This window comes from Virgibacillus sp. 7505 (genome assembly GCF_002272135.1).
Taxonomy (GTDB): Bacteria; Bacillota; Bacilli; order Bacillales; family Amphibacillaceae; genus Terribacillus.
Genome location: NZ_NPBF01000018.1, coordinates 1 through 115,343, shown reverse-complemented (window position 1 = coordinate 115,343; position 115,343 = coordinate 1). Strand labels below are relative to the sequence as shown.

Below are 115,343 nucleotides of genomic sequence, written 5' to 3'. Positions count from 1 at the left end.
ATCCGCAGGTGTAGTGCCAAAATCACTAAAATGGCGTTTGATTGTGTCATATGCTGCCGGAACCATTGCGCTTCCAAGATCGAATGCATTTGTTGCACCAAAATCGACTACTTTACCAATAGTTGCCCCTTCAATTCGGATATCGCTCTTTTCACGGCTTATAAGCGCACAACCAGCTCCAGTTGCTGTACTCGTTGCTGTAGCAGGTTTCTGATTGCCATATTCAGTCGGGAAACGGAATTGCCGCTCTGCTGTTGCATTATGGCTGCAGACAGCTGTCAAAATGCGGTCTGCCACTCCTGCATCGACCAATTGGGACGCTACCGCCAGCGTTTCCATACTAGTGGAACAGGCTCCGAACATACCGAGGTAGCTCATATCCAAATCACGTGCTGTATAGTTAGCACTCACATTTTGGTTCAAAAGATCACCAGCGATGAACATATCAATATGCTGCTGCTTCAAACCAGCTTTCTCCAGCGTTATTTGTATAGCATCCTGCAGAAGCTTTCTTTCTGCCATTTCCCAGTTATCTTCTCCGCAGTAAAGATTATCGTAGGATTTATCAAAGGAGCTTCCTAAAGGTCCTCTCGCTTCCTTCGGTCCTACACTTGTTCCTGTTTCCTGAATATAAACGCGCTGGTTCAGCGTCCAGGATTGCTTGCCTGTTTTCACCATTTTCTTTATCCCCCGATCAGCTGGCTGAATACATACCGGATGATTCCGACGATATAAGCCGACGTAACCCCGAATACAATAACACTGCCAGCAAGTTTGAACATATTGGAACCTACTCCGAGCACATACCCTTCCGATTTATATTCCAATGCAGCACTGGTCACGGCATTGGCGAATCCGGTTACCGGAACCGCTGATCCTGCGCCGGCGAATTGTGCGATTCGGTCATAGACCCCAAGCCCTGTCAATATCGCAGATATAAGGATCAGTGTTGTGACAGTGGGCGTTCCGGCTTCCTGCTGGGACATATCAAAAACTTGCATGTAAAATTTAGTCAGCAGTTCTCCAATAAGACAGATAAAACCGCCGACAAAGAAAGCTTTTAAACAATTTCTCACGTAGGGGACTTTCGGATAATACGTTTTTGCTGTATTGCTGTAATTTTCTTTCTTGAACTTGGAATCCATGATGTCACCTCTTTGATTAATAGGAAAGTAAAAGCCATTGGAACAAGGATCCGGTGATTTTCCCCAGGACGATTGCCATGAAGAACCAGATAAGACTGCCATCCAGACCGATTCGTCTAGTCAGTATCGGAAATACATTCAATACTTCTGTCAGAGCCGCAGCAAGCATTCCGACAAATATTCCATGCAAAAGACCCCACAGCGTGATCAGCAGAATCGGCGCATGAAAATGGAAATAGTGGAAGGAAAGAATCGTTCCGGCAAAAGCACCGGCAGTTACACCTGCTTCATAAGAAATCAGGAAATGATGGGTTTTACTTAGCTGCACCAACCTTGGGATAATACCTAGTACAGTCAAAAATGCGACAAATCCTGCTCCAGTTGCTAGCCCGGCACTGAGTCCGATCACCAATTCAACTATGGCGATCCACATGCTGCTGTTCCAATTCGTTTTCGTGATAAGCTACATAAACATCCATATCACGCTGATATTTGTGCATCTCCACCTCAAGCGGGCTAGGCTCTTCATTCAAACGTTTTTTGAATACATGGTTGAAAAAGAGAATCATCCCTACTCCGATGCCAATGCTGTACGGAATTTGGAGCCATAGCGGATGCACAAGCCTTTCCCCTGTCAATAAGAAATGGATTTGCTGCTGCACCGGCTCCATCGCAACATCAAAATGGAAATTCATGATCGTCATTGCCGATCCTATGAACAAAAGCAGCCAGATAAGAATGACGAGCGGCCATACAATGCGTTTTGTTGTATGCTGGACATGGACAATGGTCTGTTCCGCACCGATCAGCTGCAGTTCATGCTCAGGGAATAGCTTCATCAGCTGCTGGAAGACCGAGAAGCAATCGAGGACAACAATATTGCTGTCTTTCTTTGTAATCCGGTGGATGACCGTATCAAGCATGCGCTCCTTATAGTCTCCTGCATTTGCGATATGTGCGATATCTTTGAGCTTGATCACAGATTCTGGATCAGTAGTGATTTTCCGGATGAACCGGATATATACAATAGCTGGCATAATGCACCTCTCCTCCTATGAAGAAGGGTTTCTGTACTTAGTATGGGAAAAGCGAAGGAAAACATGCTGGTAATTACAGGCAATAAAAAAAAGCTTCTGCACAAGGTGCAAAAGCTACTTTTCCAGCTGCTCTTTGATGGCAGCCAATATTTTCTTTTCAAGCCGGGAAACCTGGACTTGGGAAATTCCAAGCCGTTCGGATACTTCCGATTGCGTCTGATCTTTGTAAAAACGCAAATACACGATAAGACGCTCTCTTTCACCTAGTGCTTGGATCGCTTCTTGCAAGGCAAGCTTATCGAACCAGTTATCATCTTGTTCGGCAATCTGATCCAATAAGGTGATTGGATCTCCATCATTTTCGAAAACAGTCTCATGAATCGAATGAGGCAGCTTTGCAGCCTCTTCCGCATGGATGATATCCTCCGGCTCCAACTCCAGCTCCTTGGCAATTTCCTGGATGGTCGGTACTCGATTGAGTGTTTTTGTCATTTCTTCTTTTTTCTTTCTTACTTTATTAGCTGTTTCTTTCAGCGAACGGCTAACCTTCAGACTGCCATCGTCTCGAATGAAGCGCTGAATCTCACCGATGATCATCGGAACCGCATATGTCGAAAATCGAACGTCATAAGACAAATCAAACTTATCAATCGATTTGATTAATCCGATACAGCCGATCTGGAACAAATCATCCGGATCATAGCCGCGATTTATAAAACGCTGGACGACAGACCAGACGAGCCGTACATTTCTTTCAACGAGGATGTCCCTTGCTTCTTTATCACCATTCTGACTTAACTGGATGTATGTTTTTACTTGCTTATCGGTCAATTGTTCTTTTGCCTTCTGCTGTTTCAAATATACATCCATCTGCCCCACCTACTGACTCATGGCTTTGCTTCGATTGAACTGCTTGTTCATCGTTACTGTTGTGCCTTCACCTTCAGCAGAATGCACATACACATGATCCATGAAATTTTCCATGATGGTAAAACCCATACCGGAGCGTTCCAGATCAGGCTTTGATGTGTAAAGGGGTTCCATTGCTTCATCGACATCCGGAATACCGACGCCTTCATCCTGGATGATCAATTCCACTTCATCATCAGACAATGTACAAATTATTGTAATCATCTGATCTGGATCTGAATTATAGCCATGGATGATGGAATTAGTTACAGCTTCAGATACGACTGTTTTGATTTCGGTAAGCTCGTCCATTGTCGGGTCCAGCTGAGATACGAAGGATGCAACTGTTACACGGGCAAAAGCTTCGTTCCTGCTTTGACTTGAAAAAGAGAACCGCATCATATTCGTGTTCATGATAATACCACCCCGAAAGTTTCCAGCGCATAGCGCTCATTTTCTTCAAATCGGATAATCTTGAATAGCCCGGATAGCTGAAACAGTCTGTCTACAGCCGGTGTCAGACTGCAGACGACCATTTCCCTTCCTTCTGCTTTCAATTCTTTATATCTGCCGAGAATGACACCTAGACCCGAGCTATCCATAAATGAAAGAGATTCCAGATTCAGGACCATATGCTTGATTCCAGGCTGCTGCAGGGCATGCTGCCAGCTTACCTTTAATTCGCTCGCTGTGTGATGATCGAGCTCCCCGTTAAGACGTGCCAGCAAGATGGATTCCTTCAATTCATAATCAACTGTCAACCCCATAGCTTTTCTCCTCCCTTGTCTGCATATAGATTTCTGCAGAAAAAGGCGAATACCTTTCGAGTGACAAAATTAGAAGAAACTCGCAGATCTTAGTCAGAATCAGCGGAATTTCACCACATCATCAAAGCTGCGTTTGATCAGCAGCCAATAGCTCGCCTTTGGTACATCTTCTTTCATGATAAGCGGCGTTGTAGAAATACGTTTTCCATCAGCCTTTACTTCCAGCACACCTACTTGTTCCCCTGCTTTCAGAGGAAGGGAGAGCTCTGGTTTATATACGATTTTCGTCGACAATTCTCCAAGATTTTCTCCTTTTTTGACAAGCAGCGATACAGGTGCAGCTGTCACAACTGGAACGTCCTTATCGCGAGCCTTCAGCATTTCAAGCTTGGCCACAGTCTGATCCTGTTTGTAAAGCTGCTTTACTGTGTATTGGTTAAAGCCATAATCGAGCAGCTGAGACACTTCATTATTACGCTGTTTTGGAGACTCGGCACCCATTACGACCGCGATCACCCTCATCCCATCCTTCTTTGCAGTTGCGGTGAGACAATATCTTGCTTCTCTCGTGAAGCCGGTTTTCAAGCCGTCGACTCCGGGATAGAATTTCACGAGCTTGTTCGTATTGACGAGCCAGAATGGATCGTCAGAATCCTTGCGAAGATAATCTTCATAAATACTAGTGAATTCAGTGATTTCTTCATGTCCAAGCAATGCTCTGGCCATCAATGCCATATCCTTAGCTGTCGAATAGTGATCTTCTGCAGGAAGACCGGTGGCATTTTGGAACTTCGTATGAGTCAGTCCGAGTTCTCTTGCCTTCTCGTTCATTTTTTGGACGAATCCATCCTCGGTACCTGCGATCTTCTCCGCCAATGCCACACTCGCATCGTTACCTGATGCAACAGCTACACCTTTTAAGAGATCCTTCACTGTCATTTCTTCTCCAGGTTCAAGGAAAATTTGTGAGCCGCCCATGCTCGCTGCGTACTCACTCGCTCTGACTTTTTCATCATATCGCAGCTTGCCAGCTTCGATTTCTTCCATAATCAAAAGCATCGTCATGATCTTTGTCATACTGGCAGGGGGGAGTTGTTCCTCCATATTCTCACCCGCCAGGACACGACCGGTATCTCGTTCGATCAAGATTGATGATTTAGCTGTCTTCTCCTCTTGTTTTGCAGCAAAAGTCTGTGGTGGCAACGCCATAAGACTGATAACGAACGCGATCAGCAAACTTACTAGACTCATTTTTTTCATTTAAGGTTCCTCCGTTTACGGTAATACAGTTAGATTCTCCCAAATGAAATGATTTATTAATAAATTGCACACAAAAAAAGCAGCCCTTCAAAAGGACTGCTTTAACATTAGGAAATGACGTCGTAAATCAGTTCCATTTTTTCTGGCTGCGCTGCATTTATTGTATAGGAAGCCAAGACTTTACTTACAGAATCAGCAGCTTCTGCATCACGCGCATGCAAGACTGCTATCGTTTCTCCTTGCTCAACAGCATCTCCTTGCTTTTTCTTCAGGGTGATACCAACTGCGTGATCGATGTCATCGTCTTTTGTCGCACGGCCAGCTCCTAGGTACATCGCTGCCGTTCCGATTCCTTCAGCATCGATACTGTGAACGAAGCCAGCAGCAGGTGCTTTGACCTCAATATGATGATCCGCCTGAGGGAGAAGCTCCAGATTATCGACAAGCGCTGTATCGCCGCCCTGAGCCCCAATGAACGTACGGAAAGCTGCTAGTGCAGTTCCGTTATCCAAGCAGGCTTCCAGATGCGTGCGTGCTTCCTCGTAGCTTGAGAACTTATTAGCCAAAAGCGCCATATGAGCTGCCAATTCAACGGAAATTTCACGTAGATCTGTTATCTTCTCGCCGCTTAATACTTGGATTGCTTCTTTTACTTCGTTGCTGTTTCCAACCTCAAAACCGAGCGGCTGGTTCATATCCGTAATGACTGCTACAGTCTGTCGACCGAGGTTCTTCCCGATTTTCACCATTGTTTCAGCCAATTTTTTGGAGTCATCCAATGATTTCATGAAAGCACCAGATCCTGTTTTAACGTCCAGGACGATGGCTTCCGCACCTGATGCCAGCTTTTTGCTCATGATGGAACTAGCGATTAGCGGAATCGCGTTAACCGTGCCTGTAACATCACGCAGCGCATATAGCTTTTTATCAGCTGGTGCCAAGTTGCCCGTCTGACCCGCAACCGCAAGTTTGTTTTCATTCACCAATCCCATGAATTGCTCGCGGCTCAAATCAATTGAAAAGCCTTTGAAGGATTCAAGTTTATCCAATGTCCCGCCAGTGTGACCCAAACCGCGGCCTGACATTTTCGCAACTGGAATTCCGATGCTGGCGACTAGCGGCCCAGTGATCAAGGTGATTTTGTCCCCTACACCGCCTGTGCTATGTTTATCGACCTTTTTACCTTCGATGCTGCTAAGGTCAAATGTTTCACCGGAATTGGCCATCTCTTCTGTCAGCCAAGCTGTTTCTTCTTCTGTCATGCCATTAAAATAGACAGTCATCAAGAAGGCAGAGGCCTGATAGTCAGGAATGTCTCCTTTTGTGTAACCATGGACAAAAAAGGCTACCTCTTCTTTGGAGAGCGTGCCGCCGTCTCTTTTCTTTGTAATTAAATCAACCATTCTCATATCCGTTCACCTGCTTTATTTTATTGGAAGCTGCTTGACAATTTCTTTAACGAAACGAAGAAAATCTTCCCTTACTTGACTCGTTGTCTCCATCACTTCATCATGCGTAAGCGGCTGATCTAAGATACCAGCTGCCATATTGGAGATACAGGAGATACCCAAGACTTCCATTTTTGCATGACTTGCAACGATCACTTCCGGAACCGTAGACATACCCACAGCGTCCCCGCCCCAAACACGGAGCATCCGCACTTCGGCACCTGTTTCATAAGAAGGACCTGTGTTGCCGACATAAACGCCTTCCTTCACCCCAAGACCGATTTTAGCAGCTACTTCACGCGCATAGCCAAGAAGCTCTTTGCTGTAGACAGAAGACATATCCGGGAAACGGGCTCCCAGCTCTTCGTCGTTTGGTCCAATAAGTGGATTTGTTCCCATATTGTTGATATGATCCGTAATCAGCATCAAGTCGCCCGGCTCGAAGCTTTCGTTGATTCCGCCTGCTGCATTGGTGACAATCAATGCCTGTACACCAAGAGCCTTCATCACACGGACAGGTAGAGTCACAAGCTCCATAGGATACCCTTCATAGAAGTGGAAGCGGCCTTGCATAGCAATCACATCCTGCCCTTCCAGCTTGCCGATGACAAGCTGTCCTTTATGTCCGCTGACCGTCGATACTGGGAACCCTGGAATATCACCATAAGGTACGACCGTCGCTTCTGTGATTTCATCAGCCAGTACTCCAAGCCCTGATCCAAGAATGAGACCTATCCTAGGTGTGGCAGTCAATTTCTCTTTAATATAATCTGCTGCCTGTTTGATTGCTTCTGCCTGCATGTTCATTTCCCCTTTTTCAATGCTTGTAAAAAGCTTGTTCCGTACTCTGGCATTTCGATACCGAAATTATCTGCTATCGTTGCAGCGATATCTGCAAATGTATTGCGCAGTTCCAATTCCTCACCTTGATCCGCTCCAGTGTGGTAAGCAATCAATGGCACATATTCCCGTGTGTGGTCTGTTCCAGGAGCAACAGGGTCATTACCATGATCAGCTGTAATAATTAGCAAATCGTCTTCTTTAAGTTTATCAAGTACTTCCGGAAGCCGTTTATCATAATCCTCCAGCGCCTGAGCGTAGCCCTCAGGGTCGCGGCGATGACCGTATTTTGCATCGAAATCGACCAGGTTCAGGAAGCTGATGCCTGTAAAGTCTTCATCCATACTTTCTACAATCTTCGTCATACCATCATCATTGTCCTTTGTACGGACGGACTTTGTCACGCCTTCGCCATCGTAAATATCGGAAATCTTTCCTAATGCAATGACATCGAATTTCGCATCCTGCAAACTATTCATCGTCGTTCTGCCAAAAGGCTTCAATGCATAATCATGGCGGTTCGAAGTACGTTCAAAAGCGCCTGGTTTACCGATGAATGGACGAGCGATGATACGTCCTACCATATAGGGATCATCCAATGTCATTTCACGAGCGATTTCACAGATTTTGTACAGCTCATCTAGCGGGATGATATCTTCATGGGCAGCGATTTGCAAAACGGAATCAGCAGACGTATATACAATCATATCGCCCGTTTCCATATGCTGTTCACCGAGCTCATCCAATATCTCCGTTCCGGAAGCTGGTTTATTTCCGATGATACCGCGACCAGTCCGCTGCTTCAGTTCATCAAGCAACGTATCTGGAAAACCATCCGGGAACGTGCGGAAAGGCTGATCTATACGAAGGCCCATAATTTCCCAGTGCCCAGTCATTGTATCCTTGCCATTTGATGCTTCCTGCATTTTTGTATAGAAAGCTTTTGGCTGTTTGGCAGCTTGTATACCTTCTACTTCTCGAATGTTGCCAAGACCAAGTGCTGCCATATTCGGCATTTGCAATCCGCCGCGGTGAGAAGCGATATGGCCGAGCGTATCGGCTCCTTTATCACCGAAAGCTTCTGCATCCGGTGCTTCCCCGATGCCGACAGAATCCATTACTATAAGAAATACGCGTTTGAAATCCAAGTTAAATGCCTCCTAGTTTATTGCTCAAGCCCGAGGATGATGTGTTTTGTAAATATCCTTCAGTCTTGTTTTTGTCACATGCGTGTAAATCTGTGTCGTACTGATATCTGCGTGACCGAGCATTTCTTGAACAGCACGCAAATCAGCCCCATTCTCCAACAGATGCGTCGCAAATGAATGGCGCAGTGTGTGAGGGGTGATTTCTTTCTGTATCCCAGCTTCCCGGGCTATCTGTTTCAATACCTTCCAGAATCCTTGTCGCGATAATGGGTTTCCATGATGATTCACAAACAAGATGTCGCTTGCTTTGGACTTCAGCAGCATTTTACGGGACCGGTTTAAATAGTCTTCCAGTCTCGCCTTGGCCATATCCCCAAGCGGGACGATCCGTTCCTTCGATCCCTTCCCGAAACAGCGGACAAAGCCCATTTCAAGATGAAGATCATCCAGTTCCAATGCCAATAGCTCTGAAACCCGCAGACCTGTTGCGTAAAGTGTTTCCAGCATAGCCCGATTCCGGATCGTCAATATATCTGTTCCTGGACATGTGAGCAGCTTGTCTACTTCATCGGAAGAAAGTATCTTCGGCAGCTTCCGTTCTTTCTTCGGTGTATCGATATGTATGCTCGGATCTTCCTTCAGTCCGTATTCGCGCAGCATAAATTGATGGAATAGTCGGATGCTGGATAATGTACGTGCTATCGTCGCAGCTGATTTCCCCTCATCATGCAGCCAGCGCAAATAAGCAGTCAGCTTGGCGCGAGTCACTTGTGCCCACTCTTTCACTTCATTTTCCTGGAGATATCTTGCATATGTACGCAGATCTCGGGCGTAGGATTGCAGTGTATTCTCCGAAAGACCCCGTTCGATCTGCAGATAATGGATAAAATCATCCAGCGCTTCTTGCATGTATCCTACTCTCCTAACCGGAAAAATAACGTCATCCTATCCACTAGACTTTCCTGCTCCATTGCTGCTACTTTCACTGCATTACCCTCTGGAGGGTCATAACGGTGATAGCTCTCGTATTCACTATGGATGAATCGCAATCCAAAATAGAAGAATGCGGAGCAGGCTACAAATACGAGCAGAAGCTTACAAGTGTCGAAGACGAACCGCTTCATGTACATTTCCCCTTTCTTGAGACTTGTCTTTGTAACAGACTATGCCAAAGAAAGCGGAATTTATACGTACAGGATAACGTTACCTCATTCCCGTTGTTTTGTAAATTGGTTAGTGAAACGAAAGAAAGCCTTTTCCATATACTTGGAAAGGCTTCATCTGCTTATGATGTTCGATTCACTTGCACAGCGGCTGCTTCGAGCTCTTCTTCCTTCTCACTAGCCTGACAGACGCGGCAGATACCGTGGAATGTAAGCCGGTGGTCTTTTACTTTGAATCCCCAATCACTCTGGACAATCTTCTCTACGTCCTCCAGCAAGTCTTCATCAATCTCCTCAACGGATCCGCATTCCATGCAGACAAGGTGGTGATGGAAGTGCGTTGCCCCTTCTTTGCGAAGGTCATAGCGGGAAACGCCGTCCCCGAAGTTTATTTTATCAACAATTTTCAATTCTGATAATAATTCCAGTGTACGGTATACAGTAGCCAAACCGATTTCCGGTGCCTTTTCCTTTACGAGGAGGTAGACGTCTTCAGCGCTTAAATGGTCCTCTTCTCGCTCCAGCAGCACACGTACCGTCGCTTCCCGCTGCGGTGTCAGCTTGTAGCTCTGCGCATGTAATTGCTTCTTTATGCGTTCAATGCGGTGTTCCAAGTGAATTCCTCCCTCGTAATCCCACACTTATTATATACTGATTGCGAAAAAGGTGTCAAATTATAATTATTATAAACAGCTAATTATAATCATTCTTAATAGTTTCACTCACAGCAAATCATTGACAAGCATTGACAGAAGCGGGTTTGCAAGGAAAGTTTCAATGATGGATGCTGCAGCAGACCCTGCAATAAGCATCAGGAAAATGGTACTGTATTGGAAAAAATAACGTCTTAATGATAATGGTGACCGTTTGGCAATGAGCTTACGCAAAAGTGTAACAGAAAATAGCATCGCGCTAGTGCCCGCTATGAGATAAAGCGGAATGACTACTAAATTCTGCGGAGCAACAGCTGCTGCTGCAAGCATCAGGCCTTTCCACCCCAGCTGATTGACTAGGAATCCCACACTGAATCCCATCATCAATCCTTTACTGAAGAGCAGCATCCAGATGATTGGTATCCCGATGATGGACAGGCCAAGTACATACAGAAACAGCAGAAACTTGAGATGAGCGAGAAAACTCGACTGGAGGATCTCCTGCTTGCTGATCACCTGTCCTTGCTGAAGCTGTGCGAAGAATCGTTCCAAATAGTAAAACAAGTCTTCCTTTTGCGTAAAGTTCATGCTGTTGACAACAATCGCACCGAATATGATTCCAATCAGGAATAGTACAAGCATGAACAAGTAACTTGTTGCATGCTGTTTTAAATGATGAAAGAGAATAAACTCCCGCTTTTTCATCTTATCTGCCCCCGTATTCTAGTCTAGTTACTAGAATCTATGACGGAAGCTTGTCTGATAGAACTGTTAGTTACTAGCGCGTTTCAAGCGGAGATGCAGCAAAGCATACATAGTTTTCGCATCATGAATCCGCTCCTCTTTTACAAGTTCCTCCGCTTCTTCAAGCGTCAGTTCCATCAGCTCGACAAATTCGTCCTCATCACCAGCTACCTTTTGGGTAAGGAGCTCGAGATTATCAGCTTCATATACATGAAGCAATTCATCGGCAAAGCCTGGAGATGTATAGAAGGAACCAAGTTTTTTTAATTTTTGAGTTGTATAGCCTGTCTCTTCTTCAAGCTCTCTTACTGCCGTCACTTCCGGTTCTTCACCAGGCTCCAGCTTGCCTGCCGGAATTTCAATTATCGATTTTTCCAGCGCTTTACGGTATTGCTCGACAAATATGATTTTTCCTTCTTTTGTTATCGGAATGATAGCTACAGCGCCAGGATGCTTGACCAATTCCCGTTTGGAAGTATTCCCGTCCGGCAAAGAAACGGTATCCACTCTCAAGGAAATCACCTTTCCATTATAGATGGGGGATGTATCGATTGTCTTTTCTTCGAATTTCTTCATTATGTACACTCCTTTATATCGCTTCTTCCATCTTACCATAGCTTGACCAGGACACATAAGTTGTCTGCTGAACTGCTTACGCTTACACTAAACACGTAGGAAAAAAAGGAAGGTGGAACTATATGATGCAGAAAAGACGAGTAGGCACATCTGATCTTCAAGTTTCTGAAATCTCATTCGGGACGATGAGCATCGGTACAGACGAACAGCAAGGAATACGGCTGCTTCACGAAGCGCATGATTTAGGTATCAATTATTTCGACACAGCAGATTTATATGATCAAGGCAAAAATGAAGAGATTGTCGGTAAAGCTTTCAAAGGCAGACGAGACAAAGTGATCCTTGCCAGCAAAGTCGGCAACCGGCTGGATCCCGGAGGCGAGTCGTGGCATTGGGATGCGAGCAAGGAATATATTGTTTCGCAGATCAAAGAAAGCCTTCGCAGGTTACAAACGGATTATTTAGACCTCTATCAGCTTCATGGCGGAACGATGGAGGATGATATTGACGAGACAATTGATGCATTCGAAACGCTGAAAAAAGAAGGACTCATCCGCTACTACGGTATTTCTTCCATTCGACCGAATGTCATCCGTGAATATGTCAAACGGTCGAATATCATCAGCGTCATGATGCAGTACAGCTTGCTGGACAGACGCCCAGAGGAACAAGTACTTGATTTACTGGCAGGGAATGAAATCAGTGTATTTGCGCGCGGCAGTGTTGCTAAAGGCATGCTGAGTGACAAAGCAAGTGAAAAGGTAAAACAAAAAGGAGCAGATGGCTATTTGACACACACATACAACGAGCTGCTGGCTGCAAGCGAAAAACTTCGTGTGCTGGCTGAGCAGGAGGATACCTCCGTCACCTCTCTAGCTGTGCGTTATGTTCTTCAGCATCCTGCTTTGGCAAGTGCCGTTATGGGAGCAAGTTCATTGGATCAGGTAAAGCAGAATGCCGCACTCTCCACTGTTCCATTATCTCATGAAACTTACGATTTGCTTCAGCAAGTCACCCGTTCAATTCAGTATACGAACCACCGATAAAGAAAAAACGGAAGTCAGCAGGAATCTCCCCTGCTAGCTTCCGGTTCTTCATCCAGAAAATCAGTATGTGTCAGATGTGCCTGCGGAATCAATGCATTCAAAAATCCTTCTTTACTGGATAGACGGAACACATTATTACTGAAATCCAGCTTCACTTCCTCGGCGAAATATACCTCCTGCTGCTTATCCACCAATGCCGGTATTGTCTCGCTCTCCACCTCGATGTCCCTAGAGCGCGGTTTTTCAGCAAATCGGACTGTAGGAATGCCATTCGATTTACATCCTACTCCTACCGTATCAAAGTATAAAACCAGGTATCGATGTGCCTCTTCCCGCAATGCTTGTACTTTTTCCCAGGCTGTGTCTGTAATCGTTAATTTCATGTTATGTTCCTCCTTATTTCTTGTTGAATTGACCGCCGAGCAATTTCTCTGCCACTCCCGGCACCAGCTGATACACCTTACTTCCGATGCCCATCCAGCCAGGCAGATTGATTTCACGCTTGTTCTTCCCGATGCTTGAGATGACTTTACGAGCTACTTTATCAGGCTGCAGCATATAACGGGCGCTCGCCTGGCGATATCTTCCGCTCGGATCAGCTGTGTCAAAAAAGTTTGTATCCATCGGTCCTAGATTAACAGTCGTCACATGGATCCCATATGGCTTCAGCTCCTGGCGCAGTCCATTACTGAAGCCGATGATGCTGTGTTTACTTGCACCGTATACTGCAGCTTTTGGCGTGGCTACTTTACCAGCCATCGAACCGATCATGATTACATGTCCTGCCCCCTGCTTCAGCATACCTGGCAGTATGGCTGCTGAAGCCTCCATAACTGCCAGGGAATTGACTCGCATCGTCGTTTCTATCTGTATTGGATCTGTATCTTTAAAGAGACGGAAATACCCCACTCCCGCATTATTGATCAATACATCAATATGCTGATTCTCCCTTACAATCTGCTGCAATGCAGTACGCCATTCTTCAGGGTCATTCAGATCCGCCCTATAAATCGTACTATTTATCTGGAATCGCTCTTTCAGCTCAATAGCTAACTGTTTTAGCTTTTCCTCGGATCTTGCAACAAGCAGCAATTGATAGCCGGCAGCCGCAGCTTCAATGGCCAGTTCCCTTCCAAGGCCGCTTGAGGCTCCTGTTATCAACAGGCTTTTCTTACTTGCTCCCATATGCAGTACCTCTTTCTGTTTACCCTTCTTACAGGATGATTATGTACGGAAAGCAAACCGGATGGCACTTTCCATCAAGTCAGGCAGCTTGCCAAAACTATAGGTCACTTCCAGCCGCTCTGTCCACTGATGTGCATCCTTACCGTATGGTCCTAAATGAAGCACTGGCATTTGCAGCCCTTCCATCAAGTCAGCTGGCAAAGTGAAGCCTTTCTGCTGCAGCGGCATGTTAGATATCAAATCCTGTATCGCGGTACGCGATGTAGGCTTGCCAATGAAACTTGAATCTGAAAGACCCGGGAAAAACTGCACTTCTTTCAAATCAGTCGAATAGGTCGCTTTTGCCTCTGATTGTATATCAGCAATCAATTGCCTTACATAAGGGTCCTTTTTAGAGGAAACCGCAGGATAAAATGGCGGGCTGTAAAAAAGAACGATGACAGGTGCCAGATCATGACACATGCTAACCAGCTCTTTCACAAGCTTAGTCGAAAAATCCCGGTCCCCTTCCTTACGCGTCGTTACGAGCCTGTTTTGTCTTCTTTCCACTTCCGCCTTCCCGAACCGTTTGACCGCATGCGCATAAAGTTCTTCATAAAACATAGTCTTAATTTGGAAAGCTATTGGCTGGAAAGCACTCGATTTAGCTGCAGAAAGATTTGCTTTCTGTTGATAATGTGTTTCTATTCTCCTGGCAGCTCGCTCCATTGCTCGCTTTAATTTCATATTGATTTCTTGAATGGATTGTTCTAAAAACAATACGTTGTACATCGTGACTGCAGATACAGGCGTCTGCACAGAATATGCTTCTTTCAAATCGCGCAGCATCAAGCTAACTGGCGGCGGAGTCACTTCTCCGTCCACTTCTTCTATGAAGGATTCCTGAAGCTCCAATTCCTGTGACAAATAACTGATCATCAGATTAGCATTCAAACCACCAAACGGTTCACCAACATGCGTTTCCTTACCATAGCAAAAGAAACCTGGAAGCACTTTTCCTATGGATCCGCTATACATATAATTACCTGTATCACCTGGGTATTTGCTGAACACAGGTTCTCCGTTCATGCATAATTTGTATACCAGCTCCTCAGTTGTCTGCAGCTGCTGCAAAATTTCAAGGGCGCGCAGCATTCCGGCAGAATTCACTTCTTCGTCGGGCACAGTCAACAATAGGATATTTCCGTCGAACGCAGCATCCATCGCGCGTTCCAGCATAGAAAGATGGATTGCAAGACCAGCCTTCATATCCATCGTCCCTCTGCCAAAGAGCCATTCTCCCTGCTGCATTTCCTTTTTTATATAAGAAGGCAGCTCCACTTCATCATTCGAATAAGCCGCAGTCAGGTCATGCACCTTTGTGGCAAGATGCTGGTAGGTGCCAAAGTCCTCAGTTCCGACGACATCAAAGTGACTGAGCAAGATAATAGTATCTTTTTTGTCAGATTTCTTAACTAATGCTGTGAGGAGCTGACGGCCGTCCTTCAGCGGATGAAGCTGCAAATGAGCTGGGTTCTGCTGGAAATAAAGCTTTTGTTCCAAAAGGGCATGAACATGCTCCGGAAAACGGATTTCTTCCGGAGAACCTGTAATACTCTCGATTTCAACAAGCTCTGCCAGTAATGCTATTAATTCGTCCTTCGATTGCCACTGTTTCATGCATGCACGTCCTTTCAAATTGACTTTTGCCAGTTTTTCTCGCACAATTCAACTATACGTCCAAGTTCGGGGTGAAACCATGTCTACCAAAATATTTGCACATCGCGGTGCCAGCAAATATGCACCGGAAAATACGATGGCCGCTTTTCGGCTGGCAGAGCTGATGCAGGCTGATGGCATCGAAACCGATGTGCAGCTGACGAAAGACCAAATTCCAGTCATCATTCATGATGAAAGCATCAATCGCACGACCAATAAACGTGGTTTGATTCGGAAGCTTACATATGAAGAATTGCTCCAGGCGGATGCTGGAGGCTGGTTCTCAAGCGACTATGCTGGTGAAAGAATCATTTCATTAGATTTGTTTCTGCAATGGATCAAAAAGACTCCTATGCTACTCAATCTGGAGCTGAAAACGAATAAGTATCCATACCCTGGTATCGAGGAAATCGTCTTACAGCGCCTTTCGGATCATGGAATGAAAGACAGGACGATCATATCAAGCTTTAACGCGGATACTATCCGTCGTATATCTGATCTGGATGATGGTATAGATACAGGCTTTCTTACTTCAAGGCGTCCCCGTCAGCTTTTTTCATTGATGGAAGAAATCGGAGCGAAAGCCTTGCACCCAAAATACCGTTTGCTGAACAAAAAACTTATTCAAGAGTGCGAGCAGCATAATGTACCGATTCGGGTATATACAGTCAACCAGCCAGTTTATATACTACGTGCTCTTGAAGCGAAATGTGATGTTATCATCTCGGATGTGCCAGATCGTGCACTAGAATTGCAAAAGGGCTATATCACTAGTTAATCAAACAATCGGAGGTCCTACAATGGCTACACCTAAATTATTTCAACCAATCACATACAAAAACTGTACCTTTAAAAATCGCATTGTCGTCTCCCCTATGTGCATGTACAGCGTCGAAGAAAAAGACGGCAAAGTCACTCCTTTCCATATCACCCATTATGAAAGCAGGGCGATTGGGCAAGCTGGACTTGTTTTCTTGGAGTCTACGGCTGTTACACCAGAAGGAAGAATTTCTGATCAGGATCTTGGCATCTGGTCTGATGAACATATAGAAGGTCTTCGCACCATCAGTGAAAGAATTCAAGCGCATGGCAGCAAAAGCGGCATCCAGCTTGGTCATGCCGGCAGGAAATCAAGAGCGGAAGATCCAATTGTCGCACCAAGCAATTTGCCATGGGATGGCGAATCCGTCGCACCGGAAGCTTTGACAGAAGAAAAGATAAACGAATTGGTCGATTCTTATCGTAAGGCTGCAATTCGTGCGAAGGAAGCAGGATTCGATGTGATTGAGATCCATGCTGCTCATGGCTATTTAATCAATCAGTTCCTATCTCCACTTACAAACAAGCGAATTGATGCCTATGGCGGAGCTCGTGAAAATCGGTACCGTTTTCTACGAGAAGTGCTCGATGCGGTCAAACAGACTTGGGATGGTCCATTGTTCGTCCGTATTTCAGCGGATGAATATGCAGAAGGCGGAAACGGTATAAATGATTTCATTTACTACAGCATTGAAATGAAACGACAAGGTGTCGATTTAATCGATTGCAGCACAGGGGGAGTCGTTCCAGAGGGTCCATCCACTGTGTATCCGGGCTATCAAGTAGTTCATGCAGAACGGATACGGAAGCATGCTCTTGTCGATACTGCTGCTGTCGGCTTGATTACAAACGGACAAATGGCTGAGGAGATATTGCAAAATGAACGTGCCGATCTTGTCTTCATTGCGCGCGCTATGCTGCGAAATCCTTATTGGCCGCTCGAAGCTGCCGAACAGCTGAATTATAGATTGGAAGCACCAGCCATGTATAAACGGGGCTGGTAACTGCAGGAGGCTTTTTATTATGGAATTACATTTTCTTGGAACAGGTGCAGGATTGCCGTCAAAAGATCGGAATGTGACGAGCATCTGTTTGTCAATGCCACAGGAGCGGCAAGCAGTCTGGATGTTCGATTGCGGCGAGGCCACCCAGCATCAGCTGCTTTACTCACCGTTAAAGCCAGGTAAAATCGAAAAAATCTTCATCACCCACATGCATGGGGATCATATATATGGATTGCCTGGTTTGTTATCAACCCGTTCGTTCCAGCAGTCCGACCTGAAGCTGGAAGTCTACGGCCCGCAAGGCATCAAGGAATTTATCGAAGTCTCCTTGCGTGTCAGCGGAAGTAATGTGGCAAGTTCCCTCATCATCCATGAGATTGAGCCCGGGCGAATTTTCGAGGATGAAGGATGGATAGTCGATGCTGTTAAGCTTTCCCACGGTATTCCATGTCTCGGATATATTGTGGAGGAAAAAGCCGTGCAAGGAGAACTCAAAGTGGACAAGCTCAGACAAATGGGCATCTCCCCCGGGCCGATTTATCGCCTGATCAAAGATCAGGAAATCACTGAATTGCCTGATGGGCAGCAGATCAAAAGATCGGATGTTGTCGGTCCGGATAAGCCAGGCAGGAAAATAGTTATTTTAGGTGACACAACCTATCTGCCAGAGCTTAAGGACTCTGTGGAAGATGCTGATATTCTCGTTCATGAGGCAACCTTTTCAGCAGATGAACCGGAAATGGCGAAGGCTTACGGACACTCTACAGCTATACAAGCAGCAAGCTTGGCCAGAGATGCAAATGTTAAAAAATTAATCCTGACGCATATATCTGCACGATATCATCAAGACGATGCACAGATATTGACAGAACAAGCTCGGACTGTTTTTCTGGAAACAGAGCTTGCAGAAGATATGCGCGTTTTTGATATACCAAAAAATAGCAGCGATTCATAAGAATCGCTGCTATTTTGTATAGTCATCAAGAAAATCCTTTTGAAAGCTTGTCCTCATGCTATCTGACGACGATGAGTGTAAAGTACGGAATGGATTTTTCCCAAACTTAGCCGTCAACTGGTCGATTACTTGATATAGCCCCTCTTTTGAAGCCTCTTTTTCATATGTGAACAAATCAAGCTGTTTCCCGACTTCTTTCTTCTCTGCCACATCAAATACACTGACCCCTAACAGACGGATTGGTTCCCCGTTCCAATGCTTCTGCAGCAAGGACTGCGCATAACTGAATACGTCATTGGCCGACTCCATGAAATTTGGCAGTTTCATACTGCGCGTAATCGTCTTACGATCATGATAACGGATCATCAGCTGAATACCTTTTGCGATTGCTTCCTTCCTATGCATACGTTTTTCCACACTTTTGGACAAATCCAGCAGAAGTTTATCCAATTCTTTATCATCTGTCGTATCGTGCGGAAGCGTCTGCGAGCTCCCGATGCTTTTGAAGCTGTGCACTGCTTCTGGATCGACCGGTCTGTCATCTAAGCCATTGGCCCGATTAGCCAGCCTCTCCCCGTTTACACCGAAAACACGTTTCAGCTGGAAGATGTCTTTTTGAGCTAAGTCACCAATCGTCTTAATACCAAGTGAGCGCATCTTTTCTGCAGTCTTCTCTCCGACCCCATGCATTTCTTCGATTGGAAGCGGCCATAGCAGCTCAGGTATATCACGCTTTCGCAATACTGTGATACCAAGCGGCTTCTTCATGTCCGAAGCCATCTTTGCAAGAAATTTGTTCGGAGCGATCCCGATACTGCAAGGTAGATCCAGCTCTTTCATGATACGCTCCTGAAGCGATTGAGCGATCTCCAACGAAGATCCCAAATGCGCACAATCCGTCACATCCATATATCCTTCATCTATGGAAACCGGTTGAATGACTGGCGTCACTTCCTGCAGGATTTTGAACATTTCACTGGATGCTTTCCGATACCGTTCAAAGTTTGGGCGCAGCACGAGCAATTCCGGACATAGGCGTCTAGCTTCCCAAAGTGTCATCGTCGTACGAACACCCTTCTTCCTCGCTTCATAGCTGCTGGTTACGACGATACCTTTCCGCTCGGCAGGATTTCCGCAGATGGCAAGCGGTTTTCCACGGAGTGATGGATCGAATGCCATTTCAACCGAAGCATAAAAACTATTCATATCCACATGGAAAATCGCCCTTCCTTTTGGCTGCATGCTGTCCCTCCTCTCAATGCGAACTGTCGTTCTTATTATAACATGTTTGCATATAAAATAGGAGGCATGAGCCTCCTATTATCAACTGTTCGCAACCTCACGTATGATGCTAGCAACCATTTCAGCTGTTTTAACCAATTCGCTTACTGGTATGCGTTCATTGGTCGTATGAATTTCTTCATAGCCGACAGACAGATTGACAGTCGGGATACCGAAGCCTGCAATCACGTTGGCATCACTGCCGCCGCCGCTTCTTGTAAGGTTACTGTCACGCCCGATGCTTTTCGCAGCTGTGCGAGCTACTTCAACGACACGGTCGCCAGCTTTTTGTTTGTAGCCTGGATACTCAACTTTTATTTCTACTTCCGCACGAGCACCCATACTTTCAGCTGTTTGTTCAAATGCCTGCTTCATCTTCTGTACTTGTGCTTCCATTTTGCTTGCTTCAAGCGACCTAGCTTCTGCCAGTATTTCGACATAATCACAAACAATATTCGTCTGTTTGCCTCCAGCGAATCTGCCTATATTCGCAGTAGTTTCATCATCGATTCTGCCAAGCGGCATTTTAGAAATTGCTTTGGCAGCTACAGTGATGGCTGAAATTCCTTTTTCAGGTGCTACACCTGCATGCGCAGTCTTGCCATATACTTTTGCAAGCACAGAGGCACGAGTTGGTGCTGCAACAACGATGTCACCAACAGGGCCATCACTGTCAATGGCATACCCAAACGAAGCAGTGAGCAGGGATGAATCAAGCGCGCGGCTTCCAATAAGACCAGCCTCCTCACCTGCTGTTATCACGAATTGAACAGTGCCATGAGGCAACTCCTGTTCCTTATAAACTTTGATTGTTTCAAGAATAGAAGCCAGTCCAGCTTTATCATCAGCACCGAGAATCGTTGTTCCGTCACTCGTAATGTACCCGTCTTTGATCTGTGGTTTGATACCTTGACCGGGAACCACAGTATCCATATGAGAAGTAAAATAGATCGTTTCAGCGGATTCGACATTCCCTTTCCAGGTACAAACCAAGTTATTTGCTCCATGGCCGGTTTTCACCATTGAGTCATCTTCTTGCACTTGTACACCTAGTGCAGTGAATTTTCTTTTCAACACTTCAGCAATCTCTTTCTCGTTACCTGTCTCCGAGTCAACTTGAACCAATTCAAAGAATTCTTCAACTAAACGATTTTCATTTATTTTTATCATGATTATGTACTCCTATTCTATCTATTGGTTTCTTCTTGTCCCCTTACCCGCTTCCCTGTACAATGGACATAAACAGATAAGGGGGCTCCATTCCATTGGCCAAGCATAATAAAAAAAGATCCAAACAAAATATCGCAATGAAATTCATGGTTTACTTGATGATATTCACGATGCTTATTTCCACTCTCGCAATCACCCTGAGCTATTTTGTCTTCTAGGAGACAAAATAGCTCCATCTTCTATCCCAATTTCTTCAAATGACTTCCAGCCTGTCATTATTCTTACCTTCGTCCCGACGGGAACCTGTTTATACAATTCTTCCACATCTTCGTTTCGCATCCGTATACAGCCTGCTGAGACTCGGCTGCCGATTGACTCCGGTCTATTCGTCCCATGAATCCCGAAAGTACGACCTTGCGTATCATTAGCGTTAAAACCGATCCATCTGCTTCCTAGCGGGTTGTCTTTGTCTCCCCCAGCAATTCCTTTTCGGGAGTAGCCAGGGTATTCCGTTTTGAACAAAGTGAGAAATATCCCTTCCGGTGTCGACTCCGGCTTCTTTCCAGTAGCTACCGGATAAACCTTGATTACTTCCCCTTTATCCAAAAAAGCAAGCTGGTTTGTTGTTTTATTAACAATGATTAGCGGCCTTCCCGGCATAGGATTCTCACCGAATGGCCATAACGGAGACAAAATTGACAGACAGGTGAAAGCTATTAGCAACGTGCGCATAAGCACATCCCCTTTTTAAATGGTGATGTGCTTATTGTTGCTCCTTCTGTCTATTTCTATGTTGCACATCGCTTTCTTTGAACGATTGTTTCAGCTCCAGGTAATTCTCCATTTCATACAGCAACTGTACCAAGTGGGCTCGCGTTTCGAATTCCTCTCTTGTCTTAGGGAGGGGATCCTCATCAAAAGACTGCCGTAATGACTCGAGTTCCTCCAGGAACAAGACTGCTGTATTACCCGGGTGCACGGAATCAGCAAGACCGGAAAAGAAATGAGCCAGCTGCCCACACTGGGAATAAGACGTCTCCGGAAGCCTGCTGATTAGCGGCAGGATTCTTTTCAGTATGGCAAATTGCTTCGTACGCATCTCAAAGTAATCATAATACGGATGCTCTGACCTGAGTACATGATTCTCCACATCCCTGCCGACTAGCTGGTTTGCTTCCTTCAGTACCTTTTCGGTCTGCGTGATTTCTTCTCCTGACCATGACTGGTCACCATCACGCAGATACAAAGCAATCTCTTCTAAGATCTTCGTAAAATTACGCTCCAGAATAATCTGCTTCCGCCGGATCGTTGCTTCCAGGCTGGGCATATACAAATTCACAATGAGAGCCACGCCTATTCCGACTGTAATGAGTATAATCTCATTGATGATCAAATCCAGCGTGATATTATGGGAATTATATAAGTGCAAAATGATAACAGCACTTGAGACGATTCCAGGCGAGACTCGCAGCATGACAGTGACCGGAATGAAGACAAGCAGCAGAATGCCTATGCTGATCGGGTGGAAGCCGATTGTCTCGAATATGACGAATGACAGTACGATTGCCAGCAGACAGGCTGCCACTCGATGCCAAGCTGCCAGAAAAGATTTCTTCCTTGTTACTTGTGTACATAAAATCGTCAGGATACCTGCTGAAACACTGTTTTCCAGCTGCAGAAGCTCCGCTAACCATATCGCAAGCGGTGTTCCTACGGCCGTCTTAATCGTTCGGTAACCTATTCTCACAATGGTACTCCTCATCAAAAGTGATCAAAAGCAGAATAGCCCCTCATCCAAATGGATGGGGACTTTTTCTGTCAAACTTCTTTACAATGCTCATCGAACAATGATTGCAGTTTATTGACTACCTCCATCGGCTCATGACCTTCGATGTCATGACGTTCGATCATTGTAACGATTTCGCCGTCCTTCAAGAAAGCAAATGACGGAGAGCTTGGCGGAAAGCCAGTGAAATATTCCCTTGCTCTTTCAGTCGCTTCTTTATCTTGACCTGCGAAAACTGTCACAAGCTGATCAGGGCGTTTGTCATAATGCAGACTATGCGCAGCTGCCGGGCGAGCAATTCCGCCGGCACATCCGCAAACGCTGTTGATCATTACAAGTGTCGTCCCGGAGTTCTTAAGTGTGGAATCCACTTCTTCCGGTGTAGTTAATTCGGTATATCCTGCATCGGTAAGATCCTTCCTAGCAGTTGTTACGATATCATTCATATACATTCTGAAATCTGCCATCGGTATTCCTCCTTTTACACTGTTTTAAGTGTATCAGCAATTTCAGTCTCTTTCAATTTCTATGACCTCTCAGTAAACCGGCATCGTTGACTCGGATACGTTCTCCAGAATCTCTTTTACTCTAGCCATGAATTGTCCGCAAATGAGCCCATCAAGAACGCGATGATCCAAGCTGAGACACAGATTCACCATATCCCGGGCAGCGAACATATCATTGATGATGACTGGTCGCTTTACAATCGATTCCACTTGCAATATCGCTGCTTGCGGATAGTTGATGATCCCCATGCTTTGTACTGAACCAAAGGAGCCAGTATTGTTCACTGTAAACGTTCCTCCTTGCATGTCAGCAGCTGTCAGTTTGCCTGTACGAGCTTTCTTGGCAAGGTTTGTAATTTGTTTTGCAATACCTTTTACACTTAGATCATCTGCCGATTGAATAACTGGAACAAACAATTCCTGGTCTTTCGCTACTGCAATGGAAATATTGACTTCGTCGTGCTGGATGATTTTATCGCCAGCCCATGAGCTATTCAGCTGCGGGAATTCTTTTAGCGCCTGCGCGACAGCTTTTACGAAGAAACTGAAGAAAGTAAGTGAATATCCTTCTTTTTCTTTAAAGGTATCCTTCACCTTATTACGGTAGGCAACCAGGTCGGTAACATCTACTTCCACCATCATCCATGCATGCGGAATTTCAGTTGCCGCTTTAACCATATTGTTTGCGATGGCTTTTCTAACACCTGTAACAGGTATGGATTTACCAGCAGCATCTGTTTGTGTCACTTGTGCTGATTCAGTTGTCTGCTCACGAACAGATGATGGCACCTCTGCAGCTGCTGTTTGCTTCTGCTCTTGTTTTTGCGGCTTTTCACCTGAGGCAATGATTGCTTCGATGTCCTTACGGGTGATTCGTCCGCCTTTTCCGCTGCCTGTAATTGCTGTAAGGTCTAGATCATTTTCTTGCGCAAGCCGCATGACCGCAGGCGAATAACGTGATTTCATCGCAGTATCAGCAGAAGCGTTGCTGATTGTTGATTCTTCTGCTGAAGGAGCTGGATCTGCTTCCTTTTTATCCCCTGCTTCTTCTGTTTCGATTGTACAAATCAGAGCCCCTACTTCGACCGTATCACCTTCAGATGCAATCAATTCTTTGATTACACCCGTGAAGCTGCTGGGGATTTCTGCATTTACTTTATCTGTCATTACTTCTGCAATGGCATCATATTTACTTACTTGGTCGCCTGGTTTGACAAGCCAAGTATTGATCGTTCCTTCTGTAACACTTTCACCAAGCTTTGGCATTGTTATTTTTTCTATCGTCATCATTACACCTCGTTTAGAATTCCGCTAATTCCCGCATGGCTGCTTCCACTTTTGCAGGGTTGACCATGAAGTATTTCTCTGTACTAGGCGCATAAGGCATCGCCGGCACATCCGGTGCCGCCAGTCGCTGAATCGGAGCATCCAAATCGAAGAGGCAATTCTCTCCGATGATAGCTGCAACTTCTCCAATGATCGATCCTTCTTTGTTATCTTCTGTTATCAGCAAAACTTTCCCTGTCTTGGAAGCCGCCTCGATGATTGCCTCTTTATCAAGTGGATAAATGGTACGCAAATCGAGGATATGTGCTTCTATACCTTCTGCAGCAAGCTTTTCGGCTGCCTGCAGTGCGAAATGGACACATAACCCGTACGTGATGACAGTGATATCGGAACCCTCGCGTTTCACATCTGCTTTTCCGATCGGCAGTGTATAAGGATTAGCGGGCACTTCACCCTTGATAAGTCGATAAGCACGTTTATGTTCAAAGAACAATACCGGATCCGGGTCTTGGATTGCTGCTTTCAAAAGACCTTTTGCATCATAAGGCGTGGAAGGCATCACAATTTTCAACCCAGGCTGGTTTGCGAAAACCGCCTCTACGGATTGGGAATGATACAAAGCACCATGTACACCTCCACCATATGGAGCACGTATCGTAACCGGACAAGTCCAATCATTGTTGGATCGATAACGGATTTTCGCTGCTTCTGAGACGATTTGGTTAACTGCCGGCATGATGAAATCAGCGAACTGCATTTCAGCAATCGGCTTTAACCCATACATGGCAGCACCTACTGCAACACCGGCGATTGCTGATTCCGCAAGTGGTGTATCCAATGCACGGTCTCCTCCGAATGTACCATAAAGGCCATCTGTAGCACGGAACACGCCGCCTTTTTTCCCGACATCTTCTCCTAATACGAATACTTTTTCATCTGCTTCCATTTCTTCACGCATCGCCTGCGTAATTGCCTGGATATAGGACATTACTGGCATTGTTTCTCCCCCTTAATCGGCATACACATGAAGCAATGCGGATTCCGGTTCCGGATCTTCAGCATGCTCAGCATAGTCTGTTGCTTCATTTACGATTTGTTTGATTTCTTCTTCCATTTGGTTTTCCAATTCTTCCGTCAGCACGCCAACTTCACGAAGATACGCACCAAATGTAAGCAAGCCATCTTTTTTGCGTTCTTCCTCGACTTCTTGCTTTTCACGGTATGTCATATCATCGTCATCACTGGAATGCGGTGTAAGACGGTAGCCCACTGTTTCGATGAGCGTCGGTCCTTCCCCATTCAGTGCACGCTCACGAGCTTCTTTCACTGTTTGATAAACAGCTAAAGGATCATTTCCGTCAATCGTGAATCCAGGCATGCCATATCCTTGAGCCCGGTCGGACACATTGACGCAGCCGAGCTGTTTTTCCTGCGGAACACTGATGGCATATTTATTGTTTTGAACCATCGTAATCACCGGTAATTTATGAACACCTGCAAAATTCAAGCCTTCGTGGAAATCACCTTGGTTTGAAGAACCCTCACCTAAAGTCACAAAGCTGACGAGCTGTTTCTTCTCCATTTTGGCAGCTAGCGCAAAACCGACAGCATGCGGCACCTGTGTTGTCACTGGTGAAGAACCAGTGACGATTCGAGAAGATTTTTTACCGAAATGCCCAGGCATCTGGCGGCCGCCTGAGTTAGGGTCTTCGGCTTTCGCAAACGCGGAAAGCATCAAATCCTTTGCAGTCATACCAAATGGCATTACCAATCCTAAGTCGCGGTAATAGGGCAAAAGATAATCAATCTCCCTATCCAGCGCCATTGCAGCACCAACCTGTGCAGCTTCCTGTCCTTGACAAGAGATAACAAACGGTATTTTACCGGCTCTGTTCAAGAGCCACATACGTTCATCCACTCTTCTTGCCAGGAGCATCCATCTATACATTTCCAATACTTTTTCGTCTGATATTCCAAGAGAAGCATGTCTTGTTTCTGACATCGCCGCTCCCCCTTTCTTCAATATCTTAGCCATGGATTTGCTCTCCATCGACCGCAAGTGCCGCTTCTCCAATAATTTCCGAGAGTGTCGGATGCGGATGGATCGTCTGGCCAATTTCCCAAGGTGTTGCATCAAGCAGTTTGGCAAGCGCAGCTTCTGAAATCATGTCAGTCACGTGTGGACCAATCATGTGAACACCAAGCAAATCGTTCGTCTTTTCATCGGCGATTATCTTAACAAAGCCTTCTGTCTCACCATATACCAAAGCTTTTCCGATAGCTTGGAAACTCATTTTCCCAGTCTTGACACTATGACCTTCTGCTTTCGCTTGTGCCTCTGTCAATCCGACGCTTGCCGTTTCCGGGAAGCTATAGACACAAGCCGGAACCATGCTGTAATCCAAGCTTTCTGTCTGAACACCTGCGATATGCTCAACCGCAATCATGCCCTCCCTGGAGGCAACATGTGCCAGCTGCATACCGCCAATCACATCACCGATTGCATAAATATGGGATTCATTCGTTTGGTAAAAAGTATTTGTCTGGATAAACCCTTGCTCTGATAGCTGGATATCGGTATTTTTGAGCCCGATGTCCCCGACATTTGCTGCACGGCCAACAGAGACGAGAATTTTATCAGACACAAAAACTTGCTCTTCCCCATTCATCTGTGCGGTGACTGTCACGCTGCTGTCACCAGCTTCAGCACTCTCCACTTGCACATTCGTATGGATTACGATGCCTCGCTTTTTAAGCTGCTTAAACATTTCCTTGCTGATCTGTTCGTCTTCTGTTGGAAGAATACGGTCCTGATACTCGAGTATGGTAACCTTTGTACCGAGATCATGAAGCATCGATGCCCACTCGATTCCGATTACACCCCCGCCGATAATTGTCATGCTTTCCGGAAGCTCCTGCAGCGCCAACGCGCCTTCAGAACTAAGGATTTTTGATTCATCAAAATCAATACCTGGTAAGGAACGCGGAGAGGAACCTGTCGCAACGATTACGTTCTTCGGAAGTAGTATCTCATTTTCACTGCCGTCAGCAAATTCCACAGAAATCGTTCCTGCCGTTGGAGAGAAGATGGAAGGTCCGAGAATACGGCCGTATCCTTGGAAAACGTCAATTTTCCCTTTTTTCATCAAATGCTGAACCCCGCGATGCAGCTGATCGATGATTTTTTCTTTTCTTTGCTGTACCCCTGAAAAGTCCAGTCGCACATCTGATGTATGTATACCGAAAGCTGCTGCTTCCTTTGTTTGCCGGTAGACTTCAGCCGAACGGAGCAATGCCTTGGATGGTATGCATCCTCTATGCAGGCAAGTTCCGCCAAGCTCTGCTTTTTCCACTATTGCTGTTTTTAACCCTAACTGGGAAGCACGGATGGCGGCCACGTAACCGCCCGTACCGCCTCCTAAGATGACAATGTCATATTCTCTTACCATTGTTTCTGCCTCCTATACGACATAAACTTTCGCCGCTTCTTCTTTTCGCATGACACGAAGCGCGCCTTCTGTCAGGGCACGAAGCTCGTTTTCGCCTGGATACACAAGCACATCGGCAATCCAGCTCACCCGTTCCTTCATCATCGAGATGAACAGCTCGTCATGTGCAAGACCTCCAGTCACTGCAATGGCATCTACTTCCCCTGAGAGAACAACGCTCATTGCCCCGACCTCTTTCGCTGTTTGATACACCATGCCTTCAAAAATCATCTTTGCTTCTTGATCACCTTTTTTGATCCTGTCAGCAATAAGTCTTCCATCATTAGTTCCGAGGTAACCCATGAATCCGCCCTTGGTCGTCAGCATTTTCATCAGCTGATCCTTTGTGTAGGAACCGCTCAGCGCCAGCTCTATTAAATCCCCAGCAGGAACTGTCCCTGCCCGTTCAGGCGTATAAGGTCCTTCCCCGCTCAAGCCATTGTTCACATCGATCACGCGTCCATGATGATGCGCACCGACAGTAATGCCGCCACCAAGGTGAACGACAATAATATTCGATTCCTCGTAGCTCTTATCTTTGGCAGCTGCCGCTTTACGTGCAATAGCCTTATGGTTCAATGCATGGAAGATGCTCTTTCTCTCCACACCAGGCAAACCGGAAAGCCGTGCCAGCGGATCCAATTCATCAACCACGACAGGATCGGTGATGAAAGCCGGTATCTGAAGGCTGCTTGCAATTTCATAAGCAATCAACCCTCCCAAATTGGAGGCATGTTCACCATTATAGCCTGCTTTCAGATCAGCAAGCATCGCTTCGTTCACACGGTATGTACCGCCCTCAAGCGGGCGGAGCAGTCCGCCGCGTGCACAGACCGCAGTTAGCTTGGACACGTTAATACCTTCGAAATCCAATGCATCCAAGATGATTTGTTTCCGAAACTGGTACTGATCCATTACTCTTTCGTATCCGCCGATGTCTTCTAAATCATGGCGGATCACTCGTTCAAAAATGTTATGCTCGTCATCAAACACACCGATTTTCGTAGAAGTAGAACCTGGATTAATAGCTAAAATACGGTTTTCTGCTGTCTGCACGCGGTTTCCCCCTCGTTTTTATCTTCTGCTTAAAGTATGATGACCGTTACGCAGGAATTGGCTTCTGGATCTGCGCATTGTTTCAATTCTTTCTTCAGCCATTCTATCAGCAGCAATACTAGTCGGAATGTCATCACGCTTAGCGATTTCGAATACGCGCTGCAAGCTGTCATAAATTGTCTCTACTTTACGAAGCGCGCGCTCTCTGTTGTAGCCATGCAATTCGTCCTCAACGTTGATCACACCGCCAGAGTTGATCACATAATCTGGCGCGTACACAATGCCGCGTTCGAATAGGATCTGTCCATGATGCTCTTCTTTCAGCTGGTTGTTCGCAGCTCCAGCTACCACTTTCGCTTTCAATACACGCAATGTATCGTCATTGATTACTGCGCCTAGAGCACAAGGAGCAAAGATATCACATTCGACACCATAAATATCATCAGGATCTACCGCTGTTGCTCCGAATGCTTCTACTGCTTTTTGTACGGCTTCCTTGTTAATGTCAGTAACAATCAGCTTGGCACCTTCTGCATGGAGATGCTCACACAAAGCATAAGCAACATTCCCGATACCTTGGACAGCAATTGTTTTTCCTTCCAAGCTGTCATCACCAAATGCTTCTTTAGCAGATGCCTTGATTCCTTTGTATACGCCATAAGCTGTTACTGGCGACGGGTTGCCTGAAGATCCAGATTCAGCAGAGATACCTGTTACGAAATCCGTTTCAGTATGGATAAGTTCCATATCCTCTACTGTAGTACCAACATCCTCTGCTGTAATGTAGCGCCCATTCAATGATTGTACGTAACGTCCGAATGCACGGAACATCGCTTCGTTCTTGTCTTTTTTCGGATCCCCGATAATAACCGTTTTGCCTCCGCCAAGATTCAGGCCAGCTGCAGCATTTTTGTACGTCATGCCTTTTGCCAGACGAAGTGCATCAACGATTGCCTCTTCTTCAGTTGCATAAGTCCACATTCTAGTACCGCCAAGAGCCGGACCGAGAGTTGTATCATGAATTGCGATGATCGCTTTCAAACCGGATTCTTTGTCCTGGCAAAGGACTAGCTGTTCGTAATCGTATTGTTCCAACGTTTCAAAGATCTTCATCTTAGTTCCTCCTAGGCAAGTGATGCTGCCGCTATCGCGAAGCATATTGCATAATATTTACTAGTGCTGTCGTCCGCTCGGGATGTAAGGATGACAGGTGAATTTGTTCCGATAAGTAAAGAAGCACTTACGGCTCCTGCTGTATAAGTGAATGATTTGTAAAGCATATTTCCGCTTTCGATTTCCGGTACCAATAGGATGTCTGCATCTCCCGCAACAGGTGAATCTATTTTCTTGATGGCAGCAGATTGGGCAGATAATGCACTATCGAGTGCGAGAGGCCCGTCAATCTTGCAATCCTTAATCTGTCCGCGCTGCTGCATGACAGATAACAGGGCTGCATCAGTTGTCGCCGGCATCGCCGAGTTTACCTTTTCCGTAGCGGCAAGTGCGGCGACCTTCGGTTCTGCGTGGAGCATCTTAACATAGGTAGATACGGCATTATCCAAAATCTTCTTCTTCATCTCCAGCGAAGGTGCGATATTGATACCTGCATCCGTTAGGAAAAGCAGTTTATGATAAGAAGGAATATCGAAAATGGCGAGCTGGGACAGGATGCTCCCTGGCTTGAGCGTCGTTTTATCTTTCAAAATCTTACCTGCCAGCACATCAGTACTGACAATCCCTTTCATCAGAAAATCCGCTTTGCCTGATTTCCAGGCTTCTATCGCCATATCCGCGGCTCTGTCTGCAGATGATGCATGGATGCACGTGATTTTCTCTTCTGTAAGCTGTTCTTCCTTTATATACTGCTTTAGCCGGTCAACATCTCCATACAGCAGAAATGTTGCCAGCTGCTGATCGGTCGCTTTTTTTACTGCCTTAAGAATGGAAGGGTCGTCCGCAGCTGCGATTGCAATCGAAAATCCTTGCTTCGCAGCTGCCATTTTTTCAAGAGCGGTAAACTTATGCATCGTATTCTTCCTTCCCCATTATGAAAAATCTTGCATGCCACTTCTATCAAAATCATATTTATCCATCTTATAGTATAAATTACGAATCGACACTCCAAGCTGATCTGCCGTCGCTTTTTTGTTAAAGTCGTTCGCCCGCAAAGCAGATTCAATCAGCTTTTTCTCCAAGTTCTCCACCTGTTCTTGCAACGTGCCCGCTAAGGATTGCTGATCCAAGGAAGACATCTGCAGATGCTTCGGAAGGATAACATGTTCCGTCTTCTCCATAAATGTCATCACTTGGGCTATGGTTGTTTCCAGCTCTTTTACATTATGGAACCATTTCTTGTCTTTCAATACGTCTATTGATGCTTCAGAAACAGATTGAACCGAACATTGCAGCAGCTGATTCTGCTTGTGGACAATTGTGGATAACAACCCCTCGAAATCTTTCATCCTTTCGGCTAAAGCCGGTATATAGATTGTTATACGCTTCAATCTTTCAAAAAAAGGCTCATAAAATCGTTTTTCAAATACTGCGCGTTCTAAAGGATGACGAGCACTGACTATTATCCGGACGTCCACTTTTTTCGATTTACCGGAAGGGCGCTGCAGTTTACCTGTAGCCATGAAATCCGAGAGCTTCTCCTGAATACGAAGCGGCATACCATCAACATCATCAAGAAACAGCGTACCGCCGTCACTTTTTTCTATCATTCCAGTAGAGTGACTGTTGCGCAGAGACCCGAAAAGCTGTTTTTCCAAACTCTCTTCATCACCGACTGTGCAATCGATTCGGATAAACGGCCGATGGCGCCGTTTGCTTTCATTATGAATGATAGCTGCAAACATACTCTTGCCTACACCGGCATCTCCACGCAAAAGACAAGGCGCATCCGCATTGACAGCGAATTTGACTTGTTCAAGTGTTACCTGCATCGTTTCCGAATCAGATATGACATCCTTCAGTGTGTACTTGTTTTCCAAACTGCGGATAATCTTCCGGGCACGCTGCACTTCATCCTGCAGTTCGTGCAGCTCCGAGATATCGTGCAGGACCCCCACGCTCCCGCGCAGTTTCCCATCAACAATGATTGGTGCCGCATTGACCATCATTTCCTTACCATGCTTACCGACACGCATCCGGGCACCCGTAGCTGGTCTGCGTGTCCGAAGAACCTGCATATGCAAGCTCTCCCCTTCCATGATGTCAGTCACTGCCGGTTTTCCGACAATCTGTTCAGGAGTATATCCTGTCAGACGCGTATAGGCAGGATTAACAATCAAACCAATGCCATTTTCATCTACGACACTGATTGCCTCCTGCGAGGAGTCGATGATAGCTTCCAGCATTGACTTCACTTCTCTAACATCAGTAAGCTTTTCTGCCAAAGCAACGATATCGACCGTTTTCTTCATAACCGTAAAAGCACCGGTCACTTCCTCTTGATCGTTTTCCATCGGCGCACAGGTATAGACAATCTCGATACCGGAAGGGAGTCTTAGCTGTTCATCCACATAACGTTCCCTTTTCCGAATGGTTTCTGGCAGCTTGGAATCTGGCATAACAGTTGCTATCGGTTTCCCCAACAATTGACTCTTCTTGCTGCCAAGCAGTTTTTCAGCTGCTTCGTTTATATATATAATTTCGTCCTGGCGATTGACGCACAAGACCCCCTCATGCAAGTACTCCAGCGTTTTACTGCGAAATTGCTGGTTATTATATGTAGAAGTATTCTCTGTCTCTTCTTGAGTTGCGAATGCTAGTATCAGCTGTGCACTTTGTCCGGATATGATCTCCGCCTTGCAGGTAGTCGGTTCAAGATAATCCGCTAATCTCTCTGATGTTTCCAGCACAAAGTCGACATGATCAAGCGCTTCCGCTGTCACGTCTTTCCAAAGAGGGATATCTAATCGCTCAGCTTGATATTTCACAATGGCGCTAGGCTGTTTGACTAGCATCCCGATTATCCGAAAGCCTTTTTTTCGTTGGAACAGTTTGATGAATTGGACTGCTTCTTCTCCGGCTCCAACAACGAGTAAATGTTTCAATATGATCACATCCCGCAAAGTTTTGCACATATATAGACTAAACTAGTCTGCAGAAATTAGCAATAATAAGATTTTTAGCATGCAAGGAGTGGCTTTTTATCCGAAGTTATAACTAAATCATACCCCTGACGCAGTCTTTTATTCCGTCAAAAGACCCCGAATATATCCGCGCACTTTTACGTATTTCGTATTGCAAAGAATTTCATTTATGTATTTCTTTGTTTCATTCGTCCAGCAAAGCAAAATCCCGACGCTATTAAAGGATCACCAACCCTTGCATAAGCGAAACATTTATAGCATTCGTCCATTGAGTTTCATACAATAGCTTCTTTTAGTCTGCAGTATGGAGTAGGTATGGAATTGCCGATATCACAGTAGTGACCTACAGCTACCGCTGATTCTGTATTAATAGATTACTGAGCTAGCAAAAAAAGAATGGCGAAGAAGAGGGTTTCAGCAACCAGGCAAACAGTAATTCTTGGGGTTTTAGGAGAATTGAAGTAAAAAGAAGAAATAGAAAGCCCTTTCAAAAGATTGAAACCACTATTAGCTAATTGCAAGTAAGTTACCTGAAAAGTCCTAACGAATGAGCAACCAGACTCCAGTTATATAGAGATAAAAAAAAAACGAACAACGCCAAAGAAGGCGCTGTCCGGATTTTTTAATTCTGGAAAAATGCTTGATACAAAGATTGCACCGCTTCATTAATCTGACGTGCTTTGACTCCGAACATCAAGGATACTTCAGAAGAGCCTTGGTTGATCATTTCAATGTTTATATTCGCATCACTAAACGCCTTCGTCGCAGTACTTGAAACGCCAATTGTCTCAATCATACCTTGTCCGACTATCATGATCATCGCCAGATCACGATCAATCGATACTTGATCTGCTTTGAGTTCCTCTTTAAGACGACGGACAACTACCGCTTCTTTGTCTGGAGGCAGCTGACTTTCACGCAGAATGACACTCATATCATCGATACCAGATGGCGCATGCTCAAAGGAGATATTTTCTTCTTCAAGTATTTGCAGCAGTTTCCGCCCGAACCCTAGCTCGCGGTTCATTAAGTATTTGCTGATATAGATACTCAAGAAGCCTGTATCACTGGCGATTCCGATTACTGGATTACCCGACACTTCCCTTTCGGCAACTATCATCGTACCCGGCGCAGATGGATTGTTTGTATTTTTCACACATACTGGTATTTTAGCTTGGAAAGCAGGAATCAGCGCTTCATCATGGAAAACTGAAAAACCTGCATAAGACAACTCCCGCATTTCCCGGTATGTCAACGTGTTGATCTCTTTTGGATTATCGACTATATTCGGATTTACACTGTACACGCTATCCACGTCGGTGAAGTTTTCATATAAGGAAGCTTTCACTCCAGCACTTACGATAGAACCAGTAATATCCGACCCGCCTCTTGGGAATGTTGCAAGCTTTCCTTCTTTTGTGTAGCCGAAGAAACCTGGAATGACAAGCACTCCATCACGGTCGCGAAGCTTGTATAAAAGCTCAAAGCTCTCATCCAATATTCGAGCACCGCCTAACTCTTCTCTCACTAGCAGACCAGCTTCTTGGGGATTCACATAAGCTGCTTGCACTCCTAATTTATTGAGATAAGCACTGAATACTTTGGCAAGAGAATCTTCACCCGTTGCCTTCAACGCATCCATTGTATTAACTGCAGGTATCGAATCGGCCAAGATACCTTTTAACTGATCCTCTATCTGCTCGATCAAGTTATTATCCAGCTCCAAATCCTCAACGATGGCCCGGAAACGCGACAGCACCTTTTCTACCTGTGTACTGACGTCCTCCCCTTTGCTATGTGCTTCTCCTATTGCAATAAGTAAGTCCGTCACCTTCGTATCAGCTTTGTCGCGTTTACCTGGCGCAGAAACGACAATGAATTTCCGCTCCTGATCAGCTTTCACGATTTGCGCTACTTTGCGGAGCTGTTCCGCACTTGCTACTGAACTACCACCAAATTTTGCTACCTTCATGTGTCTCTCTCCATTACGCTTTTTCTTTACTTAGGTAAAATAGTATCACAGAGTTTCTTCCGCTGGCTAGGTGAAAGACATAATTTTGAGAAAAAAGTGACGACATTAGTTGACATAATAATAATATTGTTAACTAATGTCGTCACTAAAGATGGAAATCCAGCACCTCTAAGGGAAAGAATTACAAAATGACATACTCTATATCAAGCAATATGGATATCTTCTCCAACTGAGAAGCAATGTGCCCGATCGCCAGTGCGCAATGATGTGTCGGAGCTTCCTTGAACCATCTGGTCATATACGCATCTGGATGCTCATCGAAGCTGATATGCGTCTGCGTATTTCCAATTTGCATGATTGGACCATCTATTGCTTTTCCTTCACTGATGATGAATTTGACTTTCCCTTCAACTGTCTGGGTGACATTTAATGTTGTAATCGGACCAGCTTTCACTTTCGCCTCTACTGCCACTCCAGTTCCCTGCTTTCCATGATAAAGACCCATTCCGCGCAATATAGGCTTATCCTTTGCTATAGCAATATGGAACGGACCATCATGCCCCAGCAAGATCGTTCCTTCTGCATAGTCCGTGAGCACAATTTCTGCAAAACTGCCTCCAGCATCGAGTAAGTCACAGATTTTCATTGCTATATTTGTCTTCAAATCCCCTTCTCCAGCACATGGGATATGGTTGGCTGTCAGAAGACTGTTACCAACAATCATTCCTGCCTGTAATGCTTCTTCCTCACTGCCTGGCGCACCGTGATAATAGTAAGTCAAAGCATCCAAGTTTCTTTGATCAGCAAGCCCTTCCTCCGCTGCAGCTACTTTAGCTGCCCAATTCAATTGGTTTTCTGTGGGCTTCTTGGCAATCGGATCACTGTGCGAATCGTCACTGATTGTAAACACATTTTCTATTTCCGCCCTTTTAGCCTCCACTTCTTTATCAGACACTTGCTCTAACTGCTCTTTCAAATCGCCAATTTCCAATACGTCTACATGAATGCCAAGCTGTGCCTGCAGCATCGTAAAATCACTATACATATCAAGCATACCGCTGTATGTGTTTCCGAGAAAACCGAAGCTGCTATATTGCAGGCTGCGCTTCACAGATGCAGCCATCGTCCACTCCTTGATTTGTTTCCAAGCAGCGATTGCCTCCGGTTCCTCTGCTGTCACTTCATTTGCTTTGGAAACAGATGGCGTCTTCCAAAGCCCAAGCAAACCATTCACAACATGGTACGGAATGTTTGCACGGTGAAAAGCATTCGCGAATTCAGGCACTGGGCAAGCGCCGCAATGCGCAAGCCATTCCTCAGTAGACGTCTCTGTATAATTGATTTGACGAGTCGGCTGGAGATTCAGGAAAATGACAGGCGCAGAACAAATCTGATGAATCGGCAGGATGGAAGCACTCGTACAATACGTTGCTGCATGGCAGAAAATAAGATCCACCTGATTCACTTGAAAATATTCTCCTGCCATCCTGCCAGCTTGCTCAGAATCTACCAAACCGAAATTGCATACATCCGCCCATTGCTCGATTTGTTCGCTTACATGCTTGTTATACCCGAGCAAACGTTCCTTCAATGACGGAAACTGACCCCAATAAGCCTCCAACCCTACCGAATATAATCCAATTCTTGCTTTCCTCATGCATTCTCCTCCTAATGGTCATAGATATTAAACTTGCCAGTTATCAATGATTACGCTTTCAAAATACATCACCAGCTCATTGAGCCAGCTGACCTTTTCCTCATCAGGATTCGGGATAGGTTTTTCTTAGAAAATCCACCGAATCTCCAATCAAGTCTCTTAAAACATCCTCATCAATATCTGCTGTTTTATTAATATACACACACGCCTTCCCAGTCTTATGCTTACCAAGCTTCTGCAAGTGCGCTTCCCTATCAGGTTCACCAGGAGCCAGATACAAACTAATATTGGCCTTTCTCGGTGAAAACCCAACAAGCGGGGCGTCACCTTCGTGTCCGGATGCATAACGGTAGTGATAAGAACCAAAACCAACAATGCTCGGTCCCCACATTTTGGCTTCAAAGCCCGTTGTATCCGTAAAAATATCCAGCAGCTTATAAGCATCTTCTCTTTTATTAGGATTTTCTACAGCTTCGATGAAATCTAGAACGCTATTATCTGTTTCCTTTGTTTTTAATTCATATCCCAATTGTTTGTCCTCCTCTTTTTTTATGTTAAAAAATGGTGTTCGTATTTAATTTGTCTCCTTTTTACTTTTGATAATCTTCCTTTTGAACTGTTATAGCCGTGTCAATAAAGAATCTATACATATGCGGAACGTTGTTGGTCTCTGTTCTTATCTTATTTCCATGGAATTTCTATTTTTGAAAAGCTCCTGCAACAGGCGCTTTTCATCACTATCTTATATAAATAAATCCTCCATTAACACGCAATGTGTGCAGTGGCTTTTCCAATCCCCGACGCATAGGCAGTTATAAGAGCTTTTTTACCTTTCAATCCTAAGTCCATGTTCAGCCTCGTCCTTTTTCAGTTAGATCTATGTTATACGCTATAGCTTGAGAAGCAAGTATGCTATTCCAATGGTTTTAAGTCCTTATATGTATAAAAGCCGGAGATCTAGTCCCCGGCTATTGTTCTTAATATACATCCTTCCATTCATCGATATTTGATTTATCAAATTTGAATGGGTCTCCAAGCATGATTTGTGTGCCTTCTCCGTCCTCAACGACTTCCACTTCACCCAGATCACGTAAATCCACTTTCTCTCCTAATTCACCAGAGATGTTGCCTTCACCCAATTCATAAGCAGCGTAAGCAGCACCCTTCCCTACATCGATCGGATTCCACAAATACATCCAAGGGCTGACTCCGCTTTCAATGTAGGTCGCCATTTCACTCGGCAAGCCAAGGCCGGTCAAAGCGATTTCGCCTTCCAAACCTTTGTCTGTAAGCACTTTACCTGCTGCAGCAATACCAACAGTCGTTGGTGCGATGATTGCCTTCAAATCAGGATAAGATTTAAGCAACGCTTCTGTTTCAGATACACTTTTATCACGCAGATCGTCTCCGTAAGCTACTTTTACAAGCTCAATATCTTTATATTCATCTTTCTCAAGTTCCTTCTTCATCCACTCGATCCATGTATTCTGGTTCGTAGCCTGGCTAGTTGCGCTTAGAACTGCGATCTGGCCTTCGCCGCCGATCATTTCAGAAACTGCTTCGATCTGCACGCGGCCAATCCGTTCCGGGTTAGCTTGGTTCACATGGATATCACGACTGGCAGCGTTGACTGCTGAATCGACGGACAAAACTTTGATTCCTTGATCCTTTGCCTTTTTCAATGCCGGCTCCAATGCATCTGGATCATTCCCCGCTACCGCGATGACATCCACCTTTTGCGTGATAAGCTGTTCAATAATCTGAATTTGGCCTTCCGCAGTTGGCTGATCTGGTGAGCGCAGAATTACTTCTCCGCCTAATTCCTCGATTGTGCTTTCAAATCCGTCCAGCATTTTCTCACCATATGGATTTCCTGTATTTTTAAATACGAAAGCATATTTCTTTGGTCCATCGTCTGACCCTCCACCAGATGCACCACTTGATTCTGGTGCTCCTTGGCTGCAGGCAGCCAGCAAACATACTAATAGCATCATAGCGATCCATTTGCTCCACTTTTTCATCTCGGTCTCCCCTTCTTATCTATTAGTATCAGCAAGCGCTGGAATACTCACTTCTTTTTCATCATCCCGCCTAGCTTCGGAATGGCAACTGACAGGATGAGCAATGCTCCTACAATGATCAAAAACATTTGACTTGGAAGATTGATAAGCCCAAGTCCATATTGTAAATAGCCGATGATGAAGACGGCTATGACGACACCGAGCACCCGCCCTTTGCCTCCTGCCGTACTTACACCGCCAAGTGCCGCCATTGCAATGATATCCAATTCATACATGGTAGCAATGTTCGGCCGCGTACTGCCCATCCTTGATGTAAGGAATATTGCCGTCACAGCAGCCAGCAACCCTGCCAGCATAAAGACGATCACCTTGACCTTATCTACTTTGATACCAGAAAAACGGCTGGCGGTCGGATTGTTTCCGATAGCAAAAACCTTTCTTCCAAAAGTCGTCTTGTGCAGTACGATACCAAATAGCAGAGCCAACGCTGCGAATACAATCAGCAGAAACGGTATTCCGAAAACATAACCCCATCCAAAGAATCCGAACCATTCAGGAAAACCTCCTGCTGCTTGGTCTTCCAAAATGATGTAAGCAATTCCCCGGTAAAGGATCATGGTACCGAGTGTAACGATAACTGCAGAAAGCTCTTTGAATTTCACGATCAAAAGTCCATTGACCAAACCGCATATAGCTCCCGTTGCCAGACAGACAATGATGGCAACTTCCATCGGCAGACCTGCACTTGTGTAAAGCGTGGCCATGACTACTGATGATAAGGCAACAGTCGAACCTACAGAAATATCGATATCCCGCATGATCATGATCATCGCCATCGGAAAGACGATTAACGCCTTATCGAGGAAAACCATCGTCCCATCCCGCAGACTCGGATAATTCAGGAAGTAAGGTGACAGATTGCTTCCAAGCAGGAGCACTGCAACCAAAATGACTAAAAGCATCCACTCCCATTGGAAGAAAAGACGTTTCCAGGAGAACGGCAGATTCGTTTCCAGAGTACGAGGTTGATATGTTTGTTTCTTTTGTTCCATCAGCCAGCCCTCCTAAGCAGATGTGTTCGTTCGACACGGCGTTTCACGATGGCATTTACGATAACCGCTAGCAGGATGATAAAGCCTTGGATGCCGTTCTGCCAAAACGGTGACACATTCAATAGCGGCAGCGCATTGTTCAAAATACCTAATAATATTGCTCCAAGCAGGACACCAGCGAGCTTACCAGAGCCGCCAGCAATGCTGACACCACCCAGAATACATGCAGCAATGACTGTTAGCTCATAACCCGAGGCTGTATCTCCTTGGGCCGAGGCAAACTTGGATACCCACAGCACACCACAGAGTCCAGATAATCCTCCCATGATGGTATAAACCAGGAATAAAATACGTCCTTGTTTAATACCGCTCACAGCAGCAGACTGCGGATTACTGCCGACCGCATAGATTTGCCGACCAGTACGTGTGTAATTGAGAAAATAAAAGAATATGAGGCAGAAGATCGCCGCAATCCAGATCAAATGATTCAGTCCAAGGAAGGTTCCGGTTGCAATTTCCACAAAGCCTTCCGACATTTGATAAGAGCTAACCCACTCCCCATCACTCACCAAGAACGTAAGACCGCGGAAGATGTTCATCAATGCTAGTGTTGCTATGATAGGCAGCAATCCGACTTTTGCAATCAGCACTCCAATGATCATTCCGCAGAAAGCACCAATTACAGTGCCTATAAGTAGGCAAAGGAACGGGTTTACAGAAGGATTAGCTGCCACAAGCTGTGCAGTCAGCATACCGGAAAGCGCAATAACAGCTCCTATCGACAAATCGATTCCCCTTGTGATCAGAACAATCATCATCCCAAGCGCGAGGATGACAAGGATTGACGTATTGGTCGCCATGTCAAGGATGTTTTCTCCCGTCAAAAAAGAAGGATTGCGTAACTGTACCCCGATACATAAAATAACGATGAAGAATAACAGTCCGAGCTCCCGGAATTGATAAAACAGTGCCAGCGGATTTTTCTTCTCCAATTCTAGATTCTCTGTTTTGATTTCCATTGTGACCCCTCCTTCTTTAACCGCTTTTCTCCTGTACTTGCTCTTCGCCCATTGCTGCTTCCAAAATCATCTCCTGCGTAATTCCCCTGTTAACGAAGTCGGCTGCAATCCTGCCTTCTTTCATTACTATGATTCGATCGCTCATACCGAGGATCTCAGGCATTTCAGAAGAAACGAATAGAACCGCATACCCGGCTTCGGCCAGCTGCTGGACGATTTCATAGATGGCTGCCTTTGCTCCGATATCGACACCTTTCGTCGGTTCATCCAGCAAGATCACTTTCAAGTCCTTTGTCAGCAGTTTCGCTACAGCTACCTTCTGCTGATTGCCTCCCGAAAGGGAACTAACCAAGTCAAAGATACTCGTGGCCTTGATATGCACTTTTTCACCGAATTCTTTGGCCTGCTGTTTCTCCTTATCACTGTGGATCCACGTAAAGGTCGATAAATCAGTTAAATTGGCTAGTGTTATATTCTTTTCAATACTCCAATCCACAAGGAGACCTTGATCCAAACGATCTTCTGCCAAGTAGCCGATACCATTTTTCATAGCTTCCTGGGGATTTTTATTGCGTATCGGACTGCCGCTTAGCAGAATTTCTCCCTTATCAAAGGCTGTTATGCCGAATATAGCCTGGCATACTTCTGTTCTTCCAGCCCCAACCAGACCAGTCATACCAAGTATCTCACCGCTTCTGATAGAGAAGCTGATATCATCGAATTCACCTAGCTTAGACAAGTTCTTCACTTCCAAAACTGTCTCTCCTGCACTCGTCTTCTTATCAGGGAAAATCTGATTGATTTCCCTGCCGACCATCGCGACAATCAATTTTTCATTCGAAATGTCTGCTACATCCCAAGTGCCGATATAATTGCTGTCGCGTAGCACTGTCACACGGCTGGCGAGTCGATACATATCCTCGAAACGGTGTGAAATGAAGATGACAGAAGTGCCTTCATCCCGCAGCTTTTCGGTAATACGATACAGCTCTTCACTTTCCCTAGCCGTCAGTGCTGCGGTTGGTTCATCCATGATGATGATTTTTGCCTTTGTACTTATCGCCTTAGCTATCTCGACAATTTGCTGCTGTGCCACGCTTAGCGTATTCATTTGAGCTTTAGGGTCCAAGCTGCTGCCCAATTCACGCAGCAGCTGCCGCGCTTGCTTATGCATCTCCCGCCAATTCAGCGTCTTCCATGCAGGGTGCCTGATTTCATGATTCATAAAGATATTTTCGGTTACAGACAAGTCGGGATAACTTGTCACATGCTGATAAATTGCCGCAATTCCTTGCTGTTGAGCTTGTTTAGGATTCTGGAAAGACACTTGCTCGCCCTCCAAAAGCATCTCGCCTTCTGTTGGTTGATGGACGCCAGTGATGATTTTGATGAAAGTGGATTTTCCCGCACCATTTTCACCCATCAAGGCGTGGATTTCACCCCTCTTCAGCTGGAATTGCATATCGTTCAGAGCCTTCACACCAGGAAAGGCTTTTGATATCCCTTTCATTTCAAGTACATATTCACTTGTCATTTCTTGACCTCCTTTACTACTGAATGCGCTTACATAAAGAGTATGAAAAAAGTCCCGCTTCGAGAAGGGGACGTCTTTCGGAATAGGAGGTTATTCTTCTGTTATTGTCTTATCGACGCAAGCGTCGATATTCAGAAGGAGCAAATCCTGTATGTTTCTTAAACAGTTTGCTGAAATATTTGTGATCATGGTATCCGACAGAATCAGCGATTTTCGTCACTTTATCATCTGTATCCTCCAACCTGCGTTTGGCAAGCTCAAGCCGCTGTTTGGTGACATACTGTAATACAGTTTCTTTCGTGTGCTTTTTGAAATAAGCACAAAAGTAGGTTGGATTCATATAGACGTGTGCTGCTACTTGTTCAATTGTTATCGCTTCTTGCACATGTTGATGGATGAACGCTTTCGCCTGCTCCACAGCAGCGCGATCTGAATGTTTATCCAATTTTGTACACATGCCTGCCAGATCTCTAGTCCAATTTTCAAATCCTTGAAGCACTTCCGGTGCTGATAAAGCTTGGTTCGTGTTCCTCCCTAATTTCTGCAGCATTCGGTTAACGTCATTGACTGGCAAGCGCTTGCTGACATCATGCAGCATCTCAATACCCGCTGATTGTAGGATTGCTATTACCGACTCAAGCGACTCAGCTGCGGAGAGTCCTTCTTTTAACTGTCTTAAAGCAGTATCCAAATCATCGAATACAAACTGCTTAAAAGCAAAACGCAGTGTATGCAAGATATTCTGGATGTTCACATTAATGGTTTCTGTATATGGAACTTCTGCAGAAACAGGCTGGAGTTTTATCTCCATTTGTTCTGCTTCCATCGCCGCAGGAAGCAATTCCAATTCGTGCAGTATCTGTCCTGGTGAAGCTGTTACATTGAAAAAGGAACGATGAGACAAAGTCCGAACAAGATGATCGATAATTTTAGAAGTATTTCCATCCGCTGTATGTACAAGTAAACCAAAGCTTTGTTCCTGATCCCACCACCACCAAAAGGAAGGCGCCGACCATTGGTTTGACAGCTCTGCATTCAGTATCCGGACAACCGCACTAAGCTCCTGATGGAATCGAACAGGATCTCGTTTCACTTTTTGCTGATGGAAGTTTTGAAGCTGCAATCTGCACGTGTAATACGTTCCTGACGGGAATATCTCAGTCCACTGTGTGTCTGCCAAGCTGCTTTCATCCGAAAGTGCTCGGAGCAGCTGAAGCTGCTCTTGTTTCTGACTTTCCCGTTCCAGCTCTTGTTCCATTTCTTGTTTTTTAACATATAGCAGCTGCAGCCGATCTTGCAGCTGCTTCCTATCGATTGGTTTCAAAAGATAATCGGCAACTTGATTCCGTAATGCTTGCTGCACATACTGAAAATCATCGAAACCGCTCAAAACAAGAAATTCTCCTGTGAAGCCTGCCTCTTTTAACTCTGTAATCAGCGTTAATCCATCCATGATCGGCATCTTGATATCTGTCAAAATGACTTCAGCTGCCTTCCCATGTTTCCAGCCATCCAACGCCTCTTGCCCATTGGCATATGTACCAATGATGGTGCATTGCGGCTGATCATTGATGAAACGCTCTAGCCCCATACGGATTCGATATTCATCTTCCACGATCATGATTTGCAAATTCTGCATCGAGACTTCCCCTTTCCGAAACATAGCGAAATGGCAAGTAAAGCCTTACAGTTGCACCCTTTTGATTGTTCTCCAATGAGACACCGTAATCGTTTCCATACAGCATCTTGATTCGATTGGCAACATTGCTTAACCCATAGTGCGCAGATTTTGACGTTATACCTGGTTCCAGACTAAGTTCTTCTTCGAGCTCTGCTTTGACTGCTGGATCGAAGCCTGGCCCATCATCTTTTATTGTCAAAATGAGCATATCAGGTGTTTGATTCATCTTGATATCAATATGAATAGCAGTCTTGGTTTCCAGGCCATATTTAATGCTGTTCTCTGCAATCGGCTGAAGTATGAATTTTGGAACCTGCACAGAAGCTGAGATGTCAGGATAATCCGTCTTCCAAGTGAGCCTGTCATAAAAACGGAACTGCTGAATGGACAGGAAATCCTCGACATGCCCGATTTCATCGGCAAGTGATACAAATTTGACGCCATTATCCAAGGAATACCGCAGCATTCTGCCAAGCGTCGTTATAATATCGATGACCTCTTCCTGCTCTCCAGCTTCTACCGCGTAATTGATCGTTTCCAGTGTATTGAAAATAAAATGTGGATTTATCTGTGTTTGGAGCGCATACAATTCAGCTTCCTGCTGTTTAAGTTTGATCATATAATTCTTCTGGATCAAATCACGTATTTCCATAACCATATGATTATAACTTTCTGTCAGCCTGCCAACCTCATCCTGCTTCGTAACCGGCAGCGTTTGCTGAAACTTACCGCTTTGGACGCTGCGCATGTTATCCATCAGCCGCTTAATAGGCTGTGAGACATTATAGGCAACAAATGTATACAAACACACACTGAATAAAATGAATAGAAGAAAAAGCACAATCGAGATGGTGCGTGTTTGCTGCTGTTTGGCAAACAGCTTTTCTGTGGGTATTTCATAGATCAAAGCATAATCCTGCTGTATGGCTGGAGTGATGCCGATCAGTTTTCCATCCTGCAGAAAGCTTCCGTTATCTATCGGATAAAGATCCTTCGGAACAATTTGATCGCTTTTCTCCCTTTTCGAATCATAAGCTATTCGTCCGGATTCCTGTTCCAAAAGCATGATTCTGGCAGCGTTTTGTTCTTTAATCGTACCTGTGATGCGATCAACAAACGCTACATCCAACGCAAGAAACATCGTACCCAGATAAGCTTGGTTATCACGATCCTGCAGCGGCACACCAATTAACAGATAATCAGCATTATTCTCGAAGACAAGATTTGTATCCTGCGGAAGAAGAATCATACTTCCTTTTTCAAGCTCCAAGCTTTGGCCATAAACAGCTGCTTCACTTTTAGAAAAACCGCTATAACTTTTGGCTGCGGCTGCGAAAACCCTGTTTTTAGAGAAGACGAAAACCCCGAGCAAATCAGAAGAACTGCTATGAAGGAAACTGCTGGATAGATAACGTTCCATCATGTATTGCTCCTGCATTGCTTCTGCATGGGACTGGAAACTATCCTCTCTCAATATTTCTATCATCGGCTGTGATTGATAAAGTCTTTCGGGCATATTCGCAACATCCTGTACATTACGATCAATCTGCTGACTTGCCTGCTCAAGCATTTGCGGTACGAGAGCCCCGATTTGTTCTTCTGCTGCTTGTGTATATGCTGTGTAGATAAAAAAACCGAGCAGTGCGACTGGTATGATGGTAAGCAATGTATAAGAAAGCAGCAGTTTATGCATTAATGACAGATTACGGATTTTCTCTTTAAAAATCATATTGATCCACATTCTCCGCCGTAAAGTCTATCGGTTCCCCCATAATGATCTGCTCTCCCTTTACTTGAATCCTGCCTACACCGTCAATGAGCATGCCGTCTTCAATTACCGCATCCTCTTGCATCAGCTTCGCAATCATGACAGTCAAGTAACCGAGTTTCTTCGGACTCCACAAGGTGATTCCTTGGACATTGCCTTCTTTCAAGTGTTCATTCATGTCACGCGGGGATGCCAAACCGACGATAGCGATATCATTTGATAAATTTTCTTCCTTCAAAACGGCCGCTGCTGCTGGAGGACCAAGAGAAGCGATCCCAATTATGCCCTTCAAATCTGGATAGGCTTTCACAACTCGTTTAGATTCCTGGTATGCTGTGACAGGACTATCATTCGTATACGCTACTTCTCGAAGAATCAGATTCGGATAATAGGCTCGATTATGCTGCTTGATCCAATGCAGCCATTCTTCTTGATTGAGCGAAGACTGTGAACCAGAAAGAACGATATACTCGCCTTCCTCCCCGATTTGAGCAGCTAGGCTGTCCAGCAAATGCTCACCTAGCATTTCTGCATCTACCATGTTGATAAAATAGTCCCTGGCTTCGGGATGAGCATCCGCATCCCAAGTCAGAACCGTTATACCCTGCCGTCTGGCTTCTGCCAATACAGGTGTCAATCTATCTGGATCTATGACACTTACTGCCAAAACGTCAACATCTTGTTTTATGAATGTACGGATGATTTCTTCTTGCTGAGCAGGATCAGCTGTTGCTGGTCCTTTAAAATGAACAGTAGCGCCAGTGGACTTCGCCGCTTCCTCCACTCCCTGTTGTACAGCCTGGAAATAAGGAATTTCCATCACTTTCGGCACAATGACAATATCGATTTGTTCCGTTAGCTCCGGATGCGGCTCTGACGGCGTTTCCTGCACATAGAGTATTTCCTTTTTATTGCAAGCGCTTACAAAAATCAACAGAATAAGCAGGACGAGCGATCTCTTTTGCATAATACCATCCTTAGCAACCCCGCAAAGCTTACCTTGCGGGGTCAGTTGATTAGTTCACAGCCTGGAACTCCATGTTCTGTTTTTCAAAATAGCTTTTAGTAGCAGAATCGATTCCTGCATCCGTGTAGACTTTTGAAATCCGCCCAAGTTCGGTAATAGTCGCAAAAGCCCTCTTCCCGAATTTACTTGAATCAGCTAACAAAATTGTTTTGCCTGCAATCTCGATCATCTTTTTCTTTACGATAGCCTGCTGTTCATTCGAGTCACTCAGACCATGTTCGAGATGCACGCTTTTACAGGAAAGAAAGGTTTTATCCACATAGTAAGTTGTCAATGACCTTTCTGTCAGCGGCCCTACGAAGGATAAAGATTTCGATAGCAGCTGTCCGCCGAGCGAAATGACTCGTATTTGGTCCTTTAAACTGCAGGCAAGCGCCACCTTGATACTATTGGTTATGATCGTCAGCGGCATATTTGGCAATTCCTTTGCCATATACCACGCTGTTGTACTGGCATCGAGTATGATCCGTTCGCCAGCCTGGATTTCCGAAACTGCTGCTTTGGCAATAGCCTGCTTTTCCTGCATTCGCATCACTTCACGCGCTTCATGGGCAATCTCGGTTGCACCTTCTTCGATGCGGACTGCCCCGCCATGACTGCGATGCAGCAGCTGTTCCTTTTCCAGCTTCTCAAGGTCACGCCGTATCGTCTCCTCGGTTACATGAAAGAGAGAGCTGAGTTCGGTAACTCTGACACTTGCCCGCTCGTTGACCAGTTCTACGATCTTCCTTTGTCTTTCTGCAACTAACATCCCTTTTCCTGCCTTTATCACGTTTTGATTATAGTGTAGCATAATCTAACGTGTTACCGCTGAGCCATTTCGTTTCTTTCGTACTCCTGGACATGCTGCAGCCAAGCCGTCCCGCGCGGTACTTGCATTTCCTGGCAGAAATAATCCCAAACCGCGCCGAATGGATAACTTTTCAGCTCTTCCATCAGCATAAGTCTTTCCGTGAATTGTCCCTTCTCTTGATATTCCTTCAGCTCTGCATGCGGTGTCAGCAATGCATAAAGAAGAGCCTTCTGCATATTGCGGGTACCGATTACCCAAGCAGCAACACGATTGATACTGGCGTCAAAGAAATCGAGCCCGATCCGTATTGTATCTAGCGTGTTATTACGGACCAGCTCATGGGCAATCTCCTTCAGCTCGTCATCAAACGTCACTACATGGTCGCTGTCCCAGCGTACCGGACGTGATACATGCAAAGCGATTTTATCTGTAAATGGAATCGTACCGCTGAGCTTGTTCGAAACCATTTCCGTCGGATGATAATGCCCAGTATCCATCAGCAAATGCTTGCCGCGAGTCAAAGCGTAACCCATGTAAAATTCATGAGAGCCGACAACATAGGACTCCGAGCCGATGCCGAACAGCTTGCTTTCTACAGCATCAATATTGTATTTTTCATCAATTTCGACAGCAAAAATCTGATCCAGTGAGCGCTTCAGTCGTTCTCTTGGCGTTAGCCGATCACTTGGTACGTCCTTATAGCCATCTGGGATCCAGATATTCGTAAGGCTGGCTGAACCAAGCTCTTTTCCGAAATACTCCCCGATTCGGCGTGATGCGATGCAGTGCTCTATCCAAAATTGGCGGATTTCTTCATCCGGATGGGCCAGGGTTAGACCATCGGCTGCTTTTTCATGGGAAAAGATCGTCGGATTGAAATCCAGTCCTAGATCATGCTGCTTTGCCCACTCTACCCAGTTCCGGAAATGTTCCGGCTTCATTTCATTACGCTCCACGTGCTGACCGTTTGTTTCCGCGTAAATTGCGTGCAAATTGATTCGATGCTTGCCTGGAATGAGACGTAATGCCATTTCAAGGTCTGCGCGCAGTTCTTCCGGCGTTGTAGCTTTTCCAGGATAATTACCTGTCACATCGATTCCGCCTGACAGCTCATTCTGCTGCACTTCGAACCCGCCGATATCATCTCCCTGCCAGCAATGGATGCTGATTGGTACCGTTTTCAATTTGTTCAATGCAGCTTCTACGTCGACTCCTAATGCCTCGTACATCGATTTTGCCAGTTCATACGCTTTAATAACTGTCATATGTTTTCCTCCTCAATCTAAATGAAATACTTCGTTCACCGTTTGACTGACCGGACTATGATCAGGGTTCGTCTGCATGATATCCCGCATATATGTCCACCATCGCTGACACACTTCTGTTTGGGCTATGCTAGCATGCTTTTCTTCTGATTCTGCTTCCAAATAGGCGAATAACATAGCAGTTGGTTCATGCAGGAAGATACTGTAGTTGCTGACACCATGCTCCTTCAAAACCTGCTCCATTTCTGGCCATAGCTTATCATGGCGTTCTTTGTATTCATCGAATTTATCCCGGTAAACATACATCACACTAGCTTTTCGAATCATGGATTGTCCTCCTATTTTCTCCGGTTACATCACGACCATCCGGCAAGAAAATCTCGACTGGAAAGGATTCACGGATAAGCTGTCGGCCAGCATCCAACGAATCCAGCTCACCTGCGGCTATCATCTGTACAATCAAATTCCCAAGAGCTGTCGCTTCAGTAGGTCCAGCAACTACTTGTAATCCGCTATAATCTGCTGTCAGCTGATTCAGCACATTATTCTGTGAGCCGCCGCCGACTATGTGCAGAGTTTGAATGCTTTCTCCTGTCAGAGCTTCCAACTCCTTCAAAGCTTCGCTGTAAGCAATAGCCAGATTATGGAACACTGTCAGGCTGAGCTCTCCGATACTTACAGGTACAAATTGATCCGTTTCTCGGCAATAGTCCTGGATTTCCTCAATCATGTTGTCTGGCTTTAGAAATCTTGCATCATTCAAGTTGACTGAAGCTATCTGTTTCAGGTTAGTCTGCTTTGCTTCCTCAACCATCTCGCCAAAATTATAATCAACCGGATATACTCTTCTGATTTCCTGTATCACCCACATGCCGATGATATTTTTCAAGTACCGATACGTATTGTTAATGCCCCATTCATTCGTAAAATTCTTCTCTAAACTTCTGTCCTCCAGGATCGGCTGTTTTCGCTCAGTCCCAATCAGTGACCAGGTGCCGCTGCTAAGATATGCCCATCGTTCCCCACTAGCAGGCACCCCGGCAATTGCAGAAGCTGTATCATGCGACCCTACAGCAATAACAGTACAAACAGGAAGGTCATATTGTTCTTTTAGAGTGTCGCTGAGATCACCGATAATTGTGCCGGCTTCAATGAGAGGAGCAAACTGTTCAGAGTGGAAACCTGTTAAAGCAAGCAAATCTGTATTGTAACCCTTCGTAAGCGGCTGTAACAGCTGCATTGTAGAAGCATTGGTCGCTTCCATCACTTTTTTCCCGGTAAGTCTGTAGTTCAGATAATCCGGAACAAGCAAAATCGTTTCTGTCTCTTGAATCAGCTCCTCGCTTTCTGTGAAGAGCTGATATATTGTGTTAAAGGGCTGAAACTGGATGCCTGTTCTTCGGTAAATCTCATATTTTGATACCTCTTCCCACACCTGTTCCATCACACCATCTGTCCGGGAATCCCGGTAAGCGATCACATCGCGCAATCGCTCACCATTTTCCCCTAGCAACACGTAGTCCACTGCCCATGTATCAATTCCGAGCGTGCATGAAGCGATACCTTGCTGTTTGGCAATTTCCAACCCTCTTAAAATCTGTTCTTCCAGATGATCAATATCCCAGCAGAGGTGGTCTCCTTGTTTCTGGTAGCCATTCGCAAAACGGTGGATCTCCTGGATGACGAGCTTTCCGTCTTTTAGTTCAGCAGAGACCAGCCGCCCGCTTGACGCACCGATATCAACCGCAATATGCATGCGGATATCCCCCTATCTAGTGAAGGCAGCCGGTACGCCGCCGTCCACTGTTATCATGCAGCCAGTTGTTTTTTGCGCTGCATCTGAGGCGAAGAAAGCAATGGATTCCGCGATATCACTTGGATAAATATTCACACCAAGTGTCGTCCGTTTACGATAATGCTCTTCCAATTCATCTGGTGAAATATTATAAGCAGCTGCCCGTTCCTCACGCCATTTAGAACCCCAGATTGCAGACCCTTGCAGCACAGCATCAGGAAGGACACCGTTTACCCGAATCCCATAGCTGCCGCCTTCTGCAGCAATACATCTAGCCAAATGCATTTCCATTGCTTTCACTGCACTGTAAGCAGCTGCATTCTTGCCGGCATAAACAGAGTTTTTCGATCCGACAAATACCATACTTCCGCCAATACCTTGCTGTTTCATCAATCGGAAGGCTTCACGGGCAACGAGGAAATATCCTGTACCTAATACATCCATGTTAAGCTGCCATTCTTTTAATGTCGTTTCATCGAATGGGCTGCTTGTAGCAAGACCTGCATTATTGACGATGTGATCTACTCCGCCAAATTGTCGAACCGCTTTCTCGAACGCTTCAGTGATAGCAGTTTCATCGGTTACATCCATTTTGACCGCTATCGCACGTCCCGCTCCATATGTTTCATTTAGCTCTTGAGCGACCTTTTCTGCACCTTCAAGGTTGATATCGGTCACAACCGCATGAGCACCACCCTCCAGGAAGACGCGCAATGTTGCACTGCCGATACCGCCGGCACCGCCTGTGACGAGAACGACTGAGCGGCTGAACCTTGCTTCAGGTGGTGCCAAGGACAGCTTATACAGCTCCAATGGCCAGTACTCCACAGCAAAGGATTCTGCTTCAGACAAGGAAACAAAGTCACCGAGTGCTGTTGCTCCTTTCATCACTGCAATTGCACGATGATACAAAGCAGCACTGATATCCGCAGCTTTCTTGTCCTTGCCTGTCGTCACCATCCCTACACCCGGAATGAGCACGACTCTAGGTACAGCTTCGAACATCACATCTCCCTCTGAAGCGAGGCGATTGAAATAATCCTCGTATTCTTTCGCGAAGTTTTGGATGCCTTCTTCTACTATTCGAAGCAATGTCTCAGCATCCTCAGCAGATGGATCGTATGCAATGTACAAAGGCGTACGCTTTGTATGTACAAGATGATCCGGACACGCCGCTCCTATCTGACTCAGCTGCTGTGCTTGTTCGCTGTTCACGAATTCGAGCACATCTTCGCTATCGTCGAAGCTTAGAATCATTTTCTTTTCTCCGCTCACTGCACCTCTGATGACTGGCATCACTTTCGTAATAAGCTGTTGTCGTTTTTGTTTATCCAAAGCGGCAACCTTCTCTCCGCCAAAAGCTTTTGTTTCCGATTGCTTTTGTCGAATATAGCTTTCTGCTTCATTGATGACAGCAATCGTCCGATCATAACTCTCTTTCGCTGTCTCTCCCCAAACGACCAAGCCATGCTTTTCCATCAGAACTAGTTCTGCCTGCGGGTTTGCTGCAACTGCTTCTGCGATCATTTTAGACAAAGTGAATCCAGGACGGATATAAGGAACCCAGACGAATCGCTCACCGAATATTTCTTTCGCGATTTCCTGTCCATTATCTGCACAGCATAGACTGATGATGCTGTCAGGATGTGTATGGTCGACATGCTTGAATGGCAGGAACGCATGCAGCAGTGTTTCAATAGAAGCACGCGGATGACTAGCATCAATCATGCATTGACTTAAATAAGCAACCATTTCTTCATCAGACATCGAATCCCTTTCAATCAATGGGCGAATATCCTCCATCCGCAAACCAGTGAAATTATGGGCGCCCATAGATGCTAAATCAGAACCGCTTCCTTTCACATACATAACTTCTACCGGACGTCCGCGGAAGTCCTCGATCGTAGTTTTCATGGATGTATTTCCGCCACCCCAGTTACAGACAGAACGATCACTACCAATTAAATTCGATCTATATACGAGTTCATCGAGCCCTTCGACCTGATTTGCATTAGATTCATTCCATTTATTCTGTACCAATTTTACCACTCCTTCTACAGTTGATGAAGCGCTTTCAAATTATGAATTCATTATATAACAGATTTACTTCCTTGTGTTTATTTATCTTTATTTTTATTTGTTTATTTTTGTTTTGTTAATTTCTCGCATGACGCCGTCTCTCTTCTACACTTCCATACAGCTCTTCCTGAATTTCCTCCAATGATTTCCCTCTTGTTTCTGGTGCCATGATTAAACCAACGACGGCTGCGATAACGAGGAATCCAATCATAATCAAACCAGCTGCCTGGAATCCAAGAGAACTAATCATTAAAGGAACAACTAGAGAAATCAATCCAACTGCTATCCGTGCCAGTGCAAAGATGAAACCTTGTGCCTTTGCCCGGTAACGTGTATGGAACAGTTCTCCAGCCCAAAGGCCATAAAATGCCTGTGCCCCGAATCCAGCTGCAATCCCCCAAAGTACGACAAATGTGAACAGCTCGAACATGCCCATACCGCCAAACGTAAGAACCAGCCAAGCAGCGATGCCCATACCCGCTCCGATTCCATAAAGAAGCTTACGATTTACCCGGTCACCGAGCTTGATGAAGACGAAATAAGTTGCTGCCACAGTTAACGTCCAAAGGAAGCCTTGCAATAAGTTGGCCTGTGATGCGGATAAGCCGCCGACTGTTTCGTAAATATACGGCATGAAGTAGCCCATGACCCCCGCAACAAGATTCCAGAAAACATAAATGCCAACAAGCAGTACAATCGCTTTTAGATTTGCTTGAACGGTAAACAATTGCTTCCACGAAACATCCTGCTTACCTGGTTCTTTGCGGCTCTTTTCTTTTTCTTCCGTCCAGATTGTCGACTCATTGATCTGCTGCTGCATGATCCATGTTATGAGAGCCACGACAAAGAGCTGTGCAAAGATGATTCTGCTGCCAAGCAGACCTAAAGGCGCCAGCAAAACTGACAGAAACAGCGTAATCGCAGGACCAATTGACCAAGCAAATTGTCCCCAGCCGACACGAGCGGCCCTCTCACCCTTGGGAGCTTCTTCCGCTATGTATGTCCAAGCAGCTGGAATAGCCGCTCCGACAGCGATTCCTGTCACAACATAACCTACAAGCAGCATCGGGAAATTAAATGAAAAAGTAATCAGCAAAATCCCCAGCATGTACACAAGCAAATCATACTTATAAATAAACTTCCTGCCGAACTTGTCCACCAAGATACCGCCAAGAAAAGCCCCAATCGCCGATCCAAAGCCATTGGCACTCAATGCACCTAGCAGACCCAGCTTTGCATCATTCAAATTCAGGTACTCCATCCATAAAGTCAAACCACCAGCTCCCGCAACAATTGAACCAGCCTCCAAATAGTTGGACATCGCAACTGTAATTGTAGCCTTTAAACTTCCTTGTTTTGCTGCCACTGTTCATTCCCTCCTATACATTGCGGCAGTAGTTAAAACCACCCTTTTTATAAAGCGCTTACATATTGCCTTATGACAGGATTATACACTAAATTATTTTGTTTGTGTTTATTTATCTTTATTTATTTTGTTTTTTTGCAAAAATCCATCGAAATACAGATCATAATATAATAAGTTTACATAATTATATTATGATTAACTAATAACATAAAAAAGCTTGCATTATCAATAACTTGATAATGCAAGCTTTTTCTTCTCCAAATACGAACGAGATTACTTTTGTGGTTAGAACATCCTAACGAAGACTACTCCAGCCAAGATCATAAGAAGACCAACTATCTGTATGAAATCAATCTGAGCTTTATAAGAACCCATCAATCCCAATCGCTGAATCAGCAAACTTCCAGCAATTTGTCCAAAGAGAACTAAAACAACAGTCTGCCCTGTCCCCACTTGACCTACTAAGTAAATGTTAATTAATACATATGCTGCTCCTAAAAATCCACCTAGCCATACCCACCACGAGGCTTTTTGCTTTATTGGATTTTTTATCCCTGCAAAAGTGCGTTCTTTCAAGGCGACTACAATAATCAAAGTAAGTGCACCAATGAAAAAGGAGACAAAAGCCGCTTGTATGGAAGAATGCAGAACTATGCCAAGCTGCCCATTTATCGCTACCTGAGTTGACATCAGCATTCCTGATGCAATTCCGACTAAACGCCAGATCCACAGATTCAGATTTTTTTCTTTCTTCTTTTCCCCTCTTGATCTGAACTCCTGTATGGCAATAGCAAAAAACACACCAATTATGACTAAAACTATACCTATTATCCGATACATATCAAATGGTTCCTTCATAGAATGGAACCATCCAAAATTATCAATCAGCATACCCATAATAATTTGTCCTAAGATAGGCATGATTGCTGTTTGTACACTGCCCAATTTAGGAAAAAGCAAAATGTTGACTGTAAGAAAAATTACTCCGAGCACACCGCCGAACCAAATCCAAACCGGCTGCTGGGAAATGAATCCCCATGATATGCCTAGCGGTGAACCTGTTATCAAAGTTATAACGGCCAAAGATAGAGCCCCGATCACGAATGAGATCATGGAAGCCAAATACGGAGAAATAACAAACTTTCTCAATTGCGAATTCACAGCTGTTTGAAATGACAATCCTGTACCAATTAGAATGCCTATTAATGCAGTAATCATAGAATAAAACTCCTCGAAAAAATTATTTTATCACTTTTTCTGACAAAATAAGGAGGAGGTAATGAATTATAATACTTGTTGTTCTTCGTATGTATCTTCCTCTCCTTGATGATAGTCCTATTGTATACCCTTGGAATGGCTGTTAGTCAACTATTCCAAAAGGAATAACCAAAATAAAAACGCCTCCCTTTATCGGCGATCGATAAACAGAAGCGTTAACACTTTAAAATATAGTATTTATAGCTAAAGCAAAGCCGTTTTCGGTCTTTTTGGATTACGATCGATCTATTTCAGCTTCAACTGGCACGGTGCTCAAGCCGCAGACGATCTGCTACCATTGCAATGAATTCAGAATTCGTCGGCTTTGCTTTTGAGATGCTGACAGTGTATCCGAACAGGGAGGAGATGGAATCCATGTTTCCGCGGTTCCAGGCTACTTCGATAGCATGGCGGATTGCTCTTTCCACTCGGGAAGCTGTTGTATTATATGTTTTGGCAATGTCCGGATAAAGAACCTTCGTAATCGAACCGAGCAAGTCAATATCATTATAGACCATTGTGATTGCTTCACGCAGGTACATATAACCCTTGATGTGTGCCGGCACACCGATTTCATGGATGATATTGGTGATGCTTGCTTCCAAATTCGGTTTTTTATCACGTTTTTTCTCTTTTGTGACACGAATCGGACTTGAATCATAACTTCCGCCATTTCCGCTTACCTGACGGATCTGTGCTGCCAGGTTCTCAAGATCGAAGGGCTTAAGGATGAAATAAGCAGCACCGAGATCCACTGCCTTCTTTGTCACTTCTTCTTGACCGAAAGCCGTTAGCATGATCACATGCGGCATCGGTGCGGATGTTCTTTCCCTCAATGTACGAAGAACAGCCAGTCCATCGACATGCGGCATGATGATGTCGAGTACGACGACATCAGGCTGGATATCTTCCAGCATATCTAAACAATCTTTTCCATTATAAGCTGTTCCAATTACCTCTATATCGGATTGGTCTTCAAAGTATTCCTCCATAAGCTGCACAAGCTCTCGATTGTCATCGACCAAAACTGCTTTTATCTTATCCATTCCCAGCTTCCTCCCTTAATATCCCTTATGATTCCACGTTATAGTTTCGACACATCAAGGTCAATTCCTGCCAAATTGAAAAAAACCTCACTTTTATTTCCAAAGTATGAAATACCGTCCATCATTCGACAGCATACGACGCAGAGTGTTCCGAACAGGTGTTTCTTGTCTTTACAGTATACCGTATGACTTGAAAAAGAAAAAGACAATCCTATTCGAAAACGAACAGGAATTGCCTTTTTCAGCTTGCTTTTTTATCGCTTTTGTAAATGTCGATACCTGCTTCCTGCAGCATCCATTCAATATGGACACCATAACCGGACGTCGGATCATTAACGAATACGTGCGTAACTGCTCCAATAAGCTTACCATCCTGAATGATTGGGCTTCCACTCATCCCTTGCACGATTCCACCTGTTTTAGCAAGCAGACGTTTGTCTGTAACTTTGATGATCATTCCTTTTGTTGCAGGATGATCCTGGGGTACGCTATTGACAATTTCCACGTCGAATTCTTCAATCTTCTCGCCATCGACTACAGTCCGGATAACTGCTGGTCCTTTCTTTACGTCCTCGCTTAAAGCAATTGGCAGTGCTTTTTCCTCTTCATTTTGACGCATATCACTTTCCAATTTGCCGAAAATACCAAAAGGGCTATTCTTCGTGATGGTTCCGATATAATTGCGGTTCATGCTGAATTCAGCGAGTTTTTCCCCAGGTTTGCCATTGTTTCCTTTTTGAATGCTTGTTACATTAGATCTGACGATTGTACCGTCATGAATCTCAATAGGCTTTTGTGTATCCATATCCGATATGACATGGCCTAATGCACCATAGTTCTTCGATGCAGGATCATAGAAGGTCATTGTACCAATACCGGCTGCTGAATCACGGATATAGAGACCCATTCGGTACTGTTTATCCTTATCATCCAGCGCGGGATTAAGCTCAGTAGTCAAAACTTGGCTGCCGCGTTTCACTTCAATGCTGACAGGCTTACCTTCTTTACCAGCTTTTTCGATCAGCGGAGCAACTTCTTCCATCCTGTGGATTTCCTTCTCATCGATCTTCAACAGAATATCCCCAGTATAGATAGCCGCATCTTCTCCAGGAGATACACTTGCTTCGGCGGTTCTTACTTGGTGGTGACCGACTACAAGAACACCTAATGTATGAAGCTTGACTCCTACTGAATGTCCTCCAGGTACAATGCGGATATCTGACAATACATCAACAGATACCTTTTTTACAGGTATACTTCCTACCGTGTAAACGAGATCTTGTTTGCCTGTTGACTGGCCCTTAAAGGCATCTTGATCGATGGCTTCTATAGCCTTACCGTCACCAAAGGCTGGAAGAACATCAGAAGGATCGTTATTTGAAAACAAAGTCATTGTTTTGGGTATGCTCAAAAAGGACTGTACTGGCTTTGTCAATGGTGCGGCTAATACTAGAGCCAGCAGACAAAGACCAATGGCGATGCGCAGTGCTGCTACCTTATTCTTCATTTTCTCATCTCCTAGAAGTCCTACCCCACAGCAGTTCATACTTGTTTATGTACTTCTAGTTTGACTTTTACAGAGGCTTTTTAAACCCAGAAAACATCAGAAAAAGCGCCTATCTTTTCCTTTATTTAAAACGAAAAATCCTGCCATGTATGGCAGGATTATGATTGTTTGTATTCGCCGGCAAGCGTTATCAGTTCTCTTGCATGCTCTTTGGTCTTTTCTGTAAGTACTGTTCCGGTCATCATTCGGCTGATTTCTTCGACTGCAGTGTCTTGACCGAGCTCAGTCACTGACGTATGCGTGCTGTTGTTTTCTACATGCTTTTCAATTAATAAATGCGTATCCGCCATGGAAGCTACCTGCGGCAAATGCGTGATACACAATACCTGTGAACCAACAGAGATACCGTAAATCTTCTCCCCTATCGCTTGGGCAACACGGCCGCTGACACCTGTATCCACTTCATCAAAAATGACACTCGTCACACCTTGATGTCTGGAGAAAATACGCTTCAGAGCTAGCATGATACGGGATAATTCCCCGCCTGAAGCTACTTTGTGCAGCTCCTTCAAAGGTTCTCCCGGGTTGGTAGAGATATGGAATGTAATCGCGTCAAAGCCATCTGCTGTCAATTGGACAGGCATGCCATTCAATTCTGGATCACCAGACCTACCAGCCTTTAACTGTACGTCGACATGGAAACGCGCTTTCTCTAAATACAAATCCTTCAGCTCATCATGAATTGCGTCTGTTAACTGGACAGCTGCTTGTACACGCAGGTCATGAAGCTGTTTTGCTTCTAGCATTGTGTCTTCACCAAGATCGGCAATCTGCTGCTCCAGCTGATGAATGTGGGAGTCACGATTTTGAATCTGATCGATTTCATCCTCGATACTTGCTGCGTATTCCAGGATTTCTTCGACGGATTGTCCATATTTCTTTTTCAATCGGTTTATTTCATTCAAGCGCATTTCAATTTCATTCAAGCGTTCCGGGTTGTAAGAGAGCGAATCAAGCTGACTGCTCAGCTGGAATGTGAGATCCTCCATCAGATAATATTGTTCACTGATCATCTGATGATGCTTCTGGATATCTTCATCATAAGAACTAGCTGATTCAAGACTAGCCAAAGCATGCCCAACCCAGTCCAAACCCTTTTGCTCTCCGTATAGCGCATTATATGCATCATGAAGGGCTTGATAAATACGTTCATAATTCATCAGCTTTGTACGCTCTTCCGTAAGCTGTTCATCCTCACCAGGCTGAAGCTCTGCTTCTTTCAATTCATTGTATTGAAATTTCAGCAGATCAAGACGCTGGGCCATTTCCTGTTCGTTCGTATTCCATTCTTTATAACGTTTTTTCAATTTTTGAAGTTCTTTGAATTGAAGCGTATAGGCTTCCTTTGCCTTGCCGATTGCTTCTGCATCATATAAATCCAAAAGCTCGATATGCTTTTCAGCATCCATCAAGGATTGGGTTTCGTGCTGCGTATGGATATCGATCAATAATTTGCCGAATTCACGCAATATAGCCAAAGTCACCAGCTTGCCATTTACACGGCAAATACTTTTTCCGCTTGTCGTCATTGTACGTTCCATCACAACCATTCCATCATCAATATCCACACCAAATTGGGCACCTACCGCATAAATAGGGTGATCGGGTGAGTCAATGATAAAAAGACCTTCCAGCTCTGCTTTTTTCTGGCCGTGGCGGATGAATTCAACCGATCCTCTTCCGCCGCTAAGCAGCTGGACTGCATCAATGACAATAGACTTACCTGCTCCCGTTTCTCCAGTCAGCACAGTAAGCCCTTCTTTAAAATGTATCCGTATATGGTCAATAATTGCAAAATCCTTAATCGAAAGTTCTGTAAGCATGGTATCCCCTCATTTCACTTCCGTTTACAGCATGGCCAGCAGTTTGTCTTTCACAAATTCTGTATCAGCTTCTGTACGGCAAATGATCAGAATCGTGTCATCCCCGCTGATCGTACCGAGAATCTCATCCCAATCCAGATTATCCAAAAGAACTGCAAGTGCATTCCCATTACCAGGAAGTGTTTTAAGTACAATAAAATGACTTGTCGTATCGATACTTACAAAAGCATCCATGATAAGCCGCTTGAGTTTTTCAAGCGGATTGAACCGATTGTCAGCAGGCAAGCTGTATTTGTAAGCTCCCTCGAAGGTTGGAACTTTGACAAGGTGCAGTTCCTTGATATCTCGGGACACAGTAGCCTGCGTCACATTGAAACCTAAATCCTTCAGATGGTCAACCAGCTCGTCCTGTGTTTCAATATCGTTGTTTGTGATCAACTCGCGAATTTTGATATGTCGTTGAATTTTACTCATTGTCTTCCTCCATCGCTTCCTCCGACACGCCTTTCTTCGCGGATAGTTGCTGATGCGCATCGTCGACGACTGCTCTAATTGCCTCTGTATCAGGGAATTCACCTGCAGTATCCTTTTCCAAAGCTAAGTGAGCCAGGAATTCGATATTGCCGTCCCCGCCAGTTATTGGTGAAAAAGTCAGTCCTTCATACTGAAAACCGAGCGATTCACTGAATTTCAATGTATCCTCCAGTACTTCCAAATGCACTTTCCGATCTCGTACGATTCCTTTTCTGCCTACTTGCTCACGACCTGCTTCGAACTGTGGCTTAATCAACGCGACAACATCGCTGCCGGGCGCTAGAATACCCTTCAATGCAGGCAAAATCAATCGCAGGGAAATGAAAGAAACATCAATTGACGCGAAATTCGGCAGTCCTTCTGTCAGCATATCTAGTGTGACATAACGGAAATTCGTTCTCTCCATTACTACGACACGCGGATCATTCCGCAGCTTCCAGTCAAGCTGATTATAACCGACATCAATCGCATAGCTGCGCGCAGCACCGCGCTGCAAAGCACAATCAGTGAAACCGCCCGTCGAGGAACCGATATCAACCATTGTCCGGCCTTCGACGCTGATTGCGAAATAATCCAAAGCCTTCTCGAGTTTCAATCCGCCTCGTCCTACATACGGAATCACTTTGCCTTTGACAGTTAAGTCAGCTGATTCATCAACTTTCATACCAGGTTTATCAAGACGGTCCTGGCCAGAATATACTAGTCCAGCCATGATCGTCCTTTTTGCTTTTTCTCTAGTTTCAATAAGTCCTCTCTCCACGAGGAGAACATCCAATCTCACTTTTGCCATTCACTCAAGCCCTTTGCTCTTCATTCATTCTTACAATTTTACGGAGTCTGTCGATTGCATTTTCCTTCGTTAATCCGACTTCCTCCATTTGTTCTGGAACACTGCCATGTTCAACAAAGTAGTCAGGTATACCCATTCGTCTGACAGAAGAAGCATTGTAGCCATTCTCCTCAGCAAATTCCATCACACCACTGCCAAAACCGCCTTTAAGTGCAGCTTCTTCCACAGTCAGGATTGGTAAATCCGAAGAGAAAATCTCATGAAGCATTGCCTCGTCCATCGGTTTGATAAAACGGGCGTTCACGACGCGTACAGAAATACCATCAGCGGCGAGTGATTCACTTGCCTCCATTGCCAGTGGTATCGTTGTCCCAAATGTGAGGATAACAGCATCCGTTCCTTCTCTTAGCACTTCCCAGCTTCCGATAGCCAATGCATGAGTTGTGTCATCTACTGGAACACCAAGTGCATTTCCGCGTGGGTAGCGCAAGGCTATCGGCCCTTCTTCATGTACCAAAGCAGTATGGACCATATGCTGTGCTTCATTCTCATCTTTAGGCATCATAATGGTGAAGTTCGGCATTGCTCGCAGGAACGATATGTCGTATACCCCCTGATGCGTCTCCCCATCCGCTCCAACAAAACCAGCACGGTCGATTCCGACAAAAACATTCAGGTTTTGTCTTGCAATGTCATGAAGCAGTTGGTCATATGCCCGCTGCAGGAAAGTGGAGTAAATGGCAAGGAAAGGTTTTACACCTTGTGCCGCCATTCCAGCTGCCATTGTTGTGGCATGCTGCTCCGCTATTCCGACATCAAAAAGACGATCCGGCATTTCTTTTTTGAAGTTTTCCAGTTTGGAACCGAGAATCATGGCCGGAGTAATGACTGCAATCCTTTTATCCTTACGTGCTTTCTCAAGGACGGCTTCACTAATCACTTTACTCCAAGCAGGAGCTGTAGCAGAGCTTTTGATTTTTTCACCGGATTCAATCTTGTATGGGCCGACTCCATGCCAATTATCTGTTTTATCACTTTCAGCAGGATGATACCCTTTCCCTTTTTGGGTAACAACATGGATGATTTTCGGACCTTTTGTTTTCTTGGCGTAATTTATCGCTTCTTCAAGGTCTTGGAAGTTATGGCCATCAACAGGTCCGAAATAGGTGAATCCCAGTTCCTCGAAAAACATGCCGGGAACCATGAAATACTTCATGCTATCTTTCATCCGTTCTGCAGCATTAGCCAGCTTGCCGCCCACAGCAGGAATCTTTTTAAGCAGCGTTTCCATTTCATCCTTCGCCCGCTTGTACTTCCCTGCACTGCGCATTCTGCCGAGAACATGATGCAGTGCACCAACGTTATTCGCGATAGACATTTCGTTATCATTAAGGATGACAGTAATGTTCTTTTTTTCATCACCTATATTGTTCAGCGCTTCCAATGCCATTCCGCCTGTGAGAGCACCATCTCCAATAACCGGTACAACCTCATAATCCTCATCCATCATATCCCTTGCTGCAGCCATACCCATTGCAGCAGAAAGGGATGTAGAGCTATGTCCTGTCTCCCATACATCGTGCTCACTCTCGATCCGTTTCGGGAAGCCGCACATGCCTTTATATTGGCGTAGTGTTTCAAAGTCAGCTGTTCTGCCGGTCAGTATCTTGTGAATGTATGCTTGATGCCCTACATCCCAGATAAATTTATCCTGCGGACTGTTGAATGCTTTATGCAGAGCTAGTGTGAGTTCCACGACACCAAGATTCGCACCTAGATGTCCCCCTGTGACGGACAGCTTCTCAATCAGAAATGTCCGGATGGTAGCTGCAAGTTCTTTTAGCTCCTCATTTGACATTTCCTTCAAGAATGCCGGGTTCTTAATTGCTGTTAAATCCATATAACCTTCCCCTTTTGTCACCGGCTTGATCAGCCTGACAGCATAGTATGAATAGGTACATTTCTGTGCCGGACGAAGAAATCAATCCTGTAGGTTTATACCCTGTTTCTATCTCCCCTACATCAATATCAGACATTTTCTGCACTTCGGCCGTGCAGGAGCCTATTTAAAAAGAGCCGCTAGCACATATGTGATAACGGCGTTTTCTATGTTCGTACGTATCAGTTCTGTCCTATATTCCTAGTAGCAATATATCACAGTTGGCTAGTAGCTTACAATCAATAACAGTCAGCTCGTCCTTCTGCTTAGATATACGGTAAGCTCATGCAATCTGGAATCCTTGATATCTGCTTGCTCCAGACACTGGTGAGCCAAGCTGACATATTTGTCCATCTGAGCCTTTGCTCCGTCAAGTCCTAGCAGCTTTGGATACGTGCTCTTCTTATTCCCTTCGTCACTGCCGACTGGTTTTCCGAGGACGGATGCGTCTCCTGTAACATCCAAAATGTCATCCTGCACCTGGAAAATAAGGCCGATATAGGTACCGAACTGTTTCATCAGCTCAAGTTTTTCCGGTTTTACCCCGGCTAAATAGGCTCCGGCAACAATAGCATATGTTAATAACTTACCCGTTTTTAAATTATGTATTTGCTCTAATTCAAGAAGCGTACTTTCTTTATCTTCCGCTTCCATATCCAATGCTTGTCCAGCAATCATGCCAGTTGGCCCAGCAGCTTCGGATAAATAAGACATCAGGTATACCTTTTCCTCTGGCTGTAACCCTGCAGCTTCCCCGATGACAGAAAAACTTCTTGTAAGAAGTGCATCACCTGCAAGAATCGCTGTTGCTTCCCCAAATTTCTTATGGTTCGTAAGCTGTCCGCGTCGGTAATCATCGTCATCCATTGCAGGCAGATCATCATGGATCAACGAGTAGGTGTGCACCATTTCAAGTGCAGCAGCGGCTGGAAGGACTTTATCGCCATGTCCGCCGAAGGATTCAAATGCTGCTCGCATAAGAATCGGACGCAGCCGCTTGCCTCCAGCCCGCATGCTATATAAAACAGATTGCGCTAGAGAGTCTGGCAGCATGTTATCTTTTTCGAGCAAGTTCATCATGTACTCGTTTAAGTGGTGCTGCTCTGCTTTCAAATAATCCTGCAACGATTCATTCACTTATTCTTCCTCCTGTACAGTGAATGGCTCGGTTTCGCCGGCATTATTCACGATTTCCACCATCTGCTTCTCGACTTGTTCGAGCTTATCGCCACAAATTTTGGAAAGCTTCATACCTTCCTGGTAATAGCCGATCGCCTGTTCAAGCGGGACATCCCCCTGCTCCAGCTTGCTCACGATTTCCTCCAACTGCTGCATTGCTTCTTCAAAGCTCTGTTTTTTCTCCTCAGCCATTTGTATCCTCCTTCACTTCCTTGACGATACAATCTATTGTGCCGTCCTCCACATGGATTTGCACATCATCGCCTTTAGTAACCTGATTCACGCTCTTTAGAAGGGTATCTTGTTTATACGAGATACTATATCCTCGCTTCATCGTTTCCAATGGGTTCAATAAAGAAAGCTTATTGATCTGATGCAGAAACTTCTGTTGTTCGCTTTCATGCCTTTTTCCCATCGCTTGCTTCAGCCTGGCTTGCAGGGCAGTAAGCTGCTGTCCGTAGTTCTGCGCCTGTTTTCCTGGATGAACAAGTGAAAGCCTATTAACCAAAGTGGTAAATTGCTGCTGTCGTGCTGATACCGCAGTCGTAGCTGCTCTGCTTAGACGATCGGAAAGCTTGTCCAGCTCTATCTCCTTCTGCCTGAGAAGCTGCTCTGGATAGCGGAATGCATAGGAACCTCGAAGTTTTGCCAATCTGTTTGCTTCTTGGGTGTAGCCTTGACGGACAACATAATGCATCCTGTTTGAGAGCTGTGCTAAGCGGTGCAGCAATTCTTCTCGGGCTGGCACAGCCAATTCAGCTGCACCGGTCGGGGTAGCTGCTCTGACATCGGCAACGAAATCACTGATGGTAAAGTCCGTTTCATGTCCGACTGCGGAAATTATCGGAATACTCACCCGGTGGATAGCGCGTGCGACGATTTCCTCATTAAAGCTCCAAAGTTCTTCGATTGAGCCGCCGCCTCTTCCGATGATCAGCACGTCAAAGTCATGCTCTTCTGCATAAGAGAGAGCTTGTACAAGCGACGTAGCTGATCGATCACCTTGTACCGATACAGGGAGAACCGTCACTTTAACAATTGGATACCGCCTTTTGATGGTCGTCAAAATATCCCTTACGGCAGCACCGGTCGGGGAAGTAATGACTCCAATATGTTCCGGATAAGCTGGGAGCGGTTTCTTGTGAGCAGCAGAAAATAAACCTTCTCTTTCCAGCTTCTCTTTCAGCTGTTCATAAGCTTGATACAGCGCTCCCACTCCATCTGGCTCCATATGCTGAATATAAAGCTGATATTGGCCCTGCGGCTCATATAAGCCAATTTCTCCGCGGATCAAAACGGTCATTCCGTTTTCGGGAACAAATTTCATTCCTTTGTTCTGACTTGCAAACATGACAGATTGTATCCGTGCTCCATCATCCTTCAATGTCATATACATATGACCGCGACTGTGGTGCTTGAAGTTTGATATTTCAGCTCTTAGCCAAATATCCTTCAAATGTTTGTCCGTTTCCAGCTTCCGCTTCATATAGCGGGTCAGGGCAGTCACGGTCAAATAACGGTCATCACTCATACTTTACCTGCTCCTTACACTACCGCTGCGGCTTGGCGCCTTGCTGCTTTAATTGTATTAAGCATCAGCATCGTGATCGTCATTGGACCTACACCGCCCGGCACTGGTGTAATGATAGAGGCAACTTCCTTCGCATGTTCGAAATCGACATCTCCTGTCAGCTTGCCTGCTGCATTCCTGTTCACACCTACATCGATGACGATGGCGCCTTCTTTGATATCTTCTGCTTTGATCATATGCTCACGTCCTACTGCCACAACAAGGATATCTGCTTGTTTTGTAAAGCTTCTAAGATCCGGTGTGCGTGAATGCGTATGAATAACTGTAGCATGCTCATTCAAAAGCAGCTGCCCAATAGGCTTGCCGACAATATTGCTTCTGCCGACGATGACAGCAGTTTTACCTGCAATCTCAACATCCTTCGACTTCAGCATTTGGATGATTCCGTATGGTGTACATGGATAGTATGTATCTTCTCCAAGCATCATTTTGCCAACATTGGCAGGATGGAAGCCATCTACATCTTTTTCTGGATCAATGCTGTCGATAACTGCTTGTTCGTCGATATGTGCCGGAAGAGGCAATTGGACTAGAATGCCGTTCACATTCGTATCCAAATTCAAACGCTGAATAAGATCCAGCAGCTCCGTCTGCGTTGTAGAACTTGGCAGTTCAATCAAATCAGAACTGATACCGATTTCGGCTGATGCTTTTTCTTTCCCTTTTACATAAGATCTGGAGGCAGGATCGTCTCCAACTAAGACAACGGTCAGATGAGGCAGAATATCTTGTTCTTTCAGTGCTGCTGCTTCTTGTTTCAGTTCTCCCCGAATCGTTGCTGCAAGTTCTTTTCCATAGATTAATTCTGCTGTCATGCTCATCCGCTCCCTTATTTTTTGATTATTCTAGATAGTACGCCGTTAACGAATTTGCCCGATTTCTCATCTCCGAATAGATTCGAAATCTCGATCGCTTCATTGATGACTACGCCTTGTGGTACATCTGAATGATGCAGAAGCTCATATACTGCGATACGCAATGCTGTCTTTTCCACACTCGCTAGCCGATCGAATGACCAATTCTCTAAATGCTCGGCAATTTTTGCATCGATTTCAGCTTTATGCTCGATTACGCCATTAATAAGACTGGCCAAAAAAGCATTCTGCAAAGGCTCTCCTAATACATTTTCCACAGCCTCTTCTGGCTGAATATCGTTCATGTCCATCTGGAAGAGGACTTGGAAGGCAGTTTCCCGTGCCGTACGTCGTTTCATATTCTATCTCCTTTTAACTCATCTCATCAAATCATAACATGATATATAGGCTTAAATCTATCTTTGAACAAAAGAAAAGACCTCAGGGCCGAACCAGCCAAGGTCTTTTCCAGCGAAAACAGTCTATTCGACAGTGTCCGCTTTTTGATCGAGTTGTATACCTACTATATGGACATTGATCTCTTTGGTCGCAAGTGCCGTCATCGTCTGCAGCGCCTGACGGATATGCTGCTGAATGTCTTTGGCTACCTCGGGCATCCTGCAATCGGCACTAACCGTAATAAAGACGTCGATTGCCACTCCTTGTTCCGTGAGTTCAACCTTGATACCTTTACCATGTGCCTTCTTGCCGAGCTTTTCCGCCACACCAGTGGCAAAGCCGCCCCTCATTGCCATAACGCCCTTCACTTCACTTGCTGCAATTCCGGCAATCACCTCAATCACAGCAGGTGAAAGCATGACGTTGCCAAGTGCTCCCTTATGACCGATTGATACGAAGGATTGCTCCTGCAAAGATCTCACATCCTTTAGGTTATTTACTCCATGATTGTGTAATTTTCCAGGAAGTTCGTGTTGAAATCCCCTTCTACAAACACCGGGTGCTCCATCATACGAGAATGGAACGGAATCGTCGTATGCACACCTTCGACAGCAAATTCACTCAAAGCGCGCTTCATTCTGGAAACTGCTTCTTCACGTGTTTTGCCGAACGTGATCAGCTTCGCCACCATACTGTCATAGAATGGCGGAATAGAATAGCCCTGATAAGCTGCTCCGTCCACACGTACACCGAAACCGCCTGGTGCAAGGTAAAGATCGATTTTACCTGGTGAAGGCATGAAGTTCTTGAATGGATTCTCTGCGTTGATACGGCACTCGATAGCCCATCCGTTGAATGTGATATCTTCCTGCGCATAACGTAATGGCTCATTGTTGGCAATATGAATCTGTTCCTTGATAAGATCCACGCCTGTCACAAGCTCAGTCACGGGATGCTCCACTTGAATACGTGTATTCATTTCCATGAAATAGAATGTATGATCTTTACGATCAAAAATGAATTCAATTGTACCAGCACCAGAATAATCAACCGCAAGGGCTGCTTTCACTGCTGCTTCACCCATTTTCGCTCGGATTTCCGGTGAAACTGCTGGAGAAGGAGATTCTTCGATCAGCTTCTGCATACGACGCTGTACCGTACAATCACGTTCCCCAAGATGGATAGCATTGCCATGGTTATCCGCAAGCACCTGGATTTCCACATGACGGAAATCTTCTATGTACTTCTCTAAGTAGACACCAGGGTTGCCGAAAGCTGTAGCTGCTTCCTGCTGCGTAACACTGATTCCTTTTACAAGTTCTTCTTCCGTACGAGCGATTCGGATACCTTTACCGCCTCCGCCAGCTGTCGCTTTGATGATGACTGGATAGCCAATCTGTTCTGCGACTTGCTTGCCTTCTTCTGCGTCTGCAACGATACCGTTTGAACCGGGCACTACTGGAACACCAGCTTCCCGCATCGTTTCACGAGCAACGTCCTTTGTTCCCATCTTGTTGATGGCATACGCACTAGGACCAACGAATGTAATGTTGCATTCGGCACATAGCTCTGCAAAATCTGGGTTCTCTGCTAAAAATCCATATCCAGGATGGATTGCATCGACACCAGTCAGCGTCGCTACGCTAATGATATTCGAGAAATTCAAGTAACTTTCTTTACTTGCTGCCGGACCGACACAATACGCTTCATCCGCCAGCTGTACATGTAATGCTTCTCTGTCTGCTTCCGAATAGATTGCGACCGTTTCTATATCCATCTCTTTGCAGGCACGGATAATCCGGACAGCAATCTCACCTCGGTTGGCAATCAATAATTTCTTAATCACAACGAGTCAACCCCTTAGTTAGCCTTCACTCTAAACAGAGGTTGTCCATATTCAACAAGCTCTCCGTTTTCCACTAGTACTTCTACGATTTCACCTGATACGTCTGCAGTGATTTCATTGAATAGTTTCATCGCTTCCACGATACATACAACTGTGTCTTTCTCCACTCGCTCACCGACGCTTACGAAAACATCAGAATCAGGATTTGGTTTGCTGTAGAAAGTACCGACCATCAATGATGTGATTTCGTAATCATAATTCTTTGCAGCTGCTTCTGGAGCTTGCGCTGCTGGCTCAGGCTGCGCAGCAGATGCTGGTGCCTGCGGAGCACTTACGGCCGGCTGAACTGGCGCTGGTGCCGCTGCAACTTGTACAACTTCTTTGTTTTTTCGAAGGGAGACTTTTTCCCCTTCAGTTTCATAATCGAATTCATCTATTGAAGATTGGTCAATTAAGGTAATAAGTTCTTTCAATTCTTCTAATTTAAGCATATTGGCACTCCTTTACAATGGTCCTGCAAAATGGTTCCTACAGATTTAATCACTAACATATTTTACGCAAACGTTAAAAAAATCGCAACACCTACGATTAATCGGGGAGTATCAGCTGCTCGAAGCATGCTGTGTTTTCTCATTCTGCAGTGCAGAATAGAAGCCTTTTTGCTCCATCAGCTCATGATGGCTCCCTTGTTCTTTAATTTCTCCATCCTGCAGCACAAATATCTTGTCGGCCTGTTCGATTGTATTAAGTCGATGCGCCACTACAATACTTGTACGCCCCTCCATCAACACTTTCATCGCTTGCTGGATCCTGAGTTCTGTAATCGTATCAATACTGGATGTTGCTTCATCCAGCAAGAGGATATCCGGATCCTTCAATAACGCTTTGGCAATGGACAGCAGCTGACGCTGCCCGTGACTAAGACCGCCGCCATCCTGCCCCACTACCGTTTCATATCCTTCCGGAAGTCTGGTAATGAACCGGTGAGCATTGGCTGCTTTGGCTGCTTCTATCACTTGATCATCTGTAGCATCCAATTTACCATAGCGGATATTCTCAAGGATAGTACCTTTGAACAAGAAATCCTGCTGCAAGACAACTCCGATTCGATTACGGTAGCTGCCAAAATCCAGCTCAGGAAGCGGGTTATCATCTATTGTTACCTGCCCTTGATCAGGCTGATAAAAACCAGCAATCAAGTTCATGATCGTTGTTTTCCCAGATCCGGTTGGGCCGACGAATGCTGCCATTTGCCCCGACTGAACAGAGAAATTGATATCCTTCAAGGCAGGTTCTCCTTCATACGTGAATGTCACATTCTCGAAGCGTATGTCTCCTCGAAGTTTAGATACTGTTTGTTTCGCCGTTTCTTCGTGTTCTTCCTGCTCGTCCAAAATCCCAAAAACCCTTTCTGCACCGGCAAGAGCCGAGAACAAGGAATTAAATTGGTTCGCCAAGTCATTCAACGGCCGAGTGAATTGCCTTGAGTATTCCAGGAAGATGACAATCGTCCCTACAGTTATACCCGCACGTCCATACCCAATAAGGAGAGCACCAGCGCCGGCAATGACCGCAAAACTAATGTTATTCAGCATATTCATCCACTTAGGAATGAAGCCGGAAAAAGTTTGAGCCCAGAATCCCGCATGCTGCAGTTGTTCTGTTTTATTGCGAAAAATATCCGTCACTTTGCTCTCTTGAGCATATGCTTTAATGACTGCCTGGCCGGATATACTTTCTTCTGCAAAACCGTTCACACTGCTGACAGCTTGCTGCTGTGTTCTGAAAGCATGCCGGGTTCGGTTAGTGATCCATTTGATGCCGATGAACATGATGGGTACAACGAGCAGCGTGATGATCGTAAGTACTGGGCTGAGCATGACCATGACAACCAGTATACCGATAAAGGTAATGATACTGGATACGATCTGAACCATCGACGTATTGAGCGTCGTCGAAATATTATCCACATCATTCGTCATCCGGCTCATAAGCTCTCCGTGCTGCCGCTTATCAAAGAAAGCAAGCTTCAATTTCTGCAGATGGACAAAAAGATCCTTCCTGATCGAGTACACAGCTGTTTGCGAGATGGTGATCATCCAGTAGCCTTGCAAAAATGTCATGACAGCAACAGTGAAATAAATCAGCAGCAGCCAGCTCAATTGCTGCAGAAGATATACTGCCGTATAATCCCCACTTACAAATCTGTCAACGATATGTCCCAGAATGACAGGACCAGCCAACGCCAGAATAGAGCTTACAATAATCATACCGAGTGTACTGAAAAGCAGACGTCTCTCGTGAAGCATGTATTGCCAAATTCTTAGCAAAGTATCTTTAGGATTTTCTACTTTTGCTTTCTGTTTACGAGCGTTTGCATTATATGCCGGCCGTTTATATCTGAACGCTTCCGATAACTTTTTCATAATGCCGCCTCCCTCTGCTGGGAAGCCCGAATCTCACGGAACAGCTCTGACTGCTCCAAAAGCTCATCTGCTGTGCCATATGCAGTTCGCTTTCCATCTTCTACGATTAATATCCGATCACACTGCATCGCTGTACTAAGCTTTTGTGTGACAAGTACCGTCGTACATTGGTAGCGCTTGAGCACCTCCAATAGTTTGCGTTCTGTCTGCAAATCCAGAGCGCTTGTACTATCATCCAATAGAAGAAGTGACGGCTGTAACAGCAATGCTCTCGCAATCGTAAGCCGCTGTTTTTGTCCGCCCGAAAGGTTGATTCCATTTTGCCCGAGTCTTGTATCAAGCTTATCTGGAAATTTGTTAATCGTGTCATAAATTTGCGCATCCTTTGCAGCACGTATAATTGCTTCATCGCTTGCATCAGGTACTCCCCAGGCGATATTCTCCCGGATTGTACCAGAAAATAATTGCACATCCTGGGAAACGAAACCGACTTGTCGGCGAAAAGATCTGCTGTCCAAGTTAGATAAAGGTGTATCATCTGCCAATACTCTTCCGTTGTCAGGTTCGTATAATCCAATCATAAGATGCAATAAAGTTGATTTGCCGGAGCCTGTTTCCCCTAATATAGCGACACGTTCACCAGGATTGATTTTCATCGTGAAATCTTCAATGACCGGTACTTTACCATTTGGATATCTGTAGCTCACCTGCTCTAAGTCTATCTTTCCGCGATAAGTTTCAGATGTCGTCTCTCCATCATCTGAAGGAGGATCCAATTCCAGTATCGCAGCAATTCGTGTGCTGGATGCTTTTGCCCGTGCATAAAACGTAATCAGCATGCCGACAACACTCAATGCCCCTGTAATCCTTGTTGCATAGTTAACGATTGCAACTATATCGCCGACATTCGTTTGCTGCTGTATGCCGCCAATAAATAAAATGGCCAAAATACCGATATTCATCACCAAAGTGAGCAAAGGTACCGACAATTCCGTATAACGAAATGCTTTCAGCATATTCTGACGCAGCTCATTGCTAGCCTGCTCAAAGCGATTTTGTTCATGCTCCTCTCGGGCAAAAATCCTGATAAGCCGGAGCCCGACAAGGTTTTCACGCATCACATGATTAACTTTATCCACACCGCGCTGCACAGTCCCGAAATAACGGATGCTCCGTTTCATGATGAAACGCAGAAAAATCAGCAGAATAGGAATGACAATCAGTAGTATAAGTGCAATCCTGGCATTCACTATAAATGCCATAACGGTTCCTCCGATAATCAGGAAAGGAGCCCTGATCATGAAACGGAAGAACATGACAATAGTAAGCTGAATTTGGTTGACATCATTTGTCAGTCTGGTTAAGAGTGTACTGGTGCCAAAATGCTGGATATCCTGAAGCTCCGCCTGCTGGACCTTTTCATACATCTGATCCCGCAGCTCTTTTCCAACACTTTGACCAAGATGATCGGCAAAGAAAATATTGATGATTCCAGCTCCGAATCCTATAATTGCAATGGCCACCATTCCCAGGCCCAGCTCGATTACAAGTCCATTATTGCCAGCGGCAATGCCGTCATCAATGAGCTTTTGCAAAAGAAATGGCTGCACAAGTTCAACGGAAAGCTCCATCATGATAAAAACCAATGAAGTTACGATTATGAGCCAATAAGGTTTAAGATAACTGAATACTGTCTTCACTGCTTACGCCTTCTCCCTGCTTATGTATAGCCTGCTGCTAATCATACCCTAGCATACCACCACTCTAAACAAAATCGTACTAAACACCCTCCTATAGAAAAGGGAGCATTCATGGAATGCTCCTCCCTGGTTATTTCTGCGGAATGTATTTTACATCCACGTTGGCTCCTGCGAATTCATCTGCAGCCATCTGCATGATGCTATTGGCTTCTTGTGCTGTCATTTTGTCGGCTTTTACGGTAACCTGTACATGTCCATCTTCTGCCCGGACAAGCACTTCCTCATAGCCTTTCTCTGCAATGATTGATTCTTCCAGGATGGACTCTTTCGATGCGAATTGCTCCATCAGTTCGATTTGGCTGACTGCTTCATTCTTTTCTTCTGTGCTTGTGGAAGAGCTGGCAACAATTTCTTCAAGTCTCGTTTTTGCTTCGCTTCGCTGATCCATTGTCTGCATCCGGATGCTGGCAAATAGTTCATCTACATTAGCCGGTTCAGTCGTTACATCGGCTTCTCCTTCTTCTTTGGAACCAGTTTCCCCAGAGTCGCCGGCTGTTGTGCTCGTCCCACTTTCATCCGCTTTATCATTTATAAAAGCCAGTTCGTCCCCATTCGGAGAAGTCATATAATAGACACTCAATACGATCAGCAAGCTCAGCATCGTCAATAGCCATACTGTTTGTTTCTTCAACATCCCAATTCCCCCTTAATTTTTCGGCATGACCGAAATTCGATGTGTCGGTACATCCAGCACTCGTGATACAGCTTCCACAACCCATTCCTGAACTGTTGCTTGTTCTGTCCCCTTTGCAACAACAAGCACCCCTCTCACTTCTGGCTTTCTTGTTTCAACCAGCAGCGGCACTTCTTGATCTCCTTGTCTGACGAGCACTACCTGCTGTTCCTCATTTTCATCCTCCACTACCCGTTCGCCGCCGTTTTGGTCGGTTTCTTCGGATGTCTGCTGGCCGATGATCAGATTCTTTTCATAAATCTTCTGATGGGTGCTGTTCAGATTGACCATTACTTCCACTTCGGAAACACCTTTGATTTTTTCCAGCAGGCCGACCAGGTCTTGCTCGTACGCTGCTTCCAAATCTGTAGTCGAAGCCGAAGAAGCGTCGTTTTCTTTCTTTGCGAAAGTCTCTTCTGTTTCTGCTGCTGTTTCATTTTGAATCTGCTTGGTGTTTTGTCCATCTGGCTCCTTCTGTCCCGTGAATAAGCCGCTTACGAGTAAAAGCAAAGCACCTAGCAGTCCGACAATGACCAAATATCCAAGCTTTGTCGGTTTCTTATTCTGGGAATCTTTCAGCTTCCACTGTTCGGAAAGCTTGTCTAGTAATTTCTTCATCCTGTCCCCCCTTTTTGGGTGACCTCAAGCGGCAGATCTTCAAGCTCCCAGATTTCGGCCAGATGGGATTTCACTCTCTCCATGTCCTCGGTCTGTTCATTTGCTTCGATAGGACGGGAACTGTCGATGACGACGTCGCTGATTTCTCCTTCCGGTAATCCCTGGTCGGTATTCTGCACCGTTACTTGGATGGAATCGATTGCTTCGGTCGTTTCCTCATCCTCTCCCTCCTTAAAGGCCACTGCGATGTCTGTAATTTGCATATGAAACTTCTCTTGCAGCGTTGGATTTGCTTGGTCCTTCAATTGGACAGCCATCTGTTCCTCAATATATGCGCGCTGTACGGAATCTATTTCACTTTTCTTCTCTTCTATTGAATTTTCTATCGAGGGGGCGTCTGTCAAAGCAGCAAAGCCTTCCATTGCTTCTTGCACCGCTCTCGTTGAATCTACCTGGAATAATGCGAAAACTGGTTTAAGGAATAGCAGGAGCAGCATGAGCCCCATGACCAGCTTGACGTATTTGCGGATATCGGTATCTGGTAAAACCATATCCAGTACAAAAGCGAGAAGGATGAACAGAATGATCTGCATCACCCATGATTGCAAGGCTTCCAAGTGACCAGCTCCTATCTCAGCATTAATGTGACATTGCTCGAAGCCACAATGATGACAATGGCAATGAAGAACATGAACGCGACTACGAGCAGACAAGCGAATATATAAAGGATATATTTACTCATCACTTGCATTGATTTGATGATCGGACCGTCACCTAGCGGCTGCAGCAAGGCTGCGGCAATTTTGTAGATAAGTGCGATAGCGAGAATCTTGATTGCCGGAAACAACGAGATTGCCAAAACGATCAGCACCCCGACAATCCCGATTGCGTTCTTCAGAAGCAGTGAAGCACTAAGCACAGTATCAGTAGCATCGGTGAACATACGGCCAATGACAGGTATGAAGTTTCCGGTAACGAATTTGGCTGTCTTCATCGCTACACCGTCCTGTACCGCTGTAACGGCACCCTGGACGGAGATGACACCAAGAAAGACAGAAAAGAAAATACCCAACAGCCATAGTCCGATGTTTTTCAATAAATCGGCAAGCTGGGTTACTGGATACTCTTTGTTGATTGTACTGACTAGATGCAAGAGAGCACTCATGAGGAATAATGGGATGATTATCTTTGCGATCAATAGCCCGCTGGCGTGGATAAGGAAAACAATGATAGGATGAAAGAAAGCGACGGCAGATAAACTTCCAAACGAAGCCATCAATCCAAGCAGCAGCGGAATCAAAGCCAGCATGAAATCACTCATACCATTGATAGCTTCCATTGCGTAATTCACGGACAAACGGAAGCTGTTCAAAAGAAGTGTCAGAAGGACCATACATACGATCAGATAAGCGACTTTGCTGATTGAACCTTTATTGAATGCGGTTTGGATTGTCTGTAGGATGCTGCTGAATAAAGTTAAAAGAATCAAGATACCAAGCAGCTTTCCATTGAGCAGCAGCTCATACAGCAGATATTCAAAAAGCCCCTTCAACCATGATTGGATGGAGATATCTCCTTGCTGCTTGATAAAATCAACGAAAGAGCCTTTCTCCAGTTCCGGTATAAACTGGCCGTACTTGTCTGATAAAAGCTCCCAATAACCCGTGAGTTCTTCAGTCGGCAGACTGTCGAATGCTGTGATCGCCGCCTCCTGTTCTTCTCCTTGGCCTGTCTCAGCAAAAGCAGCTGATGGAAGTGCAAGAACACCAAACAAAGCAAAAAGAAATACCAAGCAGCGTTTCAACGTATCCAGCTCCTTATCCGCCCGGCATGAAACTCATGATTGTCTCGATGACCGCTGTCAGAATCGGTATGGCCACCGTTATGATAATGATTTTTCCGGCAAGCTCTATTTTTGCAGCAATTGCTGATAATCCGGCATCTCGTGTTAGATGCGCACCGAATTCCGTGATATAAGCAATGCCGATGATTTTCAAGATCGTTTTGATATAAAGACCTTCCACATTTGCCCGTTCACCCAGCTGTTCAATCAGAAGCAGAATGCCAGTAATCTTCTGCAGGATGAACAGGAAAATGATTATTCCCGTCACCACGACAACAAAAAATGCAATCGATGAATTTTGTTCTTTTACAATCAAGGCAAGCAAACTTGCTACAATGCCAATGGATACGATTATAATGATATCCATCTTAATCGCCTCATCCCTGGAATAAAAACACCGACTTGATCTGCTGGAACAGTTCCGATAATTTGCCCAAGACGATGAGCAGTACCAGGATGAAACCCATCAGTGTCGTGAATTGTGCAATCTCTTCCTTTCCCATTTGCTTCAGTACAGTATGAATGATTGCGACAATCATCCCGATACCTGCGATTTGAAATAGAATCATTGCTTCTCCGAGCATAGCGGACTCCTTTCCTACCTCGTTCAGATAAGCAGTAGTACGATCAGCAAACCTGTCAGGAATCCAAGGTTACGGATCATTTTTCCATAACGCTGACTCGCTTCTTCTGATTCCTCCAGCTCCCGTTCCAGGTGGGTTCTGGCCAGCTGGATATGCTTTTGCTGCTGTTCAAAGTCGTGCTGGCCAAGTGTACGGCCGAATTGCAGCCAAACATCCTTTTCAGCGGGTTTCAGTGCTGTTGTGCCTATCCAAGCCTCTGTCGTCTCTTCCCAGCAGTCATACAGGCCTGCAGGATGCAGCTGCAGCTTATCAGATAAAGAGCGAAAAAACGATGCGGCAGGCTGTGGAACCTGTTTGGCCAGATTTTCGCTTGTTTCAATAATGCTTGTCTGACTGTAGAGTATTTCTGCCTCCATCACCTGCAGACTGCTGATCAGCTGGCGGATTTGCTTTGGTCGCTGCTGCAGTTTGCGGGACAGCTCGAAACCTACCCAAGTTGCGGCAATAAGCACAAGTATTGCTCCTATCCACTTCATACGTTTGCACCTGCCGGACTAGCTGTTTCCAGCAAAGCTTGTACTACGCCAGGAGACATGCCCTTTTTCAAAATGACGATGCGTTCGAATACTTTCTGTTCGAATAAGGGCTTTAAAGAAGGACGTTGTCGGATGGAATCCAAGCTGTCACCGTGAACACTGCATACGATCCTCACACCTGCATGCAAGGCTTCCTGCAATGCCTGGACATCCCGCTCGCTTCCAATCTCGTCCGCCACTATTACATCAGGGGACATCGATCGGATCAGCATCATTAAACCCTCTGCTTTCGGACAGGCATCCATGATATCCGTCCTTTTTCCAAGATCATGCTGCGGTATGCCATTGATGCTTCCTCCAATTTCAGAGCGTTCGTCAACCACTGCAGTCTTCAACGCCGGATATTGCTGCCAGCCTGTAGATAAAGAACGGACTATATCACGAAGAATGGTCGTTTTACCAGACTTCGGCGGTCCTATGATAAGCGTATGGCGACAAGTGCCGTCAGGCTTGTACAAGGAAGACATGATTTTTCCCGCTGCTCCCGGCCTTGCTTTGGCAATTCTTATATTGAAGGAGGATATATGCTTAAGAGCTTTTACGACACCGCCCTCTGTATTGACCTGCCCGCTCAATCCGACGCGATGCCCTCCTGCAATGGTGATATAACCTTCCCGCAATTCATTTTCAAGTGCATATAAAGAAAAATCACTCAATTGATTCAGCATGAACCGAGCATCTGCAGCCTCCATTAGCGAAGCTTCAATCCATTCAGTTCCGTCATCGAAGCACAACTCAAGCTGCTGATTCGTCCGGCAGCGAATTTCCTGCAGCTTGTCCCATCGTCTCCCTACTTTTTCTGACAAGAGAGCTTGTAAAGGCGGTCGAAACAATTTCTGGATTTCCTTCATTCTGCTCACCTCTAACTTCGATTGGACACGTTGTCCATACTGTAATGTATGTGCCTCTGAATGGTTTATGCCACAAAAAAAGAGCCCCTTCCCATGTTGGGAAGAGGCCCTCTCGCTGTCTTATGCACGTGAAACGTATTTTCCATCTGATGTGTTGATGATAAGTACATCGCCTTCGTTGATGAAGAAAGGTACTTGCACACTCAAACCAGTTTCTACGATAGCTGGTTTCGTACCGCCGCTTGCAGTATCACCTTTGATACCTGGTTCTGTTTCTACAACTTTCAATTCTACGTTATTCGGAAGGTCTACACCAAGTGTTTCACCACCGAAAGTCATAACACTGATTTCCATGTTCTCTTTCAGGAATTTCAGCTCATATTCGATCTGCGCTGTGGAAAGTTCCAGCTGATCGTATGTGTCGGTGTCCATGAAAGTATGTGTTTCACCAGAAGCATAAAGATATTGCATCTTTTTATGTTCGATATGTGCACGAGATACTTTCTCTCCAGCACGGAATGTTTTTTCCTGGATGTTACCATTACGCAAATTACGCAGTTTAGAACGTACGAATGCCGCACCCTTACCTGGTTTTACGTGCTGGAAATCGATAACCTGCCACAGGCCATTATCTACTTCGATTGTTAGGCCCGTACGAAAATCGTTTACTGAAATCATTGTTTTCCTCCTTCGAAAAACGGCTGTTACAAAGTAATTAAATCTTTAGTGGAGAACGTCAGGCGTTCACTGCCATCAGCTGTCAGCACGAGATCATCCTCAATTCGGCATCCGCCTACTTCCGGTATGTAGATCCCCGGCTCTACTGTAACAACCATTCCCGGCTTCAATACCGTATCGGAACGGAAGGATAGAGCAGGCGATTCGTGTACATCCATACCAAGCCCATGTCCGGTTGAATGTCCGAAGTACTGACCGTAGCCTTTTTCGGAGATATAGTCTCGTGTGAGCGCATCGGCTTCTTTACCAGTAATACCCGGTTTCACGCCTGCTACTCCTCGAAGATTCGCCTCTAGTACTATATCATAAATTTCACGTAATTTGTCACTTATCTCACCTACTGCAAAAGTTCGGGTGATATCCGAGCAATATCCATTGTAGAGGGCACCGTAATCCAGCGTGACCAATTCGCCCTTTTGAATCTCCTTATCTGATGCTACACCATGCGGCAATGCGGAACGGTATCCGGAAGCGACGATCGTATCGAAACTGGATTGTGTCGCGCCCTGCTTGCGCATAAAGAACTCAAGCTCATTGGAAACTTCGATTTCCTTCATGCCTGGCTTCACGAAAGTAAGGATATGTGTATATGCTGCATCGGCAATCTCTGCAGCGGTCTTCATGATAGCAAGCTCTGCCTCTGATTTGATCAGACGCAGCTCCTCAATCAAGCCTGATGCAGGAATGAGGTCTGCATGTACAGCATTCTGAAACTGCTGGTACAGTGCGAAAGTAACATCTTCATGCTCAAATCCTGCTTGCTGAGCACCTTCTTTAAGAAGCTGTGCAGCAGCTTCCTGAATGATGGACTGTTTATGCTCGATGATTTCAAAATCAGGAGCTTGTTCTGTTGCCTGCTCAATATAACGGAAATCAGTGAGGAACAGCTGCTTCGATTTAGTGATGATGAGAAGACCTGCACTTCCGGTAAAGCCTGATATGTATCGGCGGTTCTGTGCACTCGTTACGATGAATGCGTCCAAGTTCTTCTTTTCCATTAAGGCACGTAATTTCTCTAATTTCTCCATCTGTTTCTTCCTCTCCCTTTATTTCTCCAGCAGCGCTAAAGCCGCATATCGGTATCCTTTAATACCTAAACCGACGATCTGACCCTTACACACGGATGCCAGCATCGAATGATGACGGAATTCCTCCCGCGTATGGATATTCGATATATGCACTTCCAGTACCGGAATCGGGACACTCGCAATTGCATCCCTGATAGCGATGCTAGTGTGCGTATAGGCCGCGGCATTCAGGATAATTCCGCTGCAAGTACGGCCAGCCTCCTGAATCTTGTCGACCATCGCACCTTCGTGATTCGACTGAAAGTCCTCCAGTTCATATCCAAAGCTGTCTGTCACTTTTTTAACTTCCGCAACTACGTCAGACAGCGTATGACTTCCATAAATACCAGGTTCCCTCGTTCCGAGCAAATTTAAATTCGGTCCATTGATCAACATTAAGCGATTCACGTTCTTCATCCTTTGGTTACATTATTTTAACTTTCACATAGTGTAACATAAGACGAAGGCTTTGTGATTGAAAATTCGAAATGCTTAATTTTCCTGGTATGCTTCACTTTGCTGGTATTCGAAGCTGATGCTGTATCCGATAAATACAGCATAAAGCAAATACAAGCACATTGTCGTGATATTTGCATTCCGATCTGATTGGAGTGCACTATCCACGCCATGGATAATCGGGGCCAGCACCAACTGGACAAGAACCCAGAGCACCACACCGAAAATTAAGCTGGGGATGATTCCTTGCTGTTTTTTCAAGAACAGGAAATACAAGTAGGCAACCAAGATGGATAGAATACCGACTATGAAAATGCTGATCAGCTCAGCTACCCAAGTGTCAGCCCAAGGCATCCAAACCCATGAACGGAGGACGAAATCCGCCACAGACAAGTCGGTAAAATGAAAGAAGTATGCTGCCCATGCGATGGCTGACCAAAGCACGCCGCCGACGAATCCGGTAGCGACGGCACTTCTATTAAAACGTGATGCGGTTTTGCGGTTTTGCTGCATAAAATTCACCTCAATACGTAGCATGCCTTAACCAAACGATTTTAATCACAGATGCCATCTAGTGTTATCTGTATTTTTTTAGTAAAATAGAAGGAAATCGAAACGAGGCTGGTGAAATAATGTCAGATAAACAAACCAATACCTATGGCGGGCAAGCCGTCATTGAAGGTGTCATGTTTGCGGGAAAAAACAGCTTCGTTACTGCCGTTCGCAGAAATGACGAGAGCATAGACTACTTAACCGTCGAACGCCAAGACAATCCGAAATTATCCAAGCTGAAAAAGATACCTATACTGCGAGGAATCGCAGCGATCATACACGCTAGCGCCAATGGCACGAAGCATCTGAACTTTTCTTCAGAACGTTACGGGGTCAATCCTGAGGACGATGCACAGATAGTTCCAGAGGAGAAAAAATCAAAGCTGGCAATGATCATTGGTATCGGTGCCGTTGGTGTACTATCCTTTATCTTCGGGAAATTGATATTCACACTGACTCCTGCACTCGTCGCGGATTTCTTCGACAAGTGGCTTCCTTCCAGATTCGAACAGGTTGCACTGGAAGGTTTCCTGAAGCTTATCCTGCTTCTTGCCTATGTTTATCTCGTTTCCCTGACACCATTGATCAGGCGTGTATTCCAATATCACGGCGCTGAACATAAGGTGATCAACTGTTACGAAAACGGTCTGCCGCTTACGGTAGAGAATGTACAAAAGCAATCCAGGCTTCATTATCGATGCGGATCAAGCTTTATGCTGTTCACTGTCATAGTCGGGGTGATTGTGTATATGTTCGTTGCCACAGATCCGCTATGGTGGCGTATGGTGAACCGTATCCTGCTTCTGCCGCTTGTCATCGGTCTGTCCTTCGAGGTACTTCAGCTGACGAACAAGGTTCGTGATATCCCTGTTCTTCGCTTCCTTGGCTATCCAGGCCTATGGCTGCAGCTGGTCACGACAAAAGAGCCAAAGGATGATCAAGTGGAAGTTGCCCTGGCTTCTTTCAAAAAAGTGCTTGAAAATGATTCTGTACAGGTGAATAGTGGTATAAAGATAGTAAGATAACGAAACCATGTCACCATCAAGGCATGGAAAGGAGGAAAATGGGTTGCGTAGATCTGGGTCTTCCATCATCGTGTTTGTTTTGATTGGTCTTGCTGTCATCGGTGTCAGCATGCAGCTCGTGACAAATCCAGGAGCATTCTTCCAAAACGTGCTCGTATGGATCGGAGGTGCCGTCCTCTTTGGTGCATTACTCTACTTCATTCTTACACGCTTGCGTGGCCGCTCCGCTGCAGGCGGCAGCGGCAGCAGCAGTGATATGCAGAAATATAAGAAAGCAGTAAAGCAGTCCAAGCAGAAATACAAGCAGCCAAAATCCCGTCCTGTCAGCAAACCTGCTAAACCAGCAGCTAGTATCAAAAAAGCTTCCGCTGCCAGAAAAAAACGTACGGTAAAGGATCGCTCACGCGGTCCGCAGCTTCGTGTCATCGAAGGAAACAAACAGAAACGCAAAAAGTCGAGCATCTGATGCCCGACTTTTTTTATGGCCAGCGTTTTAGGAAGTGCTCTGCTTTCTCTCTGCCGACTGCTATCAGCTTCTCCTTTTCCAAAGCTGATATATCGAAATCGGCCATTCCGATACCTTCTACCGGAATGAAGATGATGTCCCTTGCTGTTTCCTGATTTATATGACGCATATCATGCGCTACCTTCATCGTCTTAAAAAGCGCATAAAACAGATCAAAAGATTGATGAACTTTCTGGACCGGAATTTTTTGTACTGCTTCACTCAGCTTCATTCCCAGGATAGGACGCCTCAATAGACGCTCCTCCCCTTCCAGTGTCCAAAGCGGGAAGTTGCTCAGCACTCCGCCGTCGAGCAGCAGACTTCTTTTCCGATTGTTATAGAGAAGTTTTGCCGGCATGAATATGTACGGAATACCTGCACTCATCCTAATAGCCCGGGCTACCGGGAAACTTCCTCCATCGATTCCATATGTCTCGTTCAAATCATCCGGAAAAACGATTAATCTGCCTAATGTTACATCTGCTGCGATCACTTTCAATGTTCGAGGCTTCAAATCCTGAAAAGTATACACTTGTTTTCTTGCCAATGCCTCATAAAGCCAGCGTTCCAATGCATTTCCTTTATACAGGCCCATCTTGAAATATAGCGTAAGCCAGTTGGCAAAGGGAATATATCTTGTAAGCTTAATAGGATCGGTGAATTTACTGATATCCGTTTCTTGAAGCAATGCTTCCATTTCTTCCCCGCTGTAGCCTGCTGCCAGCAAGCCGGCGACAATAGCACCAGCAGAGGTGCCAGCCACATTCTCAAACTCGTATTTCTCCTTCTCCACAGCCTGTATAGCACCGATGAATGCAAAAGCCTTCACCCCGCCGCCTGAGAAAACACCGTCTATTTTCATAAGCACGCTCCATGATGACTTTTTATTATACCTAATCTGGAAAGTGCTTTTTTAGAACAAAAAAACCATCCAAATTGGATGGTTTCTGTTAAGACTTCTGTTTTTGCTGTATTTTGATCAATGCTTCTTTCCGTTCATTATCTTCCTGGAAGTACTGAACAAGATTACCGATCCGCTCGATTGAATTCCAGCTCATATGATGCTCGATACCCTCTACATCCTGATAAATATTCTCTTCCTCGACACCGATGATTCGCAGGAAGTCTTCCAAAAGTTCATGCCGATAGACAAGCCGTTTGCCGACCTGCTCTCCTTTATCAGTAAGAATCAAGCCACGGTACTTTTCATATTTCAGATATTCATCTTTATCCAGCTTCTGCACCATTTTCGTAACAGAAGACGGATGTACCTGCAGATTCTCTGCTATATCGGACACTCGGGCATATCCTTTTTTCTCCATTAATATGTAAATTTGTTCAATATAATCTTCCATGCTCGGTGTAGGCATAAAACTCCTCCATTCAATCCACTGCAACTTCTACATCTTAATATGATACACCTTTTCCAGCGGACAAACAAGCCAACAAAGTTGAAGCAGGTCAAAAGTGTTACACTTATATGAACAGCTATAAAAAATCTTTGAAAATAAGCGCCTGCTTGCTATAATGTAAGTTGGAGTATCAGCAGATGGGGGAAATGACATGGAAGCAGTACTAGTTATTGGAGTTGCACTGATTGTATTCATCGCATATAGTGTAATCCGCTATTTCATTCAGAAGAAACACCTGAAAACTCTTACAGAGGAAGAATTCAAAGCTGGATACCGTAAAGCGCAGCTGATTGATGTACGTGAGCCGAAGGAATTCGACGGCGGACACATCCTAGGTGCACGGAATATCCCACTTACCCAGCTTCGCTACCGTTTGGCTGAAATCCGCAAGGACAAGCCTGTTTATATGTATGACCAAAACGGTACACGTACTGTTCGTACTGCAGCAATGCTGCATAAAAAAGGCTATCAGGATCTTAATCAGCTTAAAGGCGGTTTCAAAGCCTGGAGCGGTAAGATCAAACGTAAAGGTGATTAAAAGAGCTTTGCACATTATGTGTGCAAAGCTCTTTTTTCATTCTGGTGTATAGCGAAGAATCGGCTTTCTGGCGGCAGTCGTTTCATCCATTCTGCTGACGACTGTCGTATGCGGCGCCTCTTGTACAATTTCTGGGTTATGTTCTGCATCTGCAGCAATTTCCAGCATCGTATCAATGAAACTATCCAATGTTTCTTTCGCTTCTGTTTCGGTTGGCTCGATCATCAGTGCTTCCTCAACATTGAGCGGGAAGTAAATAGTCGGCGGATGGTACCCGAAATCAAGCAATCGTTTCGCGATATCAAGCGTACGGACACCTAGCTTTTTCTGTCTGCGTCCGGAAAGAACGAATTCATGCTTACAATGCTGTGTGTATGGCAGATCGAATGCTTCACTCAAGCGACGCATCATGTAATTCGCATTCAGGACCGCATATTCACTTACACGTTTCAGTCCTTCTGGTCCCATCGTCCGGATATACGTGTACGCACGTACGTTGATACCGAAGTTTCCGTAATATGGCTTCACTCGCCCGATGGAGTCTGGACGATCTTCGTCAAGGATGATTTCTTCCCCTTGTCTGCGGACAACCGGCTTCGGCAGGAATGCTGCAAGCTCCTCCGAAACGCCGACAGGACCCGATCCTGGTCCCCCGCCGCCATGCGGGCCGGTGAATGTTTTATGCAAATTCAAGTGCACAACATCAAAGCCCATATCTCCAGGTCTTGTATAACCCATGATGGCATTCAGATTAGCACCATCATAATACAATTTGCCGCCTGCCTCATGGACAATCTTGGCCATTTCCAAAATATCCTTTTCGAACAGACCGAGTGTATTCGGATTCGTAAGCATCAACGCTGCTGTATCTTCTCCAACGACGCGACGCAAATCCTCTAAGTCAACTAGTCCTTCTTCATTTGATTTAACTGTTACAGATTCGAATCCAGCAACCGTTGCCGAAGCAGGGTTTGTTCCATGCGCCGAATCCGGCACGATAACCTTCGTACGCTGCGTCTCGCCATTCTTCTCATGCAAGGCACGGATCATCATCAGTCCAGTCCATTCTCCATGAGCTCCTGCTGCAGGCTGCAAACTAACCTCGTGCATACCGGTAATTTCCTTCAGCTGCTCTTGCAGATCGAACATAAGCTCCAATGCACCTTGTGCCGTTTTCGGATCCTGATACGGATGAACGTGGCTGAATCCATCCATTCTGATGACATCTTCATTGATTTTCGGATTATACTTCATCGTACAAGAGCCGAGCGGATAGAATCCGGAATCAACGCCATAATTTCTTCTTGAAAGAGCAGTGTAATGCCGGATGATCTGCAGCTCGCTCAATTCTGGAAGCGCTGCTGGTTCGCTTCGAATATATTCTGACTCGAAAACTTCTGAAAGATCCGTTTCCGGAACATCGAGCGGCGGCAAGCTGTATCCTGTCCTGCCTGCTTTCGTTTGTTCGAATAACAACGGGAAATCAGTATTGTTTTGCATGGACTGCCGCCACCTCTCTTACAAATGTATCAATCTGTTCTTTTGTGCGCTGCTCCGTCACAGCTACAAGTATGTGGTTCTTCAAACGATCATCAATCCGTCCCAAGTGATACCCCCCGATAAACCCTTGTGTAACCAGATGATCATTCAGTGCATCCGCATCATCTTCTACTTTAATTACCAATTCATTAAAGAAGGCACCTTGGAAGATGACTTGCAGCCCGTGTGCTTCAAGCTGCTTTTTCATATAAAGTGCTTTTTGGATATTCAAGTGAGCCATCTCAGCTACACCTTTTTTACCTAATGCACTCATGGCAACTGAAGAAGCCAAAGCATTCAATGCCTGATTGGAGCAAATATTCGACGTTGCCTTGTCCCGGCGTATATGCTGCTCACGTGCTTGGAGTGTCAGAACGAAACCACGTCTGCCTTCCTCATCTTTCGTCTGTCCGACAAGTCTTCCTGGCAGCTTGCGCATCAATTTCGCTGAGCTTGCGAAATAACCGCAGTGAGGACCGCCGAACTGTGCCGGGATACCGAATACTTGTGTATCCCCAACAACGATATCTGCACCGAAGCTGCCTGGCGGAGTCAAGAATCCTAAAGCCAACGGATTGCTGGAGACAACCATCATCGCTTTCGGCTGTGCATCAATGATTTTGCGAATAGCAGCTAACGGTTCGACCTGTCCGAAGAAATTCGGATATTGCACGATGACACTAGCCGTATCCTCATCTACTGCTTCTTCCAGTGCTTCTAAATCGGTCAAGCCATCCTTATGAGGAACTGTGACAATTTCCAAATGCTGTCCTCTTCCATAAGAATCGATCACTTGTCGAGATTCTGGATGAACCGCTTCTGATACAATGATTTTCTTCTTCCGCGTATGGCCAGCGCTTAATGTCGCTGCTTCTGCAAGTGCTGTTCCGCCATCATACATGGAGCTATTCGCAACATCCATTCCAGTCAGCTCAGCAATCATCGTCTGGAACTCAAAGATTGCCTGCAGCTCTCCTTGGGAAATTTCAGGCTGATACGGCGTATAAGCTGTATAGAATTCAGATCTCGATATAACATGATCCACAATCGAAGGAATGTAATGATCGTACACTCCAGCTCCAAGGAAGGAAGCATGTGTTTTCATCGTCACATTACGACTTGCCAAAGCTGCCAGTTCAGCTTTCAATTCCCCTTCACTTTTCGGTTCCTTGATCTGAAGCGGCCCCTTCAAGCGAACTTCCTCGGGGATATCAGAGAACAGCTCCTCCGTGTCTTTCACGCCTATCGTTTGAAGCATTTCTTCTTTGTCTTGCTCTGTCATCGGTAAGTACCTGAAATCCATGCTGTATCCTCCCTCTATTTCCGTTTATAGAATGGTGTTGCAACTACCTTGGCTTGCAGCCGTTTCTTTCGTATCTGCACTTCCACCAGACTGCCTTCGTCGACAGCATCCGCTTGTACGAGTGCAAGGCCGATATAACTATCCAGTGTCGGTGACTTTGTTCCTGTCGTTACCTCACCGATTTGTTCGTCACCGCTGAAAATTGGATAACCATGGCGCGGTATCCCTTTTTCCTGCATTTCAATGCCGACGAGCTTCCGGTTCGCTCCGTTCTCTTTTTGCTTCTTCAAGGTCTCTTTTCCGATGAATTCGGCAGACTTATTCGTTTTCACTGCAAATCCAATACCCGCCTCGATCGGCGTGATGTCCTTCGACAACTCATTGCCATACAGCGGCAGATTCGCTTCAAAGCGTAAGGTGTCCCTTGCTCCCAAACCAACTGGCTGAAGATTGTATGCTTGACCAATTTCCAGTAAAAGTTCCCAGACAGCTCGCCCGCTTGCAGCCGGTCCGTAGATTTCAAAGCCATCTTCGCCAGTGTAGCCTGTGCGTGAAATTAGGAAATCTCCTTCCGCCCCTTCCAGCTGCACTGGATAAGCGAATCGGAAAAATGAAATTTCCGACAATTTTTCATCTGTCAGCTTTTGGAGTATTTGCTCTGCATGAGGTCCTTGCAGGGCAACTTGCATATAAGCATCTGATTGATCTTCGATACTGACTCCATTTCGTTTATGAGAAAGCAGCCACTCCAAGTCCTTTGCTGTATTGCTGGCATTCACAACAAGCAGATAACGGTTCTCTTCCAGCATATAAACGATTAAATCGTCTACTGTTCCGCCATTTTCATAACACATGACACTGTATTGCGCTTTATTTGGAACGAGCAGTTCAATGTCATTTGTCAGGACAAACTGCAGAAAGTCTTTGCTAGCTGGCCCTTCAACCAGGATCTCACCCATATGGGAAACATCGAACAAACCGGCCGCCTGCCGCACTGCATGATGTTCTTCCTGGATGCTGCTGAAATGGACTGGCAGTTCCCATCCCCCGAAATCGATCGTCTTGCTGTTTGCCTCGTAAGCAGGATAAAGCGGGGTTCTTCTCAACTCACTCATCATCTTGCTCCTCTCTTATGTACCTCGCAACAAAAAACAGAGCCACCTCGAAAAAGCTTTGAGGGGCTCTGTCCATTTACCAGAAAGTTTCTTATCGTCCTTGGACCATAGTTGCTTCTTGGGTGGCTTCTACTAGGGAAGCACTCTCCAGAGTTGCGTCGTGCTGGAGTTCTTTTGCCTGAGAGATTCACTCAATATTTGCTCCTTCGGCGCCGCTGTACAGCGGTCTCTCCTCCAACATTCACTCGCGGTTTATGAAATTGGAAAACGCGGGCATACTAACAGACAATCAACCTATAAAAAAGCAAAATCCAAACATTTTAATAAAAAATATTGATAATGTCTGGTTTCAGCCTCATTATAACATAACATTTTTACAATGTGTCTATCTTTTTAAGCTTTTTAAACGAAACTCCGAAGAATAAGGAGATGAAATCACAATGCAGGTGCATATAAAAGATGATAAACCATTCCTCGACATGATGGATGATAAATTGCAGCAAGAAGGAGAAACAGCATCATGGGAGCATTTCAAGATGGCTTATACAGCTGCCAAGGAAACAAATATCGATACATTTACCGGGTTGGTTGCACCTGGCTATCTGCCGCATATGACCTTCCATCCCCATCAGCTAGAAGCAAGCCGGCGAGTTGTGGAAGAAATGAATGGACGCGCCATCCTGGCTGATGAAGTTGGTCTGGGGAAAACGATTGAAGCGGGTCTCGTATTGAAAGAATTAATGATTCGAGGCTTGGTGAAAAAGGTACTGCTGCTCGTACCGGCATCTTTAGTGAACCAATGGGTAAACGAATTGAACTCAAAATTTCATATTCCTGCAGCCTCCCAGCGAAAGCAATATGTATGGGAACATTATGATGTGATCGTCTCCTCCATCGACTTGGCAAAGCGCTCCCCTCATCGGGAGATCATTTTGGAGCAGGACTATGATTTTGTGCTGATCGATGAGGCGCATAAACTGAAAAACAATAAGACAAGAAACTATGCGTTCATCCAATCGCTCAAAAAGAAATATTGTCTGCTGCTGACTGCAACGCCTGTCCAAAACAAGCTAAGTGATATTTACAATCTTGTATCCTTGCTAAAGCCTGGCTACCTTGGCAGCTACAAGCAATTCAAAGATACATATGGAGATGACCGCAGGGATGCAGAAGAGCATCATTACTTGAAGGAGCTTATCCGTAAAGTGATGGTCCGCAACCGACGGGAAGAAACGGGACTTCAATGGACAAAGCGGAAAGTGGAGACGATTTGGATTGATTTTACCGAACAAGAGCGACAGGTATATGAGAATATGCAAGATTCCACCAGTGCTGCAGCAACCTTTGCGAAAATAACCCTGCTCCGCGAGCTGTGCAGCTCCAGGGAAGCAGCATATTTGTCCATGAAAAAGATGGTCGAGGAAAATCCGGAAACCGGTAATGTGTATTTGCCTGTTATGAAAGAGATTGAAAAGCTGCCGCAGCACAGCAAGGCACTGAAAGTTGTAGAGCTGATCAAGGCTGCTCCTCCAGGAGAAAAGTTCATCATCTTTACAGAGTACCGGGCTACGCAATTTTACTTGCAATGGACGCTCAAGCAGCACGACATATCCTCCGTTCCTTTCCGAGGAGGCTTCAAGGCCGGTAAAAAGGATTGGATGCGCGCGCTGTTCGAAAAGCATGCACAAGTTCTGATTGCAACCGAAGCTGGCGGCGAAGGAATCAACCTCCAATTTTGCAGCAATATGATCAATTATGATTTGCCATGGAATCCAATGCGGCTGGAGCAGCGCATCGGCAGGATCCATCGTTTTGGTCAGCAGAAGGATGTACAAATCTATAATTTCGCAGTACGGAACACGCTCGAAGCACACATATTGGAATTGCTTTATAAGAAAATCAACTTATTCGAGCGGGTAATCGGAAATCTCGATCATATCCTTGCCGAACTGCAAGTTTCCGATGTGGAAAAAGAGATTAAGCGGATATTCGCCGATTCTCGTTCCGAAGGAGAAATAAAAGTAAAGCTGGATAATTTGACTGCGGTAATCACCGAGACGGGTGAACAGCTGGAAAGGGATAAATTACATGGATAGACAAACACTCCACCAGTTTCTGCGGAAATTTTTCCTATCAAACGGCTGTCAACTTCTAGAGGAAAAAGATGGGCTGCTTCGGTTCCTTTTGACTCCAGAACTGGATGAAGAATTGATGAATCGGCCGTTTTATTGGCGCTATAAGAAAAGACTTGGCCAAGAAGGCGATCCCATGGAGCTCACCCTTCTGACCGACCCAAACGAGACAGCTGAGAAAGCAGAGCATATTCATTTCGGCAGCCCTCGCCTGCACAAGATTTTCCGTCTGATCCGCGACTCCGCCCAAGTAGCTCGTCTTTATGAAAAGGTAGATACAGCTTCCCGGACACCCTTGTACCCGTGGCTCATCCGCAACATGAGCGTCCACTTTTCCGGTAAACGCAAACGTACGGAAACACATTCTGTTGGATTACAGCTTTTGAATGGACAGCTGGCAACCGATTGGATGGAGAACTTCTCCCAGGTGGAATTCAAGCAGCAAATCAGCGATCAATGCTATTGCCTCTCTCCTATCATCCGATACCAAAGCGGTTACCAGCGAATAAGCAGTTATATGCATACCTATCTGGATACGATCGATGACAGCTGGGTGAAGGAGACAAAAGAGACACTCAAACAAGAAGAAGATTTACTGGCGCATTTTTTCGATCAAAGCGCTCAGGAAGAGCTCGAAGAAGAAATCCGCGAAGAAAGAGCTGCATTATATAAGAACGAACTGGATGCAGTGCATAAAAGACTAGTCCCATCCATTCAAATGGAGACAATCAATGCCGGCATCTTCTATCTATCCGAAGAAACCGTACAGAAACTGCTCCACAAAAAAGAGGCCTGAATCATGTTCAGGCCTCTTACTTTTTACGACTACGGAAGAACAGCTTGAAAGCAAATGGCAGAACACCAAACCACTTTCCGTGCAGCTGGTGTTTTTCTTTTTCCTTCTGTTTCTTCTCCTGCTTCGGTGCATCCATCTTTTTCACCAGCTCCTGGGTTACGAATCGGAAATAATCATTGGAAGACATGTACTTAGCCCCCTCTACTTTTACTAGTAGCGTGACCAATTTCATTTCGTTCCATACAACATACGTGAAGTTCTCTTTCTTAATTAGCAGAAATAAATTTTGTCCTCCAATGCACTGATGTTTCCTGTATTTTCGCAATATGACCGCTGCTATGACTTTGTAGTATTGTAACTGCAAAGGAGGTGATATAAGTGCTGGATAGCCCTTCAGTTTTTGCGGCTAGTTTGATGGAAGAAGCGATACAGCAGCAGGCGTCAGACATTCATTTCACACCGGAAGAAGATGAAACAAGCGTATTCATACGGATACACGGAAAGCGTGTCCTGCACAGTCGCTTATCGACTCCGAGTTTTCGCAAGCTGATTGCTTACTATAAATTTGTCAGCGGTATGGATATCGGAGAGATGCAAAAACCTCAGGATGGGGCAATGCCATTTTCGTATAAGGGACAAAAACAATATTCTCTTCGTCTATCTACCCTGCCGCTGAAACAAACAGAAAGCTTGGCAATTCGTATACTTCCCCAAAGTGATGCACCCTTGCTCGACCAGTTGTTTTTATTTCCGTTCCAAATAAGTTCATTGCGGCAACTATTGCTGGAAAGTACAGGAATTCTCCTGTTCACAGGCCCGACAGGCAGCGGGAAAACGACGACAATGTATAGCATCCTGCAGGATTTATTACGAATCAAAGCGTGTCAGGCTATCACATTGGAGGATCCGATTGAGAAACGAATGGAAAACATGCTGCAGGTGCAAGTGAATGAGAAGGCCGGCCTTACGTATCAAGCAGGATTAAAAGCAGCGCTGCGGCATGATCCTGATGTGCTGATGATCGGAGAAATCCGCGATGAATCCACAGCCAGCTTCGCCTTCGAAACGGCAAGGACTGGACATCTTGTCATCAGCACGCTGCATGCCAAAAATGCAGCAGGCGCTATTCACCGCTTGCAGGAAATGGGAATTCCCATAGCTGACTTGCATCATACGTTAATTGGTGTCGCGTCGTTGGAACTTCTTCCTATCACAACGCCCCATCATTCACGTGCGGCCATTATGGAGCTGGCCGACTCTTCACAAATCAGCCGCATGCTGAAAACGAATAAAACATCTTTCCTGACATTCGCAAAACTTAGGAGGAAAGCCTATGCATATGGTTTTATCACGAAAGAAAATTATCAACTTCAAGAAGGATGACAAACTGTCTATGGAACAGCAGATGCTTTTCCTCCAGCAGCTTCACCGACTCAGAACACAAGGATATGATATGGCTCGCTCGCTTGATTTCCTTCACTGGCAGCCGCAATGGCGAACGGCTACACAGACTCTACAGGAAGGTCTAAAGCAAGGTTTGCGACTGGACGAAGCCTTTTCACACGCTCGTTTTTCATCGTTAATCGTCATTCACTTTTATGTGGCACATCATGACGGAAACTTGGAAGATGCATTGGCAAGAAGCTACACTACAATGCAAAAACAAATACAGCAGCTTACTAAGTTCAAGAAAGTCACTCGTTACCCCATCTTTCTTCTATTGAGTATTCTGCTGCTGCTTCTTTTTGTTAAGCTTTATGTCTATCCTTCTTTTCTATCTCTTTTTGCATATTCTGCAGAATCAGCAACCCTTCTCCGCTTTTTCTCCAATCTGGTGAATTTACTTTTGTATGCAAGCTTACTCCTCGGTGTGATCGGAATCAGTCTATATTTCCTACAAGGATCCTTTAAGAAACGCTGGCCACCCGCAAAGAAACGCTATTACTTGGAGCGCATACCTGTCATTCACAGTATAGCCCGCACAAGGACAAGCTTCCAGTTCGCCATTCAGCTTGGTAATTTTCTTTCAGCGGGACTTTCCCTGTATGAAAGTCTCCAGCTTTTATCAAAACAGCAATATCATGACATGCTTCAGTTGTACAGCAGTGTCTTACTATCCCAGCTGACCTCAGGATATACATTGAAGGAATGTCTGCCAAGTTTTCCACTGCTTGATGCCCAGCTTCAAAGTATTTTGGTGAAAGAAAATGATGTATCATCACAATCGAAAGATTTGCTGATGTATGCAGAGATCATGACAACTAAAATGGAAGATCGAACAAAAACTGTCCTCTATCTGCTCCAGCCTATTCTGCTTTGCATCATGGCACTATGCATCATTATTGTCTATCTATCTTTGCTTCTCCCTATGTTTCAGATGGTTCATACACTATAGAAAGAGGTTAACTGATGCGAAATGAAAAAGGATTCACATTAATAGAAATGCTTATAGTTTTGCTTGTTATCTCCGTGTTGATGATTCTTATCGTGCCGAACTTAGCTGATAAAAATGACCGGGTCCAAACGCAGGGCTGTGAGGCACTATTAAAATTAGCTGAAAGCCAAGTACAAACGTATAAGATAGACAACGGGACCGCCCCAACCTCGATTGCACAGCTCCAAGATGGCTACTTGACTGAAACAACATGTCAGGGTGGTAAGCGTTCCTTGGTACTAAGTCCTGGAGGCGAGGTTTCTTTAACGAATGCATCAGGTTCATAAACAAAAAGGTTTCAGTTTGCTTGAATTGATTATAGTACTCGGCCTCGCTTCTTTACTGATTAGCATCGGAACAGGTGTGTATTCCCACTTACTTGTGGAAGCAGAAGCAAAACAATTCAAAAATCGGCTGGAACAAGATTTGCTTTATTTGCAGCAATACACACAATTCGACAGGTCAGCTAAGCTGTACCTAGATAAAGGTAAATATGAAATCTATTCAAGCAGATTGAAGAAAGTTCTGTTAGTCCAGGAAATACCTGAAGGCTATGCGATTAATATTTATCCCAGTGCATTGTCATTCGGTTTCAATCAAACAGGTACAGCACTTGCTCCTGGCAATTTCACTATACGTACTCCTGCCGGAACCGATAAGCTTGTATTTCCGCTTGGGAAAGGAAGAGGGCGCTATGAAGAAAGCAGATAATCAAGATGGTTTTCTGCTGCTGGAAGCATTGTTCAGTTTCGCGATGTTTCTGCTGCTATGTACCCTTCTGCTTCCGTTATGGATTGACGTGAAAAAGGAACATTACATTCAGGAAAAACGTACGTTCTATTATAGTCTTCTCCAAAATGAACTCGCAAAAGCCGAACCAAAAGATCAGTATTTTAGTGACGATAAGCTATTTATCGCATTAAGATTCAGTATCGAGGATGGACTCAAAAAAGGCTGCATTGATCTAAGAGGAGAAGGGCGAAAGGAGAATCGCTGCCTATATGGTTATCTCGAATAATAAAGGTTTCACGCTTCTTGAAGCAATAATTGCATTGGGCATATTGATTCTGATTCTCGTTTCCGTCCCTCCCCTTCTGACTCCCTTGGTCCAAGACACAAAATCAGAAGCTGTGTCTGTCAGGCAGGCACTTCACTTCATATCAATGGAAGTGCACAAAGGCGTTGCTGTAAATACCGCGGAAGATAAGCTTTACATTCAGGATCAGCAAGGTCGAACAGCAGTTTTTGAGCAATATAAAGATATGATTCGAAGACAAGTTGATGAGAAAGGACATGAAATCTACTTGCACCATATTGAGGATTTAGAATTCAACCAGGATGACAGCTCGATTGTCATAACTGTCAAAGGAAAAGAGGGATTGTCATATGAGAAACGTATTGATATGGAATGAACAAGGGTTCCTTCACCCATTCCTCTTGTTTCTGACAGCTTTCCTTCTGCTCCTACTCACTTCAGGCAGTATGCTTCTTCAAACGAAAGTACAATCGACTGACATGCTTTTCGAACAGTATAAATTAGAGCAAGCTGCATCACTCGCTTTCAAAACAGTTGAAAACCACTATCTTCCGAATCTAAAACCAGATGACGATGATCAGACCATTGAAATCCATAACAAAGCTTTGGATGCTCATATCACGATTAATAGAGAAGAACAGCACCTACTTGTACGATACAAAATCAAAACAGATGAAAGTCTGGAATCGGTCACTTATTATAAAAAATATCCTACATGATGTATAAGATGGACAATCTAGTGCAAAATAGTCTATGTACGATGGGCTATAGCCAAGTGGTAAGGCAGCGGGTTTTGGTCCCGTTATCGTTGGTTCGAACCCAGCTAGCCCAGTAAAAAGATCCCGCCAAAATGGCGGGATCTTCTTTTATATAAGGAAAGGATTCTTCGCCTGTTCTTCCCCTATCGTCGTTTTTGGACCATGACCCGGGTATACTTCATAGAAGTCAGGCAGTGACAATAATTGATCGGTAATACTTTGCATCAAGGTCGGAAGATCACCTCGATAAAGATCTGTCCGTCCAATGCCACGCTGAAACAGCGCATCACCGACGATTGCATACTTTTCTTTATGGAAGACAAGGCTCACACTTCCAGGAGAATGCCCTGGTGTATGACGTACTTCAAATTCGAAATGTCCAAACCCCATATTACCTGGCTTTAGATTCTCATCCGCATCTCTCGCTGTTATTTGCTTGACCGGAAACATTTTTGAACCATTCTTACCTGGATCACCTAGCCAATCAGCTTCCTCTTCATGCAGATACACAGGAATATGATAGATGTCCCGCGCATCATCGACCGCTCCGATATGATCGAAATGAGCATGTGTCAGGAGAATTGCCTGCGGTCGCAGTTCTTTCTGTTTGATCCATTCAATCAGTTTGACGCTATCTCCGCCTGGGTCAACAATCAGGCAGTCGTTCTTTGATTCCAGTATGTAACAATTTGTTCCCATCGGTCCAAGACTTAATGTATGTATTTTCATTTTATTCATCTGCTCCTCCCCTGCGATTTCTTTTAAAAAAGGCTCGACAAGCATATAGGTGTGTACTACTATATAGTATGTATTTGCCAAGCAGTCTTTACCACAAGTATAGCAGGAAACCAACTATTTTGCTCATGGGAGGGCAAGCAAGTGATTCTTTCGATCATCTTGTTTTTTATTGCATTTCTTTGTGTTTGCACACTAATTACAGAATGTAAAAAAAGACAAGTGAAACAAGCGATCTTCACATTTATTTCTGTGGTCGTCATCACATTAGTTTCTATTACGAACTTATTATAATTCATTAAAAAAGGATCGCTGCTTATGCAGCGATCCTTTTGTTAACTTGCTTTTTCTTTACCTTCTTGGAAATCGTAGAACCGGAGCAAGTCACCATAGATAATCCGATCAGAGTAATTCAGTTCTTTCGTTACTTGTTCCTGAATTGGTTCACAGACGCTTTCTATCTGTTCACCGGTCTCACCGGATATTTCTGCTTCTTCTCCTTCTATATTGTCAGCTGGCTCACCCGTCAGTCTGTCGTAGCACATATCATTGGTGAACACATAATCCTCACTGATGAAATCTCCATTTCGAAGAGCTGTGAAATCTTTGCGATCTTCTGCAAACACATCATTACCAAATTGGATGTCGTGTTTAGCGTCGATACCCAACAGACTCAGGATGGTTGGTTTCACATCAATCTGACCAGCTACCTTCTCCATTACCTGACCATTTCCATCGCCAGGAATATGGACGAAGAACGGTACACGCTGGTTCTGGATTTGCTGGTACGGTGTAATATCTTTACCTAAATATTGACTCATCGCTTTATTATGATATTCACTGATGCCATAGTGATCTCCCATCATCACGATGATGGAATCTTCATATTCACCCGATTCCTTCAGCTGCTCAAAGAATTTCTGTACTGCTTCGTCTGTGTAGCGCGCTGTTTGGAAATACTTATTCAGTGTCTGGGAGTTGGAGTCAAACTGATCAATAGTCGCTTCTTCTTCCGGCAAATCGAACGGATGGTGGTTCGTCAAGGTGATGAACTTCGAATAATACGGTTTATCCATTTCCTGAAGGTATGGAATCGACTGTTCGAAGAATGGTTTATCCATCAAGCCCCATCCAACTGTATTTTGGTCTTCTCCTTCGGTGATGACGTCATAGCTGTTTTCATCATAGAAGGTGTCATAGCCCAGGCTGTCATACATGACATCACGATTCCAGAAGCTGGAGTTGTTCGAATGGAATACTGCAGTTGTGTAATCGCTTTGTCCTAAAATTTCAGGAGTTCCGTTGTATTCATTCTGACCGTGAGTGAAAAATACTGCTCCCCGAGGTAACGGATATAAGGAGTTTTCAACTAAGAATTCAGAGTCAGATGTCTTGCCCTGCTCTGTCTGATGATAGAAATTCTCGAAGTAATACGTGTCTTTGTCTTCTGTCAGGCTGTTGAGGAATGGTGTGACTTCTTCCCCGTTCAGTTCATTGTTGATCAGGAAGCTCTGCATGGATTCAAGGGAGATGAAGATGACATTTTTTCCTTCTGCCTGCCCGAATTTAGCTGACTTCTCTGTTTCCACTTCTTCATTTACATAAGAAAGAATCTCAGGAAGTTCATTTCCGTCCGCAAACACGCGCTGCGCTTCCGTCTTTGATTGCATGACTGCATCATATACATGGAAGTTAAACAAACCGATATTCTTGACCAGATATTCCCGGTCAAATCCGCGTGTAAACAGCTGCGGGCGTTCTGCTTCCGCAAGTCCGATGTTTATTACGACAACCGCAGCTATAGCCGCCATTGTTGATACTTTCTTTCTGCGAAGGTATTCAACCGTCATTGTTTCTTTAAAACGATAGCTGAGGAACCAGATGATAGCCAAATCCAAGAACAGCAGAATGTCCTGTGGATAAATGAGGCTTAATACACTGCCGCCAAGGTCAGCGGCATTGCTTCCTTGCATGAGGACCGGCACTGTAAGGAAATCACTGAAGTGTCGGTAAAAAATCAAGTTGATGTACAAGATGATAGAACCCACGAGGCTGATGATCCGGATATACCGCATCTGCCATTTTCGTGAGAATAAAACGCTGATACCAAAAGCTAAAAAGGCACTGACAAACGGATTCAGCAGCAGAATGAATTCCTGCATCGCATTATCCAAGCTGATGTTGAATAAGAAACGATAAATGATATACGTCTTCAGTCCAAACAAAACTGTCGCCAAAATATATAATGGTGCAGTGAATGTTCGTTTCAAGTAAAAATCCTCCTCATTATAGAACCAAGCGTAAAACAGATGGCAGCAACTTGCGCTGCTGCCATGCACGCATTTCTTTATTTATTTTGCGGGCTCTTCCAAGTGCTGTTTGACTAAATAAGCAGCACCGTAGACACCTGCATCATTGCCGAGCTGTGCCGGCACGATTTCACATTCATATGTTGTACGCGGCAGGGCAGCTTTCACGAACGCTTCCCTGATAGGTTCCATCAAAGCATCCCCTGCTTTGGATACGCCTCCCCCGATGATGATGCGGGAAGGGTTGGTAAGGATAGCAGCGTTAGCTAACGTTTTTGCCAGGACGCTGGTGGATCTGTCCACAATCTTTTGCGCTTCTGCATCATTTTCGGCAGCCAGCTCGAAGACGTCTTTGGAAGAAACGCGACCGTTTTCTGCAAACCTTCTTCCCAAGCCGCTCTCTGGATGCGCAGCAGCAGCCTCTGTTGCCAAACGGCTGATACCTGTCGCAGAGGAGATAGTTTCTAAACAGCCTTTTCGCCCGCAATTGCACGGGGCACCATTCTCTTCGACGGTGACATGGCCGATTTCTCCTGCCGTACCATTTATTCCATTCACGATATGGCCATTAGCAATGATACCTGCTCCAACACCAGTGCCTAGTGTGATGGCAATGATATTATCCTGCTGTGCACCTGCACCTTTCCACACTTCGCCTAGCGCAGCCAAGTTAGCATCATTGTCGATGAAAACAGGCAATCCGGATAGTACGCCAAGCTCAGCAGAAAGAGGGAAATCACGCCAGCCGACATTGACTGCTTCTGCGATGACACCGTTACGCGGGACAACGAACCCTGGTGCTCCTACGCCGATGCCTTGGATTGTTTCCTTTGCAATGCCACGTTCTGTTAGCTTTGCTTGGATTGTTTCCCAGATCTGCTTCGGTATGTGCAGACCTTGCTCATATTTATCCGTCTTGATCTCCCATTTTTCAACTAGTTCGCTCGTTCCATCGATGATGGCGAGCTTAATTGTTGTGCCGCCGATATCGACACCGACCAATAGTCCGTCCTTACTCATTGTTTCCCGCTCCTTCTCGACTATCCGATAAAGCACTTATCTCTTTTCTAAGAATCAAATTTGCTTGTCCATATTCCTCTAATGACAATAGGTTATTGTCATACAGCTCCCGCAGCTCTTCCAGCATCATCGTCAAATCGAGCTTGCGGTCTCCGATGTATACGAAAATACCATACGTCTTCAATAGCTGCATCACATCATAAACCGTTTTCATACACATCACCTAAGTTATTATAACAACCTTCACGTAAAATTGAAAATGATTTAAGACTACGTTCACACCTTCTTAACAATATGCCTTAATGTAAAAAAAATAACCTGAAGCCGGTTGACTTCAGGTCAATTCTTTACAATTAAAACATATCGCTCTTCAAATAAGCATCCAGCAAAGTATATGTAGCAGTCAAAGCACTTTCATGTGTGCGTTCAAATGCATGGGATGCAGCAATACCAGGTCCGATAAGACCGTGGCGGATATCGTATCCTGCACGTATCGCGGCTGATGCGTCCGATCCGTAGTATGGATATATATCCAGCTTATATGGCAGACCATTGGATTGAGCGAGCTCTGCAAGCTGTTCTCTCAATGCATAATGGTAAGGTCCGCTTGAATCTTTTACACAGATGGATACATCATATTCTGTAGTGGCTTGACCGTCTCCGATCGCTCCCATATCGACTGCGATATATTCCACTACTTCCGATGGAATGCTTGAATTTCCTCCATAACCAATCTCCTCATTATTAGAAATAAGCATATGTGTGGTGTATGGCAGCTGCAGGTTTTCTTCCTTCAGTCCTCTTAGCAGTTCAAGCAGAATTGCGACACTTGCCTTGTCATCCAAATGTCTTGATTTAATGAAGCCTGAGTCAGTACGAACAAAACGCGGATCGAACGACACGAAATCTCCTACACGAATCCCGAGAGCTTCTGTTTCGTCACGAGATGTTGTTTGTTCATCGATGCGGACCTCGATGTTCTTCTCGTCCCGTTTTGCTTCTCCAGCTTCCTTATAAACATGAACAGATGTTTGATGCATCAGTATTGTGCCAGTGAAGGCATTATCTTTGCTATGTATCGTACAGTATTCCCCTTCGACACTGTTCCAGCGGAATCCCCCTATCATTGCCAAGGACAATGTACCATCTGCTTTTATCCCTCTGACCATGGCGCCTAATGTGTCAACATGAGCAGTCAGCAGTCGGTGGTGAGCTGTGTCTTTACCTGGTACCGTAATAAGCAGACTGCCTTTATTCGTCACCTTTGAATGGTATCCAAGTGAATCTGCCACGCTGCGGCAAAAGTCAATCGCCTGGTCCGTATAACCTGAAGGACTTGGTATATGCACTAGATTTTCCAATGTTTCTGATATTCGATCAATTCGCTTCATTCGTATCCCCTCTTTCATAACATATCGGTCTATTACATAGTATCAATAAGCAAGAGTTTGTCCAATGAGGAGGAAAACAAATGCGAAAATGGCTTATACTTGGATGCGTCTTTTTTTCCATCGTCCTATTCTCCACTTATATTATTCGTATGCAGCAGCCGCAGCCTGTCATTCAGCACTTTCCGCTTGATGGCTCTGCTGCTTTTATCGATACATCTACTTCCATGAAGAAAGTCGATTTCCGGCGCATCCATTGGCGTCTGACAAGCACACTCGATACCGAAGCATACTTACGGCAAGATGTCGGCCTCTTATACGAAAATGGCCGATTGGTTGGCGTAATGAATAAATGGCAGAACCCCGCTAGCCGGCTTACACAGGAGAAGACACATAGACTTCAGCCGAATAAACAGCTCGATGCAGTTTCTTTTCATTTTGCTGAACTGCATAAGAATCAAATTACCAGCACATTTAAAATATCCGGTGTTCGCTCCTACACATCTGGTGCACATGAACTTTTCTCATTTCCAAAAAATGAAAAAGAAATACAGTCCCGTCAGATTGCGAAAACAGAAACGAGCCGGACACTTCAGCAAGTCTGGAACAATGCGAAACAACAATTATCCATTCCAGCAAGTCAATACACCGAGCTACCACTCACCGCTCTTCCGACAGCCGACTTAACGAAAATCCCTGGACTTTCAGAAGATAAGGAAAGACAGGAAATTATCAGCCGGCTATGGGAAGGACTGTATCGAAATTATATTCTGCCGATTGGTCCAGCAGTGGATAAAGGCACAGCATCCACCTATATCCCGCTCTTGCTTTTTGATAAATCAGGAAAGCATCTGCGCGTCCTCTATCAGGATGAGACAGGTCAGTACAGAGAACTGCTGCAATATTATTGAGAGAGATTCTGTTGGAGCTGTTCATACTGGCTGTTATCAGGCTTAAGCTCGACTGCTCTCTTTGCATGCTTCATAGCTTCCTCCAATTTCCCTTCTGCCTGGAGGACAAGCGCCAAATTATAATGAGCAGCATGATCCTCCGGGGTTAATGTCACCAGTCGCTCGTAGTCCTGTGCACTTTTATCCATGTCACCAGTCTTGTAGTAAGCTAAACCGCGATTGAATAAAAGCATCGGTTCATATACAGATTCCCCTTCACTCAAAGCTAGGGTCGCATCGGAAATCACAGAAGAATAATCGTTTTGTCTTAGTGCATCTTCCACGTTAAGAACGTGACGCAGTGCATCATTTACTGGTCCAGTAAATCCATACCAAATGAGACCAGCAATAAATGCAATGGACAAAAGTGTACCGCCAATGCGCGCTCTTGTATTTCTTTTACCAGGCAAGCCAACGAGCAAAGCACTGGCAAAGCCTCCTGCCAAGCCGCCGAGATGCGCGAATACATCAATCACATGACTAGCAGAGAAACTGATGACTAAGTTAATAAGCAGGATGACGATCAAACCGTTCCCGATCGTACGCCAGAACAGTTTCGGATAAACAACACCAAAATATATCAGCGCTCCAAACAACCCGAAAATCGCACCTGATGCTCCTGCACTAAGACTATCTGAGAAAGCAAAGCTTCCCAGCCCGCCTATGATTCCTCCTAAAATGTAGATGAAGAAGAAACGACGATGACCGAATATCTGCTCTGTCAGTGTACCGAGATAATATAATGACAGCATATTTGTCAAAAGATGCAAGGCCCCAATATGTAAAAACATCGAGGAGATGATTCGCCACCATTCATTTTCGGCTAGAATCAATGGATTGTATTTCGCTCCGAGCTCAATAAGCACTGCAGAGTCAGTCGAGCCTCCAAGCAGTGTTTCCAAGAGGAACATTACGACACAAATTCCGATAAGTATATAGACCAAAAGCGGCTTTTTTCGATGAAAGACGGCTTGGTCTGCCTGCTGCTGAACAAGCAAGCTGCGGAGTCTGCTCTTCTCCACCTCAAGCTCATGTTCATCAGCAGAAGTCAAAGAAATCTTGTCATCAAGCTTCAAATGACGAAATAGCTTCTCCGACTCTTTTTCATATGAGCTGCCATCTAAATAATAAAGCTGCATCGGGATAGGACGCTTACTTTTGATGATCATAGGTTTTTTTAGCTTCGACCAATCATCCGCAGGTTCCTGTTCACCAAAATAGACATTATAGATACGCGTCTTCCTGGCGAACAATCCTTTGCTCATATTCTGTATCTGATTCGCCGTTTTCAAAATATCCTGTTTTAAATGATTTGCCCAAGTAAAGGTTCTATAATTAAGTTTCACAACATGGGTGATACCATTCTGCTTCTTCTCGAGCCAACAAACTCTTAAGTCGTCTTCAGCTCTCGCTAATGTAAAACCATGAACGGCTAACAAATGATTGATCATCTTATAATAGGCCGTTTCTTCGTTGTAGGTCATACCTCTCCCCCTCTTGCCTACAGTTTATCAAAAAAGTCATGGAAAAACGCCCAGTTTACACTGAGCGTTTAAATAAAATCGGGAGCATACGGGAACGTAGGGGCTCAAATCCCATTGAAAGCCGTATAAGACCTTTGCGAAGAACCGTTACGGCTAAAAGTGCATTCAGCACCCGATACCGCTCTCGTATCAAAAATACGACACTTGCTGCCAACGTTAACGTTGTGATGAGGGATTTCCACATCTGCACTCTTCCTTTCCTCTGGGATAAGCCTAGTTTAACCCTAAGCCGAATACTCCTATTCGGTTATAACAGAAAACCATCATCTGTCAAAAGATGGTCCACCGGAAGATCTAATGGTCCAACTGGCAGTGACTGCTTAATCTGCCGGCTGCTTGCAAGAGACAACGACTTATGTTGATAATCGGTTAGATAACGATCATAATATCCGCCGCCATAACCAATCCGATAACCTGATGTATCGAAAAGAAGGCCGGGCACTATCAGAAGATCCAGTTCATCCTTCGAAGCTGGTTCGCAACGTTCGGCGATCGGTTCTTTGATGCCAAACGCTCCGTCCGTTAATTGATTGTAGCTTTCGATGTGGTAAAACTGCATACCTCGGTTTTCAATAGTAAGTGGGACACATATTCTCTTCTTCTCGAGCCATGCTTGCTGGGTAAGCTTCGTTGTATCCCACTCATGCGGCAGGGCCATTGTCAGGCCGATGCTTTTTGCATCTTTCCAGATGGAAGAAGCAAAGAGGAGGTCTGCAAGCCGATGCTCAACATGCAGCTTATCTGTAAGCGGCATTTCTTTCAGCAAACGAAGTCCTTCCTGTCGAAGTTTTTCTTTTTCTCCCATCTTGCCTGCCTCCTTATTATGTAAAAAAACTCCCGCCAAATGAAGGGGGAGTCTTTTAGTCGAGCTTATTTTGTTTCGCGGTGCAGCGTATACTTTTTCAAGCGTGGGCTATATTTTCTAAGCTCCATGCGTTCTGGATGTTTACGCTTATTTTTTGTTGTAATGTAGTTACGATCTCCTGTTTCTGTGCAGGCGAGAGTAATGTTTACACGCATGTATAATCCCTCCCAACAATCTTAAATAAGTGTATGAAAACTTAACGATCTTCAGACCATCTAATAATAGCAGAATTATGTAAGGTAAGCAACCGTTAACGATAACTATTTCAGAAGAAAAGTGAAAATTGTCGAAAACTATATATCCTGCATCTGCTTGATATGGTATAACTAGGTTAGCAATAAGTAGGAGGTTTATACTAACATGTTAATTGCTGCTATCGCTTTTGTTGCAGCCGGTATCATATTATGGATTTTCTCTTTTTTCATGCAAGATAAATTCAAACAACTGGATCAACAAATTGAACAATTGACCCTTTCGACTATGCAAGAAACATATACGTTGAATAAGAAAGTCAAGATTCTGGAAGAAGAGCTACTGCCGACTGTACAGCATGAGCCCAAACAAAATAAGACGTCACAAAAACCCGCTATCTTTCAGCAAATTTTGAACCTTCAGCAGCAAGGATATTCCATCAAGGAAATTGCCACGCAGACAAGTCTGGCTGAGGAAGATGTATACCGCATCGCTAAACAGGCAGGAGTTCAGCTATGAAGCAAGTGATCCGAGGGTTCGCAACTGCTCTTCTCTTAGCAGGCATTTGTATGCTTGCGTTTCATTTTACTGAAAATCCTAAAACGGAAGAAACTGCAACAGCTTCAGCTGCAGTCGAAACTGTAAAGCCAAGTATAGATAACATGAAAAAAGAGCTTGAAGAAAACGACTACCATGTGCTGACTAAAAAAGATTATGATCAGCTTAAGGATGCACAAGAGAAAAAACCGGAACAGCCAGAAAAAGAAGAGCAAAAAACATTTACTCTTAAGCTGGAAACTGGCATGACTAGCGCAGACGTAGCATCTGCACTTCAAAAAGCCAGTATTATCGAGGATGCATCCGCATTCCGTACGTATTTGGACATTACAGAAGCAAGTGAATCACTGCAAGTCGGCAACTATCAATTAAGTTCCGATATGGGATACGATGACATTGCTAAATTGTTGACAAAATAAGAAGCAGCGGCATATGCCGCTGCTTCTTATTTATTTAAATCAACTGCAGTACCTTTAACAAGATAAAGGATACTTTCTCCGATATTCGTTATATGGTCTCCTACACGCTCAACAAAGCGCCCAACAAAGACAAGCTGCATCGTCTGTTGATGTTTCCCAGACTGCGCCTTACGCTCATCCAGCATGTCACGGAATAGTTCACCGTACATACTGTCTACCACATTATCCAAATCAGCCAACTTTTTCGCTTTCGTGATATCTTCTTCTTCAAAGGCTTGTACAGCACTATGAATCATTTTACTGACAACTTCCTGCATATCACGGATTGCCGGTGGAATGTCATACGGACTTAATACATTCAATCGGTTTACGCTTTTCGCGATATTCTTTGCATGGTCACCCATCCGCTCCAAGTCGGAAGATACGCGAAGGAAAGCAACCAAACGTCGCAAATCTGTCGCAACAGGCTGCTGCATCGCAATTAATTGGATCGTAGCTTCATTTATTTCCTGATCGCGTTCATTCAATAAATCATCATTTTCAATTACTTTATAAGCAAGATCACTGTCTCGCTCATATAATGCGTCAATAGCTTGCTTTAAAGCTGTGTCTACTTCATATGCAAAAGAAATAATTGATTTCTGGATTGATTCCAAATCTGCTGAAAATTGCTCTCTCGCTACCATACGTTCTCCTCCAATACGTAATTAACCGAAACGACCGCTAATATAATCTTCAGTTCGCTTATCTTCCGGGTTAGAGAATATCTTACCCGTTTCTGCGGACTCCACCACACGACCATGCAGGAAGAAGGCTGTTTTATCTGAAATACGGGAAGCCTGCTGCATATTGTGTGTCACGATGACGATACAATATTTTTTCTTAAGCTCAGTCATAAGCTCCTCGATTTTCAAAGTGGAAATCGGATCCAATGCAGATGTTGGTTCATCCATCAAGACGACATCCGGTTTCGTTGCAAGCGCACGCGCAATACACAAACGCTGCTGCTGACCACCGGAAAGACCCATTGCAGAAGACTTCAGGCGATCCTTTACTTCATCCCAAAGCGCAACATCCTTCAAAGTTGTTTCTACGATTTCATCCAATTCACTTTTCTTCTTAACACCGTGAATTTTTGGTCCATACACTATATTATCGTAAATTGACTGCGGGAAAGGGTTACCTTTTTGGAAAATCATCCCTACTTTACGACGTAAATCCACCAAGTCAACTCTGGAATCAAGGATGTTTTTGTTCTTGTAATTGATTTCACCAGTCATACGGACACCTGGCTCCATATTGATCATCAGATTAAGTGTCTTGATGAAAGTGGATTTACCACAACCGGATGGACCGATAATAGCATAAATCTCATTATTCAACGCTTCCAGGCTAACATCCTTCAATGCATGGAAGTCGTCATACCATAGGTTCAAGTCATTCACTTGGAAAATTGTCTCTTTCTCTGCTGCCACTTGCATAGCTGTCGTTCCTCCTATCCGAATCTACCGGAAATATATTCTTCTGTTTTCGTTTCAGAAGGATTAGTGAAGATTTTTTTCGTATCATCGTATTCTACGACATCCCCATTTAAGAAGAAGGCGGTCTTATCAGATACACGAGATGCCTGTGACATGTTATGTGTAACGATGACAATACTATAATCTTCTTTCAGCTGAAGGATAAGTTCTTCAATCTTGGAATTGGATACTGGATCAAGCGCAGATGCAGGTTCATCCAATAGGAGAATCTGCGGTTCCATGGCCAATGTACGTGCGATACACAGACGCTGCTGCTGACCACCGGATAAAGACAAAGCTGATTGATGCAGACGGTCTTTCACTTCATCCCATAAAGCAGCCTTGCGCAAACTTTCCTCAACAATTTCGTCTAGGACCTTCTTATTTTTCTGACCATTGTATTTCAATGCATGTGTAATGTTGTTGTAGATGGATTTAGGGAATGGGTTCGGTTTTTGGAACACCATGCCGATTTCAGAACGCAATGCAACAACATTGATATCATCACGAAGAATATTGATTCCGTCATAAATGATCTCACCTTCTGCTCGGCTGGAAGGGATCAAGTCATTCATCCGATTGATGGAGCGGATGAACGTAGATTTCCCACAGCCGGAAGGGCCGATCAGTGCTGTTACTGCGTTCTTTTCAATACCCATATTTGCCCGTTTCACCGCTTCATTATTACCGTAGAAAATGCTGAGATCCTTTACATCAAGTACAACTTCTTTCTTGGAAGCTCTAATAGTGGATGCAGCCATATCATCTTCTGTTTTCGTTTCTGTTGGTTTATCTGCTGTATAGTTCATGTCACGAACTCCTCTCTTCATCATTTACCTGCTGTTAGCTTCTTATGGATGACACTGCCCAACCATCTAGCGAGGAGATTGAACACAAGTACAGCAATGACTAGAACCGCTGATGCACCATTAGCTACTTCACGTACATCTGGAATAAGTCCTTGTGTATTAACAGACCAGATATGAACGGCAAGTGTTTCAGCTGGTCGGAAAATGTTCAGCGGAGAATTCTCTGCGAATGGATTCCAGTTTCCATAATCAAGTGTTGGTGTTGAAAGGCCTGCTGTATAAAGCAATGCTGCTGCTTCTCCAAATACACGGCCGGAAGCTAGAATTGCACCTGTAAGAATACCTGGGAAAGCATATGGAAGTATAACTGTCTTAATTGTATGCCATCTTGTAATACCTAAAGCTAAGCTCGCTTCTTTCTGTTCTTTCGGTACGCTCCGGATTGCATCCTCTGTTACTCGCACCATTACTGGAATATTAAAGATAGTAAGTGCCAAAGCACCACCGATGATTGTGTAGCCCCAGCCAGTGATGTTAACAAAGATCAAAAGACCAAACAAACCTACGACGATAGAAGGCAAAGAAGCCAGCATCTCGATACACGTACGGATAAAATTCGTGATTTTGCCCGGTTTTGCGTACTCTGCCATGTAAATCCCGCCACATACCCCTAGTGGTACTGTGATGACCATTGTGATAAACAGGATATACAAGGAGTTGAATAATTGGTCACGGATACCGCCGCCAGCTTGATAGGAGCTGGAAGGAGACGTCAAGAAATCCCATGTCACCTGTGGCAATCCATTAGATAAGATGAAATAGAATAGGTAAAGCAGCAATGCAACCATGATTGCTGCGATCGTGTAAAATACACCTGTTGCGATACGATCTGTGATTCTGCTGTTCATTAGATTTTCCTCCTACCGGACAAGTAACGGACAATAAAGATAAATACGAACGAAATGATCAGCAAGATGAGACCCATAGACCAAAGTGTATTATTCTCAATGCTGCCATATGTCGTATGTCCGATATTCAATGTAACAATTGTTGTCAATGTTCCAGCTGTGTCAAAAATGCTGCCCGGAATATCTCGTGTATTACCGATAACCATTTGTACAGCCAATGCTTCGCCGAATGCACGTGCCATTCCCAATACGATGGCTGTAAGCAGTGATGGTAATGCTGCCGGAATCAATACTTTACGAATTGTCTGCCAGCGTGTCGCGCCTAGCGCAAGTGAACCTTGCCGTAAGCTGTTCGGCAATGAGCGCATGGCATCTGTTGCTATAGTAGTAACCGTAGGGAGAATCATAACTGTAAGGACGATGACACCTGCAAACAAACTAAACCCGATACCTGGAAAATGATCTCTCAATAATGGCACTAGGACAACTAGTCCGATGAAACCATATACTACAGAAGGTATACCTACTAATAATTCAATAACCGGCTGCAGTACTTTTTTACCAAATTTCGGTGCGATTTCAGACATGAATATCGCTGCCCCGATGCCTAGTGGTGCTGCAATTAGAGCTGATAGGAACGTAACAGCTAATGAGCCGAAAATAAATGGAAATATACCGAATGATGCATTCTCGCCACCTGTTGGGTTCCAGTTCGCACTAGTTAAATATGCGATTGGATTAATATTATTGACAGTAAATGACTGAAGTCCTTTTTGCGCAAGGAAAACAGTAACTGCAATGGTAGCAGCAATCATAATTACTGCACATATAGTAACGAGGGAACGTCCGCGTACTTCGTCCCACCGTCTGTTTTTCTTAGTTAGTATCAGCCGTTCTTCAGCTGATGGAGATACTGATGCTTTTGCCAACTTCTACAACTCCTCATGAAAACAGCGGAAAGGAACACCCTAAAAAAGGCCTCCCGCTGTCTGTGATAGCTAATTTATAACCACAGTAAGGTAAATGCAGTATGTCACTGCATCTACCTTATGTTTTAGATATTATTTTTCAGTAATGTTTCCTTCTGCGTCGCGTTCAACCTTCATGTCAGTCATTGGAACGTAGCCTTGTTCAGGTACGATTGTAGTTTGAACTTCGTCGCTTAGCATATAATCCAGGAATTCTTTCGCTAGGCCTTCAGGCTCTCCGTTTGTATAAGAGTGCTGATAAGCCCAGATTGGGAAGTCACCAGATCCGATTGTTTCGTTTGTAGCTTCAACACCATCGATTTTAGCTTTTACGATAGTATCGTCATCGAAGTAAGATAGTGCCAAGTAGCCAATTGCTCCATCTGTATCAGCAACGATTTGCTTAACAGTGTTGGAAGAATCCTCTGTAATACCTTCTGCCGGCGTTTCGCCATCAAGTGCGTATTTTACGAAAGTATCACGTGTACCAGAAGAATCAGGACGGTTAACAAGTGTGATTTCTTGATCTTCTCCGCCTACTTCAGACCAGTTCGTAACCTTACCAGTGAAGATATCGATTAGCTGCTGTTTTGTAAGATCATCCACACCTGCTTTAGGGTTGATAGCTGCAGTCATACCAACTACTGCTACTTGATGATCAACAAGAGTTCCAGCGTCAATGCCTTCTTTCTCTTCAGCGAATACATCAGAGTTACCGATGTCGATAGAACCTTCCTGAACTTGGCTTAGTCCAGCACCTGAACCACCTGCTTGAACTTGAATGTCTGCATCAGCGTTATCAGCTTTGTACTGTTCAGCTGCTGCTGCTACTAGAGGCTGCATCGCACTGGAACCTGCTACAACGATGGAAGTTTCAGAAGCTTCTCCGCCGCCGCTATTGCTGTTCCCGCTTGTGTTTCCTTCTGTTTCTTCGCCGCCAGCGTTACCGCCACATGCTGCAAGTACACCGATAACTAGTGCGAACATTGCAAGCAATACAGATAGTTTCATCTTCTTCATGTTTAATTTTCCCCCTACGTGATTCGATTAGTTCATTTGCCTTACAAGTACAATATTAACTTGTCTCTATTAAGGAAAAATAAACGGAATGTAAAGGTTGTGTAAATTTAAGTATTAATTTGCTGAAAAAAAAAGAACCACCCCGTTTATTGGAGTGGTTCTTTGGGTATAACTATTATTCGTTTTTGTCTTCATCGTCCGGAGCTGTATGCTCGTAATAGTATTCAAGAGCGCGGTTAACGATGTTGTACGTGATAGGATACTGCGTTCCGCCGCTTATGATACCTAAGTTCGGCACCATGACAGCGAATGCGATATCCGGATTTTCGTCATCGGCATAGCCAATCAAAGTCCAGTTCTCCAGGTCAGTACCATTTATACTAGTCTGAGCAGTCCCTGTCTTGCCTGCAATGTTATATGTCTTTGCTTTCGCACTCAGATGGCTGTAAGCAGTACCTTTTTGTGTCTGGAACACCATTTCGAAACCTTGTTTAACACGATTTATCTGGTCGTCCGTAGCTGTAATCTTATTCAATACTTCCGGAGACTTCGTTTCCGCAAGCGGACCAAGTTTATCCTTCTCATTCGAAGGTTCATGGATCTCACTTACAAAATGCGGTTTTATACGATATCCACCATTTGCGATGGTAGAAACATATTGAGCCAGCTGCATAGTTGTGTATGTGTCAAACTGCCCAATCGAGAAGTCAAGCAGGTTACCAGCCTGTCCTGTGGTGCCAACGTAACCAGTTGATTCCGATGGCAAATCAACACCTGTTTCCACACCCAAACCTACTTGGTTATAATAGTTCCGTAATTTCCGGAATGCATCATGGTCAAAGGATACACTATTTCCATATTTGTAGTTGTATTCTCCACCTAATCGTAAAGCTACATTAAACATGTATACGTTGGAAGACATTTGCAATGCCTGCAAATCTGTTATAGTCCCCATATTCTTATAAGAAGATTTTTCAGGTGTTCCTTTAATCTTCATTGGCGTATCGTAGAATGTTTGTCCCATCTTCACTACGCCCTCTTGATACCCAGCAAGCAATGTCGCTCCCTTAACGGTGGAGCCGACCGCATTAGCGCTGAAGACAGTATTCATATCAGCAGATTCATACTTATTATCTTCCCGGTCATAATGCTGACCGCTTGCGGCGTAAATTTCACCAGTATTCGGATTAAGCATTACCGCCATTGCATCTTCTAAGTAGCGGTTTGCACCCGGATGTTTGTTGATGGCACTCTTCAGTTCATCACGCACGATTTTGTCCAGTTCTTTCTGGAAGTCCATATTGATGGACAATTGAAGATCCTGACCGCGCTGTCCTTCGGAGATTACCTCCTGGGACACGATGTTGTTGCTGTTATCCGTTACGTACCGGACGCGTTTTTTGTCACCTTTCAGAAGGCTTTCATATTCCTTCTCAAGTCCGCTCGTACCAATCCGGTCATTAAGCTGGTAGTTGCGTGACTTGTAATAATCCTCTTCTCCTTCTGGGATACCGGTCTTGATCCCGCCAAGGATACCACTGAGGGAACCATCATACGGATAATAACGCTCCCAATCGGTCGCAACATTGATGCCGGACAATTCGCCCATGTTTTCCGCAATCGTCGCATATTCCTCTTCGGTGACATTTTTATTTTTGATTACATGCGGCACAAGTTCTGTAGCACTGTCGATTTCACGTTTGATAGCGATGATTTGTTTGGCATGATCATCACTCTCAAGTTCCTTATAGTCATCCTCCGTTATCCGGTCTAAAGTAAGATCGTAAACTTCTGAGTCATCCAGGGTCTCTTTTTCTGAAGCAGTGATCCTATTGTTTGCTTCGTCTGAGTTCAAAACGTACCAATACTCTTTGTACTCACGCTCGGTGATCTTGTCGATTGCCTTGTCATCCATCTTGATGATATCGGCAAGCTTTGTGGCAATCTCCAAACGTTTTTCAGAAGAATCTCCGTTTTTTGGCGGAGTATATGTGATCGAATAGACTGGCTCATTCCCGACAATCACATTTCCTTCGCTATCATAAATCATTCCGCGCGGAACAGAAATTTCAGCGATATCATTTGTCGTCTCTTCCAATACTGCCTGGTGCTCTTCCCCATTGATTATCTGCACAACTCCGAGCTGCAGAACCAAGGCTGAGAACAGCAGGAAAACAATCGCAAACAAAACATTGAGACGGAAAGGAAGCAGCGCACGCTTCTTCTTCCTTTTTTTAGACATAATGTTCCCCCATTCTTACATACTGGTCCCATTATATCATCATCCTCGGTCCGCTTCTACTATAGACTGTCAGCGATTGTCGTCTCCTGCAATTTCATTTTTCGGAAGCTTCTTAACCGAAGCAGCTGGTGCGAAGCTCTTGATATGCCTCGTGAAAAAGTAGATGAAAAATGGGCCTGTTCCAAGAATGAACATCAGGTAAGGAATGGAAGCTTCTGCCCAGATCCCTACCCCGATAAGCAAAAGCACAACAGATACAATCCTGCCTATGTTTGTTGCTGCATCGCTAAGGACTATATATTCCACCCGCAGTTTTGCAGCATCCCTCGCCTTACCGATCACATCATACGAAAGGGACAAATAAGGCACATAGAGAATCGGATAGAAAACACCGATGATAGCAGCATAAATCAGCAAGGTAGTAAAATTAAGCTCAACCAGTAGAAGCACGACACTTAGTGAAAGCGCAACACCACTAAGGAAGATAGCCGTCTTTCTTTGCCTGCTTTTAATATAACGGGTTGCTATATAATAGAAGATAAACGAAAATGCGGAATAGACAAGATTAAACGTACCAAGCGAAAGCTCACTATTTGTAACGATAAAAACCCAGACAGAGATGATGAATGTATAGATACCTTCTCTCACACCTTGGAACACATGCGCAAGCACTGTATTGCGCCAAGCAGCATCATGTTTGACTTCCTTCCATGCTTGCATCAGCCCGAATTTACCTTCTGCTCCTCTTCTTTTGATACCTGCTGTACATATGACGGCCAAAAGGAACAAAAAGAACGATACAGCGAAAATCAGTGTGTAACCATGAGAATTATTCATTCTGGTAATGATATAACCGGCAACAAACGGTCCGATCATACCTGTTAAAGATTGCAATAGTCCTGATACACCATTGAAAAAGTCTCTTGTTTCTGGTTCTGTTACTTCGAAAGTAAGCACAGAATAAGCCAGCCAGTACATCCCATAGCCTATTCCAAGCACCGCACCAAGAAGCAAGTTATAAGAAGCTGCTTTTTCCCCCGTAAATAAAACAAGAAGGAAAAACACACTAAGGAAAAATACCCCTATGCGGAGTATGATGACTCGATCGATTCGCTTTGCCCAGCTTCCAGATAATGTAAAGAGAATTGTTTGAGCAACATAAATTGCTAAATTGTACACCGCGATATTGATCAGATCATTGGTCTGTTTCCATAAGTAAATATTGACGAACGTATTCGACAGAAAGATACCGAGAGAGTAAAGGGCCCCGATAATTAGCAGCACATGCAGCTCTTTTCTGGCAGAATCCGCGGTAAATAAGTTCGGCTTCATAATGCCATCTCCTTTTACTGCTACTTAGTATCTGCCATCCGAAAAGAGATATGCACAAAAAAAAGACACCAGCTAAAAGCTGGTATCTTTTTGAATAACCGTCTTATTTTGCTTCTCTGTAAAGACGCTCTACTTCATCCCAGTTTACAACGTTCCAGAAAGCACTGATGTAATCAGGACGTTTGTTTTGATATTTCAAGTAGTATGCATGCTCCCATACATCAAGGCCAAGAATTGGTGTCTTGCCTTCCATTACAGGATTGTCTTGGTTTGGCGTAGATACGATATCCACTTCACCGTTTTCTACAATTAGCCAAGCCCAGCCAGAACCGAAACGGCCTGCTGCTGCAGCTGCGAATTCTTCTTTGAATTTATCCAGTGTACCGTATTTGTTTGCAATGGCACTTGCTACTTCGCCAGTTGGCTCACCGCCGCCATTTGGAGAAAGAAGCTTCCAGAATAGGCTGTGGTTGTAATGGCCGCCACCATTGTTGCGTACAGCTGTCTGTACGTCAGAAGGAAGTTCGTTAACACCTGCAACAAGCTCTTCCAAGGATTTGCTTTCCAAGTCAGCTTTTCCTGCGATTGCGTCGTTTAGCTTCGTCACATATGTGTTGTGATGTTTTGTGTGGTGGATGTTCATTGTTTCCTTATCGATATGAGGCTCAAGTGCGTCGTATGCGTAAGGCAATTCTGGTAGTTCAAATTTAGCCATGATTATTCCTCCTTAAATGATATGTAATTCAAAGGTGGTTACCTTTTCGTAAAGCGTACCAAAGCTTGTCTGAAACGGCAAGCATTTTGCTTCAAGAGCCTTGTATATTCTTCCCAGCTTCTTCTTTTTTAACGCACAAAAAAACAGCCGTTCATCTGAACAGCTGTTTA

At 44.8% G+C, this 115,343-nt stretch carries 120 protein-coding genes, 1 tRNA gene and 1 riboswitch (1 of these 122 running past the window's edge); of the genes, 21 read left to right on the top strand and 100 right to left on the bottom strand.

The genetic code is table 11. The annotated features are described in order from the left end of the window. The 16 genes from spoVAD to CHH91_RS06270 all read right to left on the bottom strand — a co-directional run. Window positions 1-678, bottom strand: partial view of a stage V sporulation protein AD gene (spoVAD, locus tag CHH91_RS06345; protein ID WP_095222618.1) — the 5' portion only. Its footprint begins 333 nt before the window's first position; 678 of the gene's 1,011 nt are visible here — the first part of the coding sequence; the start codon lies at window positions 676-678; its stop codon lies beyond the left edge, outside the window. Window positions 679-683: 5 nt separating this feature from the next. After that, window positions 684-1,145, bottom strand: coding sequence for a stage V sporulation protein AC (spoVAC, locus tag CHH91_RS06340; protein ID WP_095222617.1), 462 nt, complete (start codon window positions 1,143-1,145; stop codon window positions 684-686). A gap of 16 nt (window positions 1,146-1,161) precedes the next feature. After that, entirely contained in the window at window positions 1,162-1,578 is a 417-nt protein-coding gene (locus CHH91_RS06335; protein ID WP_095222616.1) for a stage V sporulation protein AB, read from the bottom strand. Further along, complete coding sequence (locus tag CHH91_RS06330; RefSeq protein WP_095222615.1) at window positions 1,559-2,182, bottom strand: stage V sporulation protein AA; 624 nt, start codon at window positions 2,180-2,182, stop codon at window positions 1,559-1,561. Before CHH91_RS06330 ends, CHH91_RS06335 begins: the two co-directional genes overlap by 20 nt. Before the next feature lie 114 nt (window positions 2,183-2,296). Then, window positions 2,297-3,052, bottom strand: a complete 756-nt coding sequence (sigF, locus tag CHH91_RS06325; protein ID WP_095222614.1) for an RNA polymerase sporulation sigma factor SigF — start codon at window positions 3,050-3,052, stop codon at window positions 2,297-2,299. Between the two features lie 9 nt (window positions 3,053-3,061). Then, the gene (spoIIAB, locus tag CHH91_RS06320; protein ID WP_095222613.1) at window positions 3,062-3,505 is read right to left on the bottom strand and encodes an anti-sigma F factor; all 444 of its coding nucleotides are present in this window, start codon (window positions 3,503-3,505) and stop codon (window positions 3,062-3,064) included. Further along, window positions 3,502-3,858: an anti-sigma F factor antagonist gene (spoIIAA, locus tag CHH91_RS06315; RefSeq protein ID WP_095222612.1), complete on the bottom strand. Its 357-nt coding sequence runs from the start codon at window positions 3,856-3,858 to the stop codon at window positions 3,502-3,504. Before spoIIAA ends, spoIIAB begins: the two co-directional genes overlap by 4 nt. 99 nt (window positions 3,859-3,957) lie before the next feature. Then, window positions 3,958-5,118, bottom strand: a complete 1,161-nt coding sequence (locus tag CHH91_RS06310) for a D-alanyl-D-alanine carboxypeptidase family protein (protein ID WP_095222611.1) — start codon at window positions 5,116-5,118, stop codon at window positions 3,958-3,960. A 107-nt stretch (window positions 5,119-5,225) separates the two neighbouring features. After that, window positions 5,226-6,527, bottom strand: a complete 1,302-nt coding sequence (locus tag CHH91_RS06305) for a pyrimidine-nucleoside phosphorylase (protein WP_095222610.1) — start codon at window positions 6,525-6,527, stop codon at window positions 5,226-5,228. Window positions 6,528-6,542: 15 nt separating this feature from the next. Then, entirely contained in the window at window positions 6,543-7,367 is an 825-nt protein-coding gene (locus CHH91_RS06300; RefSeq protein ID WP_095222609.1) for a purine-nucleoside phosphorylase, read from the bottom strand. A gap of 2 nt (window positions 7,368-7,369) precedes the next feature. After that, window positions 7,370-8,554 (bottom strand): phosphopentomutase, encoded by a 1,185-nt coding sequence (gene deoB / locus CHH91_RS06295; RefSeq protein ID WP_095222608.1) that lies wholly within the window; start codon window positions 8,552-8,554, stop codon window positions 7,370-7,372. Window positions 8,555-8,578: 24 nt separating this feature from the next. Continuing rightward, window positions 8,579-9,463 (bottom strand): site-specific tyrosine recombinase XerD, encoded by an 885-nt coding sequence (xerD, locus tag CHH91_RS06290; RefSeq protein ID WP_095222607.1) that lies wholly within the window; start codon window positions 9,461-9,463, stop codon window positions 8,579-8,581. Between the two features lie 5 nt (window positions 9,464-9,468). Continuing rightward, entirely contained in the window at window positions 9,469-9,678 is a 210-nt protein-coding gene (locus CHH91_RS06285; RefSeq protein ID WP_095222606.1) for a DUF4227 family protein, read from the bottom strand. A gap of 161 nt (window positions 9,679-9,839) precedes the next feature. Continuing rightward, window positions 9,840-10,331: a ferric iron uptake transcriptional regulator gene (fur, locus tag CHH91_RS06280; protein WP_095222605.1), complete on the bottom strand. Its 492-nt coding sequence runs from the start codon at window positions 10,329-10,331 to the stop codon at window positions 9,840-9,842. Between the two features lie 108 nt (window positions 10,332-10,439). Further along, window positions 10,440-11,075 (bottom strand): stage II sporulation protein M, encoded by a 636-nt coding sequence (gene spoIIM, locus CHH91_RS06275; RefSeq protein ID WP_095222604.1) that lies wholly within the window; start codon window positions 11,073-11,075, stop codon window positions 10,440-10,442. A gap of 66 nt (window positions 11,076-11,141) precedes the next feature. Beyond that, window positions 11,142-11,690 carry an NUDIX hydrolase gene (locus CHH91_RS06270; RefSeq protein WP_095222603.1) on the bottom strand — a complete coding sequence of 183 codons (549 nt, stop codon included), beginning with the start codon at window positions 11,688-11,690 and terminating at the stop codon, window positions 11,142-11,144. A gap of 125 nt (window positions 11,691-11,815) precedes the next feature. Between CHH91_RS06270 and CHH91_RS06265 the strand changes: the two genes are divergently transcribed. Beyond that, a complete protein-coding gene (locus CHH91_RS06265) occupies window positions 11,816-12,736 on the top strand; it encodes an aldo/keto reductase (RefSeq protein ID WP_095222805.1) in 921 nt (306 codons plus the stop codon). A 14-nt stretch (window positions 12,737-12,750) separates the two neighbouring features. Here the strand turns inward: CHH91_RS06265 and CHH91_RS06260 are convergent, their stop codons facing one another. The 3 genes from CHH91_RS06260 to CHH91_RS06250 are packed head-to-tail and all read right to left on the bottom strand — an operon-like array spanning window position 12,751 to window position 15,580. Continuing rightward, window positions 12,751-13,119: an iron-sulfur cluster biosynthesis family protein gene (locus CHH91_RS06260; protein WP_095222602.1), complete on the bottom strand. Its 369-nt coding sequence runs from the start codon at window positions 13,117-13,119 to the stop codon at window positions 12,751-12,753. Window positions 13,120-13,132: 13 nt separating this feature from the next. Beyond that, window positions 13,133-13,921: an SDR family NAD(P)-dependent oxidoreductase gene (locus CHH91_RS06255; RefSeq protein WP_095222601.1), complete on the bottom strand. Its 789-nt coding sequence runs from the start codon at window positions 13,919-13,921 to the stop codon at window positions 13,133-13,135. 39 nt (window positions 13,922-13,960) lie between these two features. Further along, complete coding sequence (locus CHH91_RS06250; protein ID WP_095222600.1) at window positions 13,961-15,580, bottom strand: M20/M25/M40 family metallo-hydrolase; 1,620 nt, start codon at window positions 15,578-15,580, stop codon at window positions 13,961-13,963. Between the two features lie 79 nt (window positions 15,581-15,659). Between CHH91_RS06250 and CHH91_RS06245 the strand changes: the two genes are divergently transcribed. The 3 genes from CHH91_RS06245 to rnz are packed head-to-tail and all read left to right on the top strand — an operon-like array spanning window position 15,660 to window position 18,397. Then, complete coding sequence (locus tag CHH91_RS06245; protein ID WP_095222599.1) at window positions 15,660-16,397, top strand: glycerophosphodiester phosphodiesterase; 738 nt, start codon at window positions 15,660-15,662, stop codon at window positions 16,395-16,397. 22 nt (window positions 16,398-16,419) lie between these two features. After that, the gene (namA, locus tag CHH91_RS06240) at window positions 16,420-17,442 is read left to right on the top strand and encodes an NADPH dehydrogenase NamA (protein ID WP_095222598.1); all 1,023 of its coding nucleotides are present in this window, start codon (window positions 16,420-16,422) and stop codon (window positions 17,440-17,442) included. Between the two features lie 19 nt (window positions 17,443-17,461). Then, complete coding sequence (rnz, locus tag CHH91_RS06235; protein ID WP_095222597.1) at window positions 17,462-18,397, top strand: ribonuclease Z; 936 nt, start codon at window positions 17,462-17,464, stop codon at window positions 18,395-18,397. A gap of 9 nt (window positions 18,398-18,406) precedes the next feature. Here the strand turns inward: rnz and CHH91_RS06230 are convergent, their stop codons facing one another. After that, window positions 18,407-19,639 carry a DNA polymerase IV gene (locus CHH91_RS06230; RefSeq protein WP_095222596.1) on the bottom strand — a complete coding sequence of 411 codons (1,233 nt, stop codon included), beginning with the start codon at window positions 19,637-19,639 and terminating at the stop codon, window positions 18,407-18,409. A gap of 81 nt (window positions 19,640-19,720) precedes the next feature. After that, window positions 19,721-20,848 carry a M20/M25/M40 family metallo-hydrolase gene (locus CHH91_RS06225; RefSeq protein ID WP_095222595.1) on the bottom strand — a complete coding sequence of 376 codons (1,128 nt, stop codon included), beginning with the start codon at window positions 20,846-20,848 and terminating at the stop codon, window positions 19,721-19,723. 137 nt (window positions 20,849-20,985) lie between these two features. On the opposite strand from CHH91_RS06225, the gene prli42 reads away from it, so the two are divergent. Then, window positions 20,986-21,066: a stressosome-associated protein Prli42 gene (gene prli42 / locus CHH91_RS21425; protein WP_353615315.1), complete on the top strand. Its 81-nt coding sequence runs from the start codon at window positions 20,986-20,988 to the stop codon at window positions 21,064-21,066. On the opposite strand, the gene CHH91_RS06220 is transcribed toward prli42, so the two are convergent. The 56 genes from CHH91_RS06220 to CHH91_RS05945 all read right to left on the bottom strand — a co-directional run bounded on the left by CHH91_RS06220 (window position 21,041) and on the right by CHH91_RS05945 (window position 81,047). Then, complete coding sequence (locus CHH91_RS06220) at window positions 21,041-21,580, bottom strand: L,D-transpeptidase (RefSeq protein ID WP_095222594.1); 540 nt, start codon at window positions 21,578-21,580, stop codon at window positions 21,041-21,043. The genes prli42 and CHH91_RS06220 overlap by 26 nt on opposite strands. A 31-nt stretch (window positions 21,581-21,611) precedes the next feature. Then, window positions 21,612-22,598 carry an aromatic acid exporter family protein gene (locus CHH91_RS06215; protein ID WP_095222804.1) on the bottom strand — a complete coding sequence of 329 codons (987 nt, stop codon included), beginning with the start codon at window positions 22,596-22,598 and terminating at the stop codon, window positions 21,612-21,614. Window positions 22,599-22,666: 68 nt separating this feature from the next. Next, entirely contained in the window at window positions 22,667-23,101 is a 435-nt protein-coding gene (locus CHH91_RS06210) for a BrxA/BrxB family bacilliredoxin (RefSeq protein WP_095222593.1), read from the bottom strand. A 69-nt stretch (window positions 23,102-23,170) separates the two neighbouring features. Next, on the bottom strand, window positions 23,171-24,427 hold the full coding sequence (locus tag CHH91_RS06205; protein WP_095222592.1) for a dihydrolipoamide acetyltransferase family protein: 1,257 nt from the start codon (window positions 24,425-24,427) through the stop codon (window positions 23,171-23,173). A gap of 13 nt (window positions 24,428-24,440) precedes the next feature. Beyond that, window positions 24,441-25,424 (bottom strand): alpha-ketoacid dehydrogenase subunit beta, encoded by a 984-nt coding sequence (locus CHH91_RS06200; RefSeq protein ID WP_095222591.1) that lies wholly within the window; start codon window positions 25,422-25,424, stop codon window positions 24,441-24,443. A gap of 12 nt (window positions 25,425-25,436) precedes the next feature. Continuing rightward, window positions 25,437-26,462: a thiamine pyrophosphate-dependent dehydrogenase E1 component subunit alpha gene (locus CHH91_RS06195; protein WP_374076486.1), complete on the bottom strand. Its 1,026-nt coding sequence runs from the start codon at window positions 26,460-26,462 to the stop codon at window positions 25,437-25,439. Beyond that, on the bottom strand, window positions 26,455-27,876 hold the full coding sequence (gene lpdA / locus CHH91_RS06190; RefSeq protein ID WP_095222590.1) for a dihydrolipoyl dehydrogenase: 1,422 nt from the start codon (window positions 27,874-27,876) through the stop codon (window positions 26,455-26,457). The genes CHH91_RS06195 and lpdA overlap by 8 nt, the downstream gene beginning before the upstream one ends. A gap of 12 nt (window positions 27,877-27,888) precedes the next feature. Beyond that, the gene (gene buk, locus CHH91_RS06185; RefSeq protein WP_095222589.1) at window positions 27,889-28,971 is read right to left on the bottom strand and encodes a butyrate kinase; all 1,083 of its coding nucleotides are present in this window, start codon (window positions 28,969-28,971) and stop codon (window positions 27,889-27,891) included. 18 nt (window positions 28,972-28,989) lie between these two features. Then, window positions 28,990-30,084: a Glu/Leu/Phe/Val family dehydrogenase gene (locus CHH91_RS06180; RefSeq protein ID WP_095222588.1), complete on the bottom strand. Its 1,095-nt coding sequence runs from the start codon at window positions 30,082-30,084 to the stop codon at window positions 28,990-28,992. A gap of 11 nt (window positions 30,085-30,095) precedes the next feature. Then, window positions 30,096-30,998 (bottom strand): phosphate acyltransferase, encoded by a 903-nt coding sequence (locus tag CHH91_RS06175; RefSeq protein WP_095222587.1) that lies wholly within the window; start codon window positions 30,996-30,998, stop codon window positions 30,096-30,098. An 18-nt stretch (window positions 30,999-31,016) separates the two neighbouring features. Further along, window positions 31,017-33,029 (bottom strand): sigma 54-interacting transcriptional regulator, encoded by a 2,013-nt coding sequence (locus tag CHH91_RS06170; protein WP_176465698.1) that lies wholly within the window; start codon window positions 33,027-33,029, stop codon window positions 31,017-31,019. A gap of 661 nt (window positions 33,030-33,690) precedes the next feature. Next, entirely contained in the window at window positions 33,691-35,040 is a 1,350-nt protein-coding gene (locus CHH91_RS06165) for an aspartate kinase (RefSeq protein WP_095222585.1), read from the bottom strand. A gap of 181 nt (window positions 35,041-35,221) precedes the next feature. Next, entirely contained in the window at window positions 35,222-36,697 is a 1,476-nt protein-coding gene (locus tag CHH91_RS06160) for an L-fucose/L-arabinose isomerase family protein (protein ID WP_095222584.1), read from the bottom strand. A gap of 103 nt (window positions 36,698-36,800) precedes the next feature. Then, entirely contained in the window at window positions 36,801-37,226 is a 426-nt protein-coding gene (locus CHH91_RS06155) for a DUF1801 domain-containing protein (protein WP_095222583.1), read from the bottom strand. Window positions 37,227-37,674: 448 nt separating this feature from the next. Then, the gene (gene rhaS, locus CHH91_RS06150) at window positions 37,675-38,718 is read right to left on the bottom strand and encodes a rhamnose ABC transporter substrate-binding protein (RefSeq protein WP_095222582.1); all 1,044 of its coding nucleotides are present in this window, start codon (window positions 38,716-38,718) and stop codon (window positions 37,675-37,677) included. Window positions 38,719-38,765: 47 nt separating this feature from the next. After that, window positions 38,766-39,770, bottom strand: a complete 1,005-nt coding sequence (locus tag CHH91_RS06145) for an ABC transporter permease (RefSeq protein ID WP_095222581.1) — start codon at window positions 39,768-39,770, stop codon at window positions 38,766-38,768. Next, entirely contained in the window at window positions 39,770-40,789 is a 1,020-nt protein-coding gene (locus CHH91_RS06140) for an ABC transporter permease (RefSeq protein ID WP_095222580.1), read from the bottom strand. The genes CHH91_RS06145 and CHH91_RS06140 overlap by 1 nt, the downstream gene beginning before the upstream one ends. A 16-nt stretch (window positions 40,790-40,805) precedes the next feature. Continuing rightward, window positions 40,806-42,323, bottom strand: a complete 1,518-nt coding sequence (locus CHH91_RS06135) for a sugar ABC transporter ATP-binding protein (protein WP_095222579.1) — start codon at window positions 42,321-42,323, stop codon at window positions 40,806-40,808. 109 nt (window positions 42,324-42,432) lie between these two features. Further along, complete coding sequence (locus tag CHH91_RS06130) at window positions 42,433-43,962, bottom strand: response regulator transcription factor (RefSeq protein WP_176465697.1); 1,530 nt, start codon at window positions 43,960-43,962, stop codon at window positions 42,433-42,435. Further along, window positions 43,928-45,733 carry a sensor histidine kinase gene (locus CHH91_RS06125; protein WP_176465696.1) on the bottom strand — a complete coding sequence of 602 codons (1,806 nt, stop codon included), beginning with the start codon at window positions 45,731-45,733 and terminating at the stop codon, window positions 43,928-43,930. The genes CHH91_RS06130 and CHH91_RS06125 overlap by 35 nt, the downstream gene beginning before the upstream one ends. Further along, complete coding sequence (locus CHH91_RS06120; RefSeq protein WP_095222576.1) at window positions 45,723-46,739, bottom strand: autoinducer 2 ABC transporter substrate-binding protein; 1,017 nt, start codon at window positions 46,737-46,739, stop codon at window positions 45,723-45,725. Before CHH91_RS06120 ends, CHH91_RS06125 begins: the two co-directional genes overlap by 11 nt. Before the next feature lie 49 nt (window positions 46,740-46,788). Then, a complete protein-coding gene (locus CHH91_RS06115) occupies window positions 46,789-47,550 on the bottom strand; it encodes a DeoR/GlpR family DNA-binding transcription regulator (RefSeq protein WP_095222575.1) in 762 nt (253 codons plus the stop codon). Between the two features lie 53 nt (window positions 47,551-47,603). Further along, on the bottom strand, window positions 47,604-48,857 hold the full coding sequence (rhaA, locus tag CHH91_RS06110; protein WP_095222574.1) for an L-rhamnose isomerase: 1,254 nt from the start codon (window positions 48,855-48,857) through the stop codon (window positions 47,604-47,606). A gap of 12 nt (window positions 48,858-48,869) precedes the next feature. Then, entirely contained in the window at window positions 48,870-49,184 is a 315-nt protein-coding gene (rhaM, locus tag CHH91_RS06105) for an L-rhamnose mutarotase (protein ID WP_095222573.1), read from the bottom strand. Then, window positions 49,168-50,613 carry a rhamnulokinase gene (gene rhaB, locus CHH91_RS06100; protein ID WP_095222572.1) on the bottom strand — a complete coding sequence of 482 codons (1,446 nt, stop codon included), beginning with the start codon at window positions 50,611-50,613 and terminating at the stop codon, window positions 49,168-49,170. Before rhaB ends, rhaM begins: the two co-directional genes overlap by 17 nt. A 12-nt stretch (window positions 50,614-50,625) precedes the next feature. Beyond that, on the bottom strand, window positions 50,626-52,692 hold the full coding sequence (locus CHH91_RS06095; protein ID WP_095222571.1) for a bifunctional aldolase/short-chain dehydrogenase: 2,067 nt from the start codon (window positions 52,690-52,692) through the stop codon (window positions 50,626-50,628). Window positions 52,693-52,807: 115 nt separating this feature from the next. Continuing rightward, entirely contained in the window at window positions 52,808-54,052 is a 1,245-nt protein-coding gene (locus CHH91_RS06090) for an MFS transporter (protein ID WP_095222802.1), read from the bottom strand. Window positions 54,053-54,382: 330 nt separating this feature from the next. Beyond that, a complete protein-coding gene (locus CHH91_RS06085; RefSeq protein ID WP_095222570.1) occupies window positions 54,383-55,315 on the bottom strand; it encodes a DMT family transporter in 933 nt (310 codons plus the stop codon). Between the two features lie 296 nt (window positions 55,316-55,611). Further along, window positions 55,612-56,400 carry a sporulation transcription factor Spo0A gene (gene spo0A / locus CHH91_RS06080; protein ID WP_095222569.1) on the bottom strand — a complete coding sequence of 263 codons (789 nt, stop codon included), beginning with the start codon at window positions 56,398-56,400 and terminating at the stop codon, window positions 55,612-55,614. Between the two features lie 241 nt (window positions 56,401-56,641). Further along, entirely contained in the window at window positions 56,642-57,907 is a 1,266-nt protein-coding gene (spoIVB, locus tag CHH91_RS06075; RefSeq protein WP_095222568.1) for a SpoIVB peptidase, read from the bottom strand. A gap of 158 nt (window positions 57,908-58,065) precedes the next feature. Continuing rightward, window positions 58,066-59,790 carry a DNA repair protein RecN gene (gene recN / locus CHH91_RS06070; RefSeq protein ID WP_095222567.1) on the bottom strand — a complete coding sequence of 575 codons (1,725 nt, stop codon included), beginning with the start codon at window positions 59,788-59,790 and terminating at the stop codon, window positions 58,066-58,068. Between the two features lie 24 nt (window positions 59,791-59,814). Beyond that, window positions 59,815-60,264: a transcriptional regulator AhrC/ArgR gene (ahrC, locus tag CHH91_RS06065; protein ID WP_038561172.1), complete on the bottom strand. Its 450-nt coding sequence runs from the start codon at window positions 60,262-60,264 to the stop codon at window positions 59,815-59,817. Continuing rightward, window positions 60,257-61,114 (bottom strand): TlyA family RNA methyltransferase, encoded by an 858-nt coding sequence (locus tag CHH91_RS06060; protein WP_095222566.1) that lies wholly within the window; start codon window positions 61,112-61,114, stop codon window positions 60,257-60,259. The genes ahrC and CHH91_RS06060 overlap by 8 nt, the downstream gene beginning before the upstream one ends. Before the next feature lie 4 nt (window positions 61,115-61,118). Beyond that, window positions 61,119-63,014: a 1-deoxy-D-xylulose-5-phosphate synthase gene (dxs, locus tag CHH91_RS06055; RefSeq protein ID WP_095222565.1), complete on the bottom strand. Its 1,896-nt coding sequence runs from the start codon at window positions 63,012-63,014 to the stop codon at window positions 61,119-61,121. A gap of 288 nt (window positions 63,015-63,302) precedes the next feature. Next, window positions 63,303-64,190 carry a polyprenyl synthetase family protein gene (locus CHH91_RS06050; RefSeq protein ID WP_286160705.1) on the bottom strand — a complete coding sequence of 296 codons (888 nt, stop codon included), beginning with the start codon at window positions 64,188-64,190 and terminating at the stop codon, window positions 63,303-63,305. Next, window positions 64,191-64,424 (bottom strand): exodeoxyribonuclease VII small subunit, encoded by a 234-nt coding sequence (locus CHH91_RS06045; RefSeq protein WP_038561183.1) that lies wholly within the window; start codon window positions 64,422-64,424, stop codon window positions 64,191-64,193. It lies immediately after the preceding gene. Continuing rightward, window positions 64,417-65,763: an exodeoxyribonuclease VII large subunit gene (gene xseA / locus CHH91_RS06040; protein WP_095222564.1), complete on the bottom strand. Its 1,347-nt coding sequence runs from the start codon at window positions 65,761-65,763 to the stop codon at window positions 64,417-64,419. Before xseA ends, CHH91_RS06045 begins: the two co-directional genes overlap by 8 nt. A 14-nt stretch (window positions 65,764-65,777) precedes the next feature. Then, window positions 65,778-66,638, bottom strand: a complete 861-nt coding sequence (folD, locus tag CHH91_RS06035; RefSeq protein ID WP_095222563.1) for a bifunctional methylenetetrahydrofolate dehydrogenase/methenyltetrahydrofolate cyclohydrolase FolD — start codon at window positions 66,636-66,638, stop codon at window positions 65,778-65,780. A gap of 14 nt (window positions 66,639-66,652) precedes the next feature. After that, window positions 66,653-67,036, bottom strand: coding sequence for a transcription antitermination factor NusB (gene nusB, locus CHH91_RS06030; RefSeq protein ID WP_095222562.1), 384 nt, complete (start codon window positions 67,034-67,036; stop codon window positions 66,653-66,655). A gap of 123 nt (window positions 67,037-67,159) precedes the next feature. Further along, window positions 67,160-67,549, bottom strand: coding sequence for an Asp23/Gls24 family envelope stress response protein (locus CHH91_RS06025; RefSeq protein WP_176465695.1), 390 nt, complete (start codon window positions 67,547-67,549; stop codon window positions 67,160-67,162). Between the two features lie 23 nt (window positions 67,550-67,572). Then, window positions 67,573-68,922: an acetyl-CoA carboxylase biotin carboxylase subunit gene (gene accC / locus CHH91_RS06020; RefSeq protein ID WP_095222561.1), complete on the bottom strand. Its 1,350-nt coding sequence runs from the start codon at window positions 68,920-68,922 to the stop codon at window positions 67,573-67,575. 14 nt (window positions 68,923-68,936) lie between these two features. Next, window positions 68,937-69,413: an acetyl-CoA carboxylase biotin carboxyl carrier protein gene (gene accB / locus CHH91_RS06015; protein WP_095222560.1), complete on the bottom strand. Its 477-nt coding sequence runs from the start codon at window positions 69,411-69,413 to the stop codon at window positions 68,937-68,939. Between the two features lie 111 nt (window positions 69,414-69,524). Next, the gene (locus CHH91_RS06010; protein WP_095222559.1) at window positions 69,525-71,351 is read right to left on the bottom strand and encodes an ABC transporter ATP-binding protein; all 1,827 of its coding nucleotides are present in this window, start codon (window positions 71,349-71,351) and stop codon (window positions 69,525-69,527) included. Beyond that, window positions 71,345-73,048, bottom strand: coding sequence for an ABC transporter ATP-binding protein (locus CHH91_RS06005; RefSeq protein ID WP_095222558.1), 1,704 nt, complete (start codon window positions 73,046-73,048; stop codon window positions 71,345-71,347). Before CHH91_RS06005 ends, CHH91_RS06010 begins: the two co-directional genes overlap by 7 nt. Before the next feature lie 130 nt (window positions 73,049-73,178). Next, the gene (locus CHH91_RS06000; RefSeq protein WP_095222557.1) at window positions 73,179-73,742 is read right to left on the bottom strand and encodes a SpoIIIAH-like family protein; all 564 of its coding nucleotides are present in this window, start codon (window positions 73,740-73,742) and stop codon (window positions 73,179-73,181) included. Window positions 73,743-73,754: 12 nt separating this feature from the next. Then, window positions 73,755-74,399 (bottom strand): stage III sporulation protein AG, encoded by a 645-nt coding sequence (gene spoIIIAG, locus CHH91_RS05995; RefSeq protein WP_095222556.1) that lies wholly within the window; start codon window positions 74,397-74,399, stop codon window positions 73,755-73,757. Continuing rightward, window positions 74,396-75,016, bottom strand: coding sequence for a stage III sporulation protein AF (gene spoIIIAF, locus CHH91_RS05990; protein WP_095222555.1), 621 nt, complete (start codon window positions 75,014-75,016; stop codon window positions 74,396-74,398). Before spoIIIAF ends, spoIIIAG begins: the two co-directional genes overlap by 4 nt. Window positions 75,017-75,027: 11 nt before the next feature. After that, window positions 75,028-76,203, bottom strand: coding sequence for a stage III sporulation protein AE (gene spoIIIAE / locus CHH91_RS05985; RefSeq protein ID WP_286160704.1), 1,176 nt, complete (start codon window positions 76,201-76,203; stop codon window positions 75,028-75,030). Between the two features lie 13 nt (window positions 76,204-76,216). Then, window positions 76,217-76,615, bottom strand: a complete 399-nt coding sequence (gene spoIIIAD, locus CHH91_RS05980; RefSeq protein WP_245609722.1) for a stage III sporulation protein AD — start codon at window positions 76,613-76,615, stop codon at window positions 76,217-76,219. A gap of 4 nt (window positions 76,616-76,619) precedes the next feature. Then, entirely contained in the window at window positions 76,620-76,826 is a 207-nt protein-coding gene (gene spoIIIAC, locus CHH91_RS05975) for a stage III sporulation protein AC (RefSeq protein WP_038561221.1), read from the bottom strand. Window positions 76,827-76,849: 23 nt separating this feature from the next. Further along, entirely contained in the window at window positions 76,850-77,362 is a 513-nt protein-coding gene (gene spoIIIAB / locus CHH91_RS05970) for a stage III sporulation protein SpoIIIAB (RefSeq protein WP_095222553.1), read from the bottom strand. Then, on the bottom strand, window positions 77,359-78,273 hold the full coding sequence (gene spoIIIAA / locus CHH91_RS05965; protein ID WP_095222552.1) for a stage III sporulation protein AA: 915 nt from the start codon (window positions 78,271-78,273) through the stop codon (window positions 77,359-77,361). The genes spoIIIAB and spoIIIAA overlap by 4 nt, the downstream gene beginning before the upstream one ends. Window positions 78,274-78,393: 120 nt before the next feature. Next, window positions 78,394-78,951, bottom strand: a complete 558-nt coding sequence (gene efp, locus CHH91_RS05960) for an elongation factor P (RefSeq protein WP_095222551.1) — start codon at window positions 78,949-78,951, stop codon at window positions 78,394-78,396. 26 nt (window positions 78,952-78,977) lie between these two features. Then, on the bottom strand, window positions 78,978-80,039 hold the full coding sequence (locus tag CHH91_RS05955) for a M24 family metallopeptidase (RefSeq protein ID WP_095222550.1): 1,062 nt from the start codon (window positions 80,037-80,039) through the stop codon (window positions 78,978-78,980). A gap of 18 nt (window positions 80,040-80,057) precedes the next feature. Next, complete coding sequence (gene aroQ, locus CHH91_RS05950; RefSeq protein WP_095222549.1) at window positions 80,058-80,486, bottom strand: type II 3-dehydroquinate dehydratase; 429 nt, start codon at window positions 80,484-80,486, stop codon at window positions 80,058-80,060. A gap of 84 nt (window positions 80,487-80,570) precedes the next feature. Beyond that, on the bottom strand, window positions 80,571-81,047 hold the full coding sequence (locus tag CHH91_RS05945) for a YqhR family membrane protein (protein WP_176465694.1): 477 nt from the start codon (window positions 81,045-81,047) through the stop codon (window positions 80,571-80,573). Between the two features lie 119 nt (window positions 81,048-81,166). Here CHH91_RS05945 and CHH91_RS05940 point away from each other — a divergent pair, with 119 nt between their 5' ends. Further along, a complete protein-coding gene (locus CHH91_RS05940) occupies window positions 81,167-82,111 on the top strand; it encodes a DUF1385 domain-containing protein (protein WP_095222547.1) in 945 nt (314 codons plus the stop codon). A 43-nt stretch (window positions 82,112-82,154) separates the two neighbouring features. Next, window positions 82,155-82,577, top strand: a complete 423-nt coding sequence (locus tag CHH91_RS05935) for an SA1362 family protein (RefSeq protein WP_286160703.1) — start codon at window positions 82,155-82,157, stop codon at window positions 82,575-82,577. A 13-nt stretch (window positions 82,578-82,590) separates the two neighbouring features. Here the strand turns inward: CHH91_RS05935 and CHH91_RS05930 are convergent, their stop codons facing one another. After that, window positions 82,591-83,478 (bottom strand): patatin-like phospholipase family protein, encoded by an 888-nt coding sequence (locus tag CHH91_RS05930; RefSeq protein ID WP_095222545.1) that lies wholly within the window; start codon window positions 83,476-83,478, stop codon window positions 82,591-82,593. Between the two features lie 88 nt (window positions 83,479-83,566). Next, the gene (gene mntR, locus CHH91_RS05925; RefSeq protein ID WP_095222544.1) at window positions 83,567-83,986 is read right to left on the bottom strand and encodes a transcriptional regulator MntR; all 420 of its coding nucleotides are present in this window, start codon (window positions 83,984-83,986) and stop codon (window positions 83,567-83,569) included. Between the two features lie 193 nt (window positions 83,987-84,179). Here mntR and CHH91_RS05920 point away from each other — a divergent pair, with 193 nt between their 5' ends. Further along, window positions 84,180-84,566, top strand: coding sequence for a rhodanese-like domain-containing protein (locus tag CHH91_RS05920; RefSeq protein ID WP_095222543.1), 387 nt, complete (start codon window positions 84,180-84,182; stop codon window positions 84,564-84,566). Window positions 84,567-84,602: 36 nt separating this feature from the next. On the opposite strand, the gene gcvPB is transcribed toward CHH91_RS05920, so the two are convergent. Genes gcvPB through gcvT form a run of 3 tightly spaced genes read right to left on the bottom strand, consistent with a single transcriptional unit; the run spans window position 84,603 to window position 88,523 of the window. Continuing rightward, window positions 84,603-86,066 (bottom strand): aminomethyl-transferring glycine dehydrogenase subunit GcvPB, encoded by a 1,464-nt coding sequence (gene gcvPB / locus CHH91_RS05915; protein ID WP_095222542.1) that lies wholly within the window; start codon window positions 86,064-86,066, stop codon window positions 84,603-84,605. Next, a complete protein-coding gene (gene gcvPA, locus CHH91_RS05910) occupies window positions 86,050-87,408 on the bottom strand; it encodes an aminomethyl-transferring glycine dehydrogenase subunit GcvPA (RefSeq protein ID WP_095222541.1) in 1,359 nt (452 codons plus the stop codon). Before gcvPA ends, gcvPB begins: the two co-directional genes overlap by 17 nt. A 14-nt stretch (window positions 87,409-87,422) precedes the next feature. Further along, a complete protein-coding gene (gcvT, locus tag CHH91_RS05905; protein ID WP_176465693.1) occupies window positions 87,423-88,523 on the bottom strand; it encodes a glycine cleavage system aminomethyltransferase GcvT in 1,101 nt (366 codons plus the stop codon). 156 nt (window positions 88,524-88,679) lie between these two features. Continuing rightward, window positions 88,680-88,768: riboswitch (glycine riboswitch) on the bottom strand. A 195-nt stretch (window positions 88,769-88,963) separates the two neighbouring features. On the opposite strand from gcvT, the gene CHH91_RS05900 reads away from it, so the two are divergent. Both CHH91_RS05900 and CHH91_RS05895 read left to right on the top strand, forming a co-directional pair. After that, window positions 88,964-90,619, top strand: coding sequence for a DEAD/DEAH box helicase (locus CHH91_RS05900; RefSeq protein WP_095222539.1), 1,656 nt, complete (start codon window positions 88,964-88,966; stop codon window positions 90,617-90,619). Beyond that, window positions 90,612-91,451 (top strand): YqhG family protein, encoded by an 840-nt coding sequence (locus CHH91_RS05895; RefSeq protein WP_095222538.1) that lies wholly within the window; start codon window positions 90,612-90,614, stop codon window positions 91,449-91,451. Before CHH91_RS05900 ends, CHH91_RS05895 begins: the two co-directional genes overlap by 8 nt. Window positions 91,452-91,467: 16 nt before the next feature. Here the strand turns inward: CHH91_RS05895 and CHH91_RS05890 are convergent, their stop codons facing one another. After that, the gene (locus tag CHH91_RS05890; RefSeq protein ID WP_084160700.1) at window positions 91,468-91,638 is read right to left on the bottom strand and encodes a YqzE family protein; all 171 of its coding nucleotides are present in this window, start codon (window positions 91,636-91,638) and stop codon (window positions 91,468-91,470) included. Window positions 91,639-91,829: 191 nt separating this feature from the next. On the opposite strand from CHH91_RS05890, the gene comGA reads away from it, so the two are divergent. The 8 genes from comGA (at window position 91,830) to CHH91_RS05850 (ending at window position 95,753) form a co-directional block, all read left to right on the top strand. Continuing rightward, on the top strand, window positions 91,830-92,834 hold the full coding sequence (comGA, locus tag CHH91_RS05885) for a competence type IV pilus ATPase ComGA (RefSeq protein WP_353615314.1): 1,005 nt from the start codon (window positions 91,830-91,832) through the stop codon (window positions 92,832-92,834). After that, window positions 92,785-93,846 carry a type II secretion system F family protein gene (locus tag CHH91_RS05880; protein ID WP_095222537.1) on the top strand — a complete coding sequence of 354 codons (1,062 nt, stop codon included), beginning with the start codon at window positions 92,785-92,787 and terminating at the stop codon, window positions 93,844-93,846. The genes comGA and CHH91_RS05880 overlap by 50 nt, the downstream gene beginning before the upstream one ends. A 14-nt stretch (window positions 93,847-93,860) precedes the next feature. Then, complete coding sequence (comGC, locus tag CHH91_RS05875; RefSeq protein ID WP_095222536.1) at window positions 93,861-94,172, top strand: competence type IV pilus major pilin ComGC; 312 nt, start codon at window positions 93,861-93,863, stop codon at window positions 94,170-94,172. Continuing rightward, a complete protein-coding gene (locus CHH91_RS05870; RefSeq protein WP_095222535.1) occupies window positions 94,156-94,596 on the top strand; it encodes a prepilin-type N-terminal cleavage/methylation domain-containing protein in 441 nt (146 codons plus the stop codon). Before comGC ends, CHH91_RS05870 begins: the two co-directional genes overlap by 17 nt. Next, window positions 94,580-94,903 (top strand): hypothetical protein, encoded by a 324-nt coding sequence (locus CHH91_RS05865; RefSeq protein ID WP_095222534.1) that lies wholly within the window; start codon window positions 94,580-94,582, stop codon window positions 94,901-94,903. Before CHH91_RS05870 ends, CHH91_RS05865 begins: the two co-directional genes overlap by 17 nt. Then, window positions 94,887-95,297, top strand: a complete 411-nt coding sequence (comGF, locus tag CHH91_RS05860) for a competence type IV pilus minor pilin ComGF (RefSeq protein ID WP_095222533.1) — start codon at window positions 94,887-94,889, stop codon at window positions 95,295-95,297. Before CHH91_RS05865 ends, comGF begins: the two co-directional genes overlap by 17 nt. After that, window positions 95,272-95,640 (top strand): hypothetical protein, encoded by a 369-nt coding sequence (locus CHH91_RS05855; protein WP_095222532.1) that lies wholly within the window; start codon window positions 95,272-95,274, stop codon window positions 95,638-95,640. Before comGF ends, CHH91_RS05855 begins: the two co-directional genes overlap by 26 nt. 42 nt (window positions 95,641-95,682) lie before the next feature. After that, window positions 95,683-95,753: transfer RNA gene (locus tag CHH91_RS05850), tRNA-Gln, on the top strand. A 34-nt stretch (window positions 95,754-95,787) separates the two neighbouring features. Here CHH91_RS05850 and CHH91_RS05845 read toward each other — a convergent pair. From CHH91_RS05845 to CHH91_RS05825, 5 genes are all read right to left on the bottom strand, one after another. Then, the gene (locus CHH91_RS05845; RefSeq protein WP_353615313.1) at window positions 95,788-96,417 is read right to left on the bottom strand and encodes an MBL fold metallo-hydrolase; all 630 of its coding nucleotides are present in this window, start codon (window positions 96,415-96,417) and stop codon (window positions 95,788-95,790) included. A gap of 332 nt (window positions 96,418-96,749) precedes the next feature. Continuing rightward, complete coding sequence (locus CHH91_RS05840) at window positions 96,750-98,684, bottom strand: LTA synthase family protein (RefSeq protein ID WP_286160702.1); 1,935 nt, start codon at window positions 98,682-98,684, stop codon at window positions 96,750-96,752. An 81-nt stretch (window positions 98,685-98,765) separates the two neighbouring features. Continuing rightward, window positions 98,766-99,743 (bottom strand): ROK family glucokinase, encoded by a 978-nt coding sequence (locus CHH91_RS05835; protein ID WP_095222531.1) that lies wholly within the window; start codon window positions 99,741-99,743, stop codon window positions 98,766-98,768. Then, window positions 99,736-99,957 (bottom strand): YqgQ family protein, encoded by a 222-nt coding sequence (locus tag CHH91_RS05830; RefSeq protein ID WP_095218046.1) that lies wholly within the window; start codon window positions 99,955-99,957, stop codon window positions 99,736-99,738. Before CHH91_RS05830 ends, CHH91_RS05835 begins: the two co-directional genes overlap by 8 nt. 139 nt (window positions 99,958-100,096) lie before the next feature. After that, window positions 100,097-101,134 carry a M42 family metallopeptidase gene (locus tag CHH91_RS05825; RefSeq protein ID WP_095222530.1) on the bottom strand — a complete coding sequence of 346 codons (1,038 nt, stop codon included), beginning with the start codon at window positions 101,132-101,134 and terminating at the stop codon, window positions 100,097-100,099. An 80-nt stretch (window positions 101,135-101,214) separates the two neighbouring features. Between CHH91_RS05825 and CHH91_RS05820 the strand changes: the two genes are divergently transcribed. Next, window positions 101,215-102,042: a hypothetical protein gene (locus tag CHH91_RS05820; protein WP_095222529.1), complete on the top strand. Its 828-nt coding sequence runs from the start codon at window positions 101,215-101,217 to the stop codon at window positions 102,040-102,042. Here CHH91_RS05820 and CHH91_RS05815 read toward each other — a convergent pair. The 3 genes from CHH91_RS05815 to rpmG all read right to left on the bottom strand — a co-directional run bounded on the left by CHH91_RS05815 (window position 102,036) and on the right by rpmG (window position 104,645). After that, window positions 102,036-103,565 carry a rhomboid family intramembrane serine protease gene (locus tag CHH91_RS05815; RefSeq protein ID WP_095222528.1) on the bottom strand — a complete coding sequence of 510 codons (1,530 nt, stop codon included), beginning with the start codon at window positions 103,563-103,565 and terminating at the stop codon, window positions 102,036-102,038. The genes CHH91_RS05820 and CHH91_RS05815 overlap by 7 nt on opposite strands. Window positions 103,566-103,872: 307 nt before the next feature. Then, the gene (locus tag CHH91_RS05810) at window positions 103,873-104,430 is read right to left on the bottom strand and encodes a 5-formyltetrahydrofolate cyclo-ligase (protein WP_095222527.1); all 558 of its coding nucleotides are present in this window, start codon (window positions 104,428-104,430) and stop codon (window positions 103,873-103,875) included. A gap of 65 nt (window positions 104,431-104,495) precedes the next feature. Further along, complete coding sequence (gene rpmG / locus CHH91_RS05805; RefSeq protein ID WP_038561326.1) at window positions 104,496-104,645, bottom strand: 50S ribosomal protein L33; 150 nt, start codon at window positions 104,643-104,645, stop codon at window positions 104,496-104,498. A 205-nt stretch (window positions 104,646-104,850) separates the two neighbouring features. Between rpmG and CHH91_RS05800 the strand changes: the two genes are divergently transcribed. Beyond that, window positions 104,851-105,201, top strand: coding sequence for a hypothetical protein (locus tag CHH91_RS05800; protein ID WP_095222526.1), 351 nt, complete (start codon window positions 104,851-104,853; stop codon window positions 105,199-105,201). Next, the gene (locus tag CHH91_RS05795) at window positions 105,198-105,659 is read left to right on the top strand and encodes an endolytic transglycosylase MltG (RefSeq protein WP_095222525.1); all 462 of its coding nucleotides are present in this window, start codon (window positions 105,198-105,200) and stop codon (window positions 105,657-105,659) included. The genes CHH91_RS05800 and CHH91_RS05795 overlap by 4 nt, the downstream gene beginning before the upstream one ends. Before the next feature lie 26 nt (window positions 105,660-105,685). Here the strand turns inward: CHH91_RS05795 and phoU are convergent, their stop codons facing one another. From phoU to CHH91_RS05750, 9 genes are all read right to left on the bottom strand, one after another. After that, window positions 105,686-106,345 (bottom strand): phosphate signaling complex protein PhoU, encoded by a 660-nt coding sequence (phoU, locus tag CHH91_RS05790; RefSeq protein ID WP_095222524.1) that lies wholly within the window; start codon window positions 106,343-106,345, stop codon window positions 105,686-105,688. 21 nt (window positions 106,346-106,366) lie between these two features. Then, complete coding sequence (gene pstB, locus CHH91_RS05785) at window positions 106,367-107,140, bottom strand: phosphate ABC transporter ATP-binding protein PstB (RefSeq protein WP_095222523.1); 774 nt, start codon at window positions 107,138-107,140, stop codon at window positions 106,367-106,369. A 14-nt stretch (window positions 107,141-107,154) separates the two neighbouring features. Then, the gene (gene pstB, locus CHH91_RS05780) at window positions 107,155-107,940 is read right to left on the bottom strand and encodes a phosphate ABC transporter ATP-binding protein PstB (protein WP_286160713.1); all 786 of its coding nucleotides are present in this window, start codon (window positions 107,938-107,940) and stop codon (window positions 107,155-107,157) included. Window positions 107,941-108,008: 68 nt separating this feature from the next. Further along, on the bottom strand, window positions 108,009-108,896 hold the full coding sequence (gene pstA, locus CHH91_RS05775) for a phosphate ABC transporter permease PstA (protein ID WP_095222521.1): 888 nt from the start codon (window positions 108,894-108,896) through the stop codon (window positions 108,009-108,011). Beyond that, on the bottom strand, window positions 108,896-109,825 hold the full coding sequence (gene pstC / locus CHH91_RS05770; RefSeq protein ID WP_095222520.1) for a phosphate ABC transporter permease subunit PstC: 930 nt from the start codon (window positions 109,823-109,825) through the stop codon (window positions 108,896-108,898). The genes pstA and pstC overlap by 1 nt, the downstream gene beginning before the upstream one ends. Window positions 109,826-109,957: 132 nt before the next feature. Continuing rightward, window positions 109,958-110,884, bottom strand: coding sequence for a phosphate ABC transporter substrate-binding protein (locus CHH91_RS05765; RefSeq protein ID WP_095222519.1), 927 nt, complete (start codon window positions 110,882-110,884; stop codon window positions 109,958-109,960). Between the two features lie 175 nt (window positions 110,885-111,059). Continuing rightward, the gene (locus tag CHH91_RS05760; RefSeq protein ID WP_095222518.1) at window positions 111,060-113,126 is read right to left on the bottom strand and encodes a peptidoglycan D,D-transpeptidase FtsI family protein; all 2,067 of its coding nucleotides are present in this window, start codon (window positions 113,124-113,126) and stop codon (window positions 111,060-111,062) included. 69 nt (window positions 113,127-113,195) lie between these two features. Then, the gene (locus tag CHH91_RS05755; RefSeq protein ID WP_095222517.1) at window positions 113,196-114,458 is read right to left on the bottom strand and encodes an MFS transporter; all 1,263 of its coding nucleotides are present in this window, start codon (window positions 114,456-114,458) and stop codon (window positions 113,196-113,198) included. A 103-nt stretch (window positions 114,459-114,561) separates the two neighbouring features. Beyond that, complete coding sequence (locus CHH91_RS05750; RefSeq protein ID WP_095222516.1) at window positions 114,562-115,173, bottom strand: superoxide dismutase; 612 nt, start codon at window positions 115,171-115,173, stop codon at window positions 114,562-114,564. Between the last annotated feature and the right edge of the window lie 170 nt (window positions 115,174-115,343).

Coding starts and splice junctions, on each gene's coding strand:
- CHH91_RS06045 (WP_038561183.1), bottom strand. CDS start 64,424: ATGGCTGAGGAGAAAAAACAGAGCTTTGAAGAAGCAATGCAGCAGTTG.
- CHH91_RS06265 (WP_095222805.1), top strand. CDS start 11,816: ATGCAGAAAAGACGAGTAGGCACATCTGATCTTCAAGTTTCTGAAATC.
- spoIIIAG (WP_095222556.1), bottom strand. CDS start 74,399: ATGAAGAAATTACTAGACAAGCTTTCCGAACAGTGGAAGCTGAAAGAT.
- nusB (WP_095222562.1), bottom strand. CDS start 67,036: ATGAAACGACGTACGGCACGGGAAACTGCCTTCCAAGTCCTCTTCCAG.
- CHH91_RS05810 (WP_095222527.1), bottom strand. CDS start 104,430: ATGGGAGAAAAAGAAAAACTTCGACAGGAAGGACTTCGTTTGCTGAAA.
- sigF (WP_095222614.1), bottom strand. CDS start 3,052: ATGGATGTATATTTGAAACAGCAGAAGGCAAAAGAACAATTGACCGAT.
- CHH91_RS05930 (WP_095222545.1), bottom strand. CDS start 83,478: ATGAAAATAGACGGTGTTTTCTCAGGCGGCGGGGTGAAGGCTTTTGCA.
- CHH91_RS05880 (WP_095222537.1), top strand. CDS start 92,785: ATGCATATGGTTTTATCACGAAAGAAAATTATCAACTTCAAGAAGGAT.
- spo0A (WP_095222569.1), bottom strand. CDS start 56,400: ATGGATAAGATAAAAGCAGTTTTGGTCGATGACAATCGAGAGCTTGTG.
- CHH91_RS06210 (WP_095222593.1), bottom strand. CDS start 23,101: ATGGCAGATTTCAGAATGTATATGAATGATATCGTAACAACTGCTAGG.
- rnz (WP_095222597.1), top strand. CDS start 17,462: ATGGAATTACATTTTCTTGGAACAGGTGCAGGATTGCCGTCAAAAGAT.
- gcvT (WP_176465693.1), bottom strand. CDS start 88,523: ATGAGTGAGTTGAGAAGAACCCCGCTTTATCCTGCTTACGAGGCAAAC.
- CHH91_RS05765 (WP_095222519.1), bottom strand. CDS start 110,884: ATGAAGAAGATGAAACTATCTGTATTGCTTGCAATGTTCGCACTAGTT.
- CHH91_RS06255 (WP_095222601.1), bottom strand. CDS start 13,921: ATGGGAGCAAGTAAGAAAAGCCTGTTGATAACAGGAGCCTCAAGCGGC.
- CHH91_RS06310 (WP_095222611.1), bottom strand. CDS start 5,118: ATGAAAAAAATGAGTCTAGTAAGTTTGCTGATCGCGTTCGTTATCAGT.
- CHH91_RS06000 (WP_095222557.1), bottom strand. CDS start 73,742: ATGTTGAAGAAACAAACAGTATGGCTATTGACGATGCTGAGCTTGCTG.
- CHH91_RS06270 (WP_095222603.1), bottom strand. CDS start 11,690: ATGAAGAAATTCGAAGAAAAGACAATCGATACATCCCCCATCTATAAT.
- CHH91_RS05795 (WP_095222525.1), top strand. CDS start 105,198: ATGAAGCAAGTGATCCGAGGGTTCGCAACTGCTCTTCTCTTAGCAGGC.
- CHH91_RS05820 (WP_095222529.1), top strand. CDS start 101,215: ATGCGAAAATGGCTTATACTTGGATGCGTCTTTTTTTCCATCGTCCTA.
- CHH91_RS06205 (WP_095222592.1), bottom strand. CDS start 24,427: ATGACGATAGAAAAAATAACAATGCCAAAGCTTGGTGAAAGTGTTACA.
- CHH91_RS06300 (WP_095222609.1), bottom strand. CDS start 7,367: ATGCAGGCAGAAGCAATCAAACAGGCAGCAGATTATATTAAAGAGAAA.
- gcvPB (WP_095222542.1), bottom strand. CDS start 86,066: ATGCAAAACAATACTGATTTCCCGTTGTTATTCGAACAAACGAAAGCA.
- CHH91_RS05845 (WP_353615313.1), bottom strand. CDS start 96,417: ATGAATAAAATGAAAATACATACATTAAGTCTTGGACCGATGGGAACA.
- rhaA (WP_095222574.1), bottom strand. CDS start 48,857: ATGACAGTTATTAAAGCGTATGAACTGGCAAAATCGATGTACGAGGCA.
- recN (WP_095222567.1), bottom strand. CDS start 59,790: ATGCTTACAGAACTTTCGATTAAGGATTTTGCAATTATTGACCATATA.
- pstB (WP_095222523.1), bottom strand. CDS start 107,140: ATGCAAGTGGCAGCAGAGAAAGAGACAATTTTCCAAGTGAATGACTTG.
- CHH91_RS06165 (WP_095222585.1), bottom strand. CDS start 35,040: ATGAAGGTAGCAAAATTTGGTGGTAGTTCAGTAGCAAGTGCGGAACAG.
- CHH91_RS05945 (WP_176465694.1), bottom strand. CDS start 81,047: ATGCAGCAAAACCGCAAAACCGCATCACGTTTTAATAGAAGTGCCGTC.
- CHH91_RS06090 (WP_095222802.1), bottom strand. CDS start 54,052: ATGTCCAACTATTTGGAGGCTGGTTCAATTGTTGCGGGAGCTGGTGGT.
- CHH91_RS06305 (WP_095222610.1), bottom strand. CDS start 6,527: ATGAGAATGGTTGATTTAATTACAAAGAAAAGAGACGGCGGCACGCTC.
- CHH91_RS06220 (WP_095222594.1), bottom strand. CDS start 21,580: ATGCGCACGTTGCTAATAGCTTTCACCTGTCTGTCAATTTTGTCTCCG.
- CHH91_RS06060 (WP_095222566.1), bottom strand. CDS start 61,114: ATGGCAAAAGTGAGATTGGATGTTCTCCTCGTGGAGAGAGGACTTATT.
- CHH91_RS06230 (WP_095222596.1), bottom strand. CDS start 19,639: ATGCAGCCAAAAGGAAGGGCGATTTTCCATGTGGATATGAATAGTTTT.
- CHH91_RS06250 (WP_095222600.1), bottom strand. CDS start 15,580: ATGAAACAGTGGCAATCGAAGGACGAATTAATAGCATTACTGGCAGAG.
- CHH91_RS06145 (WP_095222581.1), bottom strand. CDS start 39,770: ATGGAACAAAAGAAACAAACATATCAACCTCGTACTCTGGAAACGAAT.
- ahrC (WP_038561172.1), bottom strand. CDS start 60,264: ATGAGTAAAATTCAACGACATATCAAAATTCGCGAGTTGATCACAAAC.
- CHH91_RS06335 (WP_095222616.1), bottom strand. CDS start 1,578: ATGTGGATCGCCATAGTTGAATTGGTGATCGGACTCAGTGCCGGGCTA.
- spoIIIAC (WP_038561221.1), bottom strand. CDS start 76,826: ATGCTCGGAGAAGCAATGATTCTATTTCAAATCGCAGGTATCGGGATG.
- comGC (WP_095222536.1), top strand. CDS start 93,861: ATGCGAAATGAAAAAGGATTCACATTAATAGAAATGCTTATAGTTTTG.
- folD (WP_095222563.1), bottom strand. CDS start 66,638: ATGACAGCAGAATTAATCTATGGAAAAGAACTTGCAGCAACGATTCGG.
- rhaB (WP_095222572.1), bottom strand. CDS start 50,613: ATGCATATTGCGGTTGATATCGGTGCGTCAAGCGGGCGGCTGGTCTCT.
- CHH91_RS06200 (WP_095222591.1), bottom strand. CDS start 25,424: ATGCCAGTAATGTCCTATATCCAGGCAATTACGCAGGCGATGCGTGAA.
- dxs (WP_095222565.1), bottom strand. CDS start 63,014: ATGGATTTAACAGCAATTAAGAACCCGGCATTCTTGAAGGAAATGTCA.
- CHH91_RS06160 (WP_095222584.1), bottom strand. CDS start 36,697: ATGAGGAAAGCAAGAATTGGATTATATTCGGTAGGGTTGGAGGCTTAT.
- pstA (WP_095222521.1), bottom strand. CDS start 108,896: ATGAACAGCAGAATCACAGATCGTATCGCAACAGGTGTATTTTACACG.
- CHH91_RS06260 (WP_095222602.1), bottom strand. CDS start 13,119: ATGAAATTAACGATTACAGACACAGCCTGGGAAAAAGTACAAGCATTG.
- spoIIIAB (WP_095222553.1), bottom strand. CDS start 77,362: ATGAAGTGGATAGGAGCAATACTTGTGCTTATTGCCGCAACTTGGGTA.
- CHH91_RS05865 (WP_095222534.1), top strand. CDS start 94,580: ATGAAGAAAGCAGATAATCAAGATGGTTTTCTGCTGCTGGAAGCATTG.
- xseA (WP_095222564.1), bottom strand. CDS start 65,763: ATGAGTGATGACCGTTATTTGACCGTGACTGCCCTGACCCGCTATATG.
- CHH91_RS05920 (WP_095222543.1), top strand. CDS start 84,180: ATGGAAGCAGTACTAGTTATTGGAGTTGCACTGATTGTATTCATCGCA.
- CHH91_RS06125 (WP_176465696.1), bottom strand. CDS start 45,733: ATGATTTTTAAAGAGAAAATCCGTAATCTGTCATTAATGCATAAACTG.
- spoIIM (WP_095222604.1), bottom strand. CDS start 11,075: ATGAAAAAGCGGGAGTTTATTCTCTTTCATCATTTAAAACAGCATGCA.
- prli42 (WP_353615315.1), top strand. CDS start 20,986: ATGAAATTCATGGTTTACTTGATGATATTCACGATGCTTATTTCCACT.
- rpmG (WP_038561326.1), bottom strand. CDS start 104,645: ATGCGTGTAAACATTACTCTCGCCTGCACAGAAACAGGAGATCGTAAC.
- CHH91_RS06175 (WP_095222587.1), bottom strand. CDS start 30,998: ATGCATAAGTTTACCGCTCTTGAAAAAATGGCAGCTGCGAAGCAAGGA.
- CHH91_RS06195 (WP_374076486.1), bottom strand. CDS start 26,462: ATGGCTAAGATATTGAAGAAAGGGGGAGCGGCGATGTCAGAAACAAGA.
- CHH91_RS06115 (WP_095222575.1), bottom strand. CDS start 47,550: ATGTTAGTTGCAGAAAGACAAAGGAAGATCGTAGAACTGGTCAACGAG.
- CHH91_RS05830 (WP_095218046.1), bottom strand. CDS start 99,957: ATGAAAACGGTTTATGATGTGATGCAGCTATTGAAGACGTATGGTATT.
- CHH91_RS06140 (WP_095222580.1), bottom strand. CDS start 40,789: ATGGAAATCAAAACAGAGAATCTAGAATTGGAGAAGAAAAATCCGCTG.
- CHH91_RS05955 (WP_095222550.1), bottom strand. CDS start 80,039: ATGGAGAAATTAGAGAAATTACGTGCCTTAATGGAAAAGAAGAACTTG.
- rhaS (WP_095222582.1), bottom strand. CDS start 38,718: ATGAAAAAGTGGAGCAAATGGATCGCTATGATGCTATTAGTATGTTTG.
- lpdA (WP_095222590.1), bottom strand. CDS start 27,876: ATGGTAAGAGAATATGACATTGTCATCTTAGGAGGCGGTACGGGCGGT.
- CHH91_RS05835 (WP_095222531.1), bottom strand. CDS start 99,743: ATGAGTAAGGACGGACTATTGGTCGGTGTCGATATCGGCGGCACAACA.
- comGF (WP_095222533.1), top strand. CDS start 94,887: ATGGTTATCTCGAATAATAAAGGTTTCACGCTTCTTGAAGCAATAATT.
- CHH91_RS05895 (WP_095222538.1), top strand. CDS start 90,612: ATGGATAGACAAACACTCCACCAGTTTCTGCGGAAATTTTTCCTATCA.
- CHH91_RS05940 (WP_095222547.1), top strand. CDS start 81,167: ATGTCAGATAAACAAACCAATACCTATGGCGGGCAAGCCGTCATTGAA.
- CHH91_RS06085 (WP_095222570.1), bottom strand. CDS start 55,315: ATGATTACTGCATTAATAGGCATTCTAATTGGTACAGGATTGTCATTT.
- spoIIIAA (WP_095222552.1), bottom strand. CDS start 78,273: ATGAAGGAAATCCAGAAATTGTTTCGACCGCCTTTACAAGCTCTCTTG.
- CHH91_RS06135 (WP_095222579.1), bottom strand. CDS start 42,323: ATGACAAGTGAATATGTACTTGAAATGAAAGGGATATCAAAAGCCTTT.
- CHH91_RS06130 (WP_176465697.1), bottom strand. CDS start 43,962: ATGCAGAATTTGCAAATCATGATCGTGGAAGATGAATATCGAATCCGT.
- CHH91_RS05900 (WP_095222539.1), top strand. CDS start 88,964: ATGCAGGTGCATATAAAAGATGATAAACCATTCCTCGACATGATGGAT.
- CHH91_RS06180 (WP_095222588.1), bottom strand. CDS start 30,084: ATGAAGATCTTTGAAACGTTGGAACAATACGATTACGAACAGCTAGTC.
- spoIIAA (WP_095222612.1), bottom strand. CDS start 3,858: ATGGGGTTGACAGTTGATTATGAATTGAAGGAATCCATCTTGCTGGCA.
- mntR (WP_095222544.1), bottom strand. CDS start 83,986: ATGCCTACACCGAGCATGGAAGATTATATTGAACAAATTTACATATTA.
- CHH91_RS06245 (WP_095222599.1), top strand. CDS start 15,660: ATGTCTACCAAAATATTTGCACATCGCGGTGCCAGCAAATATGCACCG.
- spoIVB (WP_095222568.1), bottom strand. CDS start 57,907: ATGAAGAATAAGGTAGCAGCACTGCGCATCGCCATTGGTCTTTGTCTG.
- CHH91_RS06225 (WP_095222595.1), bottom strand. CDS start 20,848: ATGATAAAAATAAATGAAAATCGTTTAGTTGAAGAATTCTTTGAATTG.
- CHH91_RS06330 (WP_095222615.1), bottom strand. CDS start 2,182: ATGCCAGCTATTGTATATATCCGGTTCATCCGGAAAATCACTACTGAT.
- CHH91_RS06120 (WP_095222576.1), bottom strand. CDS start 46,739: ATGCAAAAGAGATCGCTCGTCCTGCTTATTCTGTTGATTTTTGTAAGC.
- CHH91_RS06285 (WP_095222606.1), bottom strand. CDS start 9,678: ATGAAGCGGTTCGTCTTCGACACTTGTAAGCTTCTGCTCGTATTTGTA.
- CHH91_RS05825 (WP_095222530.1), bottom strand. CDS start 101,134: ATGAAGCGAATTGATCGAATATCAGAAACATTGGAAAATCTAGTGCAT.
- accB (WP_095222560.1), bottom strand. CDS start 69,413: ATGCTTAAATTAGAAGAATTGAAAGAACTTATTACCTTAATTGACCAA.
- CHH91_RS05760 (WP_095222518.1), bottom strand. CDS start 113,126: ATGTCTAAAAAAAGGAAGAAGAAGCGTGCGCTGCTTCCTTTCCGTCTC.
- pstB (WP_286160713.1), bottom strand. CDS start 107,940: ATGGCTGCATCCACTATTAGAGCTTCCAAGAAAGAAGTTGTACTTGAT.
- namA (WP_095222598.1), top strand. CDS start 16,420: ATGGCTACACCTAAATTATTTCAACCAATCACATACAAAAACTGTACC.
- CHH91_RS05870 (WP_095222535.1), top strand. CDS start 94,156: ATGCATCAGGTTCATAAACAAAAAGGTTTCAGTTTGCTTGAATTGATT.
- spoIIAB (WP_095222613.1), bottom strand. CDS start 3,505: ATGAACACGAATATGATGCGGTTCTCTTTTTCAAGTCAAAGCAGGAAC.
- phoU (WP_095222524.1), bottom strand. CDS start 106,345: ATGGTAGCGAGAGAGCAATTTTCAGCAGATTTGGAATCAATCCAGAAA.
- xerD (WP_095222607.1), bottom strand. CDS start 9,463: ATGCAAGAAGCGCTGGATGATTTTATCCATTATCTGCAGATCGAACGG.
- gcvPA (WP_095222541.1), bottom strand. CDS start 87,408: ATGGATTTCAGGTACTTACCGATGACAGAGCAAGACAAAGAAGAAATG.
- CHH91_RS05855 (WP_095222532.1), top strand. CDS start 95,272: ATGAGAAACGTATTGATATGGAATGAACAAGGGTTCCTTCACCCATTC.
- CHH91_RS05815 (WP_095222528.1), bottom strand. CDS start 103,565: ATGACCTACAACGAAGAAACGGCCTATTATAAGATGATCAATCATTTG.
- CHH91_RS05750 (WP_095222516.1), bottom strand. CDS start 115,173: ATGGCTAAATTTGAACTACCAGAATTGCCTTACGCATACGACGCACTT.
- CHH91_RS05890 (WP_084160700.1), bottom strand. CDS start 91,638: ATGTCTTCCAATGATTATTTCCGATTCGTAACCCAGGAGCTGGTGAAA.
- CHH91_RS05755 (WP_095222517.1), bottom strand. CDS start 114,458: ATGAAGCCGAACTTATTTACCGCGGATTCTGCCAGAAAAGAGCTGCAT.
- spoVAC (WP_095222617.1), bottom strand. CDS start 1,145: ATGGATTCCAAGTTCAAGAAAGAAAATTACAGCAATACAGCAAAAACG.
- efp (WP_095222551.1), bottom strand. CDS start 78,951: ATGATTTCAGTAAACGATTTTCGTACGGGCCTAACAATCGAAGTAGAT.
- rhaM (WP_095222573.1), bottom strand. CDS start 49,184: ATGATTCGAAAAGCTAGTGTGATGTATGTTTACCGGGATAAATTCGAT.
- CHH91_RS05800 (WP_095222526.1), top strand. CDS start 104,851: ATGTTAATTGCTGCTATCGCTTTTGTTGCAGCCGGTATCATATTATGG.